At 46.1% G+C, this 109338-nt stretch carries 75 protein-coding genes, 17 tRNA genes, 1 rRNA gene, 1 pseudogene, 1 riboswitch and 2 other annotated features (1 of these 97 cut by a window edge); of the genes and pseudogenes, 14 read left to right on the forward strand and 80 right to left on the reverse strand.

Annotated elements, in window-relative coordinates:
- The 23 genes and pseudogenes from GGC63_RS24810 to GGC63_RS24920 all read right to left on the reverse strand — a co-directional run.
- Positions 1-950: the 5' portion of a Tex family protein gene (locus tag GGC63_RS24810; RefSeq protein WP_192704675.1), read on the reverse strand. It extends 1273 nt beyond the left edge of the window; 950 of the gene's 2223 nt are visible here — the first part of the coding sequence; the start codon lies at positions 948-950; the stop codon falls past the left edge of the window.
- Positions 951-1187: 237 nt separating this feature from the next.
- Positions 1188-1538, reverse strand: a complete 351-nt coding sequence (locus tag GGC63_RS24815; protein WP_028553083.1) for a type II toxin-antitoxin system PemK/MazF family toxin — start codon at positions 1536-1538, stop codon at positions 1188-1190.
- Between the two features lie 3 nt (positions 1539-1541).
- The gene (locus GGC63_RS24820; protein ID WP_079913984.1) at positions 1542-1823 is read right to left on the reverse strand and encodes a CopG family ribbon-helix-helix protein; all 282 of its coding nucleotides are present in this window, start codon (positions 1821-1823) and stop codon (positions 1542-1544) included.
- A 243-nt stretch (positions 1824-2066) separates the two neighbouring features.
- Positions 2067-3254 (reverse strand): alanine racemase, encoded by a 1188-nt coding sequence (alr, locus tag GGC63_RS24825; protein WP_192704609.1) that lies wholly within the window; start codon positions 3252-3254, stop codon positions 2067-2069.
- 325 nt (positions 3255-3579) lie between these two features.
- On the reverse strand, positions 3580-5052 hold the full coding sequence (locus GGC63_RS24830; protein ID WP_192704610.1) for an outer membrane lipoprotein carrier protein LolA: 1473 nt from the start codon (positions 5050-5052) through the stop codon (positions 3580-3582).
- Positions 5053-5219: 167 nt separating this feature from the next.
- Positions 5220-6230, reverse strand: a complete 1011-nt coding sequence (locus GGC63_RS24835) for an acyltransferase family protein (RefSeq protein ID WP_192704611.1) — start codon at positions 6228-6230, stop codon at positions 5220-5222.
- Between the two features lie 162 nt (positions 6231-6392).
- Positions 6393-7784: pseudogene (gene ltrA / locus GGC63_RS24840) on the reverse strand (group II intron reverse transcriptase/maturase).
- 455 nt (positions 7785-8239) lie between these two features.
- Positions 8240-10696, reverse strand: coding sequence for a sulfatase-like hydrolase/transferase (locus GGC63_RS35225; protein ID WP_192704612.1), 2457 nt, complete (start codon positions 10694-10696; stop codon positions 8240-8242).
- 292 nt (positions 10697-10988) lie between these two features.
- Positions 10989-11747 (reverse strand): SDR family NAD(P)-dependent oxidoreductase, encoded by a 759-nt coding sequence (locus GGC63_RS24850; RefSeq protein ID WP_192704613.1) that lies wholly within the window; start codon positions 11745-11747, stop codon positions 10989-10991.
- Positions 11748-11827: 80 nt separating this feature from the next.
- Positions 11828-12061, reverse strand: coding sequence for an acyl carrier protein (locus tag GGC63_RS24855; protein WP_192704614.1), 234 nt, complete (start codon positions 12059-12061; stop codon positions 11828-11830).
- Between the two features lie 19 nt (positions 12062-12080).
- Positions 12081-13079 (reverse strand): ketoacyl-ACP synthase III, encoded by a 999-nt coding sequence (locus GGC63_RS24860; protein ID WP_192704615.1) that lies wholly within the window; start codon positions 13077-13079, stop codon positions 12081-12083.
- A 32-nt stretch (positions 13080-13111) separates the two neighbouring features.
- Positions 13112-14110, reverse strand: a complete 999-nt coding sequence (locus GGC63_RS24865) for a UDP-3-O-(3-hydroxymyristoyl)glucosamine N-acyltransferase (protein ID WP_192704616.1) — start codon at positions 14108-14110, stop codon at positions 13112-13114.
- A gap of 27 nt (positions 14111-14137) precedes the next feature.
- Entirely contained in the window at positions 14138-15169 is a 1032-nt protein-coding gene (locus GGC63_RS24870; protein WP_192704617.1) for a lysylphosphatidylglycerol synthase transmembrane domain-containing protein, read from the reverse strand.
- A complete protein-coding gene (locus GGC63_RS24875) occupies positions 15166-16263 on the reverse strand; it encodes a DegT/DnrJ/EryC1/StrS family aminotransferase (RefSeq protein WP_192704618.1) in 1098 nt (365 codons plus the stop codon). Before GGC63_RS24875 ends, GGC63_RS24870 begins: the two co-directional genes overlap by 4 nt.
- A 3-nt stretch (positions 16264-16266) precedes the next feature.
- Positions 16267-16962, reverse strand: coding sequence for a glycosyltransferase family 2 protein (locus GGC63_RS24880; RefSeq protein WP_192704619.1), 696 nt, complete (start codon positions 16960-16962; stop codon positions 16267-16269).
- A gap of 10 nt (positions 16963-16972) precedes the next feature.
- On the reverse strand, positions 16973-17965 hold the full coding sequence (locus tag GGC63_RS24885; protein WP_192704620.1) for a Gfo/Idh/MocA family protein: 993 nt from the start codon (positions 17963-17965) through the stop codon (positions 16973-16975).
- Between the two features lie 13 nt (positions 17966-17978).
- Positions 17979-20147, reverse strand: a complete 2169-nt coding sequence (locus GGC63_RS24890; RefSeq protein ID WP_192704621.1) for a hypothetical protein — start codon at positions 20145-20147, stop codon at positions 17979-17981.
- A 22-nt stretch (positions 20148-20169) separates the two neighbouring features.
- Positions 20170-24246 carry a glycosyltransferase family 4 protein gene (locus GGC63_RS24895; RefSeq protein WP_192704622.1) on the reverse strand — a complete coding sequence of 1359 codons (4077 nt, stop codon included), beginning with the start codon at positions 24244-24246 and terminating at the stop codon, positions 20170-20172.
- A gap of 17 nt (positions 24247-24263) precedes the next feature.
- Positions 24264-25973: a methyltransferase domain-containing protein gene (locus GGC63_RS24900; RefSeq protein ID WP_192704623.1), complete on the reverse strand. Its 1710-nt coding sequence runs from the start codon at positions 25971-25973 to the stop codon at positions 24264-24266.
- A gap of 18 nt (positions 25974-25991) precedes the next feature.
- Positions 25992-27116 carry a glycosyltransferase family 4 protein gene (locus GGC63_RS24905; RefSeq protein ID WP_192704624.1) on the reverse strand — a complete coding sequence of 375 codons (1125 nt, stop codon included), beginning with the start codon at positions 27114-27116 and terminating at the stop codon, positions 25992-25994.
- On the reverse strand, positions 27113-28357 hold the full coding sequence (locus GGC63_RS24910; protein ID WP_192704625.1) for an ABC transporter ATP-binding protein: 1245 nt from the start codon (positions 28355-28357) through the stop codon (positions 27113-27115). The genes GGC63_RS24905 and GGC63_RS24910 overlap by 4 nt, the downstream gene beginning before the upstream one ends.
- A 14-nt stretch (positions 28358-28371) precedes the next feature.
- Entirely contained in the window at positions 28372-29148 is a 777-nt protein-coding gene (locus GGC63_RS24915; RefSeq protein ID WP_192704626.1) for an ABC transporter permease, read from the reverse strand.
- 26 nt (positions 29149-29174) lie between these two features.
- Positions 29175-30257, reverse strand: a complete 1083-nt coding sequence (locus GGC63_RS24920; RefSeq protein WP_192704627.1) for a mannose-1-phosphate guanylyltransferase — start codon at positions 30255-30257, stop codon at positions 29175-29177.
- Between the two features lie 268 nt (positions 30258-30525).
- Between GGC63_RS24920 and GGC63_RS24925 the strand changes: the two genes are divergently transcribed.
- From GGC63_RS24925 to GGC63_RS24950, 6 genes are all read left to right on the forward strand, one after another.
- Complete coding sequence (locus GGC63_RS24925) at positions 30526-32022, forward strand: sugar transferase (RefSeq protein WP_318781122.1); 1497 nt, start codon at positions 30526-30528, stop codon at positions 32020-32022.
- Between the two features lies 1 nt (position 32023).
- Positions 32024-33163: a glycosyltransferase family 4 protein gene (locus GGC63_RS24930; protein ID WP_192704628.1), complete on the forward strand. Its 1140-nt coding sequence runs from the start codon at positions 32024-32026 to the stop codon at positions 33161-33163.
- 24 nt (positions 33164-33187) lie between these two features.
- The gene (locus tag GGC63_RS24935; RefSeq protein ID WP_192704629.1) at positions 33188-34291 is read left to right on the forward strand and encodes a glycosyltransferase; all 1104 of its coding nucleotides are present in this window, start codon (positions 33188-33190) and stop codon (positions 34289-34291) included.
- Complete coding sequence (locus GGC63_RS24940) at positions 34284-36743, forward strand: O-antigen ligase family protein (protein ID WP_192704630.1); 2460 nt, start codon at positions 34284-34286, stop codon at positions 36741-36743. Before GGC63_RS24935 ends, GGC63_RS24940 begins: the two co-directional genes overlap by 8 nt.
- A 152-nt stretch (positions 36744-36895) precedes the next feature.
- On the forward strand, positions 36896-38569 hold the full coding sequence (locus GGC63_RS24945) for an S-layer homology domain-containing protein (protein WP_225948476.1): 1674 nt from the start codon (positions 36896-36898) through the stop codon (positions 38567-38569).
- A 721-nt stretch (positions 38570-39290) separates the two neighbouring features.
- A complete protein-coding gene (locus GGC63_RS24950) occupies positions 39291-40460 on the forward strand; it encodes an acyltransferase family protein (RefSeq protein WP_192704632.1) in 1170 nt (389 codons plus the stop codon).
- A gap of 1089 nt (positions 40461-41549) precedes the next feature.
- On the opposite strand, the gene groL is transcribed toward GGC63_RS24950, so the two are convergent.
- The 9 genes from groL to GGC63_RS24995 form a co-directional block, all read right to left on the reverse strand.
- A complete protein-coding gene (groL, locus tag GGC63_RS24955; RefSeq protein WP_192704633.1) occupies positions 41550-43178 on the reverse strand; it encodes a chaperonin GroEL in 1629 nt (542 codons plus the stop codon).
- A 124-nt stretch (positions 43179-43302) separates the two neighbouring features.
- Positions 43303-43584: a co-chaperone GroES gene (gene groES, locus GGC63_RS24960; RefSeq protein ID WP_079913836.1), complete on the reverse strand. Its 282-nt coding sequence runs from the start codon at positions 43582-43584 to the stop codon at positions 43303-43305.
- 401 nt (positions 43585-43985) lie between these two features.
- Positions 43986-44747: a twin-arginine translocase subunit TatC gene (gene tatC, locus GGC63_RS24965; RefSeq protein WP_192704634.1), complete on the reverse strand. Its 762-nt coding sequence runs from the start codon at positions 44745-44747 to the stop codon at positions 43986-43988.
- A gap of 34 nt (positions 44748-44781) precedes the next feature.
- Entirely contained in the window at positions 44782-45066 is a 285-nt protein-coding gene (locus GGC63_RS24970; RefSeq protein WP_192704635.1) for a twin-arginine translocase TatA/TatE family subunit, read from the reverse strand.
- 48 nt (positions 45067-45114) lie between these two features.
- Complete coding sequence (locus GGC63_RS24975; protein WP_192704636.1) at positions 45115-46110, reverse strand: molybdopterin-binding protein; 996 nt, start codon at positions 46108-46110, stop codon at positions 45115-45117.
- On the reverse strand, positions 46100-46600 hold the full coding sequence (gene mog / locus GGC63_RS24980) for a molybdopterin adenylyltransferase (protein ID WP_079913832.1): 501 nt from the start codon (positions 46598-46600) through the stop codon (positions 46100-46102). The genes GGC63_RS24975 and mog overlap by 11 nt, the downstream gene beginning before the upstream one ends.
- Positions 46601-46641: 41 nt before the next feature.
- Positions 46642-47136 carry a cyclic pyranopterin monophosphate synthase MoaC gene (moaC, locus tag GGC63_RS24985; RefSeq protein ID WP_192704637.1) on the reverse strand — a complete coding sequence of 165 codons (495 nt, stop codon included), beginning with the start codon at positions 47134-47136 and terminating at the stop codon, positions 46642-46644.
- Entirely contained in the window at positions 47133-47771 is a 639-nt protein-coding gene (locus GGC63_RS24990) for a 5-formyltetrahydrofolate cyclo-ligase (RefSeq protein WP_192704638.1), read from the reverse strand. The genes moaC and GGC63_RS24990 overlap by 4 nt, the downstream gene beginning before the upstream one ends.
- Before the next feature lie 366 nt (positions 47772-48137).
- On the reverse strand, positions 48138-48842 hold the full coding sequence (locus GGC63_RS24995) for an endonuclease/exonuclease/phosphatase family protein (RefSeq protein WP_192704639.1): 705 nt from the start codon (positions 48840-48842) through the stop codon (positions 48138-48140).
- Positions 48843-49284: 442 nt separating this feature from the next.
- On the opposite strand from GGC63_RS24995, the gene GGC63_RS25000 reads away from it, so the two are divergent.
- A complete protein-coding gene (locus tag GGC63_RS25000; protein WP_192704640.1) occupies positions 49285-50367 on the forward strand; it encodes a hypothetical protein in 1083 nt (360 codons plus the stop codon).
- A gap of 137 nt (positions 50368-50504) precedes the next feature.
- Complete coding sequence (locus GGC63_RS25005) at positions 50505-51149, forward strand: hypothetical protein (RefSeq protein WP_192704641.1); 645 nt, start codon at positions 50505-50507, stop codon at positions 51147-51149.
- Between the two features lie 100 nt (positions 51150-51249).
- Here the strand turns inward: GGC63_RS25005 and GGC63_RS25010 are convergent, their stop codons facing one another.
- Positions 51250-53862 (reverse strand): Ig-like domain-containing protein, encoded by a 2613-nt coding sequence (locus GGC63_RS25010; protein WP_192704642.1) that lies wholly within the window; start codon positions 53860-53862, stop codon positions 51250-51252.
- Between the two features lie 661 nt (positions 53863-54523).
- On the opposite strand from GGC63_RS25010, the gene GGC63_RS25015 reads away from it, so the two are divergent.
- The gene (locus GGC63_RS25015) at positions 54524-56470 is read left to right on the forward strand and encodes an ATP-binding cassette domain-containing protein (protein ID WP_192704643.1); all 1947 of its coding nucleotides are present in this window, start codon (positions 54524-54526) and stop codon (positions 56468-56470) included.
- 22 nt (positions 56471-56492) lie between these two features.
- Here the strand turns inward: GGC63_RS25015 and GGC63_RS25020 are convergent, their stop codons facing one another.
- The 20 genes from GGC63_RS25020 to GGC63_RS25115 all read right to left on the reverse strand — a co-directional run bounded on the left by GGC63_RS25020 (position 56493) and on the right by GGC63_RS25115 (position 87333).
- Complete coding sequence (locus tag GGC63_RS25020; RefSeq protein WP_192704644.1) at positions 56493-59057, reverse strand: hypothetical protein; 2565 nt, start codon at positions 59055-59057, stop codon at positions 56493-56495.
- Positions 59058-59470: 413 nt separating this feature from the next.
- Complete coding sequence (locus GGC63_RS25025) at positions 59471-60286, reverse strand: class I SAM-dependent methyltransferase (protein WP_192704677.1); 816 nt, start codon at positions 60284-60286, stop codon at positions 59471-59473.
- A 104-nt stretch (positions 60287-60390) separates the two neighbouring features.
- Positions 60391-61947 (reverse strand): 2-isopropylmalate synthase, encoded by a 1557-nt coding sequence (locus GGC63_RS25030; protein WP_192704678.1) that lies wholly within the window; start codon positions 61945-61947, stop codon positions 60391-60393.
- 75 nt (positions 61948-62022) lie between these two features.
- A complete protein-coding gene (locus GGC63_RS25035) occupies positions 62023-62274 on the reverse strand; it encodes a hypothetical protein (protein ID WP_192704645.1) in 252 nt (83 codons plus the stop codon).
- 231 nt (positions 62275-62505) lie between these two features.
- Positions 62506-62772: a binding site (T-box leader), on the reverse strand.
- A gap of 195 nt (positions 62773-62967) precedes the next feature.
- On the reverse strand, positions 62968-64365 hold the full coding sequence (locus tag GGC63_RS25040; protein ID WP_192704646.1) for an NCS2 family permease: 1398 nt from the start codon (positions 64363-64365) through the stop codon (positions 62968-62970).
- A gap of 172 nt (positions 64366-64537) precedes the next feature.
- Positions 64538-64638: riboswitch (purine riboswitch) on the reverse strand.
- A gap of 221 nt (positions 64639-64859) precedes the next feature.
- Positions 64860-66398 carry a glutamine-hydrolyzing GMP synthase gene (gene guaA / locus GGC63_RS25045; protein ID WP_192704647.1) on the reverse strand — a complete coding sequence of 513 codons (1539 nt, stop codon included), beginning with the start codon at positions 66396-66398 and terminating at the stop codon, positions 64860-64862.
- Between the two features lie 396 nt (positions 66399-66794).
- Positions 66795-69239 (reverse strand): transglutaminase domain-containing protein, encoded by a 2445-nt coding sequence (locus GGC63_RS25050; protein ID WP_192704648.1) that lies wholly within the window; start codon positions 69237-69239, stop codon positions 66795-66797.
- Positions 69202-70437 carry a DUF58 domain-containing protein gene (locus GGC63_RS25055; protein WP_192704649.1) on the reverse strand — a complete coding sequence of 412 codons (1236 nt, stop codon included), beginning with the start codon at positions 70435-70437 and terminating at the stop codon, positions 69202-69204. Before GGC63_RS25055 ends, GGC63_RS25050 begins: the two co-directional genes overlap by 38 nt.
- A 12-nt stretch (positions 70438-70449) precedes the next feature.
- Complete coding sequence (locus GGC63_RS25060) at positions 70450-71427, reverse strand: AAA family ATPase (protein WP_079913818.1); 978 nt, start codon at positions 71425-71427, stop codon at positions 70450-70452.
- A gap of 295 nt (positions 71428-71722) precedes the next feature.
- A complete protein-coding gene (locus GGC63_RS25065) occupies positions 71723-72895 on the reverse strand; it encodes an alpha/beta hydrolase family protein (RefSeq protein WP_192704650.1) in 1173 nt (390 codons plus the stop codon).
- Positions 72896-73040: 145 nt separating this feature from the next.
- Positions 73041-75422 carry a glycosyl hydrolase family 95 catalytic domain-containing protein gene (locus GGC63_RS25070; RefSeq protein ID WP_225948477.1) on the reverse strand — a complete coding sequence of 794 codons (2382 nt, stop codon included), beginning with the start codon at positions 75420-75422 and terminating at the stop codon, positions 73041-73043.
- A 34-nt stretch (positions 75423-75456) separates the two neighbouring features.
- Positions 75457-76767, reverse strand: coding sequence for an ABC transporter substrate-binding protein (locus tag GGC63_RS25075; RefSeq protein ID WP_192704651.1), 1311 nt, complete (start codon positions 76765-76767; stop codon positions 75457-75459).
- 78 nt (positions 76768-76845) lie between these two features.
- Complete coding sequence (locus GGC63_RS25080) at positions 76846-78459, reverse strand: extracellular solute-binding protein (RefSeq protein ID WP_192704652.1); 1614 nt, start codon at positions 78457-78459, stop codon at positions 76846-76848.
- Between the two features lie 53 nt (positions 78460-78512).
- Positions 78513-79379: a carbohydrate ABC transporter permease gene (locus GGC63_RS25085; protein WP_192704653.1), complete on the reverse strand. Its 867-nt coding sequence runs from the start codon at positions 79377-79379 to the stop codon at positions 78513-78515.
- Between the two features lie 31 nt (positions 79380-79410).
- Positions 79411-80367, reverse strand: a complete 957-nt coding sequence (locus GGC63_RS25090; protein WP_192704654.1) for an ABC transporter permease — start codon at positions 80365-80367, stop codon at positions 79411-79413.
- 465 nt (positions 80368-80832) lie between these two features.
- On the reverse strand, positions 80833-83046 hold the full coding sequence (locus tag GGC63_RS25095; protein WP_192704655.1) for a helix-turn-helix domain-containing protein: 2214 nt from the start codon (positions 83044-83046) through the stop codon (positions 80833-80835).
- An 87-nt stretch (positions 83047-83133) separates the two neighbouring features.
- Complete coding sequence (locus GGC63_RS25100) at positions 83134-84465, reverse strand: polysaccharide deacetylase (protein ID WP_192704656.1); 1332 nt, start codon at positions 84463-84465, stop codon at positions 83134-83136.
- 205 nt (positions 84466-84670) lie between these two features.
- Entirely contained in the window at positions 84671-85141 is a 471-nt protein-coding gene (bcp, locus tag GGC63_RS25105; RefSeq protein WP_192704657.1) for a thioredoxin-dependent thiol peroxidase, read from the reverse strand.
- Positions 85142-85207: 66 nt separating this feature from the next.
- On the reverse strand, positions 85208-86500 hold the full coding sequence (locus GGC63_RS25110; RefSeq protein ID WP_192704658.1) for a serine hydrolase domain-containing protein: 1293 nt from the start codon (positions 86498-86500) through the stop codon (positions 85208-85210).
- A 152-nt stretch (positions 86501-86652) separates the two neighbouring features.
- A complete protein-coding gene (locus GGC63_RS25115; protein WP_192704659.1) occupies positions 86653-87333 on the reverse strand; it encodes a hypothetical protein in 681 nt (226 codons plus the stop codon).
- 232 nt (positions 87334-87565) lie between these two features.
- Positions 87566-87856: a binding site (T-box leader), on the forward strand.
- A 51-nt stretch (positions 87857-87907) separates the two neighbouring features.
- Between GGC63_RS25115 and metG the strand changes: the two genes are divergently transcribed.
- Positions 87908-89545, forward strand: coding sequence for a methionine--tRNA ligase (metG, locus tag GGC63_RS25120; RefSeq protein WP_192704660.1), 1638 nt, complete (start codon positions 87908-87910; stop codon positions 89543-89545).
- Between the two features lie 115 nt (positions 89546-89660).
- On the opposite strand, the gene GGC63_RS25125 is transcribed toward metG, so the two are convergent.
- From GGC63_RS25125 to GGC63_RS25135, 3 genes are read right to left on the reverse strand one after another with little or no spacing between them, the layout of a single operon-like run.
- Positions 89661-90446: an ABC transporter permease gene (locus GGC63_RS25125; protein WP_079913806.1), complete on the reverse strand. Its 786-nt coding sequence runs from the start codon at positions 90444-90446 to the stop codon at positions 89661-89663.
- A 4-nt stretch (positions 90447-90450) separates the two neighbouring features.
- Positions 90451-91245 carry an ABC transporter permease gene (locus tag GGC63_RS25130; RefSeq protein WP_079913805.1) on the reverse strand — a complete coding sequence of 265 codons (795 nt, stop codon included), beginning with the start codon at positions 91243-91245 and terminating at the stop codon, positions 90451-90453.
- Positions 91238-92290: an ATP-binding cassette domain-containing protein gene (locus tag GGC63_RS25135; RefSeq protein WP_192704661.1), complete on the reverse strand. Its 1053-nt coding sequence runs from the start codon at positions 92288-92290 to the stop codon at positions 91238-91240. Before GGC63_RS25135 ends, GGC63_RS25130 begins: the two co-directional genes overlap by 8 nt.
- A gap of 362 nt (positions 92291-92652) precedes the next feature.
- Here GGC63_RS25135 and GGC63_RS25140 point away from each other — a divergent pair, with 362 nt between their 5' ends.
- The 4 genes from GGC63_RS25140 to GGC63_RS25155 all read left to right on the forward strand — a co-directional run bounded on the left by GGC63_RS25140 (position 92653) and on the right by GGC63_RS25155 (position 101541).
- Positions 92653-93744, forward strand: a complete 1092-nt coding sequence (locus GGC63_RS25140; protein ID WP_079913802.1) for an LCP family protein — start codon at positions 92653-92655, stop codon at positions 93742-93744.
- 328 nt (positions 93745-94072) lie between these two features.
- Entirely contained in the window at positions 94073-94870 is a 798-nt protein-coding gene (locus GGC63_RS25145) for a PhzF family phenazine biosynthesis protein (RefSeq protein ID WP_192704662.1), read from the forward strand.
- Positions 94871-94919: 49 nt separating this feature from the next.
- Positions 94920-96272: a glutamate-1-semialdehyde 2,1-aminomutase gene (locus GGC63_RS25150; protein ID WP_192704663.1), complete on the forward strand. Its 1353-nt coding sequence runs from the start codon at positions 94920-94922 to the stop codon at positions 96270-96272.
- 730 nt (positions 96273-97002) lie between these two features.
- Complete coding sequence (locus tag GGC63_RS25155) at positions 97003-101541, forward strand: glutamate synthase-related protein (protein ID WP_192704680.1); 4539 nt, start codon at positions 97003-97005, stop codon at positions 101539-101541.
- Between the two features lie 434 nt (positions 101542-101975).
- Here GGC63_RS25155 and GGC63_RS25160 read toward each other — a convergent pair whose 3' ends face one another.
- From GGC63_RS25160 to rrf, 24 genes are all read right to left on the reverse strand, one after another.
- A complete protein-coding gene (locus GGC63_RS25160; protein WP_192704664.1) occupies positions 101976-102368 on the reverse strand; it encodes a hypothetical protein in 393 nt (130 codons plus the stop codon).
- Positions 102369-102399: 31 nt separating this feature from the next.
- Positions 102400-102879 (reverse strand): hypothetical protein, encoded by a 480-nt coding sequence (locus tag GGC63_RS25165; RefSeq protein ID WP_192704665.1) that lies wholly within the window; start codon positions 102877-102879, stop codon positions 102400-102402.
- Between the two features lie 246 nt (positions 102880-103125).
- A complete protein-coding gene (locus tag GGC63_RS25170) occupies positions 103126-103791 on the reverse strand; it encodes a bifunctional 2-keto-4-hydroxyglutarate aldolase/2-keto-3-deoxy-6-phosphogluconate aldolase (protein WP_079913797.1) in 666 nt (221 codons plus the stop codon).
- 97 nt (positions 103792-103888) lie between these two features.
- Entirely contained in the window at positions 103889-104866 is a 978-nt protein-coding gene (locus GGC63_RS25175; protein WP_192704666.1) for a sugar kinase, read from the reverse strand.
- Positions 104866-105621, reverse strand: a complete 756-nt coding sequence (gene kduD / locus GGC63_RS25180; protein WP_192704667.1) for a 2-dehydro-3-deoxy-D-gluconate 5-dehydrogenase KduD — start codon at positions 105619-105621, stop codon at positions 104866-104868. Before kduD ends, GGC63_RS25175 begins: the two co-directional genes overlap by 1 nt.
- Positions 105622-105800: 179 nt before the next feature.
- The gene (bioB, locus tag GGC63_RS25185; RefSeq protein WP_192704668.1) at positions 105801-106793 is read right to left on the reverse strand and encodes a biotin synthase BioB; all 993 of its coding nucleotides are present in this window, start codon (positions 106791-106793) and stop codon (positions 105801-105803) included.
- Between the two features lie 645 nt (positions 106794-107438).
- Positions 107439-107512 (reverse strand) — tRNA-Arg (locus GGC63_RS25190).
- A gap of 7 nt (positions 107513-107519) precedes the next feature.
- Positions 107520-107593 (reverse strand) — tRNA-Gly (locus GGC63_RS25195).
- A 21-nt stretch (positions 107594-107614) separates the two neighbouring features.
- Positions 107615-107691 (reverse strand) — tRNA-Pro (locus GGC63_RS25200).
- A 7-nt stretch (positions 107692-107698) separates the two neighbouring features.
- Positions 107699-107781 (reverse strand) — tRNA-Leu (locus tag GGC63_RS25205).
- Positions 107782-107786: 5 nt separating this feature from the next.
- Positions 107787-107861 (reverse strand) — tRNA-Gly (locus tag GGC63_RS25210).
- Between the two features lie 68 nt (positions 107862-107929).
- A tRNA-Gly gene (locus GGC63_RS25215) sits at positions 107930-108004 on the reverse strand.
- An 8-nt stretch (positions 108005-108012) separates the two neighbouring features.
- Positions 108013-108092: transfer RNA gene (locus GGC63_RS25220), tRNA-Leu, on the reverse strand.
- A gap of 14 nt (positions 108093-108106) precedes the next feature.
- Positions 108107-108182 (reverse strand) — tRNA-Lys (locus GGC63_RS25225).
- A 67-nt stretch (positions 108183-108249) separates the two neighbouring features.
- A tRNA-Gln gene (locus tag GGC63_RS25230) sits at positions 108250-108321 on the reverse strand.
- Between the two features lie 12 nt (positions 108322-108333).
- Positions 108334-108409, reverse strand: a tRNA-His gene (locus GGC63_RS25235).
- An 18-nt stretch (positions 108410-108427) separates the two neighbouring features.
- Positions 108428-108503, reverse strand: a tRNA-Thr gene (locus tag GGC63_RS25240).
- Between the two features lie 68 nt (positions 108504-108571).
- Positions 108572-108648: transfer RNA gene (locus GGC63_RS25245), tRNA-Asp, on the reverse strand.
- Positions 108649-108723: 75 nt separating this feature from the next.
- Positions 108724-108800: transfer RNA gene (locus tag GGC63_RS25250), tRNA-Met, on the reverse strand.
- A gap of 15 nt (positions 108801-108815) precedes the next feature.
- A tRNA-Val gene (locus GGC63_RS25255) sits at positions 108816-108891 on the reverse strand.
- An 18-nt stretch (positions 108892-108909) separates the two neighbouring features.
- Positions 108910-108984: transfer RNA gene (locus GGC63_RS25260), tRNA-Glu, on the reverse strand.
- A 13-nt stretch (positions 108985-108997) separates the two neighbouring features.
- Positions 108998-109089 (reverse strand) — tRNA-Ser (locus tag GGC63_RS25265).
- Between the two features lie 50 nt (positions 109090-109139).
- A tRNA-Asn gene (locus GGC63_RS25270) sits at positions 109140-109215 on the reverse strand.
- A gap of 28 nt (positions 109216-109243) precedes the next feature.
- Positions 109244-109338, reverse strand: a 5S ribosomal RNA gene (gene rrf / locus GGC63_RS25275); the annotation flags it as partial.

A 109338-nucleotide genomic window follows, 5' to 3' on the forward strand; every position in this document is an offset into this window, starting at 1 on the left:
TCCGCCTTCTCCGTCATCTCGTTGCGAACCTCGCGCTCAATAGACGGCGCCAATAGCCGCTTATACGCGTCCTCAATAACCGCCTGGAGCGTGTCCCTCACGACGGAAGGCCCCTTGATCGTCCGGCGTCCGATATAATCGTGGATGCGGTCTGTTTGGACCTCCAGCGACACCTTAAGCACATCCTCCCGCTCCCCGCGGTTAATGGCCAGAATACGATGCGGAGGCAGCTTGCGGACCGGCTCCTGGTAGCTGTAATACATTTCATAGACGGATTCCTGCTCGGCATCCTTCGCCTCGGTTCTTACAATCCCTTGGTCATATGTATATTGGCGAATCCACGCGCGGATTTTGGCATCGTCGGCAAGCTGCTCCGCCAGAATATCCATCGCACCCTGCACAGCCTCATCCGCTGTCTTAACGCCCTTCTCTTCGCTGATGTACCTGCCCGCTTCCGCTTGGAGATCTCCCTGCCGCGGCTGGGACAGAATCCAGGCTGCCAGCGGCTCCAGGCCTTTCTCCTTCGCTACGCTTGCCCGGGTTTTCCGCTTCTGACGGTAAGGACGGTACAAATCCTCCAGCTCCTGCAGCTTGACGGATGCTTCGATAGATTGCTTCAGCTCGTCCGTCAGCTTGTCCTGCTCGGCAATAAGCCGGATGACCTCCAGCTTGCGTGACTCCAGATTGCGCAAATACATGAGTCTCTCTTCGATGTCCCGAAGCTGGTTCTCATCGAGCTCCCCCGTCATCTCTTTGCGATAGCGAGCAATAAAAGGAATCGTATTGCCTTCATCGAGCAAGCCAACCGTAATACGAACCTTGGCTGCGGCTAACCCCAGCTCACCCGCAATTTGCTTCAAAATGCGCTCCTGAATGGCCGCCTTCATCTCTTCATTAAGCTCGGTCCCCGCTTTGTTGTCCTCTAGCTGCAGCACTTCATCCTTCGACATCGACATGTACTCCTTGTCCTCCTCCGTCTATTCCCACTACTAAGGGCTATCCAGTTCCGGCACAGCCCCCGAGCCCTTGTTTTAGCTGCATGCTGACCCCTCTATGGGGCCAATTTGCAGACTGCCATGCTAACCAAGAGCACAACAGCAACTCTTGTTCACGATGGTCAAAAGCATACAGACAATAAAAAACGAGGGATCCCCCACGCGGTCCCTCGCTTCAATCCCATGAATGCGTTAAAACTCAATCAGTCCCACGCTAACCTGCAATGCATCGTCCACTTTACGCATCGTCTCTTCGTCAAGGTGAGTAATTTTATCTGTCAGACGCTGCTTATCAATCGTGCGAATTTGCTCAAGCAAAATGACAGAATCTCTGTCAAAGCCGTGAGATTCCGCATCGATCTCAACATGTGTAGGCAGCTTAGCCTTTTGAATCTGAGCTGTAATCGCTGCTACGATGACCGTAGGACTGAAGCGATTCCCAATGTCATTCTGAATGATGAGCACCGGACGAATGCCGCCCTGCTCGGAACCAACGACAGGTGATAGATCTGCGAAAAAAACATCGCCTCGTTTGACAATCAATAGTTACACCCCGCTAACTAAACGGTCAAGAGTGCTATCCGCTTCTTCCTCCGCTTGAAATGCCTCCGAAGCCATGTGTAAGTTGATTTTCGCCATTTCCATATATCCGCGCTGCATGGATTCCCTCAGGTGACGTTTCTTCCGTTCCACCAAATACAGCTTCATCGCCTGACGAATAAATTCGCTGCGATTCGAGTTTTCCTTTTCCACAATACCGTCTACTTCCTGCAGCAAATAGTCCGGTAAGCTGATCATGATTCGTTTAGTGTTCTGCGCATTGGACACCAAGCATGCACCCCCAAAAACATACAAACAGTATTACCATTATGGCGAATATACAGCAAAATTATACAAGATGAGTATATGCCAGAGGTATAGCAAATATGTTATACCTCTCTTGTTCCCACACCATAGAGTTCCAAGTCATAAGAATCCACAGAAGTATGTATTATACATATTCGCGGCCAAACCCGAAATTCCTCTACTGAGCTTCTATGAAAATGATTGGAAAATGTTCACATCGAGCTGCTATAACCGGGCATTCCAGCCCTGGCGCATCAACGGGTTCACCGTCGATACGACTTCTCCGTCACGGATATATACGCGCGGTACGCGGTGAGAAATCATGCAAGTAATCTCGTAATTGACCGTACCGAGCCAATCGGCATGCTCTTCCGCGGTAATCTTCTCTTCCCCTTGTCTGCCAAGGATAACAACCTCTTCGCCATTGTGGACATCGTCAATCCCCGTCACATTCATCATGCACTGGTCCATACAGATCCGTCCGACGATCGGCTTCCGCTCCCCTTTCACCAGCGCCTGCGCTTTGCCGGTCAGCATTCGGGAGAACCCGTCGGCATAACCGATCGGAAGCGTAGCAATCGTCTCCTCGCCTTGGGTCCGATAAATCGTCCCGTAGCTGATCCCCGAGTTGGCCGGAAGCGTTTTGACCATGACGACCCCCGTTTTGATGCTCATCACGGGCTCCAGCTCAATGACCTGATGGTTCACTTCATCCGATGGATACAAGCCGTACATGCTGATGCCAAGACGCACCATGTTATAGGTTAGTTCAGGAGAATCAATCGCTGCCGCGCTATTGCCGGCATGGACATAAGGAAACTCCGTACCCTTCTCCGCAAAGTAGGTTACAATCCTTTCAAAACGCCGGTATTGCTCCAGCGTATACGTTTTGTTCTCTTCATCGGCACAAGCGTAGTGAGTGAACAGCCCCTCGACATAAAGCCCCGGTATCGCAAGCGCCCGTTCGATGAACGAAATCGCTTCGGATTCCGTAGTAAGCCCTAACCGGTTCATGCCGGAATCGATCTTGACATGGATTTTCAGCGGCTTCTCTCGCGGCTGCAGCTGTTCAAATGCGTCCAGCAGCTCCTGGCTGTACATATTGACGGTAATATCGTACTCCCAAGCCATCTCCAAGCCTTCCGGAGGCGTGTAGCCCAATACCAGGATCGGTGCTGTAATCCCCGCCTGCCGAAGCTCCAGGCCTTCATCCAAAAAAGCCACCGCGATATATTCGACGCCGCACTTCAGCGCCTCCCGGCTGACCTCCACCGCTCCGTGCCCGTAAGCATCCGCTTTGACCACGGCCATCATCTTCACCTGGGCAGGCAGCACTCGACGAAACCCTAACAAATTGTGTCGCAATGCGTCCAAGGAAATCTCTACCCGTGTAGGCCGGTAAAACGAATCCATAAGTCCACCTTCTTCTGCGAAAATCAAGGGAAGCTCCCTTAAGCAGGGAACTTCCCCCTTGTCGTTTTCCATGTGTCATTCAATAAACCTATGGTAATCCGATCTACAACAGGTGTCAATGAACAAAATCTTGAACATCCACTTATCAGGAAATCGTTAGTTTTTGGTAAAAAGGTTGCGCCAAAACGCCTTTTTCTCACGTTTTTACCTAAAATATTGGAAGAAATGTACGCTTTATCTCCGGCCTTGTTGCCGCTTCAATCTGAATCTAGAGCAAAGGGTTGGAAGGTTCAGGATAGGCGACCATTAATTACTTGCCTTATGCTTACTTGCCCATCTCATCCTGGACGGCTTGAGCGACTTTAATCATCTCTGTCTGATGAAGATCCGCCGTCGACAGCCGGAATTCTACCCCTTCATAGGTCCATGTCATCGTCTTCTTCTCGTCCCCGATAACAACAGCCAGGGTGAAGCCCAAATCAACAATGTTGCCCGGAAGCGAGGTTACGGTTTGCGTCTCAGGACGGGACTCCACAAGCGTATAGTTGTACTTGCCGGAGTAGCGCAGCATCACCGCATCTTCATCGCCCAGCTTGATCATCTTGACATCCTGCTTCTTCACGCCGTTAGGCACATAATGCGGCTCGATAACGCCAAACGACAGACCTTGTTTGGATGTATCGCCTTTCGTTCCGGCTGCTGTTCCCGTAGTACCTGCTGCGGCACCCGTGGCCGCTCCGTTGGCTCCTGTACCGCTGGCAGCGCTGCTGGAACCGCTTGGCGGGTTGGTCGTCCCGTTCGTCGGATTAGCTGCACCTGTGCCATTCGCAGCCCCCTTGGTTGCCGTACCGCTTGCTGCACCAGACGTAGCTTTGTCTGCCGGCGCTGTGGCGCCAGCATTGCCGTTGCTAGACGTTCCGGCTGTTGTTCCCTTCGCTGCGTCACTGGAAGCTACGTTGGTGCCTACAGCGGATCCCGCTTTAGCTCCAGTTGCGCCATTGGAGGCAGTGCTGCCGCTGTTTGTGGATGTGCCACTGCTGCTAGTCGCTCCGCTAGTAGTGCCTGTTGCTTTATCGGTGGCTGCTCCCTTGCTATCCGCCTTGCCGTCTATCGTTCCGGCATCATGAGTGCCTGGCTGTCCGGATGTCGGTAAGGACATGATGTTCCAGCTTGTCATATTCCGCTGCATGTCAAAGGAATCCTTATCAAACTTCTTACCGAATTCAAATTGATTGAAATCCACAATCATCATCACATTGGCATTCGCATCGGATACCTCCACGTGCTGCGGTGCGTAATTCTTTTTGTCCAGCCAAATCTTCTGCCGCGCAAGCGATCCGTTCTGGTAATTCGCCAAAACATCGAACACATACGCATTTTGATCCGTCGTAAAATGACGCTCATTATCCATCAGAATGCTTTGGATAAGTGATTGGTACAAATAGACTTGTCCTTGATTTTCCGGCCAATCGCTCTGGAACCGGAAGCTCTTGTTCAAGTGAGGTGTCAGCACAAACACCCCGTCATCGTTACGCAGTACAATCTGAGTAATGTCCTTCTTGGCATTCGTCAACGAGATCCGATAGTAATGAGGGTTCTGGAACCATACTTCCACTTGATACTCTTGCGGCTCCTGCCCCGTGTGCAGCACCATCCGCCCGCTGCCTTGATAGCTCTGCAGCTTATTCATAACCGAATCCAAATCCTTAACCACCGATCCCGAATCCTTCTTGCCGCAGCCCGCCAAAACCAGGCTCAAGCTCAACACTAAGGCAATCACCCACGTGAATCGCCGCATCTTGAATCCCCTCCACCACACTAAGTTAATTTCAACTGATAACATGTCTATGTGGGGACTTGGACAATTATGCAGACAAGGTTGGGGGAGGAAATAAAAACTCCTATAACCGGTTGGTTATAGGAGTTGGTGGAAATATTAATTAAAGAATACTTAAGATGAACTGATTAACTTGTTACATTATCTCTGGTCTGCCCTTTAAAAAGGAAATTCCATCTGGGTTCAACAATCCATCTGAAAATGTTTCGAACACCGTCCATTGATAGCAGTAATGAAATAGCTATTCCAATTAAGATCAAAAACCCTTTAATCCATGTGGAAGAAAAATGACTATAAAAACCGCAATAAATCAAGTACTTCATAACGAATCCATGTATTAAGTAAGGATATAGTGTATTCTTCCCCAATTTCGAAATTACTGGTATCTGTTTTGGTGGAGCCAGAATTAATACACACAGGCACATGATAGCAGCAATCAGATAGATCATTATCCGATAAATGCCAGCGTACCATTCTTTATGATGCAATGCTTCATATGAAAAGCTTCCATATAACCATTGAACACTTATTCCATGACCAAATTGAAAGAATGCAAGAAAAGAAAGACCAATTATAACTAATGAAATTATTCGAAACTTACGCGTCATAAACCGCTCCAGGTATTGCTTATCAAAATAGTATCCACTTAAAAAGAAAGGAAAAAAGACAATAGTTCGCGATAAACTACCATAATAACCGATGTCATTGGCGTACCCTGCCAATATTGCTAAAGCTATTGAAATCGGTAATGCATAGCGGATCTTTACTGCATATGGCAAAGCAACCTTCCACAAAATCATGCTAAATAGGAACCACATAATCCAATATGGAGTCAAGTATGAAAATTCTAATTTGTCCTTTTTGAAAATCCAAAAATCAAAGAGGGAATAGAACGTTTCGAAAAAAAGGTATGGTAACATCAACTTGCTAATGACCTTGTTGAAATAATCACTCGAATGGATATTTTTTGAGAAATAACCAGTTATGAAAACAAAAAGAGGCATATGAAATGAGTAGATCCACAGGTATAAGGGTTTGAAAGTTTGCCCATTATTTAGTGGCTCAATAATATGTCCCAAGATAACTAGTGTAATAAGAATGAATTTCACATTGTCGAAATAAGAATCTCTTTGTTTCATTGCAATCTCCTTTTTAATCCCTCGGTCTTTAGTCCAATTTCGACATAATTCTTCATTAATCGGCTTCACTATTTTAAGTCAAAATTGAGTAGGAGGAGGCGGCTAGCCCCCGTCCTCTCACACCACCGTACATGCGGGTCCGCATACGGCGGTTCCAAAAGGTTAACAAAGCTCCAAATAACGAGAAAGCAAACTTTTCAGCCCTTTCGCTTCCCAATAGGAAGTCGGAAGGGCATTATTTATGTTTCGAGACATTTCCCATGCACCACGGCGTGAATTTGCCATGACGAAACAAGCCCATTCGGGTACTCCCAGCGAACGAAGTTCACGAATCCTCGTACGGACTCGCTTCCACTGCTTCCAGAGGCACATGCGGAGCCTACGACGAATCCATTGGTCGAATTTCTCGCAATGGGTCTTCGCCGAGGCAAGCCGAAAATATCCTATCCAACCCATGAGGTAGCGATTAAGTCCAGCGATGCGCTCTCCCATCGAAATAGCGCGAGTCCGGTTCGTTAGCTCCCGGATCTTTTCTTTAAATCTAGAGATTGTCTTTGGGGCTAATCGCACCGTAGCTTGTTTGTCCCACAGAAAACTAAAGCCTAAGAATTTTCGGTTCCATGGCCTGTCTACCGCGCTCTTGTCTCGATTCACTTTTAGTTTAAGCTTTCCTTCCACAAAGCGAAGGATCGATTCCATGACGCGTTCGCCAGCACGTTTGCTGCCCACGAAAATGTTACAGTCGTCCGCATAGCGGACGAACCGTAATCCTCTTCGAGTTCATTCTTTGTCCAAATCATCCAGTAGGATGTTAGCCAGGAGCGGACTCAAAGGACCTCCTTGTGGGGTCCCTTCTTCCGTCTTCTGACACACCCCTCCTACCATGACCCCGGCGTTTAGGTAGGCTCGTATCAGTTTGAGGACTCGCTTGTCCGTCACTTTCCGCGCTACCCTTGCCATGAGCATGTCGTGATTCACCCGGTCAAAGAACTTTTCGAGGTCCATATCCACGACCCATCTGAGGCCGCTGCGGATGTGGGCTTGCGCCTGCTTTACCGCGTCATGCGCCCGTTTTCCCTGGCGAAAGCCATAGCTGTACCATGAGAAATGAGCGTCGAAAATCGGGTTCATTACTTGCAGAAGCGCTTGTTGAAGCAGCCGATCCATCACGGTCGGGATGCCAAGCAGCCGTACGCCGCCTCCGGGTTTGGGGATTTCCACCCGTTTGACTGGCATCGGTCTGTAAGTTCCCGTAAGGAGTTTGGCCTTCACCGATTCCCAGTGTGTTTTCAGGTAAGCTTGTAGCTCGGCTACCGTTACACCGTCCACACCGGGTGCTCCTCCGTTTTGGATCACTCGCTTGTAGGCGAGCCGAAGGTTCTCCCCTTCGAGCATTCGCTCCAGCAAGTCGTTCTGGGCTTCGCGAGAGGAAAGGGCGACTTGTGCCGATGAAGAACTCGGCGCTCCGACATACCCTGACGGCTTCACCGCTTCTCTTTGCCGAGAGCTCTCTTGCGAGATATTCTGCTGTCGTCGCTCTTCATGCGAACGCATCGGTTTCTTCTCTCCTTTCGGTTCGGCCCTTCCGGTTTCCGGCGTCCCATACTTCCGTACTATGGTCTCTGCTGACCCCTGCGAATTCAGCGCAACTTCTCAGCTGCGGTTACGAAGGTACTTCGCATTTTCCGCAGGTCTCCCCAGATAAGAACGTCATCTGTCTGCCCGTGACCACCCAAGTTTACAGCGTTAGTCCTTGGCGGCTTCGGATTTCGTCTTGTCAAGGAGACTCATCCGACTAACACTGCCTCGAATTGGGTTCGTGTACCTTGGTCCGTGCATTTGCCTCCGGCTTCCTTCAGATTCGACCTCACGGCCGACACCCTTGCCCTTGGCTACGGTAGGCGCTCGCCAGCCCCCGTTCGGGACTTCCACCCTATAGATGACGCCCATGCTGGGCGTACTTGTAAAGACCTACAACTTATTTTTGTTGTAGGTCTTTATTAATAAAGTTAGTTATCCTCATTCGCCGCTTTTAGTCTCGGTACTAAATTAGCTTGTATCACTAAATCCGACATTTCAAGTCGCTTTTGTGCTTCATTTGCATTTGCTACACAAGCACTATTAGCAATTTCATTATTTGTTTTTAAGTCATAGCATAGTCCTTCTTGGATAGAGCCACTTGAGGTAAGGAAATAATGCGATTGATCAACATACGAACCGTTTCGGAAGACAACTATTCTAGAAGGATCACTCTCAAACAAATCGTTCCCCATAAAAAAATGATTATCCGTAGAAATACCCAACAGATGCAATAAACTTGGGGTTAAATCCAAATGCCCCGCTACCGTACTGCTAGTCGTGTTTTTGGTATAACCCGGAATATGAATTATTAAAGGGACCTTGTCCATTTTAGCGGCATCAATGGCATCCGTCCCCGTTTTTACAACAGTAGCCATATCTTTTATGTCGATTGCACTATCATGGTCCCCATAAATCGCTAATACTGTATTGTCATATAGTCCTTTTTGCTTTAACTGATCAATAAATGCTCCAATAGCCATGTCCGTATAATGTGCCGTATTTAAATACCGGTCTAACATACTTCCTTCTTTCTCATCGAACACCTTGTATTGTGCCGGTAGTGCATCATAAGGATGATGGTTGGAAAGAGTAATGAGAAATGAGAAAAACGGTTGAGGTAAAGTAGAGATTTTCTGGACCGATTGCTCAAGGAAATCTTTATCTGATAACCCCCAGCCAATATTTTCCCCAGGTGTAAAATCATTTCCAAACATACTTGAATCAATGCCCAAATGATGATGCATTGCTTTCCGATTCCAAAATTGCCCGTCATACGCATGAGCAGAAAATGTTGTATAACCATTTTGTTTTAAAGCATTTGGCAAAGAATCATAATTCTGTTGAGGGTATGAAAAATAGACAGAACCTTCGTTCAAAGGATATAAGGAAACCATTGAAGTAAACTCCCCATCTGAGGTTCTCCCTTGGTTCGTTTGGTCAAAGTAATTATCGTAATATATACTTTCTTTAATTAGCTTATTCAGGTTAGGTGTAACTTCCTGACCATTTATATTTAACCCGATAACGAACTGCTGAAGGGCTTCAACCTGCAGCACTATCACATTTTTTCCTTTTGAAATTCCAAAGTCAGCATTCTTGGCTTGTGAAGAGTTTATTTTAAACCAATTATTAATAGATAGAATTTGGTCAGTAGTAACTTTAGAGTTACTAAAACTCATACTGATGAACTTATAAGCATCGAAAACATGGTAATTCATGACACCTATATTTTCGACAATCTTGCTATTACTGAACCTTTGTATAAATATCCCTGGATTATCCTTTCCAATCGCTTGAACGTTTAAATATAAAATTGAGGAACAAATAACAAAAACTATACCACTTTGTATTTTTTTATTTAAAAAAGACCCTAAGAACCCTAACATTCTTAAGTCCTGGAAATACAACTTTTGGGGTAATAATAACAATACTATACCTATTATCATATCAATATATACATAAAGTTGATTAGTATGAAATAATTCAAAGATACTTCCTTTTACGGAAGCTGCCTGACTCATATATAGTAAGACGGGTAATGAGAGCACGTTGTCAAAATATTCTAAATAAATTAGATCTCCTAAAATAAAGGTAGAAACAATAATGTTAATAGAAAAAAGTATCGCAACGCGAAGTTTACGATGCTTCATAGTATTAAAAACAATACCTAAGAGCAACGCAAACATAAAGGAAACTCTTTTTGCATCAGGAGTCATTATAATGTGAGATAAATCTGAAAAATAGTTAATTTTTAAAGATATGGCTATAACGAACCAAATGATATCTGCCTTTGACCATATCTTTACTAGAATACTTTTAAATATTCGTGGTATTTTTATTATTTTCTTTTTCTCTAAGATATACGTGGCAAGCAGCAAGGTACATATAACTATTATAACTAAAGATATAAAATGATAATAACTAATTATATTTAAATCATAAGTGATACTATTATAAGGATTTTTTTCAGAAAACCAAGTCACTTTTTCTTGGACCATGTCCCATTGTATTTGATAAGATCCAGCTTTTTCCGGAGATTGTACTTGAGCAATAATATCTATACTTTCATCTGGTTGTACATCTTTAGGTAAATTTGTCCTAACTCCATCATGAAGAAGCACATTTCCTTTTGAGTCTAATAAATGATAAGATAAATGGAATTCTTTGTCACTTATCCAAGTAATATTACCCGTATTTTTGAGATGAACCTTTATATTTCTAGTACTCTCATTAAAAAAAAGCCAAGGTTTTGCCATTGATATTTCTGAACCATAGATAACCTCAGAGGGATTGGGTATTACGGTAGCTGATGCAAGAACCGGATTTAATTTTTGGATAAAACAAATACATATTAATAGAACAATTATTCTAGATAGTCTTTCCACAGTTGTTGTCTCCTTAGTAAACATTCTTTCTAACTACTATTTTTGATATTATCAGCTTTAGTCAGCAAACAACACCACCGATTATCACCATTTAAGTAAAATTTTTCAAAATTGGTAAGTCAAAATCTTAAAACCCCTTTTATGTAAATTTATTAAATTACGCATTTTTTATATATCCCAGTCTCGTCCAACAAAAACCTATACAAATAACCCCTTTCTTGTTATTTTTTAATTTATCTAGAAATAATAAAAATCCTATAGCCATAGCCATAGGACTTAAAAAGCTGAATTTTTAATGTGCAGTATAACCTCCGTCAACAATTAATGCCGTCCCAGTAATCCATTTAGCTTCATCAGATAATAAGTATGCCGATGCAAATGCTACATCCTCGGGTTTACCAAGCCCAAGAGGATGTTGATTAACTATTCTTTTTTTATTATCCTCACTTGTCTTCTTGAAAATTTCTTCTGACATATCTGTTTCAACGATCCCAGGAACTATGCAATTTACCCTTAAACCTGACGAAGCCAGTTCTATTGCTGCTGACTTAACTGCAGAAATAATAGCTCCTTTACTTGCAGCATACCCTAGTACTCCTGCTTGTCCAACTAACCCTGTAACTGAGGAAATCAATACTATAGATGAGTTAGAAGAACATATATTTTTTTGTACACAGGATTTAATAATAGCTATCCCTGCAGTAAAATTAATATCCATTATGTCATAGATGTTATTCCTATTTATAGCACGTATAGGTATTAGACTATGAGTTCCAGCAGAATGAACTACTCCATTAAGCGTACCAAAAGATTGGGTCACTTTTTTCAAAAAATGAGGAATCTCATCAATGTTACTCAAATCAAAGGGTTCTATTAGATGTTTATCGGGTGAGCTCATTTGTTCAAGTGTTTCATTCAATTTTTCTCTATTTCTTCCTACAAGTATAATAGACGCACCTTGATAACTAAGAATTTTAGCAATTTCCCTTCCAATTCCTGACGATGCACCTGTGACTAATATTTTTTTACCATCTAGTCTAAATAAACTCATTTTTATATCTCCTATCTTAATTGAGAATTACAAATAAAATGTCTAGAGATATAATCTCTAGACATTATTCAATCTTTCACTTAATCCAATTTATGACCTATTATTTCAACGATGTCGGATACTTTCTTGAATTGACTTATTTGATCATGATTTAGCTCAAGTCCGAATTCTTGATCAAAAAATGCAATTAAGGTAATAATAGATACAGAATCCCATCCATCTAATGTATCAAGTTGAGTTTCAAGAGTAACCGTCCCTTGTTCCTCCATAAGTATTTCTTGTTCAAATTTTTCAATAAAATCCGTAACCGTCATAACAACCTCTCCTTCTCATTTATTTATTAATCCATTTAAGTTGACATGCTGCCCAAGAATAACCTACACCAAATCCCACTAATAATAAATTATCATTCATATTCAATTTTCCAGAACTCATTTCTTTTTTTAAAGAAATAGGAATACTCGATGATACTGTGTTACCACAGTCTTCCATTTGGATGGAGAATTTTTCTTTGGGTATCTTTAGCTTTACTCTTAAATGCTCAAGCATATAAGCATTTGCCTGATGAAAAACAAAATAATTATAATCATCCAAACATGTTTTAGTTTTACTCAATAGATTATTGATAGCGGCTGGAATTTCCCTAAGAGTAAAGTTAAATATTTCGGGCCCATTCATATATAAATTTTTGTTTGAACGTACATTACCAAAAGTATCTGTTGTTTCTTCCAAAGATTTGTCAGAAATAGGTTCCCTTAAGCCTCCGGCTGGTACTATTAAATTTTTCGCTCCCTTTCCATCAGTCCCAAAAACAAACGGTCCAATAAGCTCTTCATCACTTTCAATACTAGATACTAGGGTCGCTGCAGCTCCGTCGCCAAACAGCGGCTTTACACTTCTGTCTGCTTTATTTATATATTTACTATACGTATCTGAAGTAATTAACAAAATATTTTTTGCGGACCCTGTTTCTATCAATCCTTTAGCAATGGACAAACCGTAAACAAACCCAGAACACCCTAAATTAAAATCTAAAGCTCCACAGTGATTTGGAAGACCTAGTTTCTCCTGTAAAATGCAAGCGGTTGTAGGAAGATAATAATCAGGTGATTGAGTGCAGTATAATAAATAATCAATATCCTCAGCTATACAAATGCCAGATTGAATTAATTTTAATGCAGCCTTATAGCCTAGATCAGAAGCATATTCATCTTTAGATGAAACATTTTTTTGATATATTCCAATTTTTTTTGTAGACTTTTCGTTTATATCGTTATATTCAACTGTCTCAGGAAAGTAATATTCAATTGCTTTAACATAGCTTTTTAGCATATTGTCAATCTCCCAGTGTTTTGTGGAAAGCACTAACTTACAACTAAGACTTCTTTGTTCTCTAACTTATAGTCTATATTACATGAATTACACCTTGCATGTCCATTTTCAAATATTAATTTAGATCTACACTTACAGACCCAACCAATAACCCTTCCGGGTGCCCCTAGTATCTGAACATTATTTGAAATAGAAGCTGTCACAACTGTACCAGAACAAATAAAGGAATTACTGCCTATTGATAGAACCTGGTTTATTGTACTATTTGGTGCTATCCATACAGAGTCCCCAACTACTGTATATCCTGCGATTATTGTGCCAGCGGTAATAATGCAGTCCTCACCTATAGAAACGGAATGAGCTAAATGCACATGATTATCTATCTTTGTATTTTTATTTATCTTTGTAAACTCTCCAAATAATCCCTTGTCAATACAAACTGAAGCACCTATTTCAACATTGTCCGAAATAAGTACGCCACCAACATGAGGCACAACTTTCCTCTTACCATCAATGATTTTCACTTGAAAACCATCGCTACCTATGACTGAGTTAGGTTTAACCACAACGTTATTACCGAGAATAGTATTTGGCATTAGAACTACATTATCCATTATAATGCAATTGTCACCAATGATAACAGAATCATGAATAGTAGCATTATCTGCAATAATACAGTTTTCGCCCATATTACTTTCTATTTTAGCAAATTTATTTTTTTGTAAGCAAAAATTAAAGATTTCATAAAAGGCTACTTCAGGTTCTAAATCAACTAAAAGGAAACTCCTGTCATTCGGTAATGAATTTTTTAATGAATTATGAACTACACATGCACCAATTGTTGTTGACTTATACCTTTCTAATAATTTAATACTGTTAATGTAGGTTATTTGCTTTTCAGCATATTCAGTTGGAGAGTTTAGATTCCCAAATTTTAAGATCTCTTTATCCGAACCGCAAAACTCCCAATGAAATAATTCTGCAATTTCAGATAATAAAATAGGGCTCATTAAAAGTTCTCTTTGAGACATATGTGGATTCACCCATTCATAATTAAATTAATTATAGGAAATGTCACTTGATTTATTATTAGAGTTCCTCAGACTCAAAAATTGTTTTAGATTAAGTGATGTTTGGTTTTTCTTTGAACTTATTGACAGTACTAACCAGCATATGAATCCAACAACCACCACAGTTAGGTATTGGATTAAGTGAAGGAATATAGCAAAAGTTGAAGCGACTGAACTATCTATATTGAAAATAGTTAAAGCAATATAAGTAAGGTAATGATAAATACCTATCGCTCCTGGTGTCGAAGGTATTAGCATTCCAAGATTAGTAAGCACTAAAATTAATAAAGCGACCATTGGTGTAACTATTAAACCAAATGCCTTAGTCGAGAACCATACTGCAAGCAACGATGAAACCCAAGTAAAAAGATGTAAGAACAGCGCCTTAACTATAATTCTCTTGTTGGGAATAGAATTAATTATTTCATTAATTTTATTAATAAACGCAACTATGATTTTTTTTTCAATAAATTTATTTTTAATAAAGTTAATAATAATGTTTCTACAAATATAGATGACTGACAAACATATCATGAAAACAATAAAGACTATCATAAATATAATTGAATTATTATAAAATAGTTCAGTATATGATCTCATGAAAACAATAATCGTAAAAAGTAACACAAATAACCAAATCATATCCATTAGTTTTTCAATCATCAAAGAAACAATTGTTAACGATCTTGATATCTTCAATTCTTTCCAACAAACATAGATTCTGGATATGTCCCCCAATCTAGCCGGGAGAACATTATTAACTGCATAACCAAACATGAGGGTATAGAACAATTTTCTAATATCAGAAAAATTATTTGTATGAACTAAGTATGACCATACTTTTGTCCTTATTACCATAGAAAGTATTATTGTAAATATAGTTAAAACTAGCCAAAAGTAGTTAATATGCTTAAAGCCTTCTGATAAATCTTGAATAGTGAATTTAGAAAATAAAACATAGAGCGCTATGACGCTAAAAAGTAACCCAATTAAAAAGTTAATAATTATCTTTTTATTCATGGCTTAAACTCATTAACTGTCTCAACGATGTATTCAAGATTATCTTTACTTAAAGAAGGATGCACTGGTATTGATATAACTTTTTCAGAAAGTGTTTTTGCAACAGGAGTTGACTGCAGTTCACTTTTGTTAAAATCTAGGTACTCAATTACATTTTTTTGTTCATTAATTGGTACAGGGTAATGTATTCCATATCCTATTTCTTTCTCAGTTAAGAATTTAATAAGTGATTCTCTATAATTTGTTTTCAGTGTGAACTGATGATAAATATGCTCAGAGCCAACCTCTGTATATGGCAATATGATATGTTCGTTTTCAATATGCTTCAGAAAGTAATTTGCATTCTCCTGCCTTAATTCATTCATTTTATTGATTCTAGTAAGCTGAGCAAGACCAATTGCTGCTGAAATATTCGTCATACGATAGTTATACCCTGTAACATCATGAACATATCTTACAGTAGAACCGTGATTAATTAACTTTTTACAATAACTAATATAATCTTCATTTTCCGATACAATCATCCCACCTTCCCCAGTTGTCATGTTTTTTGTGGGATAAAAACTGAAAGTACCCCCTATTCCAAATGTTCCAACTGGCTTCTTATTATACGCTGAACCGTGTGCTTGTGCACAGTCTTCAATTACCTTTACATCATATTTTCGAGCAATCTCCATAATGTCATCCATTTTACAAGCTTGCCCGTATAAATGAACCAAGAGTAAATATTTGATGTTTCTATTTTTAATTAATGCTTCCTCTATAGCTTGTGGGGAAATATTAAAAGTTTTATCATCTACATCAACGAAATGTGGGATCGCCCCACAATATATAATTGCATTGGTCGTTGCAATAAAGGAAAACGGTGTAGTAAGCACCACATCACCTGGAGTAACACCTGCCGCTAATAATGCTATGTGTAGAGCAACAGTTCCATTGCTTATAGCGGCTGAATATTTATTACCGAAGTGATTTGAAAATTGGTTTTCAAAATCAAAAACCACATCTCCTTGAGCCAGGTTACCCGATCTCATGACATTTACTACAGCTTGGATTTCTAGTTCATCAATGACAGGCTTAGCAATAGCAATCATTTATTATTTCCCCCATGTAATTATTCTTAGTTTAAAAAGCTCAAATAAAGATTTAATAACTTGAAATAATCTTGCCGCTGTCGGTTTTCCACCTTGTCTGTCCCAAACACTCGTTGAAGTTTCCACTATTCGTGCATTTGCTTTTTTAGCTCTTACTAATATTTCTGTAAAAATGATGGGACTTCGCATTTTAAGAGTTAAGCCTTGTACACAAGATACTTTATACATGGTTACCCAAGTTACATTTCTTAAATAAAGTCTAAATAGTACATTAGTAAGACCTAGATTTATACTAGTTAAGATTCTTCTATGTATTGCTTTATGTCCTTCTTGTTTATATCCAACAATAATCTCTGCTTCACTTGTTTTATCTAGAAAATTATTTAACTCTTTAATATTAAATTGACCATCCGCGGGATGAAGAAAAGTCCAATCTGTGGTTGAGTTCATTAAACCAGTATAAACTGCCGCTCCTACACCTTGGTTTATTTCATGATTTATTAGTTTTATTCTTGGATCAGCCTCACAAATTTTAGCAACAATATCACGTGTACGGTCTTTACTGCCATCATTAACGACCAATACATTCCATCCTAGAATATCAAGTGTTTCTAAGTGATCTCTAACCTTGTATATTTCCTTTTCGATATTATCCTCTTCGTTAAAGGCGGGTATAAGTATAGTAAGAGTAGTCCCCATATTTTTCCCCTTATATAGCTTGTCGATCTATAATTTTATTAGCTGTAGCCACTTGTATTTCTTTAACAATTTTCATTGCCTCTAAACCTTCCTTACCGCCAACTCTAGGACTAGTACCTTTACGAATTGCATTAATGAAGTCCTGAATTTCCATTTGTAATGGTTCATAATTTCCGACAAGCACTTTTTCAATCAATTGCTCTTGTTTATAGGTGACATCAGTTTTATTCTCCTGAATTTCCAAAGCCAGTGAAGTTCTACGTGTAATGTATAATTTCCTTTCAATTAGATCAACATCAATAAGCTCATTTGGTAAAACTAATCTCCATTGTCTAATTTTTGACTCTGTTGCTCTACTAGTGGTGGTATTGATTAATACTCCGCTTTCACTTACAAACTGAGCATTAACTATATCATTTTTTGAAGTATGAACACTTACCCCATATGCTGACCTCAAGAAAATTCTTTCTCTTAACAAATATAATAATAAATCAACATCATGAATCATAAGATCTGAAACGACATCAGCATCAAATATCCTAGGATCAAAGGGACTTTCTCTGTGAATATCAATAAATAGTGGTTTCCTACCTTTTAATACCTTGTTTAATTCTTGCATAACAGGGTTAAACCTTTCAATATGTCCAACAGCTAATATCACATGGTTCTGTTCAGAAAGTTCTATTAATTTCTTTGCTTCATTAGGTTCATTTGCCATAGGCTTCTCAATGAGCACATGCTTTTTTGCCATTAAAAATTCTTTTGCAATATTAAAGTGGGTACTGGTAGGTGTTGCAATACTTACTGCATCAACCTCGCGAATAATATCTTTGTAATCTTGAAATCCTTTAACACCAAATTTTTCCTCAATTAGCTTAAGCTTTAATTCATCTCGATCAACTACACCAATAATTTGTACATTTTGTTGATACGTATAATTTCTAACATGATGGATCCCCATGTTACCAGCACCAATTATAGCCACTTTTGTTAATTCATCCATATGAATCATCCCTTCAATCAATTTCTCTAAGAATAAAATTAGTCATTTTAAAATATAAATTGCGTGGATCATTGATTGTATAGATTTGACTCGCATTCGTAACAAAAGAAATAGTAGTAATGCCTGGAGGGATATCTATTATTTTAAAGTAAAGTTTCCCAGTGTTATTTAAGGTAATATTATCACTTGCACTGTTATTATAACTAATCTTTATTTCGCTGAATTGATCATTTCCGGTTGATAAATACATTTCTATCTTATACTTTTTTATCAGCTTTGTCGGATTCTTTATGCTCAAATAGCTTTCTTTATCACTCCATCTCCAATTATCCTTTTCATTCTTTTCTAAACCGTAAAACCCCTTATCCCAGATCACCTGAATAGGTGGCTCAAGTAATTTGGTTCTTAATTTTTCCAACTCGGCTGTAGTATATTGTTTGTTTAATTCGGCATTAAAGTCAGTTAAATTAAAAAAAATGAGACTATTATCTTCATTTGAAATTGGATTTCGCTTCAGAATTGCTTTTAGTTTAGCCTCAATTTCGGCAGCCTTATCAGGATACCCGTTTCGATTAATATAAACCCCATTATAACCAATGATTGCTGCTTTTTGTACAATAGTTTCGATAGGGCCGCTAGCGAGTTGTCTCTGCCATTCTTCGTTTACCGTCCCTTTCATTGTCCCAAAGCTCCAACGTAAGCTATCAGAATGCAAATAGCCCTTAAAATGATCATATTCACCCATTAGGTTTACTCTTTCACCGGGGAAAGAAACAAATGGTAATTGTAAGACCATAGAATTCTTTGGAATTTCCTTTTCAATATTTGAAACAAAATTATGGTCTCTTTCAAAATCCTTTTTGTAGTTATCGTAATAGATTCCTTTATAAGTTGTCTGATCAAAAAGACCAATAATTAATACAAGAGCACACATGAAATATACATATATTTCTTTTATATTTCTTTTTCTAATCTGCTGTGTAACATAGTTTAAAAAATATACTAAGACGATAATCGAGAAAAATGCAATAAAAATGCTAAGTCTATTGTATGCTCTTATTTGGGGAGAAACCAAATAAGCAAATATCGCTCCAAATCCACCTATAGTCCCCAGCAAAACCGCGGCTATGTTTAATTCACTCAAATAACTAATAATCGTATCATTTCTTTTCTTAATAAATAAAAATAGGATTAGAAACAAGAATGCAATAGAGATAACAACTCCTAATGAAACTCCAGCATTTTCATTTACTAACGGAGCACTTTTATCATAAATATCGCGAATTTTCTGAAATAAAATTATTCTATGCTCTTTTATAGGTAATAAAAGCTGAATGATCTTAAGACCGTAAATCTCTGCTTCAGATGCTGAAACTTCGTGTGATTGACTATTTGCTCCAAATTTTAGTATATAGATAATATTAGGAAGCAAATTTAATATTACACCAATTGACATTATAATTGACAAAAAAACAGAGGTGAATAGAGCTTTTTTTTCATAACTATTTTTTATGAATCTTGAAATTCCAGCTACCATAAAGAAAAAACATGAGAAAAAAGTATAGTATACATCACATGATGCGGTTATTAAACAAATCAAAATTACGGATATTGCATCGCGATTTAGTAAAGAGAACTTATTAGTTTTCGCATTATAAAACACATATTTGCCTTGATATATCCATATACATATTAGAACAATTAGGGGAGTCATAAAGAAGGCTGATAAAAAAAGATGCTCTACCCCACGCAAATAGTGATATGGTAAAAAAGTATAAAGTAGACTTCCCACTATCGAACTTATTCCAGAAATGCCTAATCTTTTTAATACATAATAAGAAATTAAACATGTTAGTGGGTAAGTCGATAAATAAAAAATATTAATTATTACTTGAAAGTCATTTGTAAATAAAGATATAACTTTCATCAAGAAAAATAAAAAATTTGATGTAATTGGATAATAGTGCATATCTAAACCTAATGGAGCTCCTACCATATTATTATGAAGGTACCATCCATTATCTAGCATACTTTTTATTAAAAAATCATGTGAAACTGCATCACCATAATATTGTAATGGGAAATGTATATTAAAATTTTTCAAAGATAATGCCCAGCACATTATTACAATTGATAGCACTAGTAATGCTAAATAAGAAAACACATTTTTATACTTAACCATTTTTCACCTACATTATAATGAATTATAATTTTTTCAGTTCAGAGTTAACCCTTGCTGCGAGGATTTCCCATGTAAAGTTCTGAATAGCTTTTAAATATCCGCATTTCCCCATTTCAAGGGCCAGTAGATTATTATCTATTATGTCAATTATACTTTGGTGTAACATATCTTTATTTGTTACTATCCCATTTTCCCCGTTGTTCACCAATTCAGCAAAGGCTGCACACTTTTCATTAACAATAACTGGTTTACCCTGCATCCAGGCCTCAAGAATAACAATTCCAAAGCTCTCACTTTCACTCATTGTTACTAAACAAGAGCAATGCTTTAACGCAGAGATAACTACAGGTCTTTCTAATTCATTAAAATAATAAGCTTCATCTGGATTTATTGGCTCGAAATCCTCATCCCTTCCTATTAACACCAAATTGCATCTTTTTTCATTTTCATTAACCTTTTTAACAGCTTCAATAACCCACTTGTAATTCTTAGCCCCCGTCTTTCTTCCGAGTACGAGTATATATGGTAGTTTTGATTTATACATAGAAAAAAAGCTCGAATCATCATCATCTACATACTCCGATGGGTTAACAGCTCCACCTGGTAAAGATAAAGTATTATTGGCATTTATTTTATTGTAAAACCATTGAATTGCTTTATCAGGAAACGCAACTATTTTATCAGCTTGTCTTAAAATATCGTAATAAGATTTCCAATGATAAAATTCATCTTCCATGTGAAAATGTGGGACCACTGCATAAGGTTTATTAAATTTTTTAGCATATTGTACCGCTACAACTGATGTGTAGAAAGGAATACTGTGACCAACGATAACATCATATTCTTTTGTATTTTTTTCAAGCCATTCTTCAAGTTCGTAGGATACTGGACCTCTTGTTTTTTGAAACAAAGAATCTAAAAAACTCTCACGTCTATCTGCATTTTTTATAAGACCCTCGATATAATCCTCAGGATAATGATTCTTCATGAAAGCTTTATAATCTTCAACCAATGAGCCTTCTTTTATTACCGAATCATCCATATACTCTATCGTTTTGAGAATAAATCCGAACGTTCTTGGATCAGCACCATCCGTATGAGTATCTGTTTCAATGCTAATTACATTTCTATTAAATGGCCCTTCCAGTAAAACCTCAAAGTTGCCACTAATAGTTTTATTAAATATACTTGAGTTATTATTCAAAACAATATTTATTTTTTTTCGCTTGGGGCTAGTCCCTTTTAATAATACTTTTTCTGCTTTATCCACAAAAATCAAAGCTTTTCCAGATGACCAAACAGAGTATTTATCGTTGTCCTTCTCCGGATAATACCAGCCACCCATTAACAAATTTTTATTATATTTACTTACATAGTCTTGAGATATTATTAAAGATTCTTCCATCCAAGAATTATACAATATTCTGCTGTTTTCAATCTGCATGTTATCTGGAAGTGAGTCGGATTGAAAATAATGTAACACTGTGTCCTGGAAAAGCCCGATATTTTTATCATTTTTTACGTTTGATCCATCAATCGAAAAGTGGTATTTGTTATATAAGTCTTTTAAATTAACGGCAGCGATATCAATGGAAAAATCACCAATTGCATCCAACTGTTCAATTAAGTTTAGCATATACGCTTCTGCACCGCCGAGAGGCGGATTTGTAAAACGATACGTAACAATTAGCATTTTTTTCTTTTGATGAGATTTTTCTCTTTCTCTAAAGATTTCCTGCTTTAAAATACCATCTAATTTAGCAGCCAAAATTGCCCAATCCAGTTCACTTGTTACATAACTAAATGCATTCGCTGCAAGCTTTTCTCTTAGTTCCAAATCATCTATTAATTTGATAATTTGATCTTTGGTTTCAGACAGATCGCAAATCAATGCTTCCTGTTCATGGTCTATTGAAAAGCCACGGGCACCAAATTTTGTAGTTACAACCGGCAATTTATAAGCAAAATATTCAGCAATTTTTAGATTTGATCCAGAGCCGCTAGCCATTGGATTTATTGCAATATCAGATACACTAAGCAGTACGTTTTTATGGTCTTCTTCTAGCTTACCAAACAATAGGACATTATCAGGAACAATCCCAGTGATTGCATCACATACTGATCCTATTATAATGAAATAACAACTTATTAATTCATTTGCTAACTGATTCACAATGAAGTTTGCTGCATCCACATTTGGCTGATGTGAGCTCCCAACAAATACAATAACAGGATGAGAACCAAAAATTTTTTTCACATTTTTTACATCAATATTTCCAATAATCTGTGTGGTTTTTACTCCATTTCGTATGGTATATACTTTTTTATTTGAAGATATTAAACCATTCAGTCCTTCATGGTCATTATCAGAAACACTAATAACAAATTTACTTAATTGCATAGCCTTGATTTCTGCATTTCTTACTTTATCGATTAAAAAGTCATATTTGGGGTGGCCTTCCAACAACTTCATCTTTAATTCAGTTTCAAAATTGTGGCTTTCATAAATAACAGGTTTTCTGATATTATTATCTACAACATCCACCATATATGGATGAGATAGAATTATTAGATCTGAAAAATGTTCACAATTATGAACGATACTCATTAATAATTCATTACCTGAAGTCATATAGGAAGTAACAATATCTGTTGCACTTATCCAGTGCTGCTTATTAATCGATACCTCTTCATTAATATGCTGCTTGGTTTTTGGTACAGATATTTCTATAAAATTATCATTAATGTTAGTCAATTTAATTTTGTCTGTGCCATTTAGACATATTAGAATTACTTTATTATTGTTTGACAAATTCGAATACAATTGGTTTATTCGAACTTCTCCACCTGAAATCGGAGAGGAACACTCAAAATCATTAAGTACAAGAATTATCTTTTTAGCCTCATCAGCTTGTAGTCTATTAATTTTAGAATTAAGATTCTCAGCAATACTTTTCCACGAAAAGTGCGAGTTAATAAAGTCTTTTCCCTTCTTGGAAATGCCCTCCATTAATATGTCATCATCCAACAATTCTATAATTTTCCTCGCAAAATCATCCTTATTTGCTAGAAGGAAATGATCTCCATTCACCAAATCAATTCCTCGAACACCACAATCTGTTGAAATGAGTGGGATACCCGCAGATAAATATTCTAATGTTTTAAGATTTGTACCTGCCCCTGAAAACATAGGATTAATTGCAATATCAGCATTAACAAAAACATCTTCCTTGGTTTTTTCATCTATTCGCCCTAATAATTTAATATTGCTTCCAATCTTTTTACTCTTAAATGGGTCACAACAGTTGCCAGCAACAATAAATTCAATATTGGGACATTTCGGAGCTACATTATTAATAATAAATTCAGTTGCTTCTATATTAGGTGGATGTGCACTTCCTATAAATAATGCTTTTTTAATGCTTTTGTTTTCCTCTCTTAATATACGTTTTGATAAGCCATCTATCTCCCAATCATTCGGATTAATACCATTGGGGGCTAAATGAATTTTTTCGGCATTTGCACCAAACTCCGTTATAAAGCTTGATTTCTCCTCTTCCGACGTAGTAAAAACCAACTGTGATCCAAGAACAAGTCTACGTTCTAATGAATTTATATAGTTTAAATATTTTGAGGCACTAGGTCCCTTCCAAATTTGTTTTACCAAAGAAGTTTCATAATTATGGCTATTATATATTCTTAGCTTATTGTCAATACCAAAAAAAAGATCGTACTCTAACATATACGGGAAGTCATGAATGATTAAATCCGCCTGTTGGTATAACTTATTATAATATTCATGATATTTATTTGGTGTCTTAGAACTTAGAGCGCAGACAAGTGCCGAAACTTCGGGTCCAATTTCTTCCTTATCAATTTCCATATGAAGTTGATTATGAATGTCTTCTTTTGGAATCCTGTACTCTCTAAAAGTATCAGTAAAATTAATGCATTCTAGCTTATGATCATTATAAGTTGGTGAAAGTAAAGTAATATCATGATTCTTACTAAGATGATAATAGATGTTGTAGTACCTTAATTCCCCGCCACTAGTAGGTGGTTGAAATGCAGGAAAGAAATTCATTACTAAAATATTCATTTATGTTCACTCCAAATTTATGCTTTATACGCTATAATGGAAAAATCCTGCTCCATATTAAATTTATATATGATTTCATCAACATATTTTTGTCCCGTATATTCTGGTTCTTCACGTTTATGAAGACGTAAAATTTCAGGCTTAATATATCCCCTCTGTTCAACCAAAAACTTAACAGTATCTGGAACAAGAGGATTAACATGCGTTGGATCTCCTCTGAATGTGAATGCACCTACCCAAATACTTTCAGGATTAGGTGTTTCAAAAATGATCATTCCACCAGGCTTTAAAACTCGAAATGCTTCATCAAACAATGTTAATAGCTTATTTATAGGTAAGTGCTCAATAATATGAAAGCCAGTTATAACAGAGATGCTCCCGTTCCGTTGGGAACGCAAATATTCTATTCCATCACATAAATTAGCATTCAGACCCATCTCAGTACAACTATCAATCATTGCTTTATTCATATCAACGCCTACTGCGTTAAATCCATTTTCCCCTAATAATTCAAGCCATTCACCACGTCCACATCCTATGTCTATTGCTGAGTTATCCCCTGTTCTCTCTCTAACGCTATTTACATAAGGTAAGTAAACTTCTAATCTTCCCTTTATATCTTCCCTTGTTCCCCTAAACTGGTCCTCGAAACTAACATACATAGAATCAGTGAATTGTACTTCATTATCAACCAAAGTTCTCATTTGTGTTTCATCCAACGGGGCTGGCAATCTTTTTCTAGTCTCTTCCAAAAAGAAGTTAAGCCTTCTCTGTATTTCGATAATATTTAATTTATTATCTTTAATTTGTTTATTTATTGAATTTATAACGGAATTAGCATCATTGATTCTTTCAATTGTAGAGTTAAATCCTTTAAACTCTTGGAACGTATTAAGTTTGAAATCATTAAAATCACGTCTTAACTTTTCATTTTCTATTATTAACTTCGAATAATGTCCATCTAATTTTTCATTGATAGTTTCAAATTCCGCAATTTTAGCCCTGAATTCACCAATTGGAGTCATGTTGTTTTTGACATCATTTAATTGCAGTAATTCATCTTTAATTTCATCAATTTGTTGCAGTTTCTGTTTTATATCGTCAATGTCATATTGTTTCTTACTATCGACCAATAAATTATTGATATGATTTTGAAAATCATTAAGGGAGTTATTCACATTTAAGAAATGGTGTTCAAGTTCTTGAGTTAAAATATCTAGTTTTTTAGTTTGTTCCGTATAACGATAGTTTATAAACATTTCATATTGATTTAAGTTTTTGATTATTTTTGGAAGCTTTATTATACTTATAACTAGTTTTAATAAATAACCTACAATCGGAATTTTATAAAGATTATTCGATAAAAAGGGTAATGTAATACCCTTAACTTTGATCTTGTTTCTTTTTGCTTCTTTTGAAAATTTTACTCTTCCCAATATTTCAATTTTGCTCAATTTCCCAGATCTTAATTGTTCTAAATAATACTCCATACCTTGAGGGTCTGGGTTTCTTTTCAGTAGTCCTCTATACACATTTCTAACAAAATCTTCATCATGGTAATTAAGAAAATCTGAAAGATGATACTCATCCTTTGTTTGTATAAAGTTAGAGTTGTTAAATTTAGGGAGTTTTATATCCCATTCTTTTTTATGGAGTTTTTCATCAGTTCTATTCAAACTTCTATTTATTACACGTAACACATCGGTCACTTCTATTTTAGGTAACATGAATATTTCTCCTATAATTTATTTAAGGACTTTCTTATATATATCAACTGTTTTAAGTGCCGTTAGTTTCCAGGAAAACTTGCTTGCTTGCTCAATACCTTGCTGAGATAGTTTAGAACGCAAATCGGTATTTTGTAATAGTTCACCGATTGCTTTTGTTATCGATAACTTATCAAACGGATCCACAAGTACAGCCGCTGTCCCAGCAACCTCAGGCATTGATGATAAATTTGAAGTAATTACGGGTAAACCAGACTGCATCGCTTCAAGAATTGGCAAACCGAATCCTTCATATAGCGAAACATATATAAAAGCATCTGCCGCATTGTATATTAATGGCAAATCAATCTCTTCAATATATCCGGGAATAAATACTTGATCTAGTAAGTTCAACTCGCTGATTTTTTGAAGAACTCGTTGAAATTCTATGCCTTTATTTCCTACTAATACGAGCTTCTGTTCGAACTCAAACTCTTTCATTGCTAAACTAAATGCCTCAATTAAACGTATAATATTTTTTCTGGGTTCGATTGTCCCTACGTATAATAAAAAAGAATCTGGCAGTTTATATTTTTTTTTTAGGTTCCTTAAAGTTTCATCATGATTTCTTCTAAAAAAAAGCCCAGATGCTGCTAGTGGAGTACATATTATCTTTTCAGGATCATAACTAAAATGATTTATAATTTCTTCTCTAACGCTGTTTGAAACAGTAATAACAAAATCTGAATTAAATAAGGAGTGAAGAGCCCATTTTCTATGATGTTCTACTATTTTTTTGGGCATTAATTCAGGGTACTTAATAAATGCCAGATCATGGAAAGTTACAATTTTTTTAGCCTTTAGAGTAGGCCACGAATGGAAATTGACTCCATGAAAAATATCGAAGTTACCAGCAAAGAATTCCAATTTAAAGAGCTCATAAATGCTAGCATTCATATTCATACTTCTCAATTTATCATATGGAAATAGTATCTTATTTATATTACCCAAACTAGTAGTAATTGGAGAAGTTGGTTTCAAACCATTGACTGCTAAATTTATTTTAACTTCTCGCTGAGCTAACTGCTGTACCAAATTAACAACGTAATATCCTATACCTGTTTTTTGAGCTACTATTGGTGACGCATCCATTATCACTTTCATTGGATTATCCATTGATGCTTTAATTTACAAATACCCACATCATGAATATTGGACTTAACTTGAAAAGTGTACTTGCCTACCTGATAATCATAAGCAGTGCCATCTAACTTGTGAACCGCAATATCTATTAGGTAAGTACCTTCTATTAAACTTAAACTATCCACATCTATATAAACTGTTCCTTTAGAGGAAAGATTCTCAACTTTGATGTTATCTATATCCGTGTTCGTCCCGTAACATTTTATTCCATCAATTGTGTTTATAGCAATACCGAATACAACATCTTCATTTTTTTTATGCATTACATATTTGATTTCTAAACGAACCTTCTCTCCTGAAGTAAAAGAATATGTTTCTTGGTCTTTATCATTAAACAGTTTTAAACCAGTTAATTCTATTTCTCTATTTCCCCATCTATTGCTTTCTTCTTCATTTAAGATCTGATTTTCAGTGCTTCCCTCAGACTCATCTATTTGTTGTTTCTGTTTTTGATTATTTAATCGAGTACCGTCTTCCTCTGCCATAAAGTCCAAATATTCATTAATAACAATTTTAGAGTCACCTGATTTAACGATTTTCCCTTTGTTTAACCAAATTACTTCATCACATAGTATCTCCATAGTATGATTGTCGTGGGATACAATGACAATAGTTTTGCCTTGACGTTTCAACTCTTTAAGTTTATTAATACATTTCTTTTGAAAGGATGTATCACCGACCGATAGAACCTCATCTATAAGCAAAATATCAGGATTTACATTAATTGCAACAGAAAAGGCTAGTCTCATATACATACCTGAAGAATAACTTCGTAGAGGGTTGTTTATAAATTCCTCCAATTCGGAGAATTCAATAATTGACTGTAATTTTTGATCAATTTCTTTTTTGGTCAAACCAAGAATGGAAGCGTTCATGTAGATGTTCTCTATTCCAGTAAAATCAGTATGAAATCCCGCACCTAGCTCCAATAGACTGGATACTCGACCTTGAATTTTTATTGAACCATTTGTAGGGTACATAATTCGGGTCATGAGTTTAAGCAATGTGCTTTTTCCAGAACCATTTCTTCCAATTAGTCCAATAGTTTTTCCTGCTTCTATTTGACAACTCACGTCATGTAAAGCCCAAAATTCCTCTGACCTCTCTCTTCCCCGATATATTAATTTTTCTTTTAATGTTACATTTTTTTCTTTTTTTAAAACGAATTTTTTTGATACATTTCTTACATCGATTAGTATCATATTCATTACCTCTTTTATATTTCTTCTGCAAAACTTTTTTGGAGTTTATTAAATATTGCCCAACCAATAACTAGTACAATGAAGGAATAAAGAAGATACAGAAATAAGTGAGCAAAATCAGGCATAGTACCATAATAAAAAATATTTCTATATGCTTGTATGATTTCGGTCATAGGATTTAGCAAAAAATACATTTGAAATTCTTTAGGTACCATACTTATAGGAAAGATAATGGGAGTAATATAAAAAGCCGCCTGCAATACAATAGCAATAATATGTTCTAAATCTCTAAAGTAGACATTCATTGCGCTGACTATTAGACTTACTCCAAGAACAAGTAAAGTTTGAACGAATAAGATAAGGGGAAATGCAATCAGAGATATATTAATATGAATCCCAGTTAACAAAAGAGATGGAATTAAAATTACTAGTCCAAAAAAATAATTTATGACACCTGCTATAATTACTGATAATGGAAGAATTTCCCTTGGAAAGTATATCTTTTTCACCAAGTTGCTATTTCTCAAAATAATACCGGAGCAACTCTGGATAGATGATGAAAAAAATGTCCAAGGTAAAATTGCACAAAATAGAAACATGGGGTAATTTTCAATGTTCTGCCTCATTATAAATGAAAATACAACTGAATATATTGCAAGCAATAACAAAGGATTTAAGAAGGTCCATAAAAATCCCATTACTGAACCTTTGTATCTTGTTCGCAAATCTGTAAGAACTAGACTACTAAGCATTTGTCTATAGTTATATATTTCAATAAGTCTTCTAATCATAGTTAATCTCCTTAACAGCATGGAAACTATAAATATCGTTCCATCTTCTGCTCTCGCAGCTCTTTAATGATACTCTTAATTTCCTGCGCTCTGTCCTTAGCACAAATCAGGGTTACATCCTCAGTGTCTATAATAATTAAATCTTCAATACCAAGGGTTGCTATCAGCTTCCCGTTGCTTTCTATAATGGAATCTTTGGTATCTATGCTTAATATATTTCCTTTAATAACATTTCCATACTCATCTTTATCATTAATTCTTTCCAAAGCTGTCCAGCTGCCGACATCGTCCCAACCAAAAATACAAGGGATCACATAAATATTGTTTACTTTTTCCATAATCCCATAGTCGATGGATTGATCTGGCATTTTGTGAAACTCATCTTTAATAACCTGTATCTTATCTTTTTTAGATTTGAATGCCGTTTTCATTGTTTCTAGAACATCATTCATTTCAGGCATTAGCTTCTCAATATAGTTTTTTATCGTCCTTACTTTCCAAATAAAAATACCACTATTCCAATAATAGTTCCCTGCCGCTAAATACTCCTTAGCTTTTGGCAGACTTGGTTTTTCAACAAATTGATTTACCTGAAAAACATCCATATTATTTATATTTAATCTTTCCTTGGTGCTTTCTATATAACCGTACCCTGTCTCTGGATAATTTGGAGTGATCCCTAGTGTTACTAGTGATTCTTCATTTTGCTCACATACTTGTGCTGCAGTCTTCAGTATGTTGATAAATCGTTCCTCATTTTCTACAATATGGTCGGAAGGTAACACAATCATAGTGCTATCCGGAAACTTCTCTTCAATAATTAAAGAAGCCACGCCAACACAAGGGGCTGTGTTTCTCCCTACTGGTTCAATAATGATATTATCAAACGGTAAGTTGGGGATTTGGGCATGGATTAATTCAGCATATAATTCATTTGTAACAATAAAAATTTGATCAATAGAAATCAACTGTTCCAATCTTGACACTGTTTGTTGGATCATTGATTTATTCCCTGATATATTTAAGAACTGCTTCGGTAAGTTCGTCCGACTTTTTGGCCAAAATCTTTCTCCTTTTCCTCCTGCCATTATCACAGCTGTTAGTTTCATCTTATTTCCTCCAAATATCGACAATAATTTTAACTCATTTTAATCGAAAGAGCACTGGTAATGATAATCTTATATATTATAACTTATTGCCTGAAAACAAAGCAACGAAAAGTGACATTATATTACAGTATTTCCGTTTACTTTTGGCGATTTTCCAAATTTATTCAATTGGTAATAGTATAAAGCTCTAATGCCAATTTCTAATCTTGCTTTTTCAGTAAGTTTCACCATACAATCAAGAATAGAAAAAAGATTGGAGGATTTTTAAGTGGATTATCCGGTTCCCACTAAAAAAACCAGTAAAATGATTCCCACTTTAGAATTAAATAAAAAAATTGAAACTAGAAGAAATATCGCTTTTTATATGGCTTTCTGCTTCATGGCCGTCGAAATTGTAGCTTTAGCTGGTTTATATTTCTTTTTATATGAATATCGGATTTCAGAAGAATTTGGCGAAAATATTAATTTATTCAACACGAACTTTCCGCGTTTTATGAATTACCTTATATTTTACCTTATTTCGACCATTTTTTATTTGTTTTTTGTGTATAGAAATAAAATTTATCATTTCCGTTCTAGCTCTGGGTTAGCAGATGAGCTATTTAAAATGGTCAAGTCTCATTCTTTTTCTATTATATTAACGATCGGTATTAGCTTTTTGTTGAAATTTACTGATTTTTCTCGTTTAGTTGTTGTGGCATACTGGCTCGCAGCCCTTGGGTTGTCTGGTCTTCTCAGGATTATCAAGAGGTTAATTTATTTTAGACTTGCTAACCACGATCTCGTATGTAAAAACGTTATTATTGTGGGCGCAGGGAAAATTGGCAAATCTTTAATGCAAGAATTGAGTGAGAATAAATGGCTTGGTTATAAAGTGGTTGGGTTTGTTGATGATAACTGCGAAACGGACAATTTTCATGGAATTCATTGTCTTGGACAAACGGCAAGCCTTGGATCACTGCTTCAAAAACAAGTAGTTGACGAAATCATTATAACTATCCCTTCAGAAAGAGATCTTGTTAATAATATCATTAAGGATTTCCGGAAAATAGATATCAAAATCAAAATCATTCCTGATTTATTCAACATGGTCATGAGTACTGTTCAAATAGGGAATATCAATGCTCTGCCTGTAGTTACGCTAGTAAAAACCCCGATGAGAGGGATGGGGTTATTATCCAAAAGATTATTTGATATTTTGGCTGCTTCCGTTCTTTTATTGCTTGTAAGCCCAATATTTCTTATAACAGCACTTGCAATAAAATTGGATTCGAAAGGTCCTGTTTTTTATAATCAAATCAGATTAGGGAAAAACGGTAAACAGTTCGGAATGCTAAAATTCAGGTCTATGGTTATAAACGCAGAACATTTATTAGAAACACTGAAAACACAAAATGAATTAGACGGAATTGCTTTTAAAATGAAGGATGACCCACGGGTTACACGTATAGGTCGATTTATCCGGAAATATTCCATAGACGAGCTGCCTCAGCTTCTTAATGTAATTAAAGGAGACATGAGTTTGGTAGGGCCACGCCCGCCTCTTCCTAAGGAAGTGGAGCAGTATGGCGACTGGGAATGGCGGCGCCTTGAAGTGCTGCCAGGAATAACGGGCCTATGGCAGGTTAGCGGCCGCAGTGATTTATCTTTTAATCAATGGATGAATTTGGATGTATATTATATTGAAAATTGGAGCCTGGGTCTCGATCTTAAAATTCTTCTTAAAACAGTCCCAGTAGTACTAAAAGGGGAAGGAGCGTATTAGTATGCATTTATACCTGGACGCCCAACCCCTTTTAGGGGCTAGATCCGGTGTATCAAACTATATTCGTAATTTATATGAGCATTTATTACCGCTTGAACTCGATATAGAATTATTTTTCAACCGAATTGCAAAAAATATTCCACTCGAAGCACTTAATCTAACTAGCAAACACAGCCATCGGTTTATTAATAGCCGGTATCCTTATAAAATTATTCGAAGATTAATGCACCCCAATTTTTTATATGATTATCCTTTTGACTTATTTAAACAGGCTGATTCCATTTTTCATGGTACAAATTTTACACATAATCCAGTGAAAAGCAGGAAACATGTAGTAACCATTCATGACTTGGCCTATATGATTTATCCAGAAACAACAAGTGAAAAAATTTACAAACATCACACCAAATGGGTGCCTTATAGTGCAGAAAAAGCAGCCAAAATAATAGCCGTCTCAGAGCATACAAAAAAAGATATTATCCGCCTTCTACATGTACCAGAGGATAAAATTCAAGTCATCCCTCTTGCAGCTGATCAAATCTATAGACCATTAGATGCTGAACAAGTGAAAGCAGTAAAAACTAAACTTCAGTTACCTGAGGAGTACATTTTATTTGTGGGGACTCTTGAGCCAAGAAAAAATCTCATGGGACTCCTTAAGGCTTTTCAGCATATGATAAGGGAGTTTTCTTGTGATCATAAACTCGTTATTGTGGGTTCAAAAGGATGGAAGTATAGTCCCCTTTTCGATTTTATACAAGATAACAAACTGCAATCGCAAGTTATATTCACCGGTTTCATTGAGGATGAAGACCTTGTTGCCATTTATAACGGGGCTACGTTTTTTGTGATGCCATCTATTTATGAAGGATTTGGTATTCCAATTGTTGAGGCCATGAATTGCGGAGTCCCTGTTATCGGATCCAATGTATCTTCTATTCCGGAAGTTGTTGGCGAATATGGGGTATTACTCCGCCCGAACGATTACGAATTATGGGCTCAAGAAATGTATAGTTTAATAAACGATTCCTCAAAACGGGCCGCTTATCAATCATTATCTATTGAACGGGCTTCACATTTTAGTTGGGAGAAGACGGCTTTGGAAACGAAATTGCTATATGATAAAATATTAACTATGTAAATGCATGTGAAAGGAGGCCGCTTAATGAAAATCGCACTTGTCCATGACTATCTAAATCAATATGGCGGAGCCGAAAGAGTATTAGAATGCTTCATGGATATGTTCCCTGAGGCTCCGGTCTATACGATTATATCGGATTTATCCAAGATGCCCGCTCGATTTGCTGAAGCAAATATCACCAATTCTTTTATTCAAAATGTTCCTTTCTCTAGAAAGCATTATAAAAAAATGCTAGGCCTCTTGCCTCATGCTGTTGAAGGTTTTGATTTACGTGAGTATGATGTCATTTTAAGTTCCTCCAGTGCGTTTGCCAAAGGAGTTATTACTACACCCTCTCAATTGCATATATGCTACTGCCATACACCCATGAGGTATGTATGGGATTTGTATCACCAATACTTGGCGGAAATCAATAATCCTGTTTATAAGAAGGTATTACCTTTTATTCTTCATAAAATTAGAAATTGGGATGCCATCAATTCACAGCGTGTGGATCATTACATTGCCAACTCCAACAATGTTTCCAAAAGGATAAAAAAATATTACAACCGTGAAAGTCATGTCATACACCCCCCGGTCTCTTTTGAGCGCTTTGATTTCGCGGGAGAGAGCGGGGATTATTTTTTGATCGTATCCAGACTCATTCCTTATAAACGCATCGATCTTGTAATAGAAGCATTTAACCTGCTAAATTTACCCTTGGTTATTATTGGGGACGGGTATGATCGAACGAGACTTCAAAAAATGGCGGGTCCAACCGTTCAACTTATGGGATACCAGTCAGACGAAGTGATATCCAAATATTACTCTAACTGCAAAGCCTTTATATTAGCAGGTGAAGAGGACTTTGGAATTACTCCTTTAGAAGCACAAGCGAACGGCAAGCCTGTCATTGCTTTTGGAAAAGGTGGTGCTCTTGAAACTGTAGTCGAGGGGAAAACAGGCATATTCTTTAATGAGCCTACGGCAGATAGTCTAGTTCAAGCTATCAACCGGTTTAATTCCATCTCTTTCAACAAACATACCATACGTGACCATGCAAATCAGTTTAATGAAATACGCTTCAAAGAAGAAATCAGAAATTTTATTACAAGAGCCTTACAGCAAAAGGAGCACTCTCATGTATAAGAAAAAGAACCAGCTTGAAAGAGAAGGGAATACATCCATATTATTTTGGCTTCTTACCGGTTTTATTGTACTTTTTATGTTCTGGGCCCCTTTCCAAAAAGGGTTATTTAACGGTAATACGTATGATTTTGAAAGACCCTTATACAGCGCATTTGTTTGGGGCTTTATCATCCTGTTTATTACTTCGCTCTTTTTATTTTATCATTGGAGATTCAAGGACCACGGTGATATTCTAAGCATCGTTGTCTGGCTACTGCCTATCACATTTTTATTAGCCAAAATCAATGAAGCATCCCATTATTATGCCACCAACATGGTGTATATTGAGATGCTTTACGCTGTATTTTTTATACTTGGTATTTATTTATGCAGAAACTCCCTTGGTAATCGTATTCTAACCTTCTGTATTATGTTATCAGGATATGTCGTCGTATGGTTCGGTATGATCAATTGGCTTGGCTACAAGGAATTTGCTGCTAAACTCGTTAATTGGTTCGTCAATCTTCCTACTTTGGAGTATAAAGACGCTGTTATGATGGCCAGTAACGAGCTGCGCCTTACGTCTACATTTCAATATGCCAACTCTTTCGCCGCATTTCTCATAGCTTTACTTTTGGCAGGTTCATACTTAATAGTTTCCAATCGCAAACCCGTTACGATTGCCATTCATAGTTTTATGCTTGTTCCTATGATTTTGTCATTATTACTGTCATTATCTAGGGGTGGTTTGGTCATACTCCCCGTTGTTTTGCTGTTGATTCTTCCTTTTTTGAAAATAGCAAAACAAATATTTATATTTATTCATTTCGTTGTAGCCGCTGTGATCTCCCTTATCATATTAAACAAGATAACATTGGTCGGAGAACAGTTCCATTTGCATCAAGATCTCTCCACCGCGGCAACAGGATTATGGATCCTGATCGGTGCTTCCGTAGGATGCGCAATCGTTTGCTGGCTGCTTCAACATTTTCTGTATCCAAAGGTAGAGGGCTTCTTCAATAATAGATTGAAAATGCGGTTTGCCAATATTCTCTTACCTGCTGCTGCATTAATTATTGGCCTTTTGGGTATTTTCGTTGTGTTTGGTAATACAGGAGCTATTAATTTATTCCCAGACTACATCAAGCATCGTATAGAAACCATTAACTTGGAACAGCATAGCGTTCTTGAAAGAGGAACCTTTTATAAGGACTCGGTAAAGTTATTTAAAGATTACCCTGTTACCGGTGCCGGTGGTGGTGCATGGGCAGCTCTATATGAGAAGTACCAGAACAATCCTTACGTGAGCAGACAAGCCCATAACTTCTTCATACAGTATTTGGTTGAAACCGGAATCGTTGGTGTCCTAGTACTACTTGCCTTCCTCGTTTATATATATTATTTATATATTCGACAATATATTAAGAATACGACAAGCTCGCAAGAAAACTCGAACCGTCATGTTTTCTTTATTGTCACAATTTCGTTACTTGTTCATAGTATGATCGACTTTGACTTGAGTTATGTATATTTGGGAGCCCTTCTATTCCTTTCCTTAGGGGGGATGATTTCGGGTTCTGAGCAACCAGCCTTGTCCGAAAAATGGCTCATTTTCAATAAATACAAATGGATTTATCCGTCTGTGCTCGTGATCTTATCCATCTTTATGTTCTTTAGCTCAACCAGGATGCTGAATGCTAACAGTAGCTTTCAAGCATCCATCTCAATGGCACAATCTAATAAAACAATTAATGAAATATTCGTCCCATTAAACAATGCACTAAATCAGCATCCGAACCATCCCGACTACGCTTCTTATAAGATTGACTTTTTACTTCAAGTTTATAGTCAAACAAAGGATGAAAATTTCTTTAACCAAGCTGTTGATCTGATACAAAAGGTAAGAGCAAAAGAACCAAATAATCGTGCTTTAATTGATAAGGAAGTTTATACTTTAGCGATAAAAGACCAGCTGCCTAAAGCTCTTGAGCTCGTAAATAAAGAAATCAATAACTTCCCTTGGGACATCACTTTGTATGAAAAAAGCATTCTGATGAACTTTGATTTGGGTAGCAGAGCACAGACCGCCAAAAATAACGCTCAGGCCGAACAATATTGGAGTCAGGCGTTTGGAGTATACAATGCGGTGCTGGAAAAAGCCAAGCAGTTGGAATCGCTGCCTAAAGAGCAGCTTCAGGGACGTCCTTTTGGTTTAACTAAAAATATGGCGTTCACTTTAGGACAGATCGATTTTATGCACGGTAAATTCGCTTCAGCAGAGTCCTTTTTCAAATTTCAGTTAAGTGATCAGTTCAATGAACAAATCAATGTGGAGATGGCTAGATGGTACTTGGCATCACTTCAAAAACAAAATAAAAACGATCAAGCCTTGTACGATAAGCTGATTTCCAAAGATCCGAAAGAAAAGGATGAAATTAACAAGCTTATAACCGCAACTTTTTCCGGTAAATAACGTTCTATTATTTGGGAGATTATTTTTTCAAGCAAAATGCTACCAATTTTAGTTGATAGATGTTAGAATGGGGTTTATGTTTTTTAATATTTGCTTAACTTGGCCTAGCCTTGTTATATAACTCCCGTCGAGGAAGGAGGTGAATGACGATAATGGCGAATCAAAATCTTCACATTGGATCAAACAGAGAAAGAAATAGGAGGAGAAATCTGGTGTTAAATCGCACTTTCGTTAAGAAAACATCTGCATTGCTATCATTAATGCTTGTTATCGCAATGATGATTCCTGTGCTGGCTTTTGCCGCCACTGGATTCACTGGTTTATCTTATACTAACGGTTCTGTGTCCGGCAGTGTGTATTCCGACGTTTATGCTGATGATAGTGTCGGTAATGCTGTATATGTAAACGTATATAGCCCTGACGGCAAGTTCCTGACAACAACTAAAGCCGTTTACAGCAACAAATATGAGGAAGGTAAAGGCTGGTATTACGGTATCCAAGCTTCAGCACTTTACGGCTATGATTATGTGACTGTAAACACAACAGTATACAAAGACGGTAAAGTTTCCGTAGGTGACTCCGTTTACCAAAATGTATATAATAGCTCCACAAGCGGCGGTAAACGTTCTAGCGGTGGCAGCAGCGGCGGTTACTATCCTGTTAGCGGCAGCACTATCTCCGTAAGCAGCGATGGTTATGTTGATGCTAACACCTTGTCCAATGCTTTGTCTAATAACGACACCGTTACTCTGAACCTTTCCGGTGATCTTGCCCTTCTGCCTGCTTCCGCTTTGGTTGATGCAGTAAAAGCTGGTAAGAAAATCGAACTGGTTAACAGCAATGGTACTTTGACTCTTCCTCTTTCCGTACTTAAATTGGACGATCTTGCTAAAACGCTTGGCGTAGAAGTAAAAGATATGAAAATTAAAGTATCTATCGCGAAAGTAACTGGCGCAACTGCAGACGCTGTAAAAGCTGCTGCAACAGCATTGGGTGGTACTCAAGTAGCTGACGCTGTAGACTTCAACGTGGTAGCAGTGGATGAAGGTAGCAAGACTGCAGTGGTTGACTTCGGTAAAACCTATGTATCTCGCTCCATCAAGGTTTCTAAATCTGTTGATTCCAAATTTGTAACTGGTGTTCTTTACAACGAAACAACGAAAAAATTGAGCTTCGTTCCTTCCACTTTCGCAACTGCAGATGGTGAAACGACAGCTACTTTGAAACGTAACGGCAGCAGCATCTACACCGTTGTTGAATCCAAGAAAAGCTTTGACGATGTGGCTTCCCACTGGTCCAAAGCCGATGTAGAGCTTCTTGCTAACAAATTGGTTGTTGACGGTGCGACAGATACAGCGTTCCAACCAGACCGTAACATCACTCGTGCAGAATTTGCAGCATTGGTAGTTCGTTCTTTAGGATTGTCCACCGTAACTGCATCCAACTACTTTACTGACGTGAAGTCTGATGCTTGGTATGCAAGCACAGTAGCTACTGCAGCGAAAGCTGGCATCATCGATGGCTACGAGGATAATACATTCCGTCCAGACGCTCAAATCACTCGTGAAGAGTTGGCAGCTATGGTTATCCGTGCTATGAACTATGCTGACATTTCTACAAGTGTTACGGATCCACAAACAGTATTGAGCAAATACAAAGATTCCAATAAAATCGTATGGGCTCAAAAAGAAATCGCTGCTGCGATCAATGCCGGTTTGATCAACGGCATGACTGATGATACTATCGGTTCCGACAGCCAAGCTACTCGCGCACAATCGGCTACTATGCTGAAACGTTTCTTGAGCGTTGCGAACTTCATTAACTAATCTTCACAAAGAAGACTCGATACTTTGGTATCGGGTCTTTTTTTGATTTTGTGAATCGCCCCAAATATTTATATATAGGAACCTTGGATTTAGGATTAATTTGAATTTCTAAATGGGTATGATATGGTATATATAATTTCGAAAGGCGGGTTAATAATGATTCTATATAATTCATTTGAGACTTTAGATTTTATTCATGGAAAAACTATCAATAAAGCAATTTATGATGACTCCTCACATTCCATTACCATTGTCTTCGATGATCAATCTTACATTGATATATGGAACTTTGAGTTCTTTTTATCAAATGGTTCTATTTATCATTTCGGTGATTTCGGGGAATGATATTATGATAGTGCGTGCAGTATTCAGTAACCCTTAAGAAACCATGTACAACGTCCTCCACAATTGCTATAATATAGGTGATATGGGTTTTGTAACGCTAAGGATGGGTTTAGGAATGGAGGGAAAACAGACGGCACCTATGAGTATAATGACGCGTTCTCAAGCTCCCCTCTCCTTGATTATGAACACGTTAGCCGCATATCGGAAATTATCCGTTAGCGGCTTTTATTATTTTTGTTGGATACGATGTACTTGGTATGGCATGGGAAAAAATTTTCGATTTGCGGACTTGCATAGGCTAGTTGTAGAGCAGGATGGGGAATATTAAGATTAGGGATTTGCTTGCAGAAACACTAAAGAAAGAGGGGCCATGGTTTTGAGTAAACTTAATCACCTAGAAGGCATTAGGGGTATCGCCGCACTTATTGTAATATTTGCACATTTTTTATGGGGTTTTTATCCTGTACTACATGTAACAGGTAATCTTCCATTCGAACCTGGTATTACAATGTTTAACGTTCTATATTCTGGGCATTTTGCTGTTTGCATGTTTTTTGTTTTAAGCGGTTTTGTTCTAAGTTATAAGTTTTTTCAAACTGGGAATATTCAGTTTATTAAAGATAGTGCCATAAAGAGATACGTACGTTTGGTTGTACCTGTTTTTATATCAATATTTATTTCTTATATTATTATGAAGCTTGGGTGGATATACAATCTTCAAGTGAGCGTATTAAATAAGTCAAGTTGGATGGATGCCTGGTGGAAGTTTGAACCTAGTCTAAAGACGATGCTTACTGATATGATTTTTCTTCGTTCAAATTACAATAACGTTTTGTGGACAATAAAGTATGAAATATATGGGGCGTTTATGGTGTTTTCTTTTATTGCGCTATTCCATGATTTCAAATACAGAAGGTTCCTCTATGTTGTTTTAATTGCTGTATTGTATGATACTTATTATCTAGGTTTCATTCTCGGTATGATGCTATGCGATTTGAAGGTAACAACAATTAAAATTAATCTAAAAAACAATTTTATTAATATCATTATATTCTTCATCGGCGTGTATTTTGTTTCGTATCCTGCACCAACAAATATTAATTTAGATGTGACAATGTATTCTTGGATTAAAATATCCTGGGTAGAATATCCCTCGATATTCTGGCATATTGTTGGATCTACCTTAATGTTATTTGCGGTAATCAACTCTACTTGGCTAGAAAAGTTTTTTTCGTTAAATCCTTTTATATATTTAGGGAAAGTTTCTTTTTCCATTTACCTTCTTCATATCCCAGTGATCGGTTCAATATCTTCCTACGTATTCCTGAAGCTTGTTAATACAAATACATATTTTCAATCGTTTATGGTTTCTTTCTTACTCTCACTGTTTATAATTTTTATAATAGCACATTTTTTTCAAAAATGGATTGATGAAGGTTCTATTAAACTATCCAATTATTTGCTTAGTAAAGTATCAAAAAGCGTAACTATACCTACTAGTAATAAAAAGAAAGTAATTGAAGGCAAGACAGTAAAATCCATTTAAGAAACCGAGGCCAAGCATTATGAACCTTACCTCGCCATAGAGACAGAACAATTAATGTAAGAAAATAGTTGGTGGCCTTAGCCCTGCATGCCTTGCTTGGGATGAGGCCTTTTAATTTTGCCTCTAAACGCTTATTGTAAAGCAGCGGCTTTGTTTTCAACTCTTCAAAGCGGGTGCATGTATTAAGATAACAATTTCAATTTTTAGGTTCCCTAAAAACAGTACCCAGAGCGCTTCGAATGCTTTTGCCCAGCATTTCAAATTGTTTGTTTTGTTTTAATGCAAATAGTATTATCATGGAGATCCAGAATGGCAATGAGGTATGCTTTCTGGCAATGTTCATACTTAAATTTCGTGAAAATCGGTTTGCCATTTCTCATTCGACGCTTTCGTATAGAACTCTCGTTATTTTTCTTCCTGTGGACGATGGACTGTATCCCTGCGAACTTCACGATACACTCGATCTGTCTTTGGTTTATGGATCTTTTCAATCTCGGCTGAACTGATTTGTTTGCAAGGTAACCGTAGATACTGCGTATTTTTCTCATGAAGGGCCAAAATATCACGCATCACCTGCTCGTTTAGTTGTTCCCGCGGTCTAAGTGCGAAAAATTCCTACTCTCTCTAATCACCACAGTTTGCATTAAATGAAGTCAACATAATTTCGTAGTTGCTCAATGAAATATATGGCTATCGATAAGATTGGCATGCATAAATCATAGGGCTTTACATCTAGCTCATTTTATCCCTACTTGTACTGGATATTGAAACCATCGAAAGGTGTAATCGGAAAACTGGTAGTGGCACGAATATAACTAAGTTGTCAAAGCTGCACCTTATCCCCCCACTCTTTACTTCTCTTCTCACAGAGGGAGGATTCCGTTAAAATCATGGAGCACCTTTGATTAAAAATAATGAAATAAAAAGGGTTTATATTTGCATGTGACCAAAACAATGAAAAAAGAGGCCTCTCACAAGTTCGAACAACTCATGAAAAGCCTCTAATTCCAGAGCAATGAGGTCTGAATGAGGTCAAACAGACCTCACCACATCCGAAATCCCTTATATATCAAGGGGTTTGTGGCGATTTTACATCATGCCGCCCATGCCACCCATGCCGCCCATGTCAGGCATAGCTGGTTTGTCTTTTTCTGGTTTGTCTGCGATAACCGCTTCGGTTGTCAAGAACATAGCTGCAACGGAAGCTGCGTTTTGCAGTGCGGAACGGGTAACTTTTGCAGGGTCAACGATACCGGATTCGAACATGTTAACCCATTCGCCGGTAGCAGCGTTGTAGCCGATGCCTACGGCTTCTTTTTTCAGGCGCTCAACGATAACGGAGCCTTCTTGACCAGCGTTAGCTGCGATCGTGCGTACAGGCTCTTCCAGAGCGCGTAGAACGATGTTTACGCCTGTTTGCTCGTCGCCGGAGGATTGTACTGCTGCAACTGCATTGTATACGTTCACGAGGGCTGTACCACCGCCAGAAACGATACCTTCTTCAACCGCTGCACGAGTTGCGTTCAGAGCATCTTCGATGCGAAGCTTACGCTCTTTCAGCTCAGTCTCAGTAGCTGCACCAACTTTGATAACTGCTACGCCGCCAGCCAATTTAGCCAGACGCTCTTGCAGCTTCTCTTTGTCGAAGTCGGAAGTGGTTTCTTCCAATTGCGTACGGATTTGGGAGATACGAGCGCCGATGTCTTTTTTGTCGCCTGCGCCGTCCACGATGATTGTGTTTTCTTTGGTTACGCGGATTTGACGAGCTGTACCCAATTGCTCAGGACGAGTGGATTTCAGATCCAATCCAAGCTCTTCAGTAATCACTTGTGCGCCTGTCAATGCAGCTATATCTTGCAGCATAGCTTTACGACGGTCGCCAAAACCAGGAGCTTTAACTGCTACGCAAGTGAATGTTCCACGAAGTCTGTTCATGATCAGGGTTGCCAAAGCTTCGCCTTCTACATCTTCAGCGATGATCAGAAGCGGTTTGCCTTGTTGTACAACTTTCTCAAGCACAGGCAAGATCTCTTGAATGTTGGAGATTTTTTTGTCTGTGATCAAGATGTATGGGTTATCCAAGATAGCTTCCATTTTGTCCGTATCTGTGATCATGTACGGGGAAATGTAGCCACGGTCGAATTGCATACCTTCTACAACTTCAAGCTCAGTAGCGAAGCCTTTGGACTCTTCAACGGTAATAACGCCGTCTTTGCCCACTTTTTCCATAGCTTCAGCGATCAATTCGCCAACTTCTTCGTCAGCAGCAGAGATAGCCGCTACTTGAGCGATGGATTGTTTGCCTTCGATGGTTTTGGAGATGTTTTTCAGCTCTTCTACAGCCGCTTTAACCGCTTTGTCGATCCCTTTACGGATCACCATTGGGTTAGCGCCAGCTGTTACGTTTTTCAAGCCTTCGCGAATCATCGCTTGTGCAAGAACTGTAGCTGTTGTAGTACCGTCACCGGCTACATCATTTGTTTTTGTTGCTACTTCTTTAACGAGTTGAGCACCCATGTTCTCGAATGCATCTTCGAGTTCGATTTCTTTTGCAATGGTTACACCGTCGTTAGTGATCAACGGGCTGCCGAATTTTTTCTCCAGAACCACGTTGCGGCCTTTAGGACCCAAAGTAACTTTTACGGCATTTGCCAAAGCGTCCACACCACGCAGCATTGCGCGACGAGCGTCTTCACTGAATTTAATATCTTTTGCCATGAGTGATACCCTCCCGAAAAATAAGTTTGTATTTAAAGTCGTACCATTATTTACATCGTAAGTAAAAAGCTCGCTCGCTCATAAAGCAGCAGCTTATAGGCTAACTTAAGTAAAGGCCCCTCAATTAAGCAAGTACGGCCAGAATGTCGCTTTCACGCATAATCAAAAGCTCGCGGCCATCAAATTTCACTTCAGTGCCTGCGTATTTGGAGAAAATGATGCGGTCGCCTTCTTTAACCTCAAGCGGTACGCGCACTCCGTCTTTAAGAGCGCCGCTGCCAACTGCTACGACTTTGCCTTCTTGCGGTTTCTCTTTTGCTGTGTCTGGCAGCACGATACCGCTTGCTGTGGTTTCCTCCTTAGCAATGGCTTCAATGACTACGCGATCACCCAACGGTTTGATCATGAGAAAATAGCCTCCTTTAGATTATGGTTGTTTTCATATATCCCGTTAGCACTCGAATATGCTAAGTGCTAACAACACTTATTATGATAATCAGTTTGTGTGAATTTTGCAAGTGGTTTTATGCATTTTACGGAACTTTCACACCCCACTCATTGTATCCATCCAAATTCAAAATATACGATGTCGAATAATAGTGCAAAACTTCCGTAGACTAGCTTTCTCCGGATCGCTGCAAAGCATTGCCCGGCAGGAAACGGCACACAAATCGGTTCCGTTACCCGAGAACAATTCTGTATGTACGAGAAGCATCGAATTCAGCAACCCCATTAAAAAAACCGGCCCGTCCTCCGGTGATGAAAAAAAGCCTGCCCTCGGCCAATCATTGACTGACAGAAGCAGACTTATTTGGCGCCGTATTCTTCCTCCCAGGCTTGATCCTTAAGGAGCTGCTTGCGGTATACTACGCCGGACAGAAGCACGCTGCATTCGTACAAAATAATCATAGGAACGGATACAATGACAGCTGACAGCATATCCGGAGGCGTAATCATCGCAGCGATAATGACGAGAATCAAATAAGCGTAACGGCGAATCTTATGCAGCCTCTTAGGGTTTAAGATACGCAGCTGGGTCAGAAACATTATGACAATCGGCAGCTCGAATAAGAGTGAGATCGGCACCAAGATATTGAACATAAACGAAAAATATTGGGCAGCGCCGTAGGTTTCCTCGAGCCCCAATCTTTCCGAAATGCCCGACGTAAACATAAACGCCATTTTAAATACGACAAAATAGGCAAAGGCCAGTCCGATCAAAAAGAGTAAAAAGGCAAACGGAACAAATTTCAGTGAAGCCTTTTGCTCTTCTTCCCGCAGACCCGGTTTAAGAAAAGCCCAAATATGATATAAAGCGACGGGAATCGTCAGAATAAGTCCGGTTACCAAAGCGAAGCTCATATACATACGGATAGAATCCCAAGGCGAGAACACGTGCCATGGAATGTTTTTGGCAGGCGAGACGCTCTTCAAATACATAATAAGCGGCTGAGCTACAATAATGCCTATGACCATTCCGATAATGAGCACGAGCAGCACCCACATAATCCGTTTGCGAAGCTCACTGAGATGCTCGACCAGCGTCATCCCTTCATCGATCTCTTTCATTTGTTCACCAACCTGCTGTGTGAAGTGATAGTTATTAATCCGGCAGCCTGCGCGAATCGGCGGCTGGTCGTTCCTGCTGGCTCGTTCCGCCCGTTGCTGCTTGCTGACTGCCGCTCGGATTCGTTCCGGACGGTGTGACATCTTTGCGCTGAGGCTGCGGCTGCGGTTCGCTATCGTTCAATCCGCTCATCAAATCATTGGCAGTGCTTTTAAATTCCCGGATCGTCTTGCCTAACGCTCTGCCGAGCTCGGGGAGTTTTTTGGGGCCGAATAACACCAGCGCCACGATAGCGATAAGCAGTATGTGAGAAATGCTCATAGGACCTCCTTCGTCATTGCCATGCTATAATCTTGACCAAACAACAAGCTAACATCCGTATAACCCTCCGTACCCCATTTCGACGATATCTTCACGCGTAATGAGCTCGCCCGCACAAATACGCGGTAGTAAAACATCGAACGAGGTGTACGGATCATGCATCACGCATCCAGGGAGGCCCATAATAGCCGTCTCGCCTAAATAGCCTATCAACAGCATGGAGCCGGGAAGCATCGGTGTCCCATAGCTTACTATGCGGGCTCCCGCCTGCTTAATGGCACCTGGAGTCCGGTCATCCGGGTCTACGGACATCCCGCCGGTCACAAGGATCAGATCGACCTTTTGCTCTTCCAAAAAATAACGGATTTCGCCGGCAATCGTGTCGCTATCATCCGGTGCCAGCCTTTGCTCCACGACTTCGGAGCCGAGCGCCGCTACTTTTTCCCTGACAATAGGACCGAATTTATCCTGAATCCGTCCCTTAAATACTTCACTCCCTGTAGTAATCAAACCTACACGGAGCGGCCGAAACGGCTTGACCTCAACCAACGGCTGGCTCGCCCGCTTCTCTACTTCTATGATTTTGTCCTCTTCTATAATAAGAGGAATCACCCGCGTGCCGACCAGCGCCTGTCCCGGTTGTACAACCGTATTCGTCTTGATCGTGGACATCACGATCTGCTCCAGGCTATTCACCGCATCGACCAGCGGCTTGTGTACCTTGGCTAACCCATGAATAGAGGATTTCAGCGTGACCTTCCCTTCATGGGGCTCCGTCAGCACAACATTGCATCCCGCCGCTGCCTTGGCCATTCGCTTGGCCGCTTCATCCTCATGAAGCCAGCCTTGCTCCAACGACATGGCATAAATGTGCTCCTTGCCGATATTCAGCAGGGCCGGAATATCGCTTTCCTGGATCATGTGACCCTTCTTGAACAGACGGCCCTTGAACTCGCCGGGCAGAATCTGCGTCAAATCATGCGCCAGCATCATCCCGACGGCATCCTCTACCCTAACCTCGCGAAGCATGCTGTCATGCTTCATAGCCATGATCTCCTTCGCGGCCGGTCAGGATACCCAGAGCATGGGGCAGCTGATCCATGATAGCGGCCAAATTTTCCGATACGCCCTTAGGACTGCCCGGCAGATTAATGATCAGCGTTCTACCGCGAATCCCGGATACCGCCCGCGAGAGCATTGCTCTAGGCGTCTTTTGCATCGAGATCATTCGCATCGCCTCGGCAAATCCCGGAGCTTGGCGATCAATCACTTCCAAGGTCGCTTCCGGTGTTACATCCCTGGGGGCCAAGCCCGTTCCGCCTGTGGTCAGGATAAGATCAACCTTGAAATAATCGGTCATTTCGATCAGTGCGGCCATGATTTCGTCCTTTTCGTCCGGCACTACACGGTATTCAATAATTTCCCCGTTAATTTCCTCTTCGATCAGCTCCCGAATGACTTGGGCGCTCGTATCTTCACGCTCTCCCCGGGATCCTCGGTCGCTTGCGGTTAAAATCGCCACTTTCCAACGCATAAGCTTACTCCTCTCCATGGGCTTATTGTACCGTAAAGGGATTACCTATCGGTATCGTTTCTATAAAAATCTCCGTTTTTGCCGCCGGTCTTGCTGACCAGCAGGGTCGGACCTATCACCATATCCTTCTCCGCGGCCTTGCACATATCATAGACGGTCAAAGCGGCGCACGAGACGGCAGTCAACGCTTCCATCTCCACTCCGGTCAGCCCTTTCGTCTTAACGGTCGCTTCGATATAGAGACAGTTATCGTCGTTGTCGCTAAACCGGACGTCGATCCCTGTTAAGGATAACGGGTGGCACATCGGTATCCAGTCCGACGTCTTCTTGGCGGCCATGATGGCCGCGACCTGCGCCACGGCAAGCACGTCCCCCTTACCGATGCGTCCTTCCTTGATCAAAGTCAGCGTAGAAGGCTTCATCGTGACGCTCGTCCTTGCCGTTGCGGTGCGGCTTGTCTCCTGTTTATCGGAGATGTCGACCATCCGTGCTCTTCCCTGCTCATTAAAATGAGTCAACGGATTAGATTCGCTCATCGCTTCACCCCTCCCGTTGCAGAGGCGCGGAGCGTTCGTTCCTCCGTAATCAGCTCGTCCAGCCGGAAGTCGAACAAGCCCATCGGAACCTCCTTAATCATTTGCAATTCAAAGGCTCCCGCAATAATGTATGGCATGCTCCAGCCGGAGCGTACATACTGCTGCATAAAACGATCGTAGAAGCCGCCGCCGTAGCCCAGTCTTCCGAATTGCAAATCAAAAGCAAGACCGGGTACCAGAATCACATCGATCTGTTTCACGTCATGGAACCTGGGTGCACTTGACACCGGCTCAGGAATGTTCCAGGACCCCTTCTCCAAATCGTCATAGGACGAGATCTCGAACAGCTTCAGCTGCTTGGGCTCCTGCTGCACTTTGGGGACAAGCACACGGTATTGTTTGGCCCAGCAGGCCTCCATTACCGGCGTCACATCCACCTCGGATTTAACAGGTACATACGTAAATAAAGTGGGCCGATGACCCGGCCTGACACTGGAATCCATAATCTCGCCGATACGGCGAACCAACGCTTCACTAATCCGCTTCGACTTGCTGCTGCGCTCCGATGGAGACAATGCATTTCGCTCTGCTTCCGCATGGCGTCGAAGCTCTACTTTCCATTCTTTGATATTCATGTAACGGCCTCTCTTTGATGGGGTCGGAAACGTGAGGAAATTGCCTTCTGCTGAAAAAACATCGTTTTCATTCAGTTTACAACAATTATCCATTAAAAAAAAGCAAGAGAACCGTTTCCTCGCTTTTCTTTTTCATTTTTGTCCATTTAGGGGCTAATGCAGGTCTAATCTCTCGGCAGGAACGTCCATAGAATGATCCTCTTCTTTATCATGTTGAAAATAATCCGCATTATGCTTGTTTACGGAAGCATTTTCTTTAAATTTTTCATTCTCGTAAAAAAAGGAATGGTCCCCTCTGCTCCCCCTCCTGAACACCTAAATGGATTTCATCTAAAGCATATGCGTATCGGGAGGTAAACATGGCTTTCATTTCAGGGAATCGTTGAAGACAACCTGCTGCATAACAGGCACATGATCGGACGCCCTCGTAGGTTCAGTCCAAACAGGCGAACCGGTTACTCCATGAAAGCTGGTGAATATATGATCAATTTGTCCTCCATGCAGCACTGTCGGCTGGGAAGGAGGCAGCGAAGCCTGACGAAGCAAAGCATTCAGTTCCTTCATAAGAGGATCGTCATCGGACATATTCAGGTCACCCATGAAGAGGATGGGGGTTCTGATCTTCTTCACAATCCGAACCAGCTCGGGCACCTGCTGCTCCCTATCGGCCCGGGAAACCCCAAGATGCGTGGTCACTACGGTCACTACCTGCTTTTCATGCCCCGGTTCAGTGCTGCGCTCTCCTTGGAGCTCGATTTCAGAAGTTAAGACAACGCGCGGCTCCTTCAGGCCGGGAAGCGGATAGCTGTGAGGATTCTTCAACGGGTAACGGCTCAATAGTGCGATCCCGTATTGGGAGATGCCCTGCCGAATGGCCGGAGCATAGATCGAGGTCATCTTCAATGAACGGGCCAACGCCTGTGCTTGGTCCTGAAAACCGCTCCGCTCCTGAAAGCGGTCAACCTCCTGAAGCGCAACAAGGTCGGGATTCCCCTGCTGAATGGCGTCCCGAACCGGCTGCAGCCGAACTTGACCATCTAAACCTTTAGCATGGCGAATATTAAATGTCATAACAGTAAGCTTATTCGTAAAGGGATCCCATGCACGGCTTCCGACAGCTTTTGGGGCAGCTAGGGCGCCCGTTACCAGGCTCAAGGCCATGGCAAAGACTAAGCATACTATTAGAAGTGTTACGTTGAAACAGTTCCTTCCTGTTCCCCGCTTTAGGTTTGTCTGCGGCTGCATGATTTTTCACCCCGATTTCCATAGACAAGCCAAGCGAATTCTTCTGCCCGGCTGCGGCACTTCTACATTATAGGCCCTACTTTAACCCTACTGCTCGAGCATACGATACCCGATTTGAGTTTGTATACACGGAAACGGATGGTAAATTTCTTTCAGCGCACTTTCAGCTAACATTAATGAGAGGTTAAGCTAAGCTTCATAGGTTTTTCATAAACGCGACCTATACTTCAAAGTGTAAGGAAAATCATTCATAAAGGTGGAGAAACGTATGAAGCAAATCGGCAAAAAAATACTTACAGGCACAATCGCAGCGGGATTCCTGCTTGGCGGCGGATTGACCGCAGTACTTACTCAAGCTAACGCACAGGATACAAGCTCGGCTGTTCAAAATAACACCGATTCCACTGTTAAACAAGATAAATCAGGCTTCTTCAAAAAAGGAATGGAAGGACGCGGCGATCGTCGAGGTTTCGGCGGCGGCAGTGTGCTGAAGGAAGCGGCAACCGTGCTGGGTGTCGAGCAAAGCGTCATTATGGATGAGCTGAAGCAAGGCAAAACTCTGGCTCAAATCGCTCAAGACAAAGCCGGTTTAAGCCAGGACGATTTCCTGCAAAAGCTGGTCGCTGCTGAAACAACCGCTATCGACGCAGCCGTCACCTCCGGCAAGCTGACCCAAGAACAAGCCGACAAGCAAAAAACGAATCTTACCGATCGCTTGACCAAAGAAATTACGAATACCGGCTTCGGTAAAGGGCCTCAAGATGACAAAGGGCTGGGACGCGGCGGCAATATTTTGCAGCAAGCGGCTACTATTCTTGGAGTAGAACAAAGCGTTATCCAGGACGAATTGAAGCAGGGCAAAACTTGGGTACAAATCGCTCAGGATAAAGCGGGCTTAAGCGAGGACGATTTCCTGCAAAAATTGGTGGCGGCCGAAACGACCTCAATCGATGCAGCTGTGACATCCGGGAAGCTGACTCAAGAGCAGGCCAACAAGCAAAAATCCGGTCTGTCCGATCGCTTGAAGAAAGTCATTGAAAATACTCAAAAGCAAGGCCTGAAGGGCGACGGCTTCAACAGACCTGAGCATTTTGGCGGAGCCTTCGGCAATTATGACACATTGGCCAAAATCCTCGGAATCACCAAAGAAGAGCTGACCAAGCAGCTGCAAGCAGGCAGCTCCCTGGTTGAGATCGCCCAATCTAAAGGCCTCACAGAAGACCAGCTCGTAACCCAAATTAAAGACAACATGACAGATTCGATTAAGCAATTTGTCGAAAGCAAAGGGAAGCAGCCTAGGGAGAAAAAGAGCCAGACAACTACAACTTCTTCTACAGAGGTCTCCCAATAATAGCGATCCTGTAAGGAGGGGCAGCGTTTTCCTTCTATAACTTTCATACACCGAGAGCTGCCTATTGGAGGCGGCTCTCCTTACTGTGCCGGAAAAACAAACTCATTCCGATTATAAGGGCGAAAGGAAGAAATGATGTGAAATACAAACACGTTCTAGGGACTTGCGCGCTGCTTGCGGTGATTTTGAGCGGGTGCGGCACCGCTTCAAACGGGCAGGCCAACAACACGGCGAATGCCGCCGGTTCAAGCACCAATCCAGCCCAGCAGGAACAAAAGCAGGATGCGAATCAAGCCTCCCAAGATAAGCAGCAGCGGCCGGCAATGAACCAAAGCCAACGCCAAATGATGATGACCTTCTCTTCGTTGGTTCAAATGGATAAACAAGAGGGACTTGCCATCACGAAGGATCAGGCGGCTCAAATGCTTCCTGTCGTGCAGGACAGCATAACCAAGGGAGAACTGAGCACCGATAATCAGACTAAGCTGCTTGAGAAGCTGACCGCAGAGCAAAAGAAATTCATCGATGACGCGGCTGCCCGCATGCCTATGAGGCAAGGAAATTCGAATGGCAATAGCAGTGATACCAAGCAAAAGCAAGCCCTCACCGAGGATCAGAAGAAGCAATTGGAGGAAGCCCGTCAGCAAAGAGAACAACAAAAAGCGGATGCTGCAGCCAACGGGCAGGACAATAAGGACAAGCAGTCTAGAAACGGCGGTCCAGGCGGAGGCAAAGAGATTGGTCAACAGCTCGTAGAACTGCTCCAATCCAAGACCAAGTAACGTAGGCTTTTTTCTGAAACCATAACGAAAGGCTGTTGTACATACAAAAGGATCCGCCTGCGCGGATCCTTTTGCATTACGTATGAGTGCTATTTGCGAATTAATTAACGATGACATACACTGTCGTTTTCTTTTTGGCATAAGCAACAGTAATGGTCGCCTTCCCTTTGCCTGTTGCTTTAATGATGCCGTCCTTTACATCCGCAACGCGAATATTGGAAGATGTCCACAGTGCCGGAATCGTAACATCCTCTTCCGCCAGATCCTCGAAGGTTGCCGTTGCTTTAACCTCCGCTGTGGAGCCCGCTTTGAGTTCAACCGTAACTACGTCGGTCTTCAAATATTTCAGCTTGTCGATTTCAACAGGAATAGCCACGCTCTTGCCGCCGAACGATGCCGAAATAGTGGCACTGCCCGCAGACACGCCGTTGATCAAGCCCCCGTTGACATCCGCGATTTTATAATTGTTGGACTTCCATTGAGCAACATCGGAAACGTCCTTCTTGCTGTCATCCGAAAGCGTCGCTGTCAAGACGATCTGTACGGAGGAACCGCTCTTCGTCGACACATAGCGTTTGTCCACTTCCAGCGCCTGAACGACGCCGATTTCTACCGCGATGGATACCGATTTGCCGCCGTATTTGGCCGTAATCGTCGCTTTCCCTCTCGAAACCGGGGTTACTACACCGTTCTCTACGGTGGCAACCTGCTGATTGTTGGATGCCCATTCCGCCTGGGAGGTTACATCTACAGCATTTCCGTTGGAATCCGTAGCGCTTAAAGTAATGGTTTTGGTCTCACCCAAATCAAAATTAATGAATGACGGCTTGGCAGTCAGCTTGTCCGCCATATCGACTTGAATGTTGAACGTAACCGCCTTGCTCTCGAACGATGCCGTTACGGTAGCCTCACCGGAGCCTACAGCCGTAACGATACCTTCTTCTACCGTAACTACCTTCGCATTGGAGGTTGTCCATACGGCATCTTTTTTAAGATTATCCGGCGTTGTGCCGTCCGTATAGGTTGCCGTCAGGTTCAGTTCCTTTTTGTCACCCTTTTTGAGGGTCACATTCGTATCTCCGGTTGCCGTCAAGCTTTTCAGGACGCCTACGGAGACTTGAACCGTGGCGGTTCTGGTTCCGTATTTGGCCGTCACCGTCGCTGCACCGGTTCCTACGCCGGTAATAACGCCTTTGCGGACCTCAGCGATCTCGGGAGCGCTGCTCGACCATTCCGCTTGCTCTGTAATATCTACAGTCTTACCATCATTATAAATAGCGTTCAGGGTCACCTTTTCGTAGCCTCCGACTTGGAAGCTTACGCTTTTCTTAACCGGCTTGATTACATTCGGGATATCGACGGACACCTTGATAGTCACGCTCTTCTCAGCGTAGGTTGCCGTAATCGTCGCTTCTCCGGCTTTATAAGCGGTGACTTTGCCTTCGTTTACTTTCACGATGGCTTCATTATCTACAGACCATTTCGCTTGCTTGGCGACGTCTTCTTTGGTGTTATCCAAATAAGTAGCCCAGAGAACGATAGTTTCTTCCTTCCCGGTGTTGAGGAACATCGTATCCTGCTCGGCTTCCAGTCGTCTCGGCACTTCTACATCCACCACCGTAGAAACGGTTTTGTTGCCGTATTTGGCCGTAATCGTCACTTCACCGATAGCATTAGCGAACAATTTCCCTTTTACAACACTGACTACAGCGTCATTGCTGGAAGTCCACTCTGCGCGGTCCGTAATGTTTTCCGGATCTCCATCCGCGTAAGAGGCCGTCAGCGTCAATTGCTCCGTACCGTTTTTCTTCATATAGACATTCTCGGTACCCAGATCCAGCTTCACTGCGTTGTCTACATCGACTTTGATCGTAGCCGATTTCGTTCCATAGGTTCCTGTAATGGTCGCTTGACCAGGACCGTAAGCAGTGATTTCCCCTTTGAGCACGTCGGCAACCGCAGGATTATCGGATTCCCACTCCGCCAGGTTCGTTACATCGACCTTGCTGCTGCCATCCGGATAAGTCGCGTACAAGGTGACCGGTTCCGATTTGTTCAATAGCAGGGAGATTTGCGATTTACTAGGATCGACCCTTTTTGCGATTTCTACGCTGACCGGGATGGATACGGTTTGATTATTGTATTTGGCGGTCACGATAGCCGTACCGGAGTTTTGCCCCGTCACTTTACCGTCGACTACAGTGGCCACGTCATCTTTATCTACGCTCCACTCTGCCTTGGAGGTAACATCCTCCTTCTTGCCGTCATCATAATAAGCAGTCAGGTTGATTTGCTCCTCGCCGTTTTTGCGCATTTCAATCTTCTGCTTATCCTTCACGAGGGAACGCACATGCTTGATAACCGTAACATTGACAATGACGGTTTTATCCATATAGCTGGCCGTCACCGTCGTCGTACCTTCCGCCTTGGCGGTTACAACGCCTGCATAGACAGATGCGACGCCCTTGGCTTCCGGTGCCGGGTTGGAGGTCCAATCGGCCTTGATCGTCACGTTCTCGGTTGCTCCGTTCACATACACGGCAGTAGCCGTCAACGACGCGGTTTCTCCTACTTCCAATTGAAGCTCGTTTTTATTCAAGACGAGGTTAGATATTTCCTGGGTAGCCGCCATAGCGCTCATCACGCCAAAGCTGCTCGTCACGAGACTTAAAATAAGGAACAGAATACAAAGTCTTGTTGCCCGCAAACGCATTGTTTCATCTCCTACTCTATGTACTTTTATTGGACAGCATCCTACAGTAATAGAATCCTGCTTCAAGTGACTCTTGCTGTTCAAAAAGCCGATACGCTATCGATGTCGACTATGACTTGAGCTTGCGCCGTCATTCGTTCTTGCACCGCAGTCCTCCTTTTAGGTGATAGTCTTCTCCGCCGGCATACAACGCCATCTAAGCACTATGCAGGGACATCGTACCTGACCCGGGCGGACGAATATACCTTATCGGTACAGTACATCTAGTTTATCGACAAAAAGCATCAAAAACTTTAGTTTTTTTACCTGAAAGAATGCTAAACGTTTGAGGCCCTCTGTCCCGTCATGTGGATAAACCGGCCTGTGGATATGTTGATAGGTAAAGCTGAATCTATACACAGACTTTGCTTGAGGATTGTTAATTTGTGCATAAACCTGTGTATAATTGACCTGATTTGGGAGATCAAAGCCTGTTATTCTATAAAAATCGATAGAATAGGCTCTATCAGATGCTTTCTTACGGGGCGGGCTGAAAATTTGCCGGGAACATGTTACACTAAGGTGATGAGACTATAACCGGAGCTTACGTAAGATAAACCAGTTTTATCCGATTGTAAGCACGTCGGGCGCGAAGGAGCGCACAACCAATAGGAGGCTAATCATGCTGCTGCAAGTATCGGGCATTACCAAAAGCTACGGGATTAATACCGTGCTTTCCAATATATCGCTGCAAATCGAGGCCAGGGAACGGATCGGGCTGGTCGGCGTGAACGGCGCGGGCAAATCGACGCTGCTGCAAATTATTGCGGGAGAAATGTCGTATGATTCAGGAGATATTTTCAAGGCTAAGGAAACGAAAATCGGATATCTGAAGCAAAACAGCGGTCTCGTATCGGACCGTTCGATATGGGATGAAATGAAGAGCGTGTTCGCCCATTTGGAGGAGGCGGAGCAGGAGCTTCGCAAGCTCGAAATGATGATGGCGGATCCGGACGTATTGGCCAGCGACAAGCAGACGGAAGAAACGATGAAACGGTACGCAGCCTTATCGGAATGGTTTAAGGAGCAGGGCGGATATGAGGCGGAGGCGCGCATTCGCGGCATTTTGCACGGAATGGGCTTCGGGGATTTTGCTCCCGAGACACCAATCCACACCTTAAGCGGAGGACAGAAAACAAGGCTTGCCCTGGCGAAAATGCTGCTGCAGGCGCCTGACCTGTTGCTGCTCGACGAGCCTACGAACCATCTGGACATCCCTACTCTCACCTGGCTGGAAGGGTATCTGCGCTCTTATTCCGGAGCGATTCTGGTCGTATCCCATGACCGCTATTTTCTCGACGCTCTCGTTAATGCCATCTACGAAATCGAGCGTACGACGTCCAAGCGCTACACAGGCAATTATACCCGGTACGTAGAGACGAAGCAGGCCGAATATGAAATCCAGATGAAGCAGTTCGAGAAGCAGCAGGAAGAAATCTCGAAGATGGAGGAGTTCGTTCAGCGCAATATTGTTCGCGCCTCCACTACCAAACGGGCGCAAAGCCGCCGCAAAGCGCTCGAAAAAATGGAACGGCTGGACAAGCCGCTCGGCGATTTGAAGCGTGCCAGCTTCGCCTTCGAGGTGGAGCAGCCGTCAGGCAAAGAGGTTCTTCAAGTCAGTGACGTGTCCATCTCCTATGACGGACGCAAGCCGCTGCTGCATAATGTATCGTTCCAGCTTCGCCGCGGAGACACGGCCGCATTGATCGGACCGAACGGTATCGGCAAATCGACGCTGCTGAAGACGCTGATCGGCTCCCGGCAGCAGGATCAGGGAGAGATTCGCTGGGGAGCAAATGTGCGTATCGGCTACTACGATCAGGAGCAAAAGGGACTGAATCCTAACAACACCATCCTCGATGAGGTGTGGAACGAGTTTCCGAATTTGGAGGAGGCCCGCATACGGACCGTGCTCGGCAGCTTTCTGTTCAGCGGGGAGGACGTCTTCAAAAAAATCGCCGCGTTAAGCGGAGGCGAAAAGGCCCGCGTCTCATTGGCCAAGCTGATGCTGCAAAAAGCCAATGTGCTGATCCTGGACGAGCCGACCAACCATTTGGATTTGTTCAGCAAGGAAGTGCTCGAATCGGCGCTTATCGATTATGAGGGCACACTGCTCTTCATCTCCCATGACCGGTATTTCCTGAATAAAATGGCCGAATCCATGCTGGAGCTGAAAAGCGACGGCGTCACCACGTATTTGGGCAACTACGATGATTATGTGGAGAAAAAGCAGGAGCTTGCCGAAATGGAACAGCAGCGGCAGGCGGCGGAAGCAGCCAAGCAAAAAGGCGCCGGCAGCAAGACATCTTCTGCCCCGGCCGCTCCGGATAACAGCTACGAAGCCAACAAAGCGGCCAAGCGTGAGGAACGCACCAAGCAGCGCAAGCTGGAGCAGCTCGAGCAAACGATCGCCAAGCTGGAGGAAGAGCTGGCTCAGCTTGAGGAGGAGCTGGCGCTGCCGGAAGTGTACAACGACTATGTGCTTGTACAGCAGAAAAACGAAACGATCGAACAGAAAAAAGCCGAATTGGCCGACTGCTACGAGCAGTGGGAGCAACTGGCGGAATAATAGAACGAGGGCGTCTGTGTATTCAGACGCCCTCTAGTTTTAGGAGCAGCAGCGGAATGCTGCTGTAGACAATCATCGTTGCCGCGGCGACGATGCCGGAATCATTGAGCAGCAGCGCCGCAATGGCGCCGATGACATTGGCCGCGCACCCGTACATGATGTACGGGTAGCGCCTTTGCCAGCGGCGGAACAGCCCGCGCGGCCGAAGCACGAGCACCGCCATGACGATCAGGCTGGTGAGCAGCACCTTGCTCCAGGCGGAGACGCCGATCAGATGCCAATTCATCTCCAGCTTGCGCATGATGATGACGCCGATCAGATCGAAACGTCCCTGGAGCAGCGTGTGAAAGGCGCGGCCGATATGGCTCTGCTTATCGGCTGAGCCGACCATGGCTGCGCTGGCGTTCAGCAGCCACAGGCCTACGAGCGCTGCCGCCAGCAGCAGCGCAAGGGCGGGCACGGCGCGCACCCAGCGGCGCCCGCCGGCCAGGCGCGCGCCGAGCGCGCCGAAGGCCACCGCCGCGGACAGCGCTCCGCCGGCGTTGGTGCCGAGCGTCGGCGCCGCGAGGTAGCCGGCGACGGCGGCGCCGACAGCCGCTGCCGGCCAGGTGCGCCACGCGGCACCGGCGCGGGCCGCAAGGCGGCTGCCGCGCAGCGCGCCCGGGGCTGCAGCCGCGCGTGCGGCCAAGCCGCTGCCGGCGCGAAGCAGCGGCGCGAGCCGGCCAGCCGGCGGCAGGCGCCAGGCCGTTACGGCGGCGGGCTCGGAGGCCGGGCCGTGCAGCAGCGCGGCGGCGTAGGCATCCGGCGGCAAGGCTCCGGACGAAGCCGCCGGCGAAGCGGCAGAGTCCTTGCCTCCCTTCCCCGTTCCGGCGGAACGTCGCTTTCCTAACCGCAGCGATTGCTGCATGGCGGTAAGTCCAAGCAGGGAAGCCCCAAGCAGCACCCCCATACACTCGTTGCCCATTCCGTAATACCGGGCACCGATCATCGGATCATAACCAAGGACCGACCTCTGCATCGCCCTAGCCCCGTGCATGCCGTCGTACAGCAGCAGCAGCGTGACCACGATGCCTATCCCTGCCAGGCAGACCACGGTCCTCCCCGGCTTGGAAGCGGCATAATACGCGCAGCACACGCTGATGGCAAGTACAGAGCCCAATGCCAGTATGGTGCTGAAAACAGGAAGCTCGCTTGGCAGCCATCCCATAGATAATAACCCGGCAGGCGCCAGCAGCAGTGAAAACAGCAAGCCGACGCACACCATCACAGATCTTCTGCCCATCAATCTGCTCCCGAACATAACCGCGGCCAGCACGGCTAGCATCACGGCGATCTCATATATAGCGAGGCCATATAAGAGCGGAGGCCTTAAGGCATAAACACTCTGCATGCTGCGCACCTGCTGAAGCAGCGCCGGAAGCGCCTCCTCCTTCCGTTCGGAATGTATCGGCAGCCCCAGCATCGCTTCGGGCTTTTCGATTCCGAATCTCTCCAGCAGCGTGGGAGCCAGATCAATCAAGGAAACGATCCCCGATCGGCGTGTGGTAGCCGAAGTCAGCAGGGCTTCTTCCGCTTGGACCGACGGAGCATACATCAATAACGGAGCCAAGTAGGCTTTGGCTCTCACCGCATCCGCATTGACTTGCGGGCTAAACAGCCACAGCTCGTTGTGCTCGGATGCCGGTGCTTGATCTATCATTCGAACAGCTTCGCCAACAAAGCGGTCCAGCTCCGATAAAACCGCCAGCTTCATTCGTTCAAACGCAGCCCTGGAATAGGCTACTTTCTCATCGTACAGCCTTGCAAGATCTCCTATTTCCATTAAGGCAACGGATGATGCAGGCTGCTCGCGCCATCTATCCAGCATCCATCGGGTATCGGTCCGCAGCCCTGCAGGCCAGTAGGGGTCATTCAGCTGACCGCCGCTGACATCCCCATGGGCTACTTCATTCACGTCATTCATCAGCATTAGCGGGGCGTACCGGCGAAGCATACGATTCGAGTCGGCGTTCCATCCTCCTGCCGGTCTTGCACGATCCGCGTTGCCCCATACACTTATTCGTACGCCTGCCGCTTCCAGCTTCTGCCCGAGTGTTCCCGGAGCAGCCCGATAATAATTCGTTGCATTCATTCTGCGCATGGCTTCGGCATCCTTCACGAGGATAGCACTTTCGGACGGACGGCCGGTAAGCCGCTGAATCCATTGGGCTGCCTCCTGGCCATATATCAGCTCGCTGCGCTGCAAGCCCTGCACCCCCGGCCCTCCTTCGGCGAAATGACCCGCACCTATCGACAAATACACATCCTCCAGTCCTTTTCCCGGAGTCCGAATGTTCAGCGAGCCCCAATGAGCCCCTTCACGGAGACGCATCAAAGAAGGCAGAGCCTCATTCCAGGCAGGCGAAAGCTCCACGAATGAAAGACCAGGGACGGAAAGAATCCATACTTTTTTATGAACTGCCTGATCGGATGAAGGGTACGCTTGAGATAAGGACAACGAAGGTTCTGCCCCAGCGGCAGCTTGTCCGAACGGTAACAGGCACATGCTCAAAGCAAGAATGATACGAGTTATCCACTGTGGATTCATGCAGCAATCTCCTTTTTCCATGAATAGTCTCCGCAGCCATCAGGCATGCTGAAGGCAACAACAGTCCCCAGACGTTATCCTGCTTATCCAAGTACATTCCCCCAATTTCCTCCTTTCTATCCAGACTGTGCATATTTCCACTCGCAATTCAACCTATCCACAAGCTTATTCACAACAACAGAAATCATTTTCCCTTAGAAAACCAACGTTTTCCTGTGGTATCCACAAGGATATCCACATTATCCACAAGTTGGCTGTTCATAGTTTATCCACGTTCATCCCTTTCCTTTGGGTATAATGAACGTTGATTTACCGCACCTTTACAAACTTATGCACATTATACACAGAGGCTGTGGATAACTATTATCCACAGCCCTTAGATGCTCTCTAATCAGCTTTATAGTTTCAGTTGTCTACTCCCGTCGTTTTCCAATATAGAGCAGGTGCGGTGAAACCCCCAATATGTAGGGATTTTCCGCGGTCTGCTTTATCAAATCCAGCACTTTCGAGAATTCCTCTTCGCCTCTGCTTCGCCAATAATTCCATTGCTCCGGTTGAAGCAAGGAAGCTATATTGGAGGAACCGATCATTTTTATCGTCTCGAAGCCATGTGTCTCCATAAAGGGCTGGATATCCTCAATCGGATAATAGTACGCCCCGGTAAACCGCTTTTCATCCTGATGATCGAACGTGCCTTGCTCCATAAATCGAATGAGGTTATCCGCCGTATCATTAGGCTTCCAGTGCTGAGGCGCCATCAGGGAGGTCAGCAAATGCCTCACCCTAGGCATGAAGGCGACAAAAATGATCCCGCCAGGCTTGGTTACCCGGTACAGCTCCTTCACGGCGGCTATCCGGTCCTGCTCCTGCTGCAAATGGTATAACGGTCCAAGCATGAGGGAGGCGTCAAAGCTGCTATCCTTCAGTTGGTGCAACGATACCGCATTGGCTGTATAGAAGCCTTCGAACCGTTCGGCGAGGCCTGACTCCGCCGCCTTCATCCTGGCCGCTTCGACCAGTTTGACCGTTAAATCCGTCAGCGTAACCCGGTAACCGGCCTCCGCCAGCTTCATCGCATATTTGCCGGGACCGGCTCCATTATCCAATACATGCCCTTCCTGGGGAAGATACCTCCGTATGAAATGCCAGTTGATCCAAAATTCAATCGGCTCGCGGTCCAAACGGCCCCACTCATCAAAAGACTCATAATATTGCACGATACGATTCATCATGTCTCACTCCTTTTCCGAATTTGGTAATGGGAAGCTTCCTTCATAGAGTCTGGATGCAGAAAATACATTATGTGCTTCACCTATTGGTTAACGGAGGCTGCTTAATGGCCTGCTGCAGATACTCCCTCTGTCGACTCACTGAACGCCCCTTGCTCACGAACCGCCTGATTGCATGCCGCCATGAAGGCCTGGGCTACAGCCATCAGCACATCGCGATTCTCCGAGACGCCTCTGTAGCTTTTTCCGCCTGCCTTTACCGTTACGATCGCTTCTCCGCTCGCTTCCTCTCCGGAGGACAAGGAATACAGCTCCAAATCGTCAAATTCGACTTGGATCGGCAGCACTTCCCTCATCCCCGCCACCAAGGCTTCAACAGGAGCCTCTCCTGTTCCCGAACAGATCCGTTGCTCGCCTGTAGCGTTATTGGTAATCGTGCAGGACGCCATCCGGTGACCTGTCGTTCCGGTAAGCACTTGGGCATGAACCAAGGTATACGGCTCCAGTACCGCATTCACCGTACTGCCAACCAGCCCCATCAGCTGATGATCTTGAACGACCTTTTGCTGATCCGCCAGCTCTTTAAATCGGGTGTACAGGACTTCCATTTGGTCATCCGTCAGCTCCACCCCGAATTGGCTTACGCGATGCTTGATCGCATGACGTCCTGAATGCTTGCCCAGTATGATCATGCTCCGCGGAATCCCCAGCCGGTCAGGGTCCATAATTTCATACGTATTGCGGTTTTTCAGCAAGCCGTCCTGATGAATGCCCGCTTCATGCTGGAATGCATTGCGTCCTACTACCGGCTTATTGAAGGCGATCGGAATGCTCATGGCGCGGCTTACCTTCTGAGATATGGAATAAATATGCTCCGTCCGGATGCCGGTCTCCGCTCCCAGCGCTTCTTTGCGCGTTTCAATCGCCATCGCAAGCTCCTCCAAAGAACAGTTGCCGGCACGTTCGCCTACGCCGTTCACGGTGACCTCCACTTGGGTGACTCCCGCGCGAATCGCAGCCAGACTATTGGCTACAGCAAGCCCCAGATCGTTATGGCAGTGTGCGCTGAATTCCACCTGGCTGCTGCTTCGAACGTTTTTCATGACCCGGGTGAACAGGGCGCCGTATTCTTCCGGAAGGGCGTAGCCTACCGTGTCCGGAATATTAATGATCGTGGCTCCTTCTGCAATCACCGCTTCGATGATCTCGAATAAAAATTCGTCTCCGGTTCTCGTCGCATCCATAGGTGAGAATTCAATGCGATCCACAAACCGCTTCGCATACGCCACCATGGAGCGAGCGATTTGAATCACCTGCTCTCTGGATTTACGCAATTGGAAATCCAAATGAATATTCGAGGACGACAAGAACAAGTGCAATCTCCGGCGCTCTGCCGCTTCTGTAGCGCGGACCGCCGCATCGATATCCTCCTTAACTGACCTGGCGAATCCGCAAATTTCTACGCCTTGAACCTCCCGGGAAATCCGCTGAACCGCCATGAAGTCTCCAGGGCTTGAAATCGGGAAGCCCGGCTCGATAATATCGACGCCCAATTGGGCAAGCTGCTTGGCGATTACGATCTTTTGCTCCGGATTCAACGACGCCCCGGGTGCCTGCTCTCCATCTCTCAAGGTCGTGTCAAATAGATGGATCCTTCTCATTTGGCCTGCATGTGCCGCTTGATTATCGTTATGGTTTGCATTATGGTTTGTCATTGGTAACGCCTCCTCTAGGTTTTAAAAACTGCTCATATCGGACTGTGGAACCATTCCCCCAAAGTAACGCGAGCTTTGAGACAGCTTACAGGGACTACCGGTGAAAAATAAAAAACCTGCCGCCTCTACAGAAGAGACGACAGGCCTTCGGCCGCCGCGGTACCACTCTCGTTGACCCTCTCCGTCCGGAAAGGCGTCCACCTCGTTCGCAAAAGGGGCCTGCCGGTAAGCATATGCTGACCGATGACCTGCCTTATCGCGTCCCCCGTTCACGTGGGGCTACTCCGTCGAAACCTAGTTTCCAGCGATTACCTGGATTTCAGTCCCGCCGCTCCCGGGCGAGCTTCATACATCCGTCGACTGCGTCGCACCACCCCGCAGCTCTCTGTCCTCCGGATTGCCTTACTACTCCCGTTCCTAGCGTTTTCTGGATATCTATTTGTCGTTCCTTCGTTTGTATGAACCGTGTTGTTTGGAAACCAAAAAAGGCCTGCCATCTCCTGTAAAAGAGACGACAGACCTTACCTATCGCGGTACCACTCTTGTTGGTTCGGCTGCACAGCCTAAACCCACCTCGTGTGCTTACAGAATGAATCCCTAAGCACGCCTGATCACGGAGGCATCCGTTGAAACTTACTTGCCGATGCAGCGCTACATCGTTTCAGTTCCACCGCTCCCGGGCGAGTTTCGCAGGCTTCACTGACTGCGTTGCACCATCCCGCAGCTCTCTTGACAGTTCGGCCGACTACTGCTCCCGTTCCCAGCGTTTTTGATATTGTTTGCAATTATAGTATGCGCTTTTTGAAAAGTCAATGCATGATTTGGAATTCTTTTTCCAGAAATATAACTCTACAAATTAGGATCACGGCTTTAAAGCTGTTTCATCTCTTTTGCAGGAGGACCTGAATTTAAAAAAAGCCCCGGTCTTCCCAAATAGGAATACCGAAGCTTTTACCGCCCGAAGCATTATCCTTCGCTGCCGAAAAATGCATAGCGCAAGACAATCAAAATAGCCAACACCCACATGAGCCAATGAACCTTGTGCGTGTTGTTTCCGCCTATACGGGAGAAGGTGGCCAGAATCACGTACGTCACAACGCCGAATGAAATTCCGTTGGCGATGTTGTAAGTGAACGGAATGAAAGCGATCGTGAAAAACGCTGGAATCGCGACAACAAAATCTTGAAAATCGATTTCTTTAACGGATTGCATCATCAGCACGCCGACAATGATCAAAGCCGCCGCTGTAGCGGAGCCCGGAATCAGAGCCGCAATTGGAGCCAGGAAGAGAGCGAGCAGGAAGCATACGCCTGTAGTTACAGCGGTCAGGCCCGTACGTCCACCCTGTGCTACACCTGCAGAACTTTCGACGAATGCCGTCACGGTGCTTGTACCCACCAATGCGCCGCCGCTGACCGCAAACGCGTCAACCATCATGGCTTTCCCTACTTTTTTGTTGCCTTCTTCTTTATTTTTCATAAACCCTGCACGGTTTGCCGTCCCTACCAGCGTACCGAAGGTATCAAACAATTCGACAAAGGTAAAGGTCGCAATGACCGAAATAATCCCTGTATTCAGAACGCCCTGGAAGTCAAAATGGCCTAAAGCCAGCTTGGACAAGTCAGGAACCCACGTCGTTTTCGCATCTGTCAAAGTACCCAGGTTGACTTGACCCATGAGCAATCCGACAACCGTGGTCAGCAAAATACCGAACAAAATCGCTCCGCGGACACGAAGCACCATCAGGATGGAAATCAACAAAATCCCGACGATACAAAGAACCACATTCGGATCCTTCAAGCTGCCCATATGAATAATCGATTCGAACGAAAGCAGATCCGTATATTGATGAGCCTTCACATCGTTGCTCGTTTCTACTGCGATCGTCATCATCCCGCTGTTTTTCAAGCCGACGATCGTAATAAACAATCCGATACCTACTGTAATCGCGTGCTTCAAGCTGTCAGGCACAGCAACCAGCAGCAATTGACGAACCTTCGTTACCGTCAACAAAATAAAAATCAAACCGGAAATAAATACGGCCGCTAATCCCATTTGGTACGTGAATGTACCCTGCGAAGCCAAAATCACCGTAGCGAAATAAGCGTTCAATCCCATACCTGGAGCCAAAGCGACCGGAAAGTTAACGAAAAGTCCCATCGCGATAGTCATTACGCCCGCGGCAATAGCCGTTGCCAAAAATACGGCAGTCCAGTCCATTCCGGTAGCACCCGAGCCAAAGTTACTGAGAATGTTCGGATTTACGGCCAAAATGTACGCCATCGTCATGAACGTGGTCAGACCCGCCATAATTTCCGTGCGGACGTTGGTACCGTTTTCCCTCAGCTTAAACAATCGATCCATTCCCCAAATCCCTCCAATGGTTTTTGGAACAACGAAAAAATCCGGCTTTGATCGATGATCAAACGGCCGGATTCACAAGCAAAGCGGATCAGGGCTTGTCAATGCCCCCCGAAACCACAGAAAAAGGCTTGCTTTTAAGCCCTCTTGTGTCATTTCAGGGGAGCACCGTGCGCCTTCCGCTTTGTTTGCTCGTAGCCAGATCATTTACGGTGATCTCGTAGAGACTCCCAGGCCAATTCCCGGGATTATACGAAACAGTTATTCCCTAATATTCATCATTTATTCTAAAATTCATGACGAAACTTGTCAATGGATTTTCCCGAACATTAATGAAAGTTTTTTTGTTCTCGTTCGTTTATTTTGCTCAAACTTCCTCTTATAGGAAAAGCTTTAACCAAATATGAATGGCTTCTTTATGAAAAAAGAGCCCCTCCTCTTCATGAGGAGAGACTCTTGGCAGGCGAGAAGCTCGCTCTATCGATAACAAATTCAAACTATTCCCACTCGATCGTTGCAGGCGGCTTGGACGTAATATCGTACACAACGCGGTTGACGTTATCCACTTCGTTGACAATACGAACGGAGATTTTCTCCAGAATGTCCCAAGGAATACGAGCCCAGTCGGCGGTCATGCCGTCGATGGAGGTTACTGCACGAATACCTACGGTGTAGGAGTACGTACGGGCATCGCCCATGACGCCTACGCTCTTCATGTTCGGCAAAGCCGTGAAATACTGCCAAATTTCGCGGTCCAGACCGGCTTTGGCAATCTCGTCGCGCAAGATCGCATCGGATTCACGAACAATCTCCAGCTTCTCTTCGGTTACTTCGCCCAACACACGGATTGCAAGACCCGGGCCTGGGAAAGGCTGACGCCATACGATAGCCTCCGGAAGGCCGCACTCCAGACCTACTTTGCGCACTTCGTCCTTAAACAAAGCTTTCAAAGGCTCTACCAATTCAAACTTCATATCCTCAGGCAGCCCGCCTACGTTATGGTGAGACTTGATCGTATGAGCTGTTGCGGTTCCGCTCTCGACAATGTCAGTATACAAAGTACCTTGAGCAAGGAAAGCAAAATCGTCGAATTGTGTCGATTCTTCCTCAAACACGCGGATGAACTCGTTGCCGATGATTTTACGTTTTTGTTCCGGATCGTCTACGCCGGCTAATTTGCTCATAAAACGTTCGCGAGCGTCTATTTTGACCACTTTCATGTCGAATTTGCCGACAAAGGTGTCCATAACGCCTTCCGCTTCCCCTTTGCGCAGCAAACCATGGTCGATGAACATACATGTCAATTGATCGCCGATCGCTTTATGAACCAGCATCGCCACAACAGAGGAATCCACGCCGCCGCTCAGCGCGCAAAGGACCTTCTTGTCACCCACCTGGTTGCGGATATCGCGTACCGTATCTTCAATAAAGCTTTCCATGCTCCATTGGCCTGCACATTCACACACATTGTATAGGAAGTTTTGGATCATGTCGTTGCCGTACACCGAGTGGCGCACTTCCGGATGGAATTGAACCGCGAACATCCGTTTCTCCGGATGGCTCATAGCCGCTACAGGAGCATGCTCCGTGCTGGCATCGATGATAAACCCGGTAGGAGGCTCTACTACCAAATCGCTATGGCTCATCCACACCGTTTGCTTCTTGTCCAGGTTATGAACCAGTCTGCAGTGGTCGGCAAAATCGACCTCGGCTTTTCCGTACTCGCGCTTCGAGGCTCTTTCCACTTTCCCTTGCAGTTGATGGGCCATCAGCTGCATGCCGTAGCAAATGCCGAGAATAGGCACGCCCAAGTCATAAACCGCAGGGTCTACCAGCGGGGAGTCCTCGCCGTATACGCTGGCCGGCCCTCCGGAGAACACGATGCCTTTGGGTTGAAGCTGCTTCAGCTTCTCCGCTGGCGTGTTGTAAGGCAAAAGCTCGCTGTAAACTCCCAAATCCCGAATCCGGCGGGCGATCAGCTGGTTGTACTGTCCTCCAAAATCGAGCACAACAATAATTTCATTCGGCTTGTCCATAATTTCCTCCTTAGAGTTTTTTGAAGAAAAACTTTCTTCGTAAGCGTTACTGAGTTTTGCTTTAGCAAAACTTACTTCGTAAGCATTGCTTGAGTTTTTGAAAAAAACTTCCTTTAGTAAGCCTTCGCGGGCGCAAAACCAGATTCACACGCAAGCTCCCGCCTTTTTGTTTCACCATCAAGACTTGAAGCTCTGCTCTAAATCAATAGACATTATTATAAGCTTCCATTACAGAAAGGGCAATGCCTCCATCGAAAATGCATAATTAGGCAAAGAGTAAAGCGCTTCATAGCTAGTATTTCCCATTGTTTTAAAGATAAATGACGATCATCATGAAGTCTCACGAAGCTGTACTATTTAAACGGCAAAAAAGCCTGCGGCCTTTGCGTTAAAGGCTCACAAGCTTTTGCGTATATTTTGCCATGCTTCATGAAGCTGGTGTCGGGTTACCGAGGATGCACCCGCATGGTATCGAATCCGCTCCTGCAGCCGGATAAACCGAAGGAGCATTTCCCGCTGGGTATCGTTGCTGTAGGAACGGGTCAGCGCGTATTCCCGCAGCGTTTGTGACGGTTCGGCACGGCCCCATCGCCGCTGCAGCTTCCTCCATAGACGGTCGGAAGCACGTTGAACGGCATAAGCACGAACGCCGTGCAGCCTTGCGGCCCTGGATAAGAGCGAGAGTCCGGCTTCCTGTCCTTCCTTCTGGTAGGCGGAGGCTTTTGCCATTCTCTTCATCCACAGGCGGATAAGAAGAGCTGCTAAGCAGCCTGCCGTTATCCAAATGGATAGCGGCAGCCAAGGCCGCATCCCCAGCCATGCATGGCGGATACGTTCGGGCACATCACGAATCAGGGTGGACAAAGCCTCCAAGAGGCTCCGTCCGGTGTGCATAAGCTGGGTAAGAGAAGGAGCAAGGCCCAAAGCCTGCTGCCATAAGGAGGCATCCGGCCCCTCGTGGGATGAAGCCGCAGCAGAAGCCGTCCGGGCGTTACTATCCGCCGCGGCCGCCCCGCCGTAACCGGGGGTAGGGTCAAAAGGCACCCACCCTGCCGAAGGTACATAAACCTCAACCCAGGAATGCGCGTTTTTATTGCGAACCTCCACATGGTATATAAGTGCTCCGTCCGCACCGCTCGTTTCCGTGGAAAGGACCTGTCCGGGAGAAAAGCCCTTGACCCATCGGGCAGGAACGCCAACCGAGCGCAGCATGACCGCCATCGCGGTAGAAAAATGATCGCAATAGCCCATTTGCTGCTCGAACAAAAATTGATCGACGAAATCCTGCCCCTCGCCCGGCGGCCGCGACTGCTCCATACTGTAGGTATAGTGGCTCCTTAAATACTGTTCTATTGCTTGAGCTTTGGCATACGGTGTCGGACTATCCTTCGTGATGCTGTAGGCTAAATCGGTGATCCGCGACGGAAGCTTGTCGGGCAGCTGCAGGTAGGCGGCATCTGCTTCAGCTACCAGGGCATTCTCCTCAACGGGCTGCCCCTTCCCTTGGGAATTCCAAGGCGTTACCTGAACGGTGTAAGACGATAACGGATCTGCCAACGCGGGCAAGAAATACCGGCCAGACCATCGATCTCTCCACACCCAATCCGGAGAAATACTATCCCCATTCTGGGATATGAGCGAATCGATTCGGGTCAATTCACCGCCCAGAAACAACTGAGTAAACCGCTGTTTGAGAACAATTTGCTGAGTGATGGCCGGTCGAACCGCTTCTTCCGGGAGAACTGCCGTTTTTACTTCCGATGGTTCAACCCCGCTTTCCTTGGGCTGAGAGGTAACTCCAACTTGAACCGGATCGGAATCCGATGCATACCATCCTTTGCCGGTATAGGTGGACTTGGAATCGCCTCTCCAATAGGTCAGCTTTGCCGTTGTGGCCAAGAAGACGACGGTATCATCCTGGGTTAACGGATACCCGAGACGGGAATCATCCGAGCTGTAGCCTGTTCTGGCAGCGGAGGCCGGCCGGTTGTCCGTACCTTTCCCCTCAAGAAAATGAAGCCGCTCCTGCCATGAGGCAATCGGACCCGACCAATCGATAGGCTTCCCCTGAACCGGATGCTGAAGCGCACCGGCCCATGCTCCCAGCATGAAAAGTGCCGTCAGCACGCAGCTTGCCGCAATAGGAGTCCACAGGACTGACCGGTCCGGATGTGGCGAAGATAAACCGTCGTTATGTACGCTCGCGCCATGAGTCCCGATTCGCTTCCAGCGGGTCCAGCGCTCCGCTTGAAGCCATCCCTGGAGCAGCAATCCGGCCCCGGCAGCACTGATCAGCCCAGTTGACATATCCGTGTCAAAAATCAGCTGCAGCGCCACAAGATAAATCAGTGTCATCAAAATGAACCAGAGCAGCTGCTGGCGGTCCGCCACAAAGGACTGCAGCACCCAGATGAAAAAGGCCCATCCCGTTAAAAACAGCATCGTGCGAGTCGTCGGCGAGATGTAGGCCAGCTGCCCCCGGACTGCGTGAACCGCGTCGTTACTCAAATCATGCAGCCAGGATACCCACCATCCGGCTCCCGGCAGCCATTGGCCGCTATGAAGCACCGAGGCTGCCGCCAGAATGATCACCGCCCTGATTCCCCAGGCAGCCGGCCCCGGCATACGAAGCGTATCTATAGCAAGGAAAAAAGCAAAGGCAATTAAGAATGGCGCGATCCGGTAAACCTCCGTGAATTCGGACAGCTGCTGGAGCGGTACGAGCCAGGCGCGGATCAGCCAGAACAGAAGCAGCGCGTAGCCTATGCGCAGCGCCCAGGGTTGGTCCGGCTCAGCCGTATCGTTAAGCGCCGGCTGCGGCATGCTTGGCTTCGGAGCCATAGCCCTCACCTCCCCCGGCGGCGCGCCGATTCGCTGCGCTGACCGCCGTGAACCGGCAGCCGGCAGCTTCCGCCTGCCGCCGCCACTCTTTCACGGCGTCGGGAGATACGTCCCCGCCGTGAACGTACACCATGTGAACGGCGCGCTCCCGCAGCCGGAACAGGACCCGCAGCAGCTGCTCATCCGGCTGCGCCGTGATGACGGCGATGTCAGCCCCGCGTCCGCCGTGCAGCGCCTCGCGCTGTACAGCGGATGCCAGGGGGCTATCGCCGTCGCACGGCAGCTGCGCAAGCAGCTCGAGCAGCTCCGCGAAGCGCTCGCGGCCGCGCGCTTCAATGGACCGTCCTTGCCGGTCCGTGGCGGCAAGGCGCACACCCATGCCCAGCTGCAGCGCACGCTGGGCGAGCCCTGCCGCGGCCTCAACCGCCGTCCCGAACGCCGCAGCGTTCGGCACGCCCTTGGCCGCGTCGAGGCAGATGAGCAGCCGGTCGCTGCCGGGCTGCTCGGTTTCCTTCGCGCGCAGAGCGCCCGCGCGCGCGGTCGAGCGCCAGTGGATCCGGTTCAGCGGATCCCCCGGCGCATAGGGCCGCGTCCCGTACGCCAGCGTGGACGCGGCCTGCCGCTGCAGCCGAGGCTGCGGCCCCGCGGACGGGAGCTCCTCTCCCGCCCCTATAGCAGCCGTCTGCAGCTGCAGCGGCCTTGGCAGCACCAGGATGCGGTGCTGGCCGGTTTGGATGCTGCGGCGCCGGATACGCAGCAGCCCGAAGGCGTCGATGATCCCGACGCCGGACTCCTCCAGCCGGTATAAGCCTCGCGGCATACCGGGCAGCCGCAGCACCGCTTCCCCGGTGCCGTTCGGCTGCAAACGCACCGTATCGCGAACGACGATCATTTCACCGGTACCGGTATTCATCCAGCGCTCCTCCACCAGCAGCCAGCCGAGTGGCATAACCATGGCGCCGTATCTCAAGCGCAGCTTCAGCTCCAACGCCTCCCCGCTCCAGCAGCGAATCGGCTCCTTCGTTCGTTCTACACGAACCGGACGCATCAAGCCCACGGCTCCGGCGCCGATGTACAGCAGCAGGAAGCTTAAGCCGTAAAAGCATATCCATGCCGAACGCCCTCCCAGGGCATTCGCCCAATACCAGGACGCTCCCCAGCTTAGGAACAAGAACAACATCATCAGCACATTGCGCATCGCTGCTCCTCCTTACTGTGCCGGGGCATAGCGCCGTGCCGGAATCGGTGTCGCCGCGGCGATGGATTCCAGAATCGGTTCGCCCTGTTTGTCCGCCAATGAAGCCTCTGCGGTCAGCATCAGGCGATGGGCAATGACTGGAAGCAGCATCTGCTTCACGTCATCGGGAATGACAAAGCTTCTTCCGGACAAAAATGCCCGTCCCTGGGCTGCCCGCATCAGAGCAATAGACGCTCTCGGGCTTGCCCCAAGCGCAATGTCCGGATGTCTCCTCGTCGCGGCCGCCAGCTGGACGATATAGTGCTTTACCGTATCATCCACATGGACCCTTGCCGCTTCCTTTTGCAAAGAAGCGAATTCCTCCGGCAGCATCAGCGGACGAAGCTGACTGATGGGATGCCGCTCCTCCACCCGGTTAAGCAGCTCCACTTCCTCGGCCGCGTCGGGGTACCCCAGACTTAATTTCATCAAAAAACGGTCGAGCTGGGCTTCCGGCAGCAGGAAGGTCCCGGCAAAATCGATAGGATTTTGCGTAGCCAGCAAAAAGAAAGGCTCCGGCAAAGGGTACGTTGCGCCGTCCACCGTAATTTTGTTCTCCTCCATGGCTTCTAGAAGCGCCGACTGCGTACGCGGTGTCGCCCGGTTCAGCTCATCGGCCAAAACGAGATTCGCCATCAAGGGACCGGGGCGAAATTCAAACTGTGACGTTTGCTGATTAAAGATGCTGCTTCCCGTCAGATCCGACGGCAGCAGATCCGGTGTGCATTGAATGCGCTGGAAGCTGCAGTCTATCGTCCGGGATAAAGCGCGGACCAGCATCGTCTTGCCGACACCCGGCACATCCTCCAGCAGAACATGCCCTCCGCACAACAGAGCGACCAGCAGCTTTTCTATGACATCCCGCTTTCCAATAATTACTTTCTCCATTTGATAGATAACTCGTTCGAGCATGGCCTGCGGCGGATCAAAGAAAGATGAATGCACCTGCATAATGAACCTGCCTCCTTCAATAGATTGATTTCTATTGAATCTATTATTTCCAATTTGCGAGGCATTTAGACTCTGCTATAAACGGACAAGCCTTGTTTGACCCGTCTTCGAACCGATCTGCATAACCCAAGTGTGATAGATTGCATGCTGCCAGTTCAACTTTTTTATAAGAGTAGTCCCCCAGCCATTCTTGAATGCACGCCAAATAAGGGAGTGCTTTTTAACAGCACCCCCCTGCTACTTCATACTATAAATCTTTCATCCTATAAATCTCTTCTCCTCTACCTTGGTTGTTCTACCCGAGATGCTGTATGGAAGAACAAACGGTATAATCCCATTCATCCGTAACGAGTATAAAATAAGCCCGGGTCCCCTCGGGAATATCGGCTCTAATCTCGCGCTGCAAGGGGTCAACGGCGGCCTCGGCCACCTCCCAATTCATGTGGAACCAGTCCGATGTATCCAGTGTATAACGCAGCTCCGATGTTTTCAGCGATCCTCCAGCCATGTAACAAACTGCAGCTTGCCCGTTGGTCTCCACGAGCTCAGTCAATTGAGCAAGCGGCTGCCCACCCTTGACAATCTGATCTGCAAAGGCATAGATCTCCTTGGGACTCCATCCTTTGGCATGAGAATGGCCTAATCCGAATTGAATGCTGAGCAGCGATTCGCTGCGGCGGCTTCGGGACACTTCATACGACTTGCTGGTCAAATGCAGCGGAAAATGCGCATCTGCGTCCCCGTTCACCCACAGCATAGGCATCGTACTATGCGGCAAGTAGGTTGACGGATCCCACCATCGTTTGATTTGCTCCGCATACGTTTCGGGCATTCTGGCGAAGGCTTCGCCATATCGGTTTGACGCCTCATATAAATAACCGCATCCGTATACGGGAATGGAAAAGGCAAAACGGTGATCCACTCCGGATACTATACTTGTGACAATGCCTCCCCAGGATATTCCGTGAATCCCTACTCTGCCGGAATCCACTTCATCCAGCGAGCGCAGGAATGAATGCGACTTTATAGCGGCAGCAACGGCATGGTACATCCACTGCTCCCTGACGGGAAGAGCGTAATCTCCAAATTCCCCCTGGCGGGAGGGTCCGCTCCAATCGTGCGAAGGGCGTTTGCCATCACTATCCTTGGCTAGAGGCAGATGCCCTTCCAAGTCCATTGCGATGGCCGCATATCCCCGGTCCGTCCAGAGCTTGACCCATTCCAGAAAGGCCGTCCCTCCGCCTCCATGGACCAGTACGATGGCCGGTACTTTGGTATCAGAGGCCTCTGCAGGGACTCCATAATAAGCGAATACACGAGTCGGCTTCCCCCGGTAAGGCTCACTTTCAAAATAAATCGCTTGGATATCCCCCACGTTCAGCTCCGGGACGGGAATGACCTCAGGAGCCTGCATCAGCCTGGCAAGGTTCCATGGATGAGCTAATGGGGTTATAGATTGGCTGGACAAACGGTTCTCCTCCTCATGCACTTGGCTTCGAATTACAGAGATTATAGCACTCTGTTCAAGAGGGGGACATTGCCAATCCTAATGTAAATTTGTATTAAACTAACCTAATTCAAAAGAGGGGTGCACCTCTGCACCCCCCTTTTTCCTAGTTTACATAGTTTAATACAAGCCGGACGGGAACTCCCGCTTCCAGCGCCACACCCCGAATTCGGCTTCCATCGACATGGAGGCCCTGAACGTCCGCGACAGGCCGCGGAAGCTCAAGGTCTACCGTCTGGCTTCGGTTTCTGGAGCAAAGCTCCAGCTGCACCGTGCCCGCATCCTGATCCCAAGCGATGGAAACCTCAACCGCTCCGCGGGCAAGCAGCGGACCGGCATGGCCTTTTCTCCACTTGGACGGCAGCGCCGGCAGCACACGGATCGTGCCGTTCAAGGAGAACAGCAGCATCTCCTGAACCGCCGTGCTCCATCCCATATTGGCGTCGATCTGGAACGGAGCCCAATCCGCATCGACGCCGATGCCCATTTTGCGCCAGTCGTTATGGAATGTGTAGAAATTGTTAATGACGCACGTACGGCTCAGAAGATCCAGACACTCCAGCGCCAAATCGCCTTCCCCCATCCGGGCATAATGGTTGGACATATGGGCCAGCGACCAGCCCGTCTGCTCCTTCAGCCCGATGACCAGCCGTTTTTTGGCGGCGATGACGAACGCTTCGAACAGCTCGGGATCCCGGTCCCTGGACACTTCCGTCCCCGGGAATACGGGATATATATGGGACTGGTGGCGATGATGGTAATTATCATGGAAATCCGGATGCATCCATTCGCTTACCGCTCCGTCCTCATTAATGCGGTAAGGTCGAATCTTGCCGAGCATCGTTTTCCATTTGCCGATTTCCTCGGAATAGACTCCGGCCTCTTCTGCGCCTTCGATCAGGTGGGTAAGCACTTCCTTGGCAATGGCAAAATCCATCGTGCTGTTGATCGCTGTCTCGGTCAGCGGCTTTTTCCCCGGTCCTTGCGAGTAGTTCCCAGGGAAATTCTCCGGTGAATTCGAAGGACAGCTTACATAATACCCTTCTTCATCCTCGAAGAAGAAATCCTCGTAGAACAGCGCCGTTTCCCTAAGGAACGGCAGTGCACGCTCCCGCAGAAACTGCAGGTCGCCCGTATACAAGTAATAATCGTAATAATGCTGCGCAATCCATCCGGCCGCTCCGGTCCAATGAATAATGTGCGGCGCCTTATGCTTCAGCAGTCCTGTGTCCGGGGCTGTCGGAGCAGGTATGTAAATTCCCCGGCAGCCGTACAGCCGCTTCGCGTTCGTGCGGAAGTCGTCCAGCAGCCGGTCGAAATAATCGAACATGGCCAGCAAGAGCTCCGGCGTATTCCCCGATAATGCCTGCCAATAGATCATTTGGATGTTTTCGTTAGACATGTTAAATGCCCACATGCCCTCGTATTCACCGCACCATAGCCCATACAAATGGCATGGCTGACCCCCGTCGCGGGAGCTCGAGATGAGCAGATAGCGTCCGTACGCCCACATCTTCTCCGTCATTTCAAGCGATGCCTCCCCCTTGTAAGCGTCCAGCAGCAGCTCTTCATTGGAGCGAGCGTGGCTGCCGGCGCCAAGATCAAGACTCACCGCGCGGAAAAGACGGCCGTGCTCCTCTGCGTGAGGCTGCAGCAAGCTTAAGTAGCTCGTCTTCATTTCGGCTAAGGCTCTCTGGACCAGCGGCCATTCGGCTGCGCGCTCGCCCTTGACGAACAATTGTAGAATAACAAGAACGCTGTCCGCTCCGCTTACATGCAGTCTATCCACCCCGGACTCTAAAGTCCCCCCTTGCGGGATTACCCTGGCCACTGCGCCGAAGTCGGTTCGGTCGTCATTTTCAGCGGCATAGAATAAATATTGTCCATCCGTCTTCTGCTCCACTTTCTCCGGCAGTGTCGCCGACTTGCGAATATCCTTCGGGTCGTGAAGCTCCAGCCGGAACTCGGCCTGAACTTTATCCGGACCCTCCGCACGAATCTCATATACGATGACATCGTCGGGACGGGAGACGAACAACGAACGATAGTACCGGGTTTCACCGTCACGCCAGGTTACTGTCACTTCCCCTGTCTCCATGTTCAATTCGCGTTGATAGGCTTTAAACCCGTGCGGTGAAGGCATGATGACCTTAAGATCGGCAAGAGGAAGCGGCCAAGCCATCTTGGGTTTGTAGCCCCGCTCCTCCAGGGCATCCGCCAGAATCCGGTTGGCCTTGGGGGCGTCGCCGCCCAGCATCAGTCTTCTTACTTCCGGCAGATTATCGCTTACGTCCGGAAGCTCCGGTGTCTGGCTGCCGCGCCACAGCTCCTCGTGGGTAAGCAGAACGGTCTCCTCATATACGCTGCCATAAACCGCAGCACCGAGCTTCCCGTTGCCGGAGGGAAGCGCTTCGCGCCATTTGGCCCCCCACCACGAGGAAGGGTAGTTCAATATCAGTTTATTTTTCACAGCTTCTTGCGGCTTCATCTCCATCATCCCTTCAGTCTCTATTTCAAGTAAGCTATTGCTGCTTCATCTGATCTGCAATCGATTTGTTGATCAGTTCCTCGGCTTCCCGCAGCGCTGTGTTCACATCGGCTTGGCCCGTTGCCACCTTCTTGAACTGCGAGCGCATGATCGAAAATGCCGCCGCATCATATTTGGTGATGGACGGGAACGGCTTTGCGCTTTTATTCTTGATAAACGCTTCGCGGTTTTTCCCCTTCAATACTTCAATGTCCAGTCCGAAGTCCTTATTGATGTCCGAATTGGCGAGAATGGAGCTGTTGCCATTTCTGGCAATAAGCCGCTGCGCATCCTCGGTCAGCATTGCGCTGAGAGCCAGAAATGCCTGATCCTTATGCTTGGAGGTCGTAGTGATCATACGGGCGCCCCCCTCAACTTGAACGCCGGTATTCGGCGCCTCCGGGAAGCTCGGCAGGCTGACCACGTCGTAGTTCAACCCGTTTTTAACGGCCTCGGGCATCGAGGAGAAGAACGAGCTGGTGGAATACATCGCCAGCGTCTTGTCTTTGGAAAACAAGTTCAAGCCTTTTCCATACGTCGTCATGTCCACTTCGTTGCCGGTAATCGTATAGAACCGGGCCCAGTTTTCGAACAGCTTCTTCCATTCGGCATTGTTCACAATCGCCTTATTCGTCTTTTCGTCAATGACCGGTATCGACAGCTGATTGTATTGAACCTGGAACAGATCCTGGAAATCGTAGCCCCGATACGCCACGCCGCTGTCGGTTCTCGTTACTTTTTTCGCAAGCTCATAGACCTGATCCCATGTCATGCCGTCCGTAGGGTAAGGGACGCCGAAGCGATCGAAAATATCCTTGTTGTAATACATCGTGACCACGTTGCCGGATATCGGAAGCGCATACAGCTTACCGTCGCCCGAATTTTTACGGACCGTATCCATGACGACCGGATCTATCTTGGCCAAATCCAAGTTAAACGTTTTCACATATGGGGTCAAATCTTCCAGAAGACCGAGAGTCTGGTACTTCCCGATCGCCGAGATGTTATCCCCCAATATATCGGGCACCTCTCCCGAAGCCATCAATTCATCGATTTTTTTGGTCATCGGAACAAGCGTCATATCGATATGCGGATACTTTAATTTGACCGGCGCTACGACCAGCTTCTGGAACAGCTCCTCCGACATATTCCCATAAAAGGTAAGTGTCACCGGATCCATATTTATTTTCGCTGACGCCGCTCCGTCTTCCTTCTTTCCATCCGTTTTTTCGGAGCAGCCTTGAACAAGAGAAGCTAGCAGCACGAATGCTGACGCCAAGATGAACGATTTTTTCGTTTTTTTCATACATCGGTCCCCTTTGAATTAAAGTATTTATGAAGAAGAGGGGCCCCATTCTGGCGGACACCTCTCTCATCATCCTCTCTACTTGAATTGATATAATTGGTCCCGCAGCAGCGCCTTATCTTTATTCTCGCTGTACCATTTGGCGTACCAGTCGTCGACCTGTTTGCCGCCCGCTTTGTCCCACAAGCTCCTGGCATCGGCTAATGCCTGCTCCGGCGTATAGGAAGCCCCGCTGACGATAGCTTTGATCCAGATGTCGTCGATCTGCTTTTTGATGCTGGTATCGATCAGCTGAATATCGTCCGGCGGCGTCGGCATATGCTCCCCGTGCGTGATATCCGCTATCGGCCTCTCCGGGTTCAAGTAGTACTCATTCGCTTTTTTCATCATGCTGTAGAACTCTTTTTCCCGAGGGTTATCCTGATTCAAGGTCTCCTCATACTTGCCGCATTTGCCCTCCAGAGCGGGGGAGAACAGCATCCGGAAGTCGCCCGCATAGGATAGCTGCTTTTCCTTCTCCTTGTCGATGAAGACCGGGCAGCCGTTATTCCCCAGCGTATAATGGGTGCCTTCCATACCGTATTTCAAGGTTTTCCCTGTCGTCTCCGAGGAGATGAAGTCGATGTATTTCATAATCGCTTCCGGATGCTTCGCTTCGCTGTTCATCACTGCCGTGATCTGCACCGGGTTTTGAATCGTTGGACTGAACTGGCCGTAAGGGCTCTTGGGAAGCGGAATAACGATCACCTTGGCGGACGGATTGTTTTTCTTCAGCGACTCATAAATTTGCAGCCAAGCGGCCCCGGTCGTCTGGCCTCCCCACATGCCGATCCTCCCGTTGACCCAGTCCTGCTGCGCCTTTTGGCCGCTTTTATCCGTCAGGTAGTCCTTATCCACCAGCCCCTCGTCATACAGGCGCTTCTTGAACGCCGTGGCCGCCTTGGAGCGCTCCCAGTCATGGATCAGCTTGCCGTCCTCGACGACCCATTTGACATTCTGGAACATCGCATTGATGATTTGATTCGTAATATAAGCTAGTGATGTGCCGTAAGTGTCCTTCTTGTTATTGCCGTCAGGGTCTTGCTCTGTAAATGCTTTCAAAACTTTGTACAGGTCTTCCGTCGTCTGCGGCGGCTCCAGATTCAGCTTCTTCAGCCAATCGGCCCGGATATACAGCGCATGGTTCGTCTGCAGGCCGTTGATGATGCCGAACCCGTACATTTTGCCGTCCGGCATGGTGGCGACCGTCTTAAGGATCGGATATTTCTCCAGCAGCTGCTTGTAGGTCGTGCTGTATTGATGAATCAAATCGTCGACGGGCTTGATCTGCTTTTGCGTATAGAGCTGCCCGCGAAGCACATTGGAATAGTCAAAGATAAGATCAGGCGCGCTTCCGGAAGCGAACAGCGTAGTCAGCTTGGCCGTCGCATCATTGCGGGGAATCGCCATAAATTTCACGTTAACCGGTCCGTTGCTGTTGATCCAATCCGTCCAGCGGTTTTTCTCGATGGTCCCTTCTTCCTGGGGCACAAGCCCCCGGTCGTAGACCGTTGCGGAGATTTCGGGCTTTTTTCCGTCAGCGCCTTGCGATTGAGAGTCCTTGGTGCCGGAGCAGCCGGCAAGCGCCACTGCCGAAGTCAATACAGCCGCCACACCGGCGTTTATCCATTTGGCATATCGGTTTCTTTTCATTTCATGCTCCTCCAATAATGTACGGTGACTTCCTGTTCCCCATAGCGTATCCCTTATCCCTTGACGGCTCCGATCAACACGCCTTTCATAAAATACTTTTGCAAAAAGGGGTACACCGCGAGCATCGGAATGACCATGACCACGATCCCGGCGGTCTTGATTCCCTCCGGCGTCATCGAAGCCTGCATGTCGCTGGCATTCAGCTCCTGCAATAACGACTGGCTCTGGATCATCTGCTGGACCAGCACCGTCAAATTGTACTTATCGGTCTGATGAATATAAATCAGCAGGGAGAAGAACGCATTCCAGTAGCCTGCGGCGTAAAATACGGACAGCGTTGCGATAACCGGCAGCGATAATGGCAGCACGACCTGCAGCAAATACCTCCATTCCCCGCATCCGTCGATACGCGCAGCATCGTCCAGCTCATCGGGAATTCCGTCAAAATACGTGCGCATCACCAGCATATTAAACGTGCTGATCAAGCCCGGAAGCCATAAGGCGCCATAAGTGTTAATGAGTCCGAGCTGCTTCAGAAGCAGATAAGTCGGAATTAAGCCCCCGCTGAACAGCATCGTGAAGATAGCTGCCATAGTAAAAAAACGGCGGCAATAAAAGTAACTGCGGGATAGCGGATAGGCAGCCATAATCGTGAATGCCATACTGAGCACGACACCGACTGCCGTGATCGTGATACTGTTCTTTAATGCATGGATGATTTTGGAGCCCCGGAATAATAGGGCGTACGATTCCAATGTCCATCCCCGGGGCCACAAAGTAACGATGCCGGAAGTGACGGCATGAGGACTGCTAAGCGAAACCGCCAGCACATGCAGCATCGGAAGCAGACAGCTGACCGCCGCTATGAACAATACGATCCCGGTTATTCCATGATAGAGCTTTTCTCCCGATGTTTTCATGAGTACCTCCCGACCAAATAACGTTTCGCCGCTACCAGATGCCCCTGTTGAATTTGCGGGCTATCGCATTGGCCGAAACGATCAGAATAAAGCCTACGACGGATTCGAACAAGCCCATCGCGCTTGTCAGACTGAACTGCCCCTTTTGCAGACCTATCGTGTAGATGTAGGTGCTGATAACCTCCGATACGTTGGATACAACGGAATTTTGAAGGGTATACACCTGGTCGAAGCCGACCTCCATGACCTTGCCCATGGATAGAATGAGCATCAGGACTATAGTAGGCGCAATGCCAGGAAGGGTAATATGACGCATCTGCTTCCATTTGCCGGCTCCGTCTATACTGGCCGCCTCGTACAGACTGGTATCGATCGAAGAGAGCGCAGCCAAATAGACGATGGCACTGAAGCCTGCTTCCTTCCATATGCCGGACCCGACGAAAATGAACATCCACGACGCTTCATTGTACAAGAACGGAAACGCGCTGCCTGTCCACTGCCTGAGCCAATGGTTCAAGATGCCGGATTCCTGGGAAAATATCGTGACGACCATGCCGCCGACTATAACCCAGGACAAGAAATGCGGCAAAAAAACAAGCGTCTGCACCGTCTTCTTAAACCAGATCCTTCTAACCTCATGCAGCATGATGGTCAGCATGATAGGGAACGGAAATCCCAGGAGCAGGCTCATCAAGCTCAGCATCAGGGTGTTACGTATAATGAGCAGCGAATTCGGATTGCTGAACAGGACGTGGAAGTTTTTCAAGCCGACCCAGGGGCTGCCGAATATTCCGTCCGCAAAATTGTAGCTTTTAAAGGCGACGATAACCCCTGCCATCGGGGCATATTTGAAAATCACATAAAAAGCGATAACCGGAATAAACATGATCAGCAGCGGAAGGTTCTGCTTCAGCCTTCTTCTTCTCCGCAGGAAGAGAGAATGTCTCCTGTCGGAAGGTATCGTTATGGCGTCCAGCTGTTGACTCATCGACCCACCTCGGCTTTAAAGTTGTTCGAAAGATGTTGTGAACCCAATGTAGCTGAAAGTGCTGTTGGCTGGCAATGGACAGTATTCCGCCGAGGTCACCGTTTTCCTATCCCTCCCCTGTTTCGGGGCTATGGTCAGTTTTCCGGCAACGGACATTTTTCCGTTAAGCACTTAAAGTCCACGGCCGCCAGCAGCAAAAGACGCTTCCTTAGGAAGCGCCAGATTGTCGAGAAACCTATAAGGCTTGAACTATTGCTAATATACTACGGTGGGGTATGCCCCTCCAGCCGCTGTTGAAACCCGTGAAAGGGATCAGATTTAGTGGTATTTTCACGGGTTTCAAAGGCGGACGTAAACTCTTCCGAGGAATACCCCACCTCCATATTTAGCAAAGTTCTCGCAAAACTAGGTTTCTCGACAGACTCACGCTTCCTTAGGAAGCGCCTTAAAACGGATCTCACGCCGTTACTCTCGTTTACGGTATTCGCCCGGCGTAACGCCGGTCAGCTTCTTAAACACCCGCATAAAGGATCTCACGTTAGGATAGCCGACTTGAACCCCGATGTCCTGGACGGAATCCCCACTCTCCAGTAGCAGCCTCTTGGCCTGTTGAATACGGACGTTTCCCAAGTAATCGAGGAAATTCACACCGAACTCTTCCTTGAACATTTGGCTCAAATATTTGGGATTCAATTCAAATTCACCGCTTAAGTAGGTCAATGACAAATCAGGGTTGGCATAATGCTCGTTAAGATACTCCTTGACCTTCAGCAAAGACGGGTGATGCGCCCGCATCGACCTTTGATTATCCATCCAATCGAAGGCGCTCCCCAGGATGAGCATAAATTCATGCTCCAGCTCCTGAATCGTATCCAACCGTTCCAGTGCCTCCTGAAGCTTGGGCAGCGTCTCCTTCGTCCATATTTCATGCAGCTCCGCAGGAAGCTCCATCATTTCGCGCTGCAGGTGGTAGATCAAATAATGCAGGATAGCGACAACGTCATCCCGGGTAAACAATCCTTCTATCAGCTCGCGGAAGAGCTGCTCAAGCTCCTGCTTCCATTCCTTATCCCCAAGCCTGAACTTTTGGCCCATTGAACGCATCAGATGCAGATGCTTATAGACTTCTCCTTGCGATTTGTCCGCCACCTCGCGATACTTAATAATCCGGTTTCCTCCAAGCGGCGATTTGTACTGCAAAGCCTCCAACGCTTCTTCATGGGAGCCAGGCACTTCATCTATGGCTTCGACAAGATTTCCGATTCCTACCGTAACCGTAAAGGCGAAATGCTGGTTCACCCACAGTCTGACCTTTTCGAGCATTTGAGCGGCCCGCTCCGGGGCTCCCGCTTCGGGAGTCAGATGTACCATCATGCCGAGCCGCGCATTCGAGCTCCATTCCATCCAGACACGTATCCCCTCGTTCTGCGCAATTTCCGTCACAACGCTGCTCAAGGCAAACTTCAGCAAATATTGGTCCCTTGGATTGTATAGGCTGCAAAATTCCGCATATTTATCGATCTCCATGACGGCCATGACTACGAGACCAAAATCCTCCTGCAGTCCGTACAGCCTCATCTCCGCTTCGAACTGCTCCAGGCTGACGAGCCGCTCCCCTGCCGCCATTTCCTTGAAGAAATTGCGTTTACGGAATACCATATCCTCCTCAAGCTGCTTTTGAAACGTCATGGTTCTCTCCACCAAGTCGTCCAGCGCCGTTTCGATAAATCGGAACTCATCCTGCCCGGACAACCCCGCCAAGGCGCTGCTCCGCTGTGCCGCGTAGGAATCGATCCTGGCTACTATCGCTTCAATCGGCTGATAGTTCCGCCGTGTGACATAAACAATCCAGACCATCCCTATCAGGATCAGCAGCAAATTCAATGCCAGCCAGAACGAGGAATAGGAAACGATAAACAAAGGCGGATTCTCGTTCAACAGCCCGCTTTGAATGCGCCAGCCCGTGTAATCGGACGTGACCTCCGATAATACCTTCCCTCCGGATTTGCTGTCCAAGATCGGCTGGCCATGACGATCCGTGAGACGGATAAAGTTCACGTTCGATTCCGTCATATCCTTGATCAGGCCTTGTATGGCCGAAGTCTGGACATTCACCACGATAATGCCCTGTTTGCCTCCAAGCAGCGGCACGTTCTTCACCAGCGTAACGACCTGAGTGGCTCGGATCTGGTCGTCGAACTCCTTGTAAGCCCTTGCATCCGTCCATTTGAAGGATCCCCCCTGCTGCAGTGCGTTCCTTATAAAATCCCGGTCTCCGAACTCCTCTACAGGGGCCATCAAAGTATTGCTAAGCACCGTATAATCGGATTGACGTACCAGATAGATCGAATCGATCATGGGGGTGCTGGCTATTAATTCTCTTAATTTGCTCGAGACGTCATAGAGCGTCATGGCAGCATTGCCGGTGTAATATTGGGCATAAAACTGATTGATTTTATCATTGGTCTGAATTTCTTTAATGATCTGCTGATCCATGGTTCGCATTGTATGATCGATCATTTGCATAACGTGATCAGCGAACACTTGATTCGCCCGGACCGTTTCTTTTTTGGTCAGCTCGCTTGCTGAAAGGGCGGAAAGAAGGATTAGCGCCAAGGCGACAAAGAAAAAAATGGGCAAATAAGATAGCAGCAATCGTTTGAACCAGTTTCTTTTCATGCGGACCCCCGAACGAAGACTTTTGTCTTGCCCCATTATAACCCATATCCTCGCCGGTACGATGGTTCCCAGTGAAAATTTTCGATGCTAAAACCCGAGCCTAGTCATGAAGCCTCCGTTTAATTTTACCTTCACATGCCGCAGAGCGTCCTCTTCATCAAAGGACACAATCTGATTGCCAAGCATCTCCATGGTCTCACGCAAAGGCACATAGACCGATCCGTTCACCAATTTCATCACGGGTAAATGGTAGGTCGTCTCCTTGCCTCCTGCCTTCAACCGCAGCTCGTGCCGGGAAAAATCATATTCCGCCGCGTACATCCCGTACCGTACAGTCGCCGTTCTGTTCTGCTGCTGCCATCCGATCTCGCCGCCCATACCCTCAATGAGCATACGAAGCGGCACCTGATAGTGCCCGTCGGTCCATTGGTACTGCTCCGGATCGAGATGCAGGATATTGTCGCCCAGCGCGATTTCCAATGGAATTGGTTTCGGATCCGGGTCCGCGCTTTCATGACGCTCCTCTATAGCAGCCAGATGCTCCACTGCCTCGGCCGCAAGCGCTTGATGCGTCGATTCGGAGGTGCCGCGGTTCCATTTCAGCTTGCCGATCGGGAAATGTATGGGCGGTACTTGAGGAGTTAACGGCGCAAAAGCATAGCCTTTATCCTTAAACAGCCTGATAATGTCCGGCAGCGCCTTGACGGTCTGCTCATGCCCGGTACCGTCATGCATCAATAGAATGACCTCATTCTTGAACGGCCCTTTCTTAACCGTCTGCACAATTTCACTGGCCGGGACACCCGGTCTAGCCGAATCCCCGCTATCGATGTTCCAGTCATATATTTCATACCCCGCCTGGTCCAAATAATAAAAGTAAAACGCGTCAAAATTGCTGTAGGTGCCTCCCGGCGCCCTTACCAGCCTCGGCCTTATGCCGACCTGCTCGTTCAATATATCCTCAGTCCGCTGAATTTGCTTCCAGAAGTTCTCAACCCCGGAATACAGCTCTTTATATACATGATTGTATGTATGATTGCCAATGGCATGCCCTTCCTCCAAGGCTCTGCGGACCAAATCCGGATGCGACTTTGCCTCGCCTCCCAACACGAAGAAGGTGGCCTTCACATCTTCTTTCTTCAGAATGTCCAATACTTTGCCCGTCAAGGGGCTAGGTCCGTCATCAAAAGTCAAATAAACCGTGGGCTGCTCCGGCGATACGTATTCTTTATCCTTCCATACCATTTTGCCGGACTTGAGTTCATTATACAGAGCGTGGGCGCCTAAGCTTCCTTCATCGCTATCCGCCGCATAAGCTGATGCTTCGGGAACCGGAATTAACACTAGAGAACTAAGCAGCATGATGGCCAGCAGAAAGCCGGCTCCGCGAATAAAAAAAGCTCGCAACGAGTTGAACATGGTGGATCCCTCCGCATAATCTATTAATTTGACTTACTAGACTATATGGGAGACCTCTGCATCATATGCCTCAATAATTGTTATTTATGTGGTAAAAAAAGAGCAGCCTTGCCCGGGACAGGCAGCTGCTCTTAGGAGTTACGCTTGTTTCATGTTTCATAGAAAAGGACCTTCTTATAGAGGCGGTCAGACCGCTTCGAAACTATCATGACAAGTTATTCTTGATAAATTCCAGCGCTTCCTCGACATGATGCTTGATTCTTACCTTACGCCACTGCTTTACCAAGATTCCGTCTTTATCGATAATAAATGTGGATCGCTCCACACCCATATATTGTTTGCCGTATAAGGTTTTCAGCTGCCAAACCTCGTACAGCTCGGCAACCCGGTGATCCTCGTCCGATAGCAGCAGGAACGGCAGGCCGTACTTTTCGATAAACTTGGTATGCCGGTTCCCCGGATCCGGACTGATCCCTATAATCACCGTGTTCTGTTCCTCGAACAAATCCGCACGGTCCCGCAAATCGCAAGCCTGCGTGGTGCAGGTTGGTGTCATATCCTTCGGATAAAAGTAAAGCAATACATGCTTTCCCCGAAAATCGAATAGCTTGACAGGCTGTCCGCTGGAGGAAGGCAGCTCAAAATCTGGCGCTTGCTGTCCGCATTCCAATGTCATAAGTATTCTCCTTTGTAGCGTATGTCACGTCGAGTATACCGCTATTAAGGATTTTTCACAAACGGCTCAGCGCACAGACGATGTTTCCTTGAATGATTGTAAGGATGCCTTCAGCTTAGCCAAGCCTGCATCGTTCGACTCTATCGGCTGGTCGGACCGGACAGCGGCGATAGCTTGGATAAGCATTCGCTCCGGCATGAAATCATCCTCATGATTGGATGCTGTAATAGCCATGATCATATCGATGTCAGGGACTACGAAAATTCGTTGTCCGCCCGAGCCTGCCGCATAGAATACGTCGTGATGAACCGGTGTCTCCCCGGGAACGACGATAGCCTTCAGCCACCATAAGTATCCAAAGCCGCCCTCCGAACCGTCATCATACATTTCGGTCGCCTGCTGCAGGACGGATGCTTCCACCCATTCTCCACTCACAATCTGATAATTCTCCCATCTGCCATGATGCAGGTACATGAGTCCGAATTTGGCCATATCCCTGCAGGTCATATGGAGTCCCCAGGCCCCTATAAGATTGCCCTGCGGATCCTGCCCCCAGGATACGTTCGTAATGCCCATAGGATCAAATATGTTGATTTTGGCCAGTACGCTGAGCGGAATACCAGTCGATTTCTGTGCAAGAACGGACAGCAGATGGGCATTCCCGTTGCTGTATCTGAACATGGTGCCCGGTTTGGCCGCCATGGGCCGCTCCAGAATATACCGGCCCCAGTCCGGCGAATGGTCCATTTCGTAAGAAGAACGCTCCTGCCTGTTGTCCCAGTCAATACCCGATGTCATGGAGAGCAGCTGCCCGATAGTAATTTTCGATTTCAACGGATCGAGAGGCATTTCGGGAACCAGCTCCTGTAAGGTCTGGTCCTCTCTTAATGTACCTTGATCTACCGCCATACCGATCAGTGCGGATGTAACGCTTTTCGTAACCGAGAACATCGGGTGGCGTTGATCTGCGTCCCAGTCACGGTTATACCCCTCAGCCGCCAAATAGCCGTTACGAACCAGAACGAATCCGTCAATCTGCTCGTCCTTAAATTCTTCGACCATTTGCGCAAGAGCGGCCGAATCGAGCCCCAGCTCTTCGGGCGCGGCCGATCTCCATTCTTCTGTCGGCCAATAATCAAGCTGCTTCTCTTTGCGTATATGTTCAATAATCCCTTCCTGTGAGTAAGGAATGCTCTCCTTGGAAGCCTTCGTTACATAAGGAGTATTGCCTTTGCCTGATGGAGTTGCGGCAAGCATATTGGATAATAAAAATTTCGAAGCCGAATGACCTTGCATGGCTTTCGCTTTTGCTTTGGCTTGTTGCTGGGATTTATTTTTTTTCTTGTTTCTTTTTAGCATGAATTCCCCTCCAAATCCTATGGATAAATCCGATTAAATGTAGCATCTGTAGCCATTCTCTCTTTTATGTGGCAGCAGCGCTTCCGCCCTTTTTCCGGGCAAATAAGGCAATAGGCCCCCCCATTTTTCACGAGCGGCCTGATGCTGTATGGTTATTTTTTTGTAATAAGGCTTTGAAGAGACGGAGTCAGTTCATCCTTCAGCTTCGCTATAAGCTGTTCGTCCGTTATCCCCTTGCCGGAGGCAATCTCCGAAAGGCTTTTGCCGTCCTTCAGCTCCTTTTTGAGCTCCTGCTTGGTTATTCCCAGTGCTTCGGCCAATTGCTCAGCCTTCAAGGATTTCCCCAGCTTTACCGGCAGCTTCGTTTTTTCCGTATGCTCTTTGGCCTGGTAGCCTGCTTCATTGACAATTTTCTGAATCTGCTGAGCCACCTTTTTGTTCAGTGAATCGGCTTCCTCCTGGGTAATCTGGCTGCTTGCCAGTGCATTGTTAATAATGCCTGACGTCTCTTCCTTCAGCTTGCTTATTAATTCCTCAGGGCTTTTCCCTTGCTCTGTCGCAACACTCGCCAGCGATTTGCCATCCTTGAGCGCCTCGTTCAAGTCTTCATAATCCATGTCCAGAATCCCCGACGCCTTAACGACGATGAGATTCAACTCCAGATTGACGCGCTTGGACAGCGGCACAGAGGTATTAACCGGAGCCGTAATGACCGTATCAGAATCGCTGTCATCGTCGGCATAAGCCGGATGGGTGATCATTCCGCCGAATCCGGTAATCAGCAAAGCTGCGGCTACCGTTCCCGCCATCATTTTTTGTTTCATGGATTTCATCGTTCTCTCCACCTTATCCGTAAAATGCTTCTCTTTATTTGTGAAAGCTGACTTTCTCTTACAAAGACCATTATAGAGCCCAGTTATGAACTAACTTTTACGCCAACATGAATGCCAGCTTAAAGTTTGCTTAAAATTCCCAAATTACGGCTTGCGAGATGAGATGAATTTATCCGACAGCCCATTGATAAAAAGTGAATTTCTGGATATAATGGTTCATCAAAGGAATACGACAAAGGCAGCGAAGAGAAAGAGTAGTGGGATTCCCTTCTTTGAACAGAGAGCTCCGGCAGCTGAAAAGGAGTAAAGAAGCATCCGACGAACATGGTCTCTGAGCCGTGCATCGAAATCCGTTCCGCTTGAACTTCAAGCTGGATGGAAGTAGGCTGCACCGGGGGCGCCCGTTAAAGCGCTAGGGTATAATCACCTTAAGTTAAGGTGCCGTACCTGAAGAGGTCCGCTTGCTGTGAGGCGCGGATAAATTGAGGTGGTAACACGTGAGTAGATAGCTCTCGTCCTTTTTGGGGACGGGAGTTTTTTTGTTATTCAACTACTATTAGGGAGGAATAAATTCATGACTATTTTTATTGGAGGCGCTTGGCCGTATGCAAACGGTTCTTTGCACTTGGGGAGAGTGGCAAGCTTGCTGCCGGGAGATATTTTGGCCCGCTATTTCAGACAAAAAGGAGAAAAAGTGCTCTACGTGTCGGGCAGTGACTGTCATGGAACACCTATATCCATCCGGGCTGGCCAGGAAGGGGTTGAACCGTCAACCATAACGGACCGGTTCCACGAGGAGTTCACGGAGTGCTTCCGAAAGCTTGGTTTTTCCTACGACCTTTACACGCGGACCGACCATCCGTTTCATCACAAGGTGGTGCAAGAGCTGTTCTTGAAGCTGTTGGAGCGAGGTTATCTGTATAAGCAAGCGGTTGAACAAACATACTGTCCGGGATGCGACCAATTTTTGCCGGACCGCTATGTGGAAGGGCTTTGTCCGCACTGCGGAAGCCAGGCGAGGGGAGATCAATGCGATGCCTGCTCCGCCTTGCTTGACCCGCTGGAGCTTCGCGAACCGAAGTGCAAGCTATGTAAGCAGTCGCCGGACGTAAAGCATACGGATCATTATTTTCTCGCGTTATCCAAGCTTCAGGAGCAGTTGCAAGCCTATGTGAAACAAAGCACAGGCTGGCGAGACAACGCCGTTCAGCTGACGATGCGGTACTTGGAGGAAGGTCTGCACGACCGCGCAGCGACCCGCGACTTGGCATGGGGGATCGATGTTCCTCTCGAAGGCTTCGAGGGTAAAAAAATTTATGTATGGATCGAAGCCGTCAGCGGCTACTTGTCAGCCAGCATGCAGTGGGCGGCAGAGACGAATTCGGACTGGGAGCCGTTCTGGTCGGAGCAAGCGACGGCTTATTATGTGCACGGGAAGGATAACGTCCCTTTCCATTCCTTGATTCTTCCCGCGATCCTGCTCGGTACAGGCCCTCTGCATCTTCCCGACCGCATCCTGTCGAGCGAATATTTAACGCTGGAAGGCAGGAAGTTCTCCACGAGCCGCAACTGGGCCGTCTGGCTGCCCTACATGCTCGAACGGTACCAGCCGGATTCCTTACGGTATTTCTTGACGGTGAATGGGCCGGAGCAGCGTGATACGGATTTTTCATGGAATGCCTTCATTCACAGCCACAATGGCGAGCTTCTCGGCGCTTTCGGCAACTTCGTCCATCGCAATCTCATGTTCCTGATGAAATCCTTTCATGGAGAGGTGCCTGATGGGCAAATGGATGAGACGGTTCGCGTGCGGCTGGAGGCATTATATACTCAAACCGGAGCTCTGCTTGAGGCCGGGAAGTGCAAAGCGGCGCTTGAGAACCTCTTTGCCTTTGTCCGCAGCGCCAACAAATATTTCGATGAGCAGAGGCCCTGGCTTCAAGTCAAGGAAGCTCCCGCTGCCGGTGCGAATACCTTATACACCTGCGTACAGATCATCGCCAACCTGTCGAGCCTGCTTGCACCCTTTCTGCCGTTCTCCTGCAGCAGCATCCGTTCGTTCCTTGCCATCAAGGAGCCTTCCTGGAGCTATTTCGAGGCTCCATCCGGTACCCGGCTGCAATCGCCTGAGGCGTTATTCGAAAGAATCGAGACCAGCCGGATCGATGAGGAAATGGAGCAATTACAGAGCGGCCGCCTTCCCGATGCATAAAAAAAGAGGCTGAACGTACGCTCTGCCGAACCGCTAACCGCTCATCCTCTACAGGATGCCGCGGTTGAAAACCTAAGTTCAGAAGTTGCGTCGTATCAGCCTCTTTAGTGGAGATTTAGGAACCTGCGCCGCGGTACCGCTTGACGCCATAGTTCCAAATGAGCAGGGCGATCGTCAGGAACACCGCTCCAACAACCGGCGTGAGCAGCGCGAAGGTCCCCCAATGGGCCCGGTCCAGAAAATACGCCGCAGGATAAAAGCCGACGAAGCCGAATGGAAGAATCCACGTCAGCAGCAAGCCGATGAGCTTGTTATAAATCGTCATCGGATAGCGGCCATAGTTCTGGATATTCCACAATAAAGGCAATATGCCTGTCGGGGAGTCCGAGAAAAACGACAGCGACGTGAAGAAAACATAGATGCCGCCATAGATCATGATCGAGCCGGCAACCAGCAGCACGAAGACGAACGGATCGTACCAAGCCAATCCCAGACCCAGATGCGACCAGGAATATACCATAATGAGAAAACCGGTCAGTGCGCTGAACAGTGAGGAAGGGTCCATATTCTCCAGCATCAGCTGAACCAGGTTATAGGCGGGCCGCGTCAGGATGCGGTCCATCTCCCCCTTCACAATGTATCGCTCACTAAAGTTCCACAAATTAAAAAAGGTTATAAAAATACCGTATGGCACCATAAAGTAACCGTAGATAAACAAGATTTGCTGCTCATTCCAATCCCCGATGAGCTGCGTATGCTGGAATACAACCAGGATAAAAAACAAGTTCAGCCCGTTGAACATCAGATCGGACAGCACTTCAATCCAGAAGTCGGAGCGGTACTCCATTCTTGTTTTCATGTAATTTTTCAAGTAGTCGATAAGCAAGCCGGCATAAAACATCGTCTCAACCTCCCTGCACGAACAGCCGTGCCCGCGCCCCGCGCCATAAAATAACCAGCGGCACGATGAGCAGCACAAACCACAATAGCTGTACGCCCAGCACTTCATATACGGCACTGCCGGTTACCTTGCCTGTGAACACGGCTCCGGGCAAATAAGTAATTGCTTGAAAAGGCAGCAGCTTCAACAGCCCTTCCGCCCACCCCGGGAAGAACGAAACCGGAACGACCAGCCCGGAGAAAAGATCGACGGCAACCCGCTTCATGCGCATCATGCCCTCATTATTTTCAAGAAAGAACGCGAACAGTCCGGTAATAATATTGATCTGCGAATTGATCAAAAAGCTCATAAACAGCATGAGCAGGAAGATTCCCCACACCCCGGGATCCGTAGGCAGACTAACCGGAAATAAGAATGAAACAATAACCATCCCCGGCGTGGAGAACAACAGCAAACGAAATACGCCTTCGCCCAAGCCCTGCATCATTTTTACAATAATATAGTTATAAGGGCGGATAAATTGGATAGCTACGCTGCCGTCCTTGATTTCGTTGGCAATCTCCCGGTCCAGATTGTTGAAGTAAAACGCGCGGGCCATCCAGGACACGGCCACATAGGTCGTCATTTGGGCTACGGTCATGCCGCCTAAGGATTCGCTGGCTCCATAAATGGCCTTCCACAAAAAATAATAGGCTCCAATATTTAGGGCATAAATGATAATACCGCTGTAATAGTTAACACGATAAGCAAGCATCATTAAAAAACGGATGCGGATCATATCCAGATAAGCATTAAGCATGAACGTTCACTCCCTGCTCCGCCGCCGTTGGAACGGTCTTGGCTTCAGCCGAGCCGGATTTATAAATTTCTCGCACGATATCATCGGTATTCGTCTCTACGATCTTGATGTCATCAATACTCATCACACCGACAATACGGCTCAACACCTCGGACACGTTGGCTTTTTCCAGAGGAATCCATACCTTGGCGTTCCGGCTGCTCTCGAGCGTCCATTCCACCTCAAGCCCTCGGGTCATCTCACGAAGACGATCGAGGGATACCGGATCGGTGAACTGAAGGATGACTTCCTTGCCTTTCCCCCAGGTGGCCTTGAGCTCCTCCAGGCCGCCATCGTAGATGATATTGCCGTCATCGAGCATAATGACACGGGAGCACAGCGCTTCAATATCCTGAAGATCATGCGTCGTCAACAAAATCGTCGTTTCGTAACGCTGGTTCATCTGCTTCAAAAACTCGCGGATTTCCGTCTTGACCATAATATCGAGACCGATCGTCGGTTCGTCCAGAAACAGAATCTTCGGATTATGCAGCAGCGAGGCCGCCAGCTCACAGCGCATCCGCTGCCCCAGGCTGAGCTTGCGGACCGGACGGGCTAACAGCTCCGACAGCTGGAGACGCTCAACGAGCTCATCCAGTCGCTGCTTGAAGTCCGACTCCGAGACGCGGTATACCTTTTTTAACAATTGGAACGATTCAATGACACCGATATCCCACCACAGCTGGCTGCGTTGTCCGAACACGACGCCGATGCCGCGCACGAACTTTTCCCGTTCCTGGTACGGAATGTACCCGTTCACGTGGATATCCCCGGCTGTCGGGACCAGAATCCCTGTCAGCATTTTGATCGTTGTCGATTTACCGGCGCCGTTCTCGCCTATATAACCGCAAATTTCTCCCTGGGGAATGGAGAAGCTGATATCCTTTACAGCTCGGACCTGGCTGTATTCCCTGCGGAACAAGTCCTGAACCGCCCCTTTTAGACCTTCGCGGCTTTTCTGGACTTTAAAGTCTTTTCGAAGATTGTGTACTTCTATCGCGTGCATGTTTTCCTCCTGATGACCGTATTCGGTGATGGTGTTCCGGTGTGTATCCTTATCTTAATACAGGTGCTGCAAAGCATGTCTGAATGTGACGAAACTTGCTATGACGAAACCGATCAAATTATAATGGAAACATCACCTGTCTCGCGAATCCATTACTATTCCATCCGTTTATGATAGCGATTCGCGTGGTAAGTACGAAGTAACAGGACTTTTTTCCCGTTGGATCGACACATCTTGACGTCACTAAGCTTTCCTGTATCCTCCATGCATGTTCCTGCTGTATTGTCAAAACCTATACGTTATGATACACGAACCCGGTGCAAAGGAAAAGCGGCTGACAACTTAAGGAAAGGAAGGATCAGATGGCCAGGAAAATCAAATGGGCGTTACTCACTACAGTGCTTCTGCTCTTCGTAGGGGTCGGATATTATACATACGCATTTTTACATTTTGCCAACAACATTCAATCGAAGCCGGACAATGACAAGCTTTTTAGCGGAATTACGGCGAAGAGCACGACCAAGGTGTCCGAGACGTATACCCCGCCCAAATGGGAAGGCAAGCAGAGAGTCAACGTTCTGCTGCTCGGTGGAGATTCCCGCGGTCTGAAAAAAAATGAAATTCCGCGATCGGATACGCTGATGGTCGCTTCCATCGATCCGGTTACGAAAAAGGCCTCCTTATTTTCTATCCTGCGGGATACGTATGTGAAGATTCCCGGTCAAGGCGAAGACCGCATCAACGCTGCTTTGGCGCTTGGCGGGCCTAACCTGGCTATGAAAACCGTCAGCGATCTTATGGGAATCCCGATTCAATACTATGTTTACACCGATTTTAAGGGCTTCATTGCGCTGGTGGACGCTATTGACGGAATTGATCTGTACGTTGAAAAGGATATGAAATATTCCGATGCCGAGGACGGCCATGAATACGATATTAACTTGAAAAAGGGAATGCAGCATCTGAACGGCAAAACCGCTCTGCAATACGTCCGGTTCCGCCACGATGCCATGAGCGATTTCTCCCGGACGGAGCGGCAGCGCAAATTTATTCAAGCCGTCGTTCAAAAGATGCAGACCACCTCGTCGCTGCTCAAGCTTCCCAAAATTTTGAACAGCATTGATCCTTATATCGAGACCAACTTGACGACAACCGATATGCTGAAGCTCGGATCCCTCGGATACGAAGCAAAGGCCGAAGGCATGAACAGCCAGCAAATCCCTCCCTCCGAGCTGTTAATCGAAAAGCGCGTGGGCGGTGCCGAGGTACTGTCCGTCAACAAGGATAAGCTGCAGGCTTATGTCAAAGCCTTATTGGAAGGCCGCGATCCTTCCGCTTCAGACAAGGTGCCCGCCTCCAACGGAAAAAGCGGCAGCGGTTCGAACGGCAGCAAAACCGGCAGCGGATCGGCCGTATTGTCCAGTACCCCAGGCAGCGGTGCCATTCATAAGTAGCCCATCACAGCATGGTACAAACATAGGAACTTTGGAGGCTTGCCTCCGGTTCCTTTTTTTACCGCATGAACTCCAACTCTTTCAATTTGACTATACCGCAGCCTTTTTAGCCGATCATACCTTTATGAAAGAGTGCCGATAGACGCTATCTCCCTCTATAGCATAGAAAAAGTTCAATTTCCCCCTTGAGTTCCTTCAAAATGCGCGATTAGTCCCGAATATGAAAACCGGCTGAGGTTTTCATTGGCTTTGAAACTATCTATAATGAAAAGATAGGTGTTTCTCGGCAGTCAGTAACTCCCATCATGGTTTTAAGGAGATGTTCGGAATGATTCCTATTTATACAGTCGATGCGTTTACCTCTGTTCCCTTTGCCGGAAATCCGGCAGCGGTGTGCATTCTTCAGGAATTCCCGTCCGACGATGCATGGCTTAAAAAGATCGCGGCTGAGATGAACTTATCCGAGACCGCCTTTCTCTGTCCGATGGAAGGCTCCGGAAATTACCAGCTGCGTTGGTTTACCCCCGAAAAGGAGGTCGACCTATGCGGCCATGCGACTCTGGCCAGCGCTAAAGTGCTGTGGGAGAGCGGAGTAGCCTACAGGATCGAGCAGCTTCGCTTCCATACCAAGAGCGGCTTATTGACTGCCAAACGGCTGGATGGCGGAATCGAGCTGAACTTTCCCGCAGAGCCGGTCGTTCCTTGCACTGCCCCTCCCCAATTGGAGGAAGCGATCGGCTTCAAACCCCAGGCTGTCTACCGCAATCGGATGGATATGTTGATCGAAGCGGACCATGAACAAGCCTTGCGCGAGCTTAAGCCGGATTTCCGGCTGTTAAAGGAGATCCCTGCGCGAGGATTGATCGTAACGTGCCGCTCCGATAATCCGGACTATGATTTCGTCTCCCGCTGCTTCTACCCTTCCTTAGGCATTAATGAAGATCCGGTTACCGGATCGGCTCACTGCGCACTGGCTCCCTACTGGCAGGAAAAGCTGAATAAAAAACAATTCACGGCCCTTCAGCTCTCGGCAAGAACCGGCGTGTTGAAGCTCCGTCTCACGGATAACCGCGTGCATATCCAGGGACAGGCCGTCATTATGGTCAAAGGCCTTTTGCTTCATTAAGCCGAAGCTTCATTCCTTGACCGAAACAAACATAAAAGGAGTATCACCCATGACATCCCCCCATCTGACAACGAACGCAAAACCGCGTTCCGAAGCATTGTATAAAGAAGCTCTGGAACATATCGTAGGCGGCGTGAACAGCCCCTCCCGCTCCTTCAAGGCCGTCGGCGGCGGAGCCCCCGTATTTATGAAGCGGGGGCAAGGAGCTTACTTCTGGGACGAGGACGGCAATCGCTACATTGATTACCTTGCGGCGTACGGTCCGATTATTCTCGGCCATGCCCATCCTCATGTTACAGCAGCTATCTGCCGCGCGGCAGAGAACGGCACCTTATACGGAACACCGACAGAGCTCGAGATCGAGTTCGCCCGTATGATCAAAGCTGCCATCCCATCGCTCGATAAGGTCCGCTTCGTGAACTCCGGTACCGAAGCGGTTATGACGACGATCCGTGTCGCCAGAGCTTACACGGGACGCAACAAGATTATCAAATTCGCCGGCTGTTACCATGGCCACTCTGACCTGGTGCTTGTGGCGGCAGGAAGCGGTCCGTCCACTCTCGGCATTCCGGACAGCGCCGGCATTCCCATGAGCATCGCCAACGAGGTCATTACCGTGCCGTTTAACAACCTCGAAGCGCTCCAGGCAGCGCTTGAGCGCTGGGGTGACGACGTAGCCGCGGTAATGGTGGAGCCGATCGTCGGCAACTTCGGCATGGTGATGCCGAAGCCAGGCTTCCTCGAGGGACTGTGCGCCGCGGCAAGGAACAACGGCTCCCTCGTCATCTATGACGAGGTCATCACGGCGTTCCGCTTCCATTACGGCGCGGCGCAGACGTTCGATGGCTTAGAGGCCCCAAGCCTCGCAGCCATCGAGCCGGACCTGACGGCCCTGGGCAAAATCATCGGCGGGGGACTGCCGATCGGGGCCTACGGGGGCCGCAAGGACATCATGGCGCAGGTAGCGCCTTTGGGCCCGGCTTACCAAGCCGGGACGATGGCAGGCAACCCTGCGTCGATCTCCGCAGGCATCGCATGCCTGCAGGCATTGCAGGAGCCGGGAGTCTACGACCGGCTCGATAAGCTGGCCGCCATGCTGGAGGCCGGCCTGGCTGAAGCCGCCGGCAAGCACGGCGTCGCGCTGACGATCAATCGCATCCGGGGCTCCCTGTCCACGCATTTCTGCGATCATCCGGTTACCAATTACGATGAGGCACAGGATACGGACGGCGAGCAGTTCGCACGCTTCTTCCGTCTGATGCTCGAGCAAGGCATTTGCCTCGCTCCATCCAAATATGAGGCTTGGTTCATGACCACGGTCCATACGGAAGACGATATCGCCTACACAATCCGGGCCGCGGAACATTCCTTTGCAAGAATGGCCGCCGAACGTACCTTATAATAGAACATTAGAGAGAGAAGGACCCCTATTTCCAAAATAGCGGTCCTTCTTTGTAAACTAATCTGACCCGCCCCGTTTTTTCTCAAATATTCAAGCATCGTTCGGGTAATAACTAACGTTAATTAGGCTGATAAAAACCTTTTTTCCTAGATATGGCGTACCTCCTCTTGACCATGCTCAGAAAATAAAATTTTTGTAAAGAAAGCTTCCACGATACAAATATTGGCGATAAACCCGAACTATACATACACTTCCTTAATTATTCGTTCGTTTTTAGCATTTCGACAGTTTTCGCTCTTTTTTTGCCTTTATTCACCAATTATGCAAAATAGATAGCGCTTTCATCCGATCATTCCATTGATTGTTCTATTGTGCAACCAGCAATTTCGTGATATTCTATTAATACTTTATTTTGTAAGAAAATCGGCTATTTTATAAGGTTTTTGGCATGTTTTCCGTATCGATATGCGCTAATTTCGTCGATGAAGGCAGCTTTATTTTTTTCACAGCCTCGCACATCAACGCTTCGCAGCGCCTACGGTAAGCAGTAGCAGAATGTGGTTATGCATGAATAATGTATATTTATTCATCGGTATTTTTATCGATGAGTTTGTCCGCTTTCTTATCGCCGCAGTGACATGAACAAACCTTGCTGGATGACGATTTAGGACTCGCATACTTTTATTGGGAGGTGACGGTCAGCCTGCTGACCACAAAAATGAATGAAGTAATGCGCAATGAAGGCCGTTTTCAGAATTTGCTAGGTACCGAGCACGATAGCTGCGGTATCATCTGTATCGTGGAAAAGGACGGTTTCCCATCCCGCGATAACATTCGGAAGACGATTGAAGCTCTTGTCAAAATGGAACATCGTTCGGGATTTATTAACGGCGAAGGAGACGGTTGCGGTATTTTGACCGACATTCCTAGAGCTCTGTGGGAGAAAAAGCTGAATGACGCCGGTCTTGACGGCAAGCTTGCCTACGACGGCCGCTTTTCCGTTGCCCACATTTTTGTTCCGCGCAAGCTGGACATCTCCGTGGCTGACATGCAAAAAGGTATTCGCGAGCTGTTTGCCCAATTTAACGTTTCTATTATATTGGAACAAGAAAATCAAGTAGATAGCAGCGTCCTTGGGGAAAACGGCCGCAATGACGAGCCGACCTTCTGGCAAATCGCAGCACTGTGCGACAAGCAGGAAGTCGTCGTAGCGGATCATTTGTTCGAGCTGCATGTAGCTATTGAAGCACGCTACCACGTTCATGTCGCTACACTGAGCAATGTAACCGCCGCTTATAAAGTGATGGGTGCTGCCAGCATTCTTCCTAAATATTATAACGATACCCGCGATCCGCTTTTTGCGGCACAGGTTACGATCGGTCATAACCGTTACTCCACAAACACTCAATCCAGCTTTTTCCGTGTTCAACCGTTCTCTTTGCTCGGCCATAACGGAGAAATTAATACCGTTAAAAAAATGCGTCTCGAAGCAGACATGGTTGGCGTGCAGCTTGTTGAGAGCGGCAGTGACTCCCAGGACATGAACCGTACGATCGAGACCTTTATCCACCGCTTCGGCATCAGCTTGTTTGAGGCAATGGAAATCGTATTCCCTCCTATTATTAATGAAATGAAGCAATTCCGTCCTGAATTGCAAGACTTGTATGTTTACTATCGCCAAATCTGGGGTCACTTTGCTCAAGGCCCTGCCGGTATCGTATCCCGTTACGGTAATGAATGTATTTTCAGCGTAGATGCGCTCGGTCTTCGTCCGGTATGGATGGTAGAGAGCGAAACATCGCTGTACTTCTCCTCCGAGCAAGGGGTTATCACGGTAGATGAAATGGTAGCTGATCCAAAACCGATCGCTCCAGGCGAAAAAGTCGGCGTCGTTCTGACACCAGGCGAGCATGTTCAAGTAATTCCTTACTCCGGCGTTCAATCCTTGGTATACGAGCGCGCAAGCAAACGCATTGACTTTACGGGCATGCGTAAGCATTTGAAGGATACGCTGCCGGCAGTAGAAGCCGCTTCTCAAGAGGATGCCGTCGTTACCGACGCTCTGTACAGCGCATTCGGTTGGGACCGTGAAGGCATTCAGATGATCGAGACCATGTCCGAAACCGGTGCGGAGCCGATCCGTTCGCTTGGTCATGACGGCCCGCATGCTTGCATCAACTGGGAGCGTCAGAACATTCCGGATTTCATTAAAGAAAGCGTTGCAGTCGTAACGAACCCTGCCATTGACCGTGACCGCGAGATGGAGCACTTCTCCACACGCGTTGTGGTTGGCCCTCGTCCAACCGTGTACGGCCAGCCGGATCAAAGCCTTCGCGTTGAATTGCTGACGCCGCTTGTACTTGAAGGCAGCAACGGTATCGATTCCTTGGCTGAGCTTGGCCAACCGAGCTTTGAGCAGCTTCGTGCGATGTTCAAGGCACAAGGAGATCAGGCAGTAGCGACCTTGTCTCTTACCTTCGCTCGCGGCACATCCTTGAAGGATGCGTTGGATCAGCTGGCTGCGGACGCCGTGGCTGCTGTTAAGAACGGTGCCGTGTTACTGATTCTTGATGACGCTGCTGCGCATCAGAACGATCGTTTGTTCATGGATCCGCATCTGTCCGTATCCAAGGTCGATATCGCTCTGCGCGCAGAAAAATTGCAGTTCGGCGACAACCTGCGCCGTCATACGACCGTTGTGCTTCGCTCCGCTGCTATCCGCAACCTGCATGATATTGCTGTTGCATGCGGCTTGGGCGTAGATATCGTATCTCCTTACCTGCTGTTTGCAACCTCCGCTGTGAAGAACGGCGCGTCTGCAGCACGTAAAGTCTACACTGCATTGACTAAAGGCTTGGAAAAAGTCATTTCCACTATCGGTACTCACGAGCTTCGCGGCTATACCCGCTTCTTCTCGTCGATCGGCTTGAAGCCGGAAGTATCCGATGTGTTAGATATCGTGAACTACCTGGGCAGCGAGAATGCCGGTACCGGCTTTGCCGAGCTGGAAAAAGACGCGGAAGCCCGCTACAACGACTTTACGAATCCTAAAGCCAAAGCGGCTCGTAACTTCCACTTCTTCCAACGGATGTGGAAAGCGCTCGGAGAGGCAGCTGCCGGAACAGCTCCTTATTCCGACTACCGCGACAAGCTTCGTGAAGAAGAGAAGCGCAACCCGATCTCCATTCGTCACGTTGCCGACTTCAACTATGAGCTGGCTCATAAGGAAGGCCGCAAGCCATTGGATCCATCTCAGGTTGACATCGGTATCGGCGGTCATGATTTGCCTATGCTGATCTCCTCCATGTCGTTCGGTTCCCAGAACGAAACGGCGTTCCGCGCTTATGCAGAAGCCGGTGAGCGTCTGAACATGGTAACCATGAACGGTGAGGGCGGAGAAATCAAAGATATGCTCGGCCGTTACAAAAGAACACGCGGTGCCCAAGTTGCATCCGGTCGTTTTGGTATCAACGTAGAGCTGGCTAACGCCGTAGCTTTCCTTGAAATTAAAATCGGTCAAGGCGCGAAGCCAGGCGAAGGCGGTCACCTGCCGGGCTCCAAGGTTACCGCGAAGATCGCTGCCGCACGTAATGCGACCATCGGTTCCGATTTGATCTCGCCATCCAACAACCACGATATTTATTCTATCGAGGACTTGGCGCAAATCATTTCCGAGCTGAAAGAAGCAAGCGGCCGTAAGGCGAAAATCAACGTCAAGGTTCCTGTCGTACCAGGTATCGGTACAATTGCAGTCGGCGTTGCCAAAGCAGGCGCAGATGTTATCACCCTGTCCGGCTTCGACGGCGGTACAGGTGCTGCACGTATCCACTCCTTGACTCATGTAGGCTTGCCTACAGAAATCGGTACGAAATTGGCTCACGTAGCCTTGATCGAAGCCGGCTTGCGTCACAAAGTCGAGCTCTGGTCTGACGGCGGCTTGAAATCCGGTGCCGATGTAGTGAAAATGATGATGCTCGGTGCAAACCGCTGCGGCTTCGGCAGTATCTCCATGCAGGCTATCGGCTGCACAACATGCCGCGGCTGTCACCTGGATACTTGCCACGTAGGTATTGCAACACAAATTGACTCGATGGAGGAAGCGGAAGAAAAAGGTCTTCGCCGTTTCGTACCTCGTGTATTCGATACAGCAGTAGATTCGCTCGTTCGTCTGTTCGGCGGAATGGGCCAAGAAATTCGCGAAATTGTCGCTCAATTAGGCTTCTCCAGCGCCCAAGAGCTTGTCGGCCGTTCCGACCTGCTGCAGCAAATCAGCTGCCTGGATAAAATCGATTTGTCCGACATTTTGCGTCCGGCTCCGCTTTCCTTCGCAGCAGCGCATGAAGCTCAGCTGGAAGCTGCAGCAGCGGTATCCTCCGATATCCGTATTGCAGCAGGCGCTGAAGGTCAAGAATTCTTCCCGGATTCCTTATCCTTCGACGCTCCAATTGCCCGCAGATGGTCCAAGGTGGATGCGGAATCCCGTATTCTCGGAAGCCGCTACTCCAGCCATCGCGTAAGAGACCGTTTTGACGGCAGCTATGATCAATTGCCGCCAGTATCGCTTACTTTGACTGACGGTTCCGTACCAGGTAACGGCTTGGGTGCATTCAACGCACGCGGCGTTGACATTACGGTTCACGGCGGTGCTGAGGACGGCGTAGGTAAAATGTCGTTCGGCGGTAAAGTAGCGATCCTGAAATCGCAAGGCAGCCATGGCCAATTCATCAACGGTTCCGTTGGTAAATCGTTCGGCTACGGCGCTCAAAAAGGTCTGTTCCTGATCCAAGGCAACGCGGATACTCGTGCCTGCATCCGCTTCTCCGGTGCAGACGTCGTATTCGGCGGCGAGATCACTTCTCCGCTTGAAGATGAGCTGGGCGGACTTGCAAGCCGCGCGAATCTGAAAGGCTTCGCCTTCGAATACATGACCAATGGTCGTGCCGTTGTACTTGGCGACCCAGGTCCATGGATTTGTGCAGGGATGACCGGCGGTGTCATCTATCAACGTCTGAACCCAGAAATGGGTATGGACGAAGCGGCTATTCAACGCCGTATCGCGAAAGGCGCGAAAGTGAAAATCGAGAAAGTCGGCCCGCAAAGCATCAAGGATCTGAACGAGCTGCTCGGCGCTTACCGCCAAGAGCTTGCCGCTTCCGGTCAAACTGAAGCAGCCGCGAAAGTCGATCACCTTCTCGCTAATCTCGAAACCAGCTTTGTGCGTATCGCTCCAGTGAACCTGCAAGCCGACCAATCGGTGGCTACAGAGTAATCCTGCGATCATAGGACTCATACGATCCCATCAGAACCTTTGTTCTGGTGGGATTTTTTTATGTCTTAAACTTTCGGGGTCCCCCGCGATTTATCCAAATCACCTTCGCAGTCATCCCTCCATTACCCCGGATGTTTCTCTGATATCCCACTTTTATCACCTATAGCGCCGCGTTAGCGGCTTGGATGGCTTTATAGGGTTATTTGTCATAGATCGAATCTGTCGCTTTTTAATTATTAAAGAGTGTGTGCTATGTGCGGAAATCAGGAGGAGACCAAGAAGATAAGGACGATCCATTGGCGGATCGCAGGTGTGCGGAGTAACTGACGAGTTTAGAGCCTATATCTTAATTAGCGGAGCATTTACTAATCATGGATTCACACTGGATAGCCAGGCCTGCCTCCTAGCCTTGTATAACGCTATTATAGCTTTCCTCACGAACAAAGTATGGCAGCTTTTGCGGCAGCCTGATGATCCCGCCCCTCCTTGCCTGGAAAATCAGGCGAACCTAGTACCTCCCCTTCTACCCAATCGTATACGTGGGCATATCCGTTTAATGTCGGAAAGGAATGAAGCAGCTTAGGAAGAGCAGGATGCTTCACTTCCGAATGGAACGTCTCCGATTGCTTCAAGTAAGCCACCGCATTTGCCGTTTCGGCATGCTTAACGAAAAGGCGCTCCTCTGAAGGAAGCCTGACACCATACGATACGCATCCTGAATCCTGCTTGTTGAATACCTTAAAAATCTCTGAGCATTCCGTCAATAAGTTTTCTATTTCAGCGGCTGCATACCGGATGCTCAGTAAGGGGTTCTCTTGACGACTCATGATTGGTTGTTCCCTCCCGTTCTATCGCATTTCATTGCCTGCCCCTATGCTTGACAAGGATAATGCCTGCACCAGCTACAACGGCTAACCCTACTATCACAGCGAGAGCTATTTCTAATCCAACGTTGCTCTTGGAGATGACAACTGTCGTTTCTCCCAGAGTCGTTTCATCGAACGAGCTTGCTAACCCGGTATTTCCGCACAGCTTCGGACGCAGCTTTCCCTCATCTCTGCCGGCGAAAATGATATATTCCTCCCCTTCTTGAAACTTAGTCCAGTAGTTCTGATTTAATGTCACCGTCTCATGGAGATCCCCCTTCCATACTGTAAGCACCTGAAATTTCAGCTTCTCTTTTGTTTCCGTCAAAAGCCTTCCCTTGAACACGAGCTCGGAATAGTCCGTCTCCTCCTTTGGAGGCCGAGGCGGAGCGCAAGATAGCGCTGAGGCGGAAGGAATGGCAATCCCCAAGAACAGTACTATTGCTAACCATAGCCCTACCCATTTCTTCATCTTTTGCATCCCCCTTCCAGAAACATTTTTTCAAATCTTTTCCTGATGCCATTATGACGGTGGAAATGTCGGTTATGTTGCAGCGCAATTTCTTCGAACAGCACATCAAGCCGACATAGATCAACATAGGACCGGAAAAATGCAGGGCTTTTTGAAATTCTCCCCCTAGGACGGTATTACAAAAAAAAAGGAAGCCGGCTTCTCTTGTCAGAGAAGACAGCTTCCTTTTTATGCGAATCCTATAATTTAGCCTTGTTTAGCCGCGCGGTAAGCCTCAATGTATTGAGCCGCTTTTTTCGCTACGAGGCTGTAATTACGTTCTTTTACCGCTTCGGTAGTCAAGTCGGAACCGATACCTACCGCTACAGCGCCGGCTTTAATCCAATCAGCCAGATTGCTGAGGGATACACCGCCGGTAGGCATGATGTTAGCCTGCGGCATAGGTCCTTTGATCGCCTTGATAGTCGAAGGCGAGTACAAATTACCCGGGAACAGCTTCACGATGTCTACGCCAAGCTCCAAAGCTTGCTGGATCTCGTGAACCGTCATAACGCCCGGCATAACAGGTACGCGGTACCGGTTGCACAGAGTAACCGTCGCAGGATTCAAAGAAGGGCCTACGACGAACTCGGAGCCGCTAAGGATCGCGGCGCGTGCCGTTTCCGGATCCAGCACGGTACCTACACCGATGATCGCGTATTTGGACGGATCCTGCGTCGTGCTGGAATATTTCTTGGCAAGCGTCTCAATCGCTTGCAGAGCGAAAGGCACGGTCATCGTTACTTCGATGACCTTAATGCCGCCCTCGATGGCTTGTTCGGCCATCTCTACGACTTCTTCCGGCGTCTCGCCGCGTAGTACGGCAACAACACCTTCCGTAGTAATTTGTTGAAGCAGCTTTATTTTTTTCATATATGGTTTCTCCGTTCCTTAGCATCTAGTTTGGAGCTGATCAATGAAACAATAAGCTGTAAGCAATATCAACCGGACGCCCGGAGCGATTTTGTTCTTAGCGCTCTACGTGCTTCACGTTATTCAGAACAGCCTCAACCTGCTCCCAAGTAGGGATACCTTCCCAGTCGCCTTCCATTTGTACAACCATGCTTCCGATCAAATTCCCGAGACGAACGGCTTCCACATGGCTGTAGCCCTTCAATAGACCGACGATAAATCCGGCGCAGAAGCCGTCTCCGGCCCCCACTGTATCTACGACTTGCTCCGCCTTGAAGTAAGGTACAGCGGTAATGCTGCCCTTCTCCACCACGTAGGTTTCGTCGTCTCCGCCTTTGACGATGCTCACCGCATCCAGTTCTCCCAGACGTTGAATGATCTCGTCAAAGCTCTCTGTTTGATACACCAGCTTCAGCTCATCCAACCCCGGAAGGAAGTAATCGGCTTCCTTCGCCATATCGAGCAGTACTCCCCGTGCCTCTTCAATCGACCATAGCTTGAGGCGGAGGTTCGGATCGAAGCATACCTTCACACCGTGCTTGCGTGCAAGACGCATAGCCTCTTTGGCCGCCTCACGGCAGGACTCGCTGAGTGCCGGTGTAATGCCGGTTACATGCAGGTATTTAGCCTGTTTAATATATTCCTCGTCCAGATGCTCCGGCTTCAGTGTGCTGGCAGCCGAGTTTTTGCGGTAGTAGTACACCGATGTTTTGCCGGATACGACCTCACGAAGCATCAGCCCTGTAGGAGCTTCTGTCGTAAGCTCAACGCGCGAAACGTCAACGCCTTCGCCGCGGATTTTTTTCAGGATCATCCGTCCGAACGGATCTTTACCCAGGCGGCTGAACCAGCCTACGCGATGACCTAGACGGGCGACACCGATAGCCACATTGCTCTCCGCACCGCCAAACAGACCTTGAAATTGCGACGAATATTCAATTCCTTTGGTGCCTGCAGGCATCATAAGCGCCATTGTTTCCCCAAAGGTAATGATCTCCGGTTGAAACATTTGAGTAGATCCTTGTTGTGCCGTCATTATCGGTTCATCCATCCGCCGTCAACGCAAAGCACGTGACCGTTCATATAGTCCGAAGCTGCGGAAGCCAGGAATACAGCAGGACCTTGCAAATCTTCTGTAGTACCCCAACGGCCTGCAGGAATACGAACCAAAATTTGCGAGCTGCGCTCTTCGTCTGCACGCAATGCAGCCGTGTTGTCTGTAGACATATATCCAGGTGCAATCGCGTTTACTTGAACGCCTTTGCTTGCCCATTCGTTTGCCAATGCTTTCGTAACACCTGCGATCGCATGCTTGGAAGCTGTATATCCAGGAACGTTGATACCGCCTTGGAAGCTCAGCATGGAAGCGATGTTAATGATTTTACCGGAGCCTTGCTTGATCATCTCACGGCCTACCAGTTGACACAGGAAGAACGATGCATTTAGGTTCAGATTAATCACATCGTGCCAATCTTGAGAGGAATGCTCAGCAGCAGGAGTACGACGAATGATTCCTGCATTGTTGACCAAAATATCAATTTTACCGAATGCGTTCAGCGCTTCGCTAACAACGCGCGGATATTCTTTTTCATCGGACAGGTTCGCAACGATAGTGTGCACTTTGCGGCCCATGGCCTCGATTTTTTGTTGAGTCTCTCTATTGCGGTCATTGCTTGTAACAATCACAATATCGGCGCCTGCTTGCGCTAATCCCAAAGAGATTCCGCCACCAAGACCTACGGCTCCACCCGTTACGATAGCAACTTTGCCGGTCAAATCAAATAAATTCATCTCTACACCTCGTTTAAACGTTTTATATAATAACAAAACCCCAGTTCCTAGGGTTGTCCTCACCTCTTATTATAAGTGAAGTACCCCTAATGTGCCATAGCGCCTATGAAAATTTCAGACTCATTCTTTCATAATTGGCAATTTTGCAATAATTTGTTCACTAATAAGGATTCCCCTAATTACAAGGCGCATATCTCGATTTCAAACCCAAGATCTTCAATCATTCGATGATCTTCTGAAGCCTCCTGGCCAGCGGTCGTCAAGTAATCTCCGACAAATACGGAATTCGCCGCATACAACCCGAGTGCTTGCAATGAGCGGAGGTTCAACTCACGCCCCCCAGCAATCCGAATCTCCTTGGATGGGTTCATAAATCGCATCAGAGCCAGCACCTTCAAGCATTGGCGAGGATTCAGCCCCTTCTGCCCCTCCAACGGCGTTCCGGGAATCGGATTCAAAAAGTTCACCGGAATCGAATCTGCCTCCAATTCACGTAATGCATACGCCATTTCTACGATCTCCTCGTTCGTCTCTCCCATCCCGATGATACACCCTGAGCAAGGAGACATTCCTGCCGCTTTTGCCTTCTGTACCGTCTCCTGCCGGTCCTCATAGGTATGTGTCGTAGTAATGCTGGGAAAGTGGCGGCGGCTTGTATTCAAATTATGATTGTATCGGTCTACTCCTGCCTCCTTAAGCCGTTCAGCCTGATCTTCCGTCAAAATCCCAAGACATGCGCATATTTTCAAAGGCATCGCTGCTTTTATCTCACGGACAGCTTCGATGACCTGATCCAGCTCTTTACTTGTTGGGCCCTTTCCGCTGGCTACAATGCAGTATGTTCCAACCTTCATCTCCAACGCTTTGCGTGCACCTTCTATCAGCGTTTCTTTTTCAAGCAGCGGGTACTTGGATATAGGCGCCTTCGATACGATCGATTGCGAACAATACCCGCAGTCCTCCGGACATAGCCCGCTCTTCGCGTTAATTATCAGGTTCAGCTTTACTTTGTTTCCGTAATGATGATGTCTTACTTTGTACGCGCTGTTCATGATGGCCAGCAGTTCCTTATCGTCTGCCTCCAACACGGACAGTCCTTCCTCCATCGTTAACGGCTGTCCCCCCAGTACTTTCTCCGCCAGTTCGTTCCAATCTGTATGTATTGTTTTCATAGGGTCCTCCTTTTATCGAATTCTTTTTTTATATAGGTCCAATACGGTTTGCCTCATACTCTATTTATTTTTAAATAGTCCAGGTAAATTGTCAACCATATCATTACATTTTAGGTTGACAATTAATTTGTAAGTATACTCCAATCCCCCAAAAGCTCTCTTCAAGCCCCAGTTCTGAATCGGTCTAAACCTACTGAGAGGACCCTAGAAGGTCCTTTTAAATGCGGTGAATAACCCTTTATATTGGCTTACTATACTCACCCTTATGAGCGCTTTAACGCCTCTTAGTCAGTACATAAAAGTCACAATGGTTATCAGATAGTGAACCATCCAACCAACCTATCCATATTACCCCATTCTATACACTAATGAAGGCTGAATCCGTCGGTGGATACTGGTAGGCCGGTAAGTTTATAACTGATTATAGATCATTCATAACTTCATGATGTTCCCCAGTTGATTTAGCAGCATCCGGCCCCATAACTCCAGATACCTATAAAATATAAAAAAACAGCACTTAAAACTCGTCTCCCTAAATGAAAGGAAAAGAATTTAAGGCTGCTAAATGTTAAGCTAGAGGTTTATTAAGAGCTGCAAACAAAATAAAAAACCATCCGCGATGGATGGCTGTGATTTTATAAGAAGCGTCCCAGGAGGGATTCGAACCCCCGACCAACGGCTTAGAAGGCCGTTGCTCTATCCAGCTGAGCTACTGGAACATAAATATGGAGCGGGTGATGGGAATCGAACCCACGCTACCAGCTTGGAAGGCTGGAGTTCTACCATTGAACTACACCCGCTCAACACTATAGAAAACATTATGGTCGGGATGACACGATTCGAACATGCGACCCCCTGGTCCCAAACCAGGTGCTCTACCAAGCTGAGCTACATCCCGTTAATTATGGTGCCGGTAGAGGGACTTGAACCCCCACGGTTTCCCTCACGATTTTGAGTCGCGCGCGTCTGCCAATTCCGCCATACCGGCATTTCTGGAGCGGAAGACGGGAATCGAACCCGCGACCCTCGCCTTGGCAAGGCGATGCTCTACCGCTGAGCCACTTCCGCACATTTCAGAAAGAACAAGAACAATTATAAGATAATGTTTTCTAAAAAGCAAGTGTTTTTTGAGAGATTGGAGCGGAAGACGGGAATCGAACCCGCGACCCTCGCCTTGGCAAGGCGATGCTCTACCGCTGAGCCACTTCCGCAAAAGCAATGCGCGTAGAGGGACTTGAACCCCCACGGTCTCCCGCTAGATCCTAAGTCTAGTGCGTCTGCCAATTCCGCCATACGCGCGCTTGAGAAAAACATGGTGAGCCATGAAGGACTCGAACCTTCGACACCCTGATTAAAAGTCAGGTGCTCTACCAACTGAGCTAATGGCTCATGATACATGCCCGGAAAGTAATCGGACTTCTCAACGAAGCTTTACGTCACTTTTGGGAATATAAAACTGGGGATCTAGGATTCGAACCTAGGCATGACGGAGTCAAAGTCCGTTGCCTTACCGCTTGGCTAATCCCCAACGTTGTAATAATGGGGCGATCGATGGGACTTGAACCCACGAGTGCTGGAGCCACAATCCAGTGCGTTAACCCCTTCGCCACGACCGCCATATTAAATTGGAACAATGGTGCCGTCGAGAGGACTTGAACCCCCAACCTACTGATTACGATTCAGTTGCTCTACCGATTGAGCTACGACGGCAAAATAATATACTAATGCCGATGTCACAGTCTCTTCGATTACCTCTGATCTAGCTACCATAACATAAATGGCGGAGCCGACGGGATTCGAACCCGCGGTCTCCTGCGTGACAGGCAGGCATGTTAGGCCTCTACACCACGGCTCCACACTAAGAATTGGTGTCCCCGGAAAGTAATAGGAATAAGCTACTTAGAACTACTTCACTTTTTGGGGATTTGTTTGGTTGCGGGGGCAGGATTTGAACCTGCGGCCTTCGGGTTATGAGCCCGACGAGCTACCGGGCTGCTCCACCCCGCGTCGTTAGATTACATATGGTGGAGGCTGACGGGATCGAACCGCCGACCCTCTGCTTGTAAGGCAGATGCTCTCCCAGCTGAGCTAAGCCTCCATATGTTTTAGGTTAAAGTGGTGACCCGTAGGGGATTCGAACCCCTGTTACCTCCGTGAAAGGGAGGTGTCTTAACCCCTTGACCAACGGGCCTTGATAAATAATATGGCGGAGAGAGAGGGATTCGAACCCTCGAGACGCTTGTGACGCCTACACGATTTCCAATCGTGCTCCTTCGGCCAACTCGGACACCTCTCCATTATCTAAGAATCGAAATGGAATATACATTCCCGCTGTTGTTGGAGAAATGGCTCCCCGAACAGGACTCGAACCTGTGACAACTCGATTAACAGTCGAGTGCTCTACCAACTGAGCTATCAGGGAACGATGTTCATTAGGGTTGTAGCAACCCGCTTGGCGACGTTCTACTCTCCCAGGACCCTTCGGTCCAAGTACCATCGACGCTGGAAGGCTTAACGTTCGTGTTCGGTATGGGTACGCGTGGTT

This window comes from Paenibacillus sp. OAS669, assembly GCF_014873645.1.
Classification (GTDB): Bacteria; Bacillota; Bacilli; order Paenibacillales; family NBRC-103111; genus Paenibacillus_S; species Paenibacillus_S vulneris.

Bases quoted from the DNA above. Each gene is read 5' to 3' on its own strand.
- GGC63_RS24945 (WP_225948476.1), top strand. From the start codon at position 36,896: ATGGCGAATCAAAATCTTCACATTGGATCAAACAGAGAAAGAAATAGG.
- GGC63_RS25125 (WP_079913806.1), bottom strand. From the start codon at position 90,446: ATGTTTTATGCCGGCTTGCTTATCGACTACTTGAAAAATTACATGAAA.
- metG (WP_192704660.1), top strand. From the start codon at position 87,908: ATGACTATTTTTATTGGAGGCGCTTGGCCGTATGCAAACGGTTCTTTG.
- GGC63_RS24915 (WP_192704626.1), bottom strand. From the start codon at position 29,148: ATGATTAGAAGACTTATTGAAATATATAACTATAGACAAATGCTTAGT.
- GGC63_RS25060 (WP_079913818.1), bottom strand. From the start codon at position 71,427: ATGCAGGTGCATTCATCTTTCTTTGATCCGCCGCAGGCCATGCTCGAA.
- GGC63_RS24995 (WP_192704639.1), bottom strand. From the start codon at position 48,842: ATGACATTTAATATTCGCCATGCTAAAGGTTTAGATGGTCAAGTTCGG.
- tatC (WP_192704634.1), bottom strand. From the start codon at position 44,747: ATGAAAGAGATCGATGAAGGGATGACGCTGGTCGAGCATCTCAGTGAG.
- GGC63_RS24935 (WP_192704629.1), top strand. From the start codon at position 33,188: ATGAAAATCGCACTTGTCCATGACTATCTAAATCAATATGGCGGAGCC.
- GGC63_RS25130 (WP_079913805.1), bottom strand. From the start codon at position 91,245: ATGCTTAATGCTTATCTGGATATGATCCGCATCCGTTTTTTAATGATG.
- GGC63_RS24855 (WP_192704614.1), bottom strand. From the start codon at position 12,061: ATGACGGTTACGGATTTTATTGAAAAATTTGAACAAGAAATACTTATG.
- GGC63_RS24940 (WP_192704630.1), top strand. From the start codon at position 34,284: ATGTATAAGAAAAAGAACCAGCTTGAAAGAGAAGGGAATACATCCATA.
- GGC63_RS24975 (WP_192704636.1), bottom strand. From the start codon at position 46,110: ATGAAGCATGACAGCATGCTTCGCGAGGTTAGGGTAGAGGATGCCGTC.
- alr (WP_192704609.1), bottom strand. From the start codon at position 3,254: ATGGATTCGTTTTACCGGCCTACACGGGTAGAGATTTCCTTGGACGCA.
- guaA (WP_192704647.1), bottom strand. From the start codon at position 66,398: ATGGACAAGCCGAATGAAATTATTGTTGTGCTCGATTTTGGAGGACAG.
- GGC63_RS24910 (WP_192704625.1), bottom strand. From the start codon at position 28,357: ATGATACTAATCGATGTAAGAAATGTATCAAAAAAATTCGTTTTAAAA.
- GGC63_RS25160 (WP_192704664.1), bottom strand. From the start codon at position 102,368: ATGAGTCGTCAAGAGAACCCCTTACTGAGCATCCGGTATGCAGCCGCT.
- GGC63_RS24970 (WP_192704635.1), bottom strand. From the start codon at position 45,066: ATGAGCATTTCTCACATACTGCTTATCGCTATCGTGGCGCTGGTGTTA.
- GGC63_RS25165 (WP_192704665.1), bottom strand. From the start codon at position 102,879: ATGAAGAAATGGGTAGGGCTATGGTTAGCAATAGTACTGTTCTTGGGG.
- GGC63_RS25150 (WP_192704663.1), top strand. From the start codon at position 94,920: ATGACATCCCCCCATCTGACAACGAACGCAAAACCGCGTTCCGAAGCA.
- GGC63_RS25010 (WP_192704642.1), bottom strand. From the start codon at position 53,862: ATGCGTTTGCGGGCAACAAGACTTTGTATTCTGTTCCTTATTTTAAGT.
- groL (WP_192704633.1), bottom strand. From the start codon at position 43,178: ATGGCAAAAGATATTAAATTCAGTGAAGACGCTCGTCGCGCAATGCTG.
- GGC63_RS25100 (WP_192704656.1), bottom strand. From the start codon at position 84,465: ATGTTCAACTCGTTGCGAGCTTTTTTTATTCGCGGAGCCGGCTTTCTG.
- GGC63_RS25055 (WP_192704649.1), bottom strand. From the start codon at position 70,437: ATGCGCAATGTGCTGATGATGTTGTTCTTGTTCCTAAGCTGGGGAGCG.
- moaC (WP_192704637.1), bottom strand. From the start codon at position 47,136: ATGAGCGAATCTAATCCGTTGACTCATTTTAATGAGCAGGGAAGAGCA.
- GGC63_RS25025 (WP_192704677.1), bottom strand. From the start codon at position 60,286: ATGAATCGTATCGTGCAATATTATGAGTCTTTTGATGAGTGGGGCCGT.
- GGC63_RS25115 (WP_192704659.1), bottom strand. From the start codon at position 87,333: ATGAAATCCATGAAACAAAAAATGATGGCGGGAACGGTAGCCGCAGCT.
- GGC63_RS25145 (WP_192704662.1), top strand. From the start codon at position 94,073: ATGATTCCTATTTATACAGTCGATGCGTTTACCTCTGTTCCCTTTGCC.
- GGC63_RS25135 (WP_192704661.1), bottom strand. From the start codon at position 92,290: ATGCACGCGATAGAAGTACACAATCTTCGAAAAGACTTTAAAGTCCAG.
- kduD (WP_192704667.1), bottom strand. From the start codon at position 105,621: ATGAATTTATTTGATTTGACCGGCAAAGTTGCTATCGTAACGGGTGGA.
- GGC63_RS25070 (WP_225948477.1), bottom strand. From the start codon at position 75,422: ATGAAGCCGCAAGAAGCTGTGAAAAATAAACTGATATTGAACTACCCT.
- GGC63_RS24860 (WP_192704615.1), bottom strand. From the start codon at position 13,079: ATGCTAAAAAGCTATGTTAAAGCAATTGAATATTACTTTCCTGAGACA.
- GGC63_RS25020 (WP_192704644.1), bottom strand. From the start codon at position 59,057: ATGAATCCACAGTGGATAACTCGTATCATTCTTGCTTTGAGCATGTGC.
- GGC63_RS24830 (WP_192704610.1), bottom strand. From the start codon at position 5,052: ATGCGGCGATTCACGTGGGTGATTGCCTTAGTGTTGAGCTTGAGCCTG.
- GGC63_RS24900 (WP_192704623.1), bottom strand. From the start codon at position 25,973: ATGTTACCTAAAATAGAAGTGACCGATGTGTTACGTGTAATAAATAGA.
- GGC63_RS24865 (WP_192704616.1), bottom strand. From the start codon at position 14,110: ATGTCTCAAAGAGAACTTTTAATGAGCCCTATTTTATTATCTGAAATT.
- GGC63_RS24885 (WP_192704620.1), bottom strand. From the start codon at position 17,965: ATGGATGAATTAACAAAAGTGGCTATAATTGGTGCTGGTAACATGGGG.
- GGC63_RS25030 (WP_192704678.1), bottom strand. From the start codon at position 61,947: ATGAGAAGGATCCATCTATTTGACACGACCTTGAGAGATGGAGAGCAG.
- GGC63_RS25085 (WP_192704653.1), bottom strand. From the start codon at position 79,379: ATGAAAACATCGGGAGAAAAGCTCTATCATGGAATAACCGGGATCGTA.
- GGC63_RS25140 (WP_079913802.1), top strand. From the start codon at position 92,653: ATGGCCAGGAAAATCAAATGGGCGTTACTCACTACAGTGCTTCTGCTC.
- GGC63_RS25155 (WP_192704680.1), top strand. From the start codon at position 97,003: ATGCGCAATGAAGGCCGTTTTCAGAATTTGCTAGGTACCGAGCACGAT.
- groES (WP_079913836.1), bottom strand. From the start codon at position 43,584: ATGATCAAACCGTTGGGTGATCGCGTAGTCATTGAAGCCATTGCTAAG.
- GGC63_RS24880 (WP_192704619.1), bottom strand. From the start codon at position 16,962: ATGGGGACTACTCTTACTATACTTATACCCGCCTTTAACGAAGAGGAT.
- GGC63_RS25090 (WP_192704654.1), bottom strand. From the start codon at position 80,367: ATGAGTCAACAGCTGGACGCCATAACGATACCTTCCGACAGGAGACAT.
- GGC63_RS25110 (WP_192704658.1), bottom strand. From the start codon at position 86,500: ATGCTAAAAAGAAACAAGAAAAAAAATAAATCCCAGCAACAAGCCAAA.
- GGC63_RS25175 (WP_192704666.1), bottom strand. From the start codon at position 104,866: ATGACGGCACAACAAGGATCTACTCAAATGTTTCAACCGGAGATCATT.
- GGC63_RS24890 (WP_192704621.1), bottom strand. From the start codon at position 20,147: ATGGTTAAGTATAAAAATGTGTTTTCTTATTTAGCATTACTAGTGCTA.
- GGC63_RS24930 (WP_192704628.1), top strand. From the start codon at position 32,024: ATGCATTTATACCTGGACGCCCAACCCCTTTTAGGGGCTAGATCCGGT.
- GGC63_RS25075 (WP_192704651.1), bottom strand. From the start codon at position 76,767: ATGAAAAAAACGAAAAAATCGTTCATCTTGGCGTCAGCATTCGTGCTG.
- bioB (WP_192704668.1), bottom strand. From the start codon at position 106,793: ATGAAAACAATACATACAGATTGGAACGAACTGGCGGAGAAAGTACTG.
- GGC63_RS25050 (WP_192704648.1), bottom strand. From the start codon at position 69,239: ATGGCTCCGAAGCCAAGCATGCCGCAGCCGGCGCTTAACGATACGGCT.
- GGC63_RS24920 (WP_192704627.1), bottom strand. From the start codon at position 30,257: ATGAAACTAACAGCTGTGATAATGGCAGGAGGAAAAGGAGAAAGATTT.
- GGC63_RS24875 (WP_192704618.1), bottom strand. From the start codon at position 16,263: ATGATTGCTATTGCTAAGCCTGTCATTGATGAACTAGAAATCCAAGCT.
- GGC63_RS24905 (WP_192704624.1), bottom strand. From the start codon at position 27,116: ATGAAAGTGATAATGGATGCGTCACCAATAGTAGCTCAAAAAACAGGT.
- GGC63_RS25095 (WP_192704655.1), bottom strand. From the start codon at position 83,046: ATGAAAAGAAACTGGTTCAAACGATTGCTGCTATCTTATTTGCCCATT.
- GGC63_RS24990 (WP_192704638.1), bottom strand. From the start codon at position 47,771: ATGAATATCAAAGAATGGAAAGTAGAGCTTCGACGCCATGCGGAAGCA.
- GGC63_RS24850 (WP_192704613.1), bottom strand. From the start codon at position 11,747: ATGAGTTTATTTAGACTAGATGGTAAAAAAATATTAGTCACAGGTGCA.
- GGC63_RS24895 (WP_192704622.1), bottom strand. From the start codon at position 24,246: ATGAATATTTTAGTAATGAATTTCTTTCCTGCATTTCAACCACCTACT.
- GGC63_RS25000 (WP_192704640.1), top strand. From the start codon at position 49,285: ATGAAGCAAATCGGCAAAAAAATACTTACAGGCACAATCGCAGCGGGA.
- GGC63_RS24835 (WP_192704611.1), bottom strand. From the start codon at position 6,230: ATGAAACAAAGAGATTCTTATTTCGACAATGTGAAATTCATTCTTATT.
- GGC63_RS24870 (WP_192704617.1), bottom strand. From the start codon at position 15,169: ATGAATAAAAAGATAATTATTAACTTTTTAATTGGGTTACTTTTTAGC.
- GGC63_RS25170 (WP_079913797.1), bottom strand. From the start codon at position 103,791: ATGAAAAAAATAAAGCTGCTTCAACAAATTACTACGGAAGGTGTTGTT.
- bcp (WP_192704657.1), bottom strand. From the start codon at position 85,141: ATGACATTGGAATGCGGACAGCAAGCGCCAGATTTTGAGCTGCCTTCC.
- mog (WP_079913832.1), bottom strand. From the start codon at position 46,600: ATGCGTTGGAAAGTGGCGATTTTAACCGCAAGCGACCGAGGATCCCGG.
- GGC63_RS25015 (WP_192704643.1), top strand. From the start codon at position 54,524: ATGCTGCTGCAAGTATCGGGCATTACCAAAAGCTACGGGATTAATACC.
- GGC63_RS25040 (WP_192704646.1), bottom strand. From the start codon at position 64,365: ATGGATCGATTGTTTAAGCTGAGGGAAAACGGTACCAACGTCCGCACG.
- GGC63_RS25080 (WP_192704652.1), bottom strand. From the start codon at position 78,459: ATGAAAAGAAACCGATATGCCAAATGGATAAACGCCGGTGTGGCGGCT.